Annotated in this window: 88 protein-coding genes and 8 pseudogenes (2 of these 96 cut by a window edge); 56 read left to right on the forward strand and 40 right to left on the reverse strand. The window is 67.9% G+C overall.

From position 1 onward, the window contains the following. On the reverse strand, positions 1-385 hold the 5' end (the start) of the coding sequence (locus tag ACFV6H_RS19485) for an IS630 family transposase (RefSeq protein ID WP_385543478.1). 626 nt of this gene lie to the left of the window's left edge; 385 of the gene's 1,011 nt are visible here — the first part of the coding sequence; its start codon is at positions 383-385; its stop codon lies beyond the left edge, outside the window. A gap of 67 nt (positions 386-452) precedes the next feature. On the opposite strand from ACFV6H_RS19485, the gene ACFV6H_RS19490 reads away from it, so the two are divergent. Next, positions 453-761 (forward strand): immunity 53 family protein, encoded by a 309-nt coding sequence (locus ACFV6H_RS19490; RefSeq protein ID WP_385543481.1) that lies wholly within the window; start codon positions 453-455, stop codon positions 759-761. Positions 762-1,414: 653 nt separating this feature from the next. Here the strand turns inward: ACFV6H_RS19490 and ACFV6H_RS19495 are convergent. The 4 genes from ACFV6H_RS19495 to ACFV6H_RS19510 form a co-directional block, all read right to left on the reverse strand. Next, positions 1,415-2,575 carry an HTTM domain-containing protein gene (locus tag ACFV6H_RS19495; RefSeq protein WP_385543484.1) on the reverse strand — a complete coding sequence of 387 codons (1,161 nt, stop codon included), beginning with the start codon at positions 2,573-2,575 and terminating at the stop codon, positions 1,415-1,417. Next, a complete protein-coding gene (locus tag ACFV6H_RS19500) occupies positions 2,565-3,095 on the reverse strand; it encodes a DUF5819 family protein (protein ID WP_385543487.1) in 531 nt (176 codons plus the stop codon). The genes ACFV6H_RS19495 and ACFV6H_RS19500 overlap by 11 nt, the downstream gene beginning before the upstream one ends. 317 nt (positions 3,096-3,412) lie before the next feature. Beyond that, entirely contained in the window at positions 3,413-4,768 is a 1,356-nt protein-coding gene (locus tag ACFV6H_RS19505) for an ice-binding family protein (protein ID WP_385543490.1), read from the reverse strand. A 616-nt stretch (positions 4,769-5,384) separates the two neighbouring features. After that, positions 5,385-5,786: a thiol-disulfide oxidoreductase DCC family protein gene (locus ACFV6H_RS19510; protein ID WP_385543493.1), complete on the reverse strand. Its 402-nt coding sequence runs from the start codon at positions 5,784-5,786 to the stop codon at positions 5,385-5,387. Between the two features lie 418 nt (positions 5,787-6,204). On the opposite strand from ACFV6H_RS19510, the gene ACFV6H_RS19515 reads away from it, so the two are divergent. Further along, on the forward strand, positions 6,205-6,837 hold the full coding sequence (locus ACFV6H_RS19515; RefSeq protein WP_385543496.1) for a DUF5994 family protein: 633 nt from the start codon (positions 6,205-6,207) through the stop codon (positions 6,835-6,837). 81 nt (positions 6,838-6,918) lie between these two features. Then, positions 6,919-7,179, forward strand: coding sequence for a hypothetical protein (locus ACFV6H_RS19520; RefSeq protein ID WP_385543499.1), 261 nt, complete (start codon positions 6,919-6,921; stop codon positions 7,177-7,179). A 909-nt stretch (positions 7,180-8,088) separates the two neighbouring features. On the opposite strand, the pseudogene xerC reads toward ACFV6H_RS19520, so the two are convergent. After that, a pseudogene (xerC, locus tag ACFV6H_RS19525) lies at positions 8,089-9,011 on the reverse strand (tyrosine recombinase XerC). Positions 9,012-9,109: 98 nt separating this feature from the next. On the opposite strand from xerC, the gene ACFV6H_RS19530 reads away from it, so the two are divergent. From ACFV6H_RS19530 to ACFV6H_RS19540, 3 genes and pseudogenes are all read left to right on the forward strand, one after another. Then, entirely contained in the window at positions 9,110-9,784 is a 675-nt protein-coding gene (locus ACFV6H_RS19530) for a DUF3631 domain-containing protein (RefSeq protein WP_385543502.1), read from the forward strand. Between the two features lie 93 nt (positions 9,785-9,877). After that, a complete protein-coding gene (locus ACFV6H_RS19535) occupies positions 9,878-11,071 on the forward strand; it encodes a right-handed parallel beta-helix repeat-containing protein (RefSeq protein WP_385543505.1) in 1,194 nt (397 codons plus the stop codon). Between the two features lie 101 nt (positions 11,072-11,172). Beyond that, a pseudogene (locus tag ACFV6H_RS19540) lies at positions 11,173-12,279 on the forward strand (polysaccharide lyase family 1 protein); the annotation flags it as partial. A 354-nt stretch (positions 12,280-12,633) separates the two neighbouring features. On the opposite strand, the gene ACFV6H_RS19545 reads toward ACFV6H_RS19540, so the two are convergent. The 3 genes and pseudogenes from ACFV6H_RS19545 to ACFV6H_RS19555 form a co-directional block, all read right to left on the reverse strand. After that, a complete protein-coding gene (locus ACFV6H_RS19545) occupies positions 12,634-13,569 on the reverse strand; it encodes an aldo/keto reductase family oxidoreductase (protein ID WP_385543508.1) in 936 nt (311 codons plus the stop codon). A 775-nt stretch (positions 13,570-14,344) separates the two neighbouring features. Further along, positions 14,345-14,731, reverse strand: a pseudogene (locus tag ACFV6H_RS19550) (site-specific integrase); the annotation flags it as partial. A gap of 561 nt (positions 14,732-15,292) precedes the next feature. Continuing rightward, positions 15,293-15,778, reverse strand: coding sequence for a hypothetical protein (locus ACFV6H_RS19555; RefSeq protein ID WP_385543511.1), 486 nt, complete (start codon positions 15,776-15,778; stop codon positions 15,293-15,295). 1 nt (position 15,779) lies between these two features. Here ACFV6H_RS19555 and ACFV6H_RS19560 point away from each other — a divergent pair, with 1 nt between their 5' ends. After that, entirely contained in the window at positions 15,780-15,974 is a 195-nt protein-coding gene (locus ACFV6H_RS19560; RefSeq protein WP_385543514.1) for a hypothetical protein, read from the forward strand. 327 nt (positions 15,975-16,301) lie between these two features. Here ACFV6H_RS19560 and ACFV6H_RS19565 read toward each other — a convergent pair whose 3' ends face one another. Both ACFV6H_RS19565 and ACFV6H_RS19570 read right to left on the reverse strand, forming a co-directional pair. Continuing rightward, positions 16,302-16,640 (reverse strand): thioredoxin family protein, encoded by a 339-nt coding sequence (locus tag ACFV6H_RS19565; RefSeq protein ID WP_382854488.1) that lies wholly within the window; start codon positions 16,638-16,640, stop codon positions 16,302-16,304. A gap of 80 nt (positions 16,641-16,720) precedes the next feature. Next, positions 16,721-18,139 carry a DEAD/DEAH box helicase gene (locus tag ACFV6H_RS19570; protein WP_385543518.1) on the reverse strand — a complete coding sequence of 473 codons (1,419 nt, stop codon included), beginning with the start codon at positions 18,137-18,139 and terminating at the stop codon, positions 16,721-16,723. A gap of 673 nt (positions 18,140-18,812) precedes the next feature. Between ACFV6H_RS19570 and ACFV6H_RS19575 the strand changes: the two genes are divergently transcribed. After that, positions 18,813-19,028: a DUF6243 family protein gene (locus ACFV6H_RS19575; protein ID WP_384783190.1), complete on the forward strand. Its 216-nt coding sequence runs from the start codon at positions 18,813-18,815 to the stop codon at positions 19,026-19,028. A gap of 494 nt (positions 19,029-19,522) precedes the next feature. On the opposite strand, the gene ACFV6H_RS19580 is transcribed toward ACFV6H_RS19575, so the two are convergent. From ACFV6H_RS19580 to ACFV6H_RS19605, 6 genes are all read right to left on the reverse strand, one after another. After that, positions 19,523-20,287 carry a type I-E CRISPR-associated protein Cas6/Cse3/CasE gene (locus ACFV6H_RS19580; RefSeq protein ID WP_385543522.1) on the reverse strand — a complete coding sequence of 255 codons (765 nt, stop codon included), beginning with the start codon at positions 20,285-20,287 and terminating at the stop codon, positions 19,523-19,525. Beyond that, on the reverse strand, positions 20,269-21,150 hold the full coding sequence (cas5e, locus tag ACFV6H_RS19585) for a type I-E CRISPR-associated protein Cas5/CasD (RefSeq protein ID WP_385543525.1): 882 nt from the start codon (positions 21,148-21,150) through the stop codon (positions 20,269-20,271). Before cas5e ends, ACFV6H_RS19580 begins: the two co-directional genes overlap by 19 nt. Beyond that, positions 21,147-22,517: a type I-E CRISPR-associated protein Cas7/Cse4/CasC gene (locus ACFV6H_RS19590; protein WP_385543528.1), complete on the reverse strand. Its 1,371-nt coding sequence runs from the start codon at positions 22,515-22,517 to the stop codon at positions 21,147-21,149. Before ACFV6H_RS19590 ends, cas5e begins: the two co-directional genes overlap by 4 nt. Continuing rightward, positions 22,514-23,098: a type I-E CRISPR-associated protein Cse2/CasB gene (casB, locus tag ACFV6H_RS19595; RefSeq protein ID WP_385543531.1), complete on the reverse strand. Its 585-nt coding sequence runs from the start codon at positions 23,096-23,098 to the stop codon at positions 22,514-22,516. The genes ACFV6H_RS19590 and casB overlap by 4 nt, the downstream gene beginning before the upstream one ends. Next, positions 23,091-24,719, reverse strand: coding sequence for a type I-E CRISPR-associated protein Cse1/CasA (locus ACFV6H_RS19600; protein ID WP_385543534.1), 1,629 nt, complete (start codon positions 24,717-24,719; stop codon positions 23,091-23,093). The genes casB and ACFV6H_RS19600 overlap by 8 nt, the downstream gene beginning before the upstream one ends. Before the next feature lie 746 nt (positions 24,720-25,465). Next, positions 25,466-25,642 (reverse strand): hypothetical protein, encoded by a 177-nt coding sequence (locus ACFV6H_RS19605; protein WP_382870917.1) that lies wholly within the window; start codon positions 25,640-25,642, stop codon positions 25,466-25,468. 232 nt (positions 25,643-25,874) lie between these two features. On the opposite strand from ACFV6H_RS19605, the gene ACFV6H_RS19610 reads away from it, so the two are divergent. The 8 genes from ACFV6H_RS19610 to ACFV6H_RS19645 all read left to right on the forward strand — a co-directional run bounded on the left by ACFV6H_RS19610 (position 25,875) and on the right by ACFV6H_RS19645 (position 34,383). Continuing rightward, positions 25,875-28,184, forward strand: a complete 2,310-nt coding sequence (locus ACFV6H_RS19610; protein WP_385543538.1) for a hypothetical protein — start codon at positions 25,875-25,877, stop codon at positions 28,182-28,184. Further along, positions 28,132-29,880 (forward strand): hypothetical protein, encoded by a 1,749-nt coding sequence (locus tag ACFV6H_RS19615; RefSeq protein ID WP_385543541.1) that lies wholly within the window; start codon positions 28,132-28,134, stop codon positions 29,878-29,880. The genes ACFV6H_RS19610 and ACFV6H_RS19615 overlap by 53 nt, the downstream gene beginning before the upstream one ends. 387 nt (positions 29,881-30,267) lie before the next feature. Next, the gene (locus ACFV6H_RS19620) at positions 30,268-30,669 is read left to right on the forward strand and encodes a WXG100 family type VII secretion target (RefSeq protein ID WP_385543544.1); all 402 of its coding nucleotides are present in this window, start codon (positions 30,268-30,270) and stop codon (positions 30,667-30,669) included. 19 nt (positions 30,670-30,688) lie between these two features. Beyond that, complete coding sequence (locus ACFV6H_RS19625) at positions 30,689-30,994, forward strand: WXG100 family type VII secretion target (protein ID WP_385543547.1); 306 nt, start codon at positions 30,689-30,691, stop codon at positions 30,992-30,994. Continuing rightward, positions 30,994-32,763 (forward strand): RNase A-like domain-containing protein, encoded by a 1,770-nt coding sequence (locus tag ACFV6H_RS19630; protein ID WP_385543550.1) that lies wholly within the window; start codon positions 30,994-30,996, stop codon positions 32,761-32,763. The genes ACFV6H_RS19625 and ACFV6H_RS19630 overlap by 1 nt, the downstream gene beginning before the upstream one ends. Positions 32,764-32,790: 27 nt before the next feature. Beyond that, the gene (locus tag ACFV6H_RS19635; protein WP_385543553.1) at positions 32,791-33,354 is read left to right on the forward strand and encodes a hypothetical protein; all 564 of its coding nucleotides are present in this window, start codon (positions 32,791-32,793) and stop codon (positions 33,352-33,354) included. A 59-nt stretch (positions 33,355-33,413) separates the two neighbouring features. Beyond that, positions 33,414-33,713, forward strand: coding sequence for an RNase A-like domain-containing protein (locus ACFV6H_RS19640; protein ID WP_385543556.1), 300 nt, complete (start codon positions 33,414-33,416; stop codon positions 33,711-33,713). Between the two features lie 13 nt (positions 33,714-33,726). After that, on the forward strand, positions 33,727-34,383 hold the full coding sequence (locus ACFV6H_RS19645; RefSeq protein WP_385543559.1) for a contact-dependent growth inhibition system immunity protein: 657 nt from the start codon (positions 33,727-33,729) through the stop codon (positions 34,381-34,383). Positions 34,384-34,426: 43 nt separating this feature from the next. Here the strand turns inward: ACFV6H_RS19645 and ACFV6H_RS19650 are convergent, their stop codons facing one another. Beyond that, positions 34,427-34,804, reverse strand: a complete 378-nt coding sequence (locus ACFV6H_RS19650) for a hypothetical protein (protein ID WP_385543562.1) — start codon at positions 34,802-34,804, stop codon at positions 34,427-34,429. A 940-nt stretch (positions 34,805-35,744) separates the two neighbouring features. Between ACFV6H_RS19650 and ACFV6H_RS19655 the strand changes: the two genes are divergently transcribed. The 10 genes from ACFV6H_RS19655 (at position 35,745) to ACFV6H_RS19700 (ending at position 53,949) form a co-directional block, all read left to right on the forward strand. Next, the gene (locus ACFV6H_RS19655) at positions 35,745-36,425 is read left to right on the forward strand and encodes a hypothetical protein (protein ID WP_385543565.1); all 681 of its coding nucleotides are present in this window, start codon (positions 35,745-35,747) and stop codon (positions 36,423-36,425) included. A 2,093-nt stretch (positions 36,426-38,518) separates the two neighbouring features. Next, positions 38,519-38,908 (forward strand): hypothetical protein, encoded by a 390-nt coding sequence (locus ACFV6H_RS19660; RefSeq protein WP_385543568.1) that lies wholly within the window; start codon positions 38,519-38,521, stop codon positions 38,906-38,908. A 440-nt stretch (positions 38,909-39,348) separates the two neighbouring features. Then, positions 39,349-40,290, forward strand: a complete 942-nt coding sequence (locus ACFV6H_RS19665) for an HNH endonuclease (protein WP_385543571.1) — start codon at positions 39,349-39,351, stop codon at positions 40,288-40,290. Between the two features lie 1,282 nt (positions 40,291-41,572). Continuing rightward, the gene (locus ACFV6H_RS19670) at positions 41,573-43,705 is read left to right on the forward strand and encodes a hypothetical protein (protein ID WP_385543574.1); all 2,133 of its coding nucleotides are present in this window, start codon (positions 41,573-41,575) and stop codon (positions 43,703-43,705) included. 627 nt (positions 43,706-44,332) lie between these two features. Next, positions 44,333-45,937, forward strand: a complete 1,605-nt coding sequence (locus ACFV6H_RS19675; protein WP_385543577.1) for a UvrD-helicase domain-containing protein — start codon at positions 44,333-44,335, stop codon at positions 45,935-45,937. Positions 45,938-46,034: 97 nt separating this feature from the next. After that, the gene (locus ACFV6H_RS19680) at positions 46,035-46,283 is read left to right on the forward strand and encodes a hypothetical protein (protein WP_385543580.1); all 249 of its coding nucleotides are present in this window, start codon (positions 46,035-46,037) and stop codon (positions 46,281-46,283) included. 263 nt (positions 46,284-46,546) lie between these two features. After that, positions 46,547-47,251, forward strand: coding sequence for a GNAT family N-acetyltransferase (locus ACFV6H_RS19685; protein ID WP_385543583.1), 705 nt, complete (start codon positions 46,547-46,549; stop codon positions 47,249-47,251). Positions 47,252-48,110: 859 nt separating this feature from the next. Then, positions 48,111-49,094, forward strand: coding sequence for a hypothetical protein (locus tag ACFV6H_RS19690; RefSeq protein ID WP_385543586.1), 984 nt, complete (start codon positions 48,111-48,113; stop codon positions 49,092-49,094). Between the two features lie 56 nt (positions 49,095-49,150). Beyond that, complete coding sequence (locus tag ACFV6H_RS19695) at positions 49,151-50,998, forward strand: HSP90 family protein (RefSeq protein WP_385543589.1); 1,848 nt, start codon at positions 49,151-49,153, stop codon at positions 50,996-50,998. Positions 50,999-51,000: 2 nt separating this feature from the next. Then, positions 51,001-53,949, forward strand: coding sequence for a hypothetical protein (locus tag ACFV6H_RS19700; RefSeq protein ID WP_385543592.1), 2,949 nt, complete (start codon positions 51,001-51,003; stop codon positions 53,947-53,949). A gap of 126 nt (positions 53,950-54,075) precedes the next feature. Here ACFV6H_RS19700 and ACFV6H_RS19705 read toward each other — a convergent pair whose 3' ends face one another. Then, the gene (locus ACFV6H_RS19705; RefSeq protein ID WP_385543595.1) at positions 54,076-60,966 is read right to left on the reverse strand and encodes a glycoside hydrolase domain-containing protein; all 6,891 of its coding nucleotides are present in this window, start codon (positions 60,964-60,966) and stop codon (positions 54,076-54,078) included. 362 nt (positions 60,967-61,328) lie between these two features. Here ACFV6H_RS19705 and ACFV6H_RS19710 point away from each other — a divergent pair, with 362 nt between their 5' ends. After that, positions 61,329-62,210 carry an alpha/beta fold hydrolase gene (locus tag ACFV6H_RS19710; protein WP_385543598.1) on the forward strand — a complete coding sequence of 294 codons (882 nt, stop codon included), beginning with the start codon at positions 61,329-61,331 and terminating at the stop codon, positions 62,208-62,210. Positions 62,211-62,338: 128 nt separating this feature from the next. Here ACFV6H_RS19710 and ACFV6H_RS19715 read toward each other — a convergent pair whose 3' ends face one another. Both ACFV6H_RS19715 and ACFV6H_RS19720 read right to left on the reverse strand, forming a co-directional pair. After that, on the reverse strand, positions 62,339-64,297 hold the full coding sequence (locus ACFV6H_RS19715) for a YncE family protein (RefSeq protein WP_385543601.1): 1,959 nt from the start codon (positions 64,295-64,297) through the stop codon (positions 62,339-62,341). Positions 64,298-65,190: 893 nt separating this feature from the next. Beyond that, positions 65,191-65,883 (reverse strand): S1 RNA-binding domain-containing protein, encoded by a 693-nt coding sequence (locus ACFV6H_RS19720; RefSeq protein WP_385543604.1) that lies wholly within the window; start codon positions 65,881-65,883, stop codon positions 65,191-65,193. A 319-nt stretch (positions 65,884-66,202) separates the two neighbouring features. Between ACFV6H_RS19720 and ACFV6H_RS19725 the strand changes: the two genes are divergently transcribed. Continuing rightward, the gene (locus ACFV6H_RS19725; RefSeq protein WP_385543607.1) at positions 66,203-66,652 is read left to right on the forward strand and encodes a hypothetical protein; all 450 of its coding nucleotides are present in this window, start codon (positions 66,203-66,205) and stop codon (positions 66,650-66,652) included. 114 nt (positions 66,653-66,766) lie between these two features. Here ACFV6H_RS19725 and ACFV6H_RS19730 read toward each other — a convergent pair whose 3' ends face one another. Next, entirely contained in the window at positions 66,767-67,993 is a 1,227-nt protein-coding gene (locus tag ACFV6H_RS19730; RefSeq protein WP_385543610.1) for a hypothetical protein, read from the reverse strand. 341 nt (positions 67,994-68,334) lie between these two features. Between ACFV6H_RS19730 and ACFV6H_RS19735 the strand changes: the two genes are divergently transcribed. From ACFV6H_RS19735 to ACFV6H_RS19805, 15 genes and pseudogenes are all read left to right on the forward strand, one after another. Then, positions 68,335-69,276: an ABC transporter ATP-binding protein gene (locus ACFV6H_RS19735; protein ID WP_385543613.1), complete on the forward strand. Its 942-nt coding sequence runs from the start codon at positions 68,335-68,337 to the stop codon at positions 69,274-69,276. Then, positions 69,273-70,655 carry an ABC transporter permease gene (locus ACFV6H_RS19740; protein WP_385543616.1) on the forward strand — a complete coding sequence of 461 codons (1,383 nt, stop codon included), beginning with the start codon at positions 69,273-69,275 and terminating at the stop codon, positions 70,653-70,655. Before ACFV6H_RS19735 ends, ACFV6H_RS19740 begins: the two co-directional genes overlap by 4 nt. Positions 70,656-70,659: 4 nt before the next feature. Then, the gene (locus tag ACFV6H_RS19745) at positions 70,660-73,416 is read left to right on the forward strand and encodes an alkaline phosphatase family protein (RefSeq protein WP_385543619.1); all 2,757 of its coding nucleotides are present in this window, start codon (positions 70,660-70,662) and stop codon (positions 73,414-73,416) included. 243 nt (positions 73,417-73,659) lie between these two features. Continuing rightward, positions 73,660-74,256, forward strand: a complete 597-nt coding sequence (locus ACFV6H_RS19750) for a hypothetical protein (protein ID WP_385543622.1) — start codon at positions 73,660-73,662, stop codon at positions 74,254-74,256. A gap of 52 nt (positions 74,257-74,308) precedes the next feature. Continuing rightward, complete coding sequence (locus tag ACFV6H_RS19755; protein ID WP_385543625.1) at positions 74,309-74,551, forward strand: hypothetical protein; 243 nt, start codon at positions 74,309-74,311, stop codon at positions 74,549-74,551. A 250-nt stretch (positions 74,552-74,801) separates the two neighbouring features. Next, positions 74,802-75,161, forward strand: coding sequence for a flavoprotein (locus tag ACFV6H_RS19760; RefSeq protein ID WP_385543798.1), 360 nt, complete (start codon positions 74,802-74,804; stop codon positions 75,159-75,161). Positions 75,162-75,459: 298 nt separating this feature from the next. Continuing rightward, entirely contained in the window at positions 75,460-75,756 is a 297-nt protein-coding gene (locus ACFV6H_RS19765) for an ATP-binding protein (protein WP_385543628.1), read from the forward strand. 610 nt (positions 75,757-76,366) lie between these two features. Then, a pseudogene (locus ACFV6H_RS19770) lies at positions 76,367-76,522 on the forward strand (DUF5999 family protein); the annotation flags it as partial. 81 nt (positions 76,523-76,603) lie between these two features. Beyond that, the gene (locus ACFV6H_RS19775) at positions 76,604-77,011 is read left to right on the forward strand and encodes a hypothetical protein (RefSeq protein ID WP_385543812.1); all 408 of its coding nucleotides are present in this window, start codon (positions 76,604-76,606) and stop codon (positions 77,009-77,011) included. Positions 77,012-77,143: 132 nt separating this feature from the next. Next, on the forward strand, positions 77,144-77,959 hold the full coding sequence (locus ACFV6H_RS19780) for a hypothetical protein (protein WP_385543631.1): 816 nt from the start codon (positions 77,144-77,146) through the stop codon (positions 77,957-77,959). A gap of 14 nt (positions 77,960-77,973) precedes the next feature. After that, a complete protein-coding gene (locus ACFV6H_RS19785) occupies positions 77,974-78,381 on the forward strand; it encodes a hypothetical protein (RefSeq protein ID WP_385543634.1) in 408 nt (135 codons plus the stop codon). Positions 78,382-78,444: 63 nt separating this feature from the next. Beyond that, positions 78,445-78,582: pseudogene (locus tag ACFV6H_RS19790) on the forward strand (FxLD family lanthipeptide); the annotation flags it as partial. A gap of 126 nt (positions 78,583-78,708) precedes the next feature. Then, positions 78,709-79,263: a lantibiotic dehydratase gene (locus tag ACFV6H_RS19795; protein ID WP_385543801.1), complete on the forward strand. Its 555-nt coding sequence runs from the start codon at positions 78,709-78,711 to the stop codon at positions 79,261-79,263. After that, positions 79,263-79,475: a hypothetical protein gene (locus ACFV6H_RS19800; protein ID WP_385543637.1), complete on the forward strand. Its 213-nt coding sequence runs from the start codon at positions 79,263-79,265 to the stop codon at positions 79,473-79,475. The genes ACFV6H_RS19795 and ACFV6H_RS19800 overlap by 1 nt, the downstream gene beginning before the upstream one ends. Before the next feature lie 278 nt (positions 79,476-79,753). Continuing rightward, positions 79,754-80,383: a thiopeptide-type bacteriocin biosynthesis protein gene (locus ACFV6H_RS19805; protein ID WP_385543803.1), complete on the forward strand. Its 630-nt coding sequence runs from the start codon at positions 79,754-79,756 to the stop codon at positions 80,381-80,383. 536 nt (positions 80,384-80,919) lie between these two features. On the opposite strand, the gene ACFV6H_RS19810 is transcribed toward ACFV6H_RS19805, so the two are convergent. Beyond that, complete coding sequence (locus ACFV6H_RS19810) at positions 80,920-81,384, reverse strand: protein kinase (protein WP_385543640.1); 465 nt, start codon at positions 81,382-81,384, stop codon at positions 80,920-80,922. A gap of 685 nt (positions 81,385-82,069) precedes the next feature. Between ACFV6H_RS19810 and ACFV6H_RS19815 the strand changes: the two genes are divergently transcribed. Further along, positions 82,070-82,549 (forward strand): mCpol domain-containing protein, encoded by a 480-nt coding sequence (locus tag ACFV6H_RS19815; protein ID WP_385543643.1) that lies wholly within the window; start codon positions 82,070-82,072, stop codon positions 82,547-82,549. A gap of 178 nt (positions 82,550-82,727) precedes the next feature. Here the strand turns inward: ACFV6H_RS19815 and ACFV6H_RS19820 are convergent, their stop codons facing one another. The 4 genes from ACFV6H_RS19820 to ACFV6H_RS19835 form a co-directional block, all read right to left on the reverse strand. Continuing rightward, on the reverse strand, positions 82,728-83,693 hold the full coding sequence (locus tag ACFV6H_RS19820; protein ID WP_385543646.1) for a hypothetical protein: 966 nt from the start codon (positions 83,691-83,693) through the stop codon (positions 82,728-82,730). 199 nt (positions 83,694-83,892) lie between these two features. Further along, positions 83,893-84,693, reverse strand: a complete 801-nt coding sequence (locus ACFV6H_RS19825) for a transposase (protein WP_385543648.1) — start codon at positions 84,691-84,693, stop codon at positions 83,893-83,895. A 723-nt stretch (positions 84,694-85,416) separates the two neighbouring features. After that, complete coding sequence (locus ACFV6H_RS19830; protein ID WP_385543651.1) at positions 85,417-85,899, reverse strand: hypothetical protein; 483 nt, start codon at positions 85,897-85,899, stop codon at positions 85,417-85,419. 296 nt (positions 85,900-86,195) lie between these two features. Further along, positions 86,196-86,438, reverse strand: a complete 243-nt coding sequence (locus tag ACFV6H_RS19835; protein WP_385543654.1) for a hypothetical protein — start codon at positions 86,436-86,438, stop codon at positions 86,196-86,198. A gap of 867 nt (positions 86,439-87,305) precedes the next feature. Here ACFV6H_RS19835 and ACFV6H_RS19840 point away from each other — a divergent pair. Both ACFV6H_RS19840 and ACFV6H_RS19845 read left to right on the forward strand, forming a co-directional pair. Then, the gene (locus ACFV6H_RS19840; protein WP_385543657.1) at positions 87,306-88,250 is read left to right on the forward strand and encodes a CPBP family intramembrane glutamic endopeptidase; all 945 of its coding nucleotides are present in this window, start codon (positions 87,306-87,308) and stop codon (positions 88,248-88,250) included. A gap of 1,095 nt (positions 88,251-89,345) precedes the next feature. Further along, a complete protein-coding gene (locus ACFV6H_RS19845) occupies positions 89,346-90,944 on the forward strand; it encodes a hypothetical protein (protein WP_385543659.1) in 1,599 nt (532 codons plus the stop codon). Positions 90,945-91,075: 131 nt separating this feature from the next. On the opposite strand, the gene ACFV6H_RS19850 is transcribed toward ACFV6H_RS19845, so the two are convergent. Beyond that, complete coding sequence (locus tag ACFV6H_RS19850; protein WP_385543662.1) at positions 91,076-91,858, reverse strand: ABC transporter permease; 783 nt, start codon at positions 91,856-91,858, stop codon at positions 91,076-91,078. Next, a complete protein-coding gene (locus tag ACFV6H_RS19855) occupies positions 91,855-92,991 on the reverse strand; it encodes an ATP-binding cassette domain-containing protein (protein ID WP_384978854.1) in 1,137 nt (378 codons plus the stop codon). The genes ACFV6H_RS19850 and ACFV6H_RS19855 overlap by 4 nt, the downstream gene beginning before the upstream one ends. 64 nt (positions 92,992-93,055) lie before the next feature. On the opposite strand from ACFV6H_RS19855, the gene ACFV6H_RS19860 reads away from it, so the two are divergent. Beyond that, positions 93,056-93,793 (forward strand): TetR/AcrR family transcriptional regulator, encoded by a 738-nt coding sequence (locus ACFV6H_RS19860; protein ID WP_385543667.1) that lies wholly within the window; start codon positions 93,056-93,058, stop codon positions 93,791-93,793. A gap of 154 nt (positions 93,794-93,947) precedes the next feature. On the opposite strand, the gene ACFV6H_RS19865 is transcribed toward ACFV6H_RS19860, so the two are convergent. After that, the gene (locus ACFV6H_RS19865) at positions 93,948-94,730 is read right to left on the reverse strand and encodes a polysaccharide deacetylase family protein (protein ID WP_385543670.1); all 783 of its coding nucleotides are present in this window, start codon (positions 94,728-94,730) and stop codon (positions 93,948-93,950) included. Between the two features lie 379 nt (positions 94,731-95,109). Between ACFV6H_RS19865 and ACFV6H_RS19870 the strand changes: the two genes are divergently transcribed. Then, positions 95,110-95,379 carry a type II toxin-antitoxin system Phd/YefM family antitoxin gene (locus ACFV6H_RS19870; protein ID WP_384978862.1) on the forward strand — a complete coding sequence of 90 codons (270 nt, stop codon included), beginning with the start codon at positions 95,110-95,112 and terminating at the stop codon, positions 95,377-95,379. Further along, positions 95,369-95,827, forward strand: a complete 459-nt coding sequence (locus tag ACFV6H_RS19875; protein WP_385543673.1) for a type II toxin-antitoxin system VapC family toxin — start codon at positions 95,369-95,371, stop codon at positions 95,825-95,827. Before ACFV6H_RS19870 ends, ACFV6H_RS19875 begins: the two co-directional genes overlap by 11 nt. A 215-nt stretch (positions 95,828-96,042) precedes the next feature. On the opposite strand, the gene ACFV6H_RS19880 is transcribed toward ACFV6H_RS19875, so the two are convergent. The 3 genes from ACFV6H_RS19880 to ACFV6H_RS19890 all read right to left on the reverse strand — a co-directional run bounded on the left by ACFV6H_RS19880 (position 96,043) and on the right by ACFV6H_RS19890 (position 100,597). Next, entirely contained in the window at positions 96,043-97,248 is a 1,206-nt protein-coding gene (locus tag ACFV6H_RS19880) for a VWA-like domain-containing protein (RefSeq protein ID WP_385543806.1), read from the reverse strand. Between the two features lie 242 nt (positions 97,249-97,490). Next, a complete protein-coding gene (locus ACFV6H_RS19885) occupies positions 97,491-98,828 on the reverse strand; it encodes an AAA family ATPase (RefSeq protein ID WP_385543676.1) in 1,338 nt (445 codons plus the stop codon). A 152-nt stretch (positions 98,829-98,980) separates the two neighbouring features. Further along, complete coding sequence (locus ACFV6H_RS19890) at positions 98,981-100,597, reverse strand: hypothetical protein (protein WP_385543679.1); 1,617 nt, start codon at positions 100,595-100,597, stop codon at positions 98,981-98,983. Positions 100,598-100,875: 278 nt separating this feature from the next. On the opposite strand from ACFV6H_RS19890, the gene ACFV6H_RS19895 reads away from it, so the two are divergent. After that, the gene (locus tag ACFV6H_RS19895; RefSeq protein WP_385543682.1) at positions 100,876-101,439 is read left to right on the forward strand and encodes a dihydrofolate reductase family protein; all 564 of its coding nucleotides are present in this window, start codon (positions 100,876-100,878) and stop codon (positions 101,437-101,439) included. A gap of 333 nt (positions 101,440-101,772) precedes the next feature. Here the strand turns inward: ACFV6H_RS19895 and ACFV6H_RS19900 are convergent, their stop codons facing one another. Together ACFV6H_RS19900 and ACFV6H_RS19905 are read right to left on the reverse strand one after the other, a co-directional pair. After that, positions 101,773-102,372 (reverse strand): hypothetical protein, encoded by a 600-nt coding sequence (locus ACFV6H_RS19900; RefSeq protein WP_385543685.1) that lies wholly within the window; start codon positions 102,370-102,372, stop codon positions 101,773-101,775. A gap of 419 nt (positions 102,373-102,791) precedes the next feature. After that, positions 102,792-103,013 (reverse strand): annotated as a pseudogene (locus ACFV6H_RS19905) (helix-turn-helix domain-containing protein); the annotation flags it as partial. Positions 103,014-103,157: 144 nt separating this feature from the next. Here ACFV6H_RS19905 and ACFV6H_RS19910 point away from each other — a divergent pair. Then, positions 103,158-103,571 (forward strand): annotated as a pseudogene (locus ACFV6H_RS19910) (aldehyde dehydrogenase family protein); the annotation flags it as partial. A gap of 110 nt (positions 103,572-103,681) precedes the next feature. Beyond that, positions 103,682-104,298, forward strand: a pseudogene (locus tag ACFV6H_RS19915) (aldehyde dehydrogenase family protein). Positions 104,299-104,374: 76 nt separating this feature from the next. Here ACFV6H_RS19915 and ACFV6H_RS19920 read toward each other — a convergent pair. Further along, positions 104,375-104,815, reverse strand: coding sequence for a MarR family winged helix-turn-helix transcriptional regulator (locus tag ACFV6H_RS19920; protein ID WP_384783306.1), 441 nt, complete (start codon positions 104,813-104,815; stop codon positions 104,375-104,377). 143 nt (positions 104,816-104,958) lie between these two features. Between ACFV6H_RS19920 and ACFV6H_RS19925 the strand changes: the two genes are divergently transcribed. Next, positions 104,959-105,369 (forward strand): nuclear transport factor 2 family protein, encoded by a 411-nt coding sequence (locus ACFV6H_RS19925; protein WP_385543688.1) that lies wholly within the window; start codon positions 104,959-104,961, stop codon positions 105,367-105,369. 140 nt (positions 105,370-105,509) lie between these two features. Here ACFV6H_RS19925 and ACFV6H_RS19930 read toward each other — a convergent pair whose 3' ends face one another. Beyond that, a complete protein-coding gene (locus tag ACFV6H_RS19930) occupies positions 105,510-106,289 on the reverse strand; it encodes a DUF4232 domain-containing protein (protein WP_385543691.1) in 780 nt (259 codons plus the stop codon). A gap of 214 nt (positions 106,290-106,503) precedes the next feature. Here ACFV6H_RS19930 and ACFV6H_RS19935 point away from each other — a divergent pair, with 214 nt between their 5' ends. Continuing rightward, entirely contained in the window at positions 106,504-107,886 is a 1,383-nt protein-coding gene (locus ACFV6H_RS19935; protein ID WP_385543694.1) for a helix-turn-helix domain-containing protein, read from the forward strand. 186 nt (positions 107,887-108,072) lie between these two features. Here the strand turns inward: ACFV6H_RS19935 and ACFV6H_RS19940 are convergent, their stop codons facing one another. Next, positions 108,073-108,672 (reverse strand): hypothetical protein, encoded by a 600-nt coding sequence (locus ACFV6H_RS19940; protein ID WP_385543697.1) that lies wholly within the window; start codon positions 108,670-108,672, stop codon positions 108,073-108,075. A gap of 16 nt (positions 108,673-108,688) precedes the next feature. Between ACFV6H_RS19940 and ACFV6H_RS19945 the strand changes: the two genes are divergently transcribed. Together ACFV6H_RS19945 and ACFV6H_RS19950 are read left to right on the forward strand one after the other, a co-directional pair. After that, positions 108,689-109,585: a hypothetical protein gene (locus ACFV6H_RS19945; protein WP_385543700.1), complete on the forward strand. Its 897-nt coding sequence runs from the start codon at positions 108,689-108,691 to the stop codon at positions 109,583-109,585. Between the two features lie 213 nt (positions 109,586-109,798). Continuing rightward, positions 109,799-111,241 carry a PA14 domain-containing protein gene (locus ACFV6H_RS19950; protein ID WP_385543704.1) on the forward strand — a complete coding sequence of 481 codons (1,443 nt, stop codon included), beginning with the start codon at positions 109,799-109,801 and terminating at the stop codon, positions 111,239-111,241. Positions 111,242-111,334: 93 nt separating this feature from the next. On the opposite strand, the gene ACFV6H_RS19955 is transcribed toward ACFV6H_RS19950, so the two are convergent. Continuing rightward, the gene (locus tag ACFV6H_RS19955; RefSeq protein ID WP_385543707.1) at positions 111,335-112,915 is read right to left on the reverse strand and encodes a hypothetical protein; all 1,581 of its coding nucleotides are present in this window, start codon (positions 112,913-112,915) and stop codon (positions 111,335-111,337) included. Positions 112,916-113,379: 464 nt separating this feature from the next. Beyond that, positions 113,380-115,343, reverse strand: the 3' portion of a protein-coding gene (locus ACFV6H_RS19960; RefSeq protein ID WP_385543710.1) for an esterase-like activity of phytase family protein. It continues 370 nt past the right edge of the window; 1,964 of the gene's 2,334 nt are visible here — the last part of the coding sequence; its start codon lies off the right edge, out of view — the gene reads right to left on this strand; it ends in the stop codon at positions 113,380-113,382.

Consider the following 115,343-nt stretch of genomic DNA (forward strand, 5'->3'; position numbering starts at 1 on the left):
GACCGTGGACTTCGCGCAGGTAGGCGGAGAGTTTGCGGATCGACCAGCGGCTGAAGGGCTGGCCGAGTCCGACCGGGCGTGTGGTGGCCGTCGCGACGACGAAGTCCTCATCGTCAGGGCTGAGCAGGCGGGAACGGCCTCCCGCCCACTTGGGGTCCAAGCAGGCCAGGCCGATCTCGTTGAAGCGGTGGATGAGATCGCGCACGGTGTCCTCGTCAGCTGCCACGAGTTGGGCGATGACCGGCACCCGATTCCCGCCGGCCGACGCCAGCAGCATCATCGTGCGGCGGTACCGTACCGAACTGGTGCTGCCCCGGCGCACGATCTGTTGCAGCCGTTGCCCCTCCTGGTCGCTCAGTCTGCGTACTCGTACAGGTTCTGCCATCGCTTCTCCCCTTGCAGGCCGGACCAGTCATGCCTGGTGGCGTGCGGCTTGCCTAGCATCTCGTGCCATGAGCAATTCACAGCCCCTTCTCGACTGGCTGCAGAGCTGGTACGCGCAGCAGTGCGACGGCCACTGGGAACACGAGTGGGGCGTGAAAATCGCCACGCTCGACAATCCCGGTTGGACCATCGAGATCGATCTGGAGGAGACGGATCTGGAAGAATGCGAGTACCCCCGCCAGGAAGTCAACCGCAGCACGCAGGACTGGGTCTGCGCCTGGACCGCTGAGAAAACCTTCCATGCCGCGTGCGGCCCCGGAAACCTCACCGAGGCCCTCACGCTGTTTCGCACCTGGGTGACCACGACCGCTTCCTGAGTCGGTGCAGAGCCGGAGACCAACCCGGTGAACCTATGCGGTCAGAGCACTAGAACCCCGGGGTGGAGTGGACCATCCCCTCCTTGATCTCATCACGGCAGACAGCCGGGCAACCGAGCGACCGGGCGATCTCGTGGGCGAGCGTCGTCTTGCCCGAGCCCGCAGGACCGCTCACCACAGTCAGCGCCGGGGACGTCACGGCTGCATTCCCGCACCGAAGGACGGTGGCGAACTGGGAACCCAACGGGCCGAAGACGCAATCCCGCCTTCGCTCCCGCCCTGCGCCGAAGCGGAACTCCGGGGCCGGGCCCGGTAAATGGCCCGCCATCATCGACGCCGGCACCTGGGCGAACGTCCGCGCGCGTCGCGAGTACCGGTCGGCGGTCCGGCGGCGATTCCGAAGCAGGCGGTTCTCTCTGTGTGCCGGCTGCAATGGCGGGGCAAAGGGTCGCCCGCTGTGACGACCGGTGACGCCCATCACGCTTGAGGCCCCGCCGACCGGTCGGGGCCTCAAGAGGGTGTCGCTCCACACGGCAATCAACGAGGACGAAGAGAGCCGGTTACTGCTCGGGGGCCGACGAGGCCGGAAGAGATACAGTCGGCGTCTTCGTCAAGCCGGACAGATCGCGCCGCAACGGTAGATGACGAGGCGATCAACGGGTGCTCGGTACTGCTACAGGGCCAGGCTGTGACGGAACGGTCACGGTGCCTTCCCGGGGTGAGCGCGCCACGACGGCTTCCACAGGCTGGGGTGTACGCCGCCACAGTTGCCCCAGGAACTGGTAGAAGCGGTCCGGGAGGAACGCGGCATCGGCGATGATCATCGCGCCGGAGAAGAGCGGCAGCCCCATGAATACCGCGATACCCATGTGCATGCCCAACAGCATCGTCAGGACGGGGTACTTGAGCCTGCCGAACAGGACGAACGGGAAGGCGACCTGCAACAGGACGGTCAGATAGCCGACGACGGTGATCAGCGTGGTGTGGCCGTCAGCCATGAGAGACAGCGCGGGCCACGGACGGAACAGGTCGAGGTTCAGTACGTAATGGAGAGCGGCCCCGCTGCCCCAGGAACTGCCCTGCACTTTGTACAGGCCGGCGGAGCCGTAGAGGATGCACGCCTGGGCGGCGATGACGAACATGCCGCAGTTGTGCAGCACGGTGACCAACGTTGCGCGCGCGTCACGGAGTTGAGCCACAAGCCCGCTCTTCGCCGGGCGCGCCTGACCCGTCGGCCGCTTCGGTGCTCTGTCTTCGGATGCCTGAAGCCGGGTCCTGCGCGCGTCAAGGGACCAGCGTCGGCCGCACGCGGTGAGAACGAGATAGACGGCCATGAGGAGGATGAGGTTGTCTCCTCCGTCCGTCATGAAGATCGACCTGGCGTGGAACGACGCCACCACCGCCGCGAACAGTACGGATACGGCTCTGGTCCGCCAGCCCAGCGTGAACAGCACGGACGTCGCGACAGCTACCGCGTAACAGACCTCGAAATACGCCCTGCTGTCGGACAAGGTGAGGATGCTGACCCATCCCGTCTGGTCGAACAGCTCCTTCGCCAGCTCCGGCGTCCATGCCGAACCCGGCCCCCAGATTCCGTCACGGTGGGGGAACTCGCGTAGTAGGAAGGCGAGGTAGAGCAGTCCGTACCCGATGCGCAGCACCGCGGCGGCATACAGGGACACCGGCCGCTCGGTCAGCGTCGCCGTGACCGCACCGGCCCGGCGGAGGAGACGCCCCGCGATGTCCGCGCACGCTCGCAGGCGGATGCGCGGCTGAGAAGCGGGAGCCGCGCCCGGCTTGTGTTCAGTTCCCATCGGGGGTCACCTTCCACCAGGGGAGAAGACGGGTGTCGACGGGCGCTTGTGTGGTCGTGGCCTTCGACCGGCCGGCATCCGCCGTGGCGGGCGCGGTGATGGGCCGGGCGATCACACGAAGCTGGATGGACTCGAACGCGCCACGGTGAAGGGCGGCGACACGGTTCGCCGCGATGTTGCGCAGATACTTCTGGATCATCACAGCGCGTTCCGAATGCGGCACGTCGTCGGTGCCCTGCAGTTCGGAGTACGAGGTCCAGGCCCGGCGCAGCATGTTCTGCGTCGTATGGCTCGGGAAGACGTTGTGCTCGACGGCGGAATTGTCCACCGCGCTCAGATCGAACCAGGCGCTCACCTGGACGGTTCCGTCAGGAGCGGTGTGCGCGGTTCTCGCGGAGATCTGCCGGTTGACGGACTCCGGTTCCGGGGCGAACAGCCGCCAGTTCTGCTCGAAGAGCGGATAGACCCAGGCGGTGACCTGCCGGCTGAGCTGCCGGGAGACGGGGTTCGGCGGAGCCACGTGCAGAAACACCATGACCACATGGATCAGAGATGCCGCCAGACACAGCAGAACGGCGGCCCAGATCCCCGCCCTCAGCGGAACGGCCAACCGGGACGATGCGCGGACGGGGGGCGGTTCTCCGGATGATTGCGTTGCCGTCGGCCTGGTGCCTGTCTGCTCCCGGTCCTTCACATCCGCTGATTCGATGCCGCCCGGCACAGCCCCACCCGGCCTTTCCAATTCGGTGCTCACCTGCGTGTTCCTCGTACCTTCGCCGATGGCGCGGGACGGATCGTTCCTGATTCCGTCCCGCGCCACCGGTCGTGCTCGTGCTGTCAGCCGGTGAAGGCCGTGCGCTCACCGGTCATGTTCGGCTTGTCGCCGTAGCCCTGGTGGCCGCCCCAGCTACTCGGGATGCTGCGTTCGGGACCGCCATAGCCCTGGTCACCGTGGTCCGGGCCGCCGTGCTCGGGCTTGCCGTGCTCGGGACCGCCGTGCTCCGGACCGCCGTGCTCGGGACCGCCGTGCTCCGGACCGCCATGCTCCGGACCGCCATGCTCCGGACCGCCGTGCTCCGGCTTACCGTGTTCAGGACCGCCGTGGTGGGGACCGCCGTGGTGGGGACCGCCGTGCCACGGGCCGTGTCCGTGGTGCGGCTTGCCCGGCTTCTGGTGGTGGCCGTGGTGGCCGTGGCCGGGCTTGATGGGCTTGACGGGCTTCCCGCCGTTCCCACCGGTGACATTCCCGCCGCTGATGTTGCCGGCCGTGTTGCCCGCGACGATGCCGCCCGTCACAACCCCGCCCAGAAGACCACCGTTCGTGACACCGCCCGTGATCAGGCCACCGAGCACGCCGCTCGTGGCGCTGCCCGTCGTGCCCGCGGTGGTGGCGCCGGTGGTACCGGTCGTGGTGGCGCCGGTGGTACCGGTCGTGGTCCCCCCGGTCGTCGTGCCGGGGCACTGCGGGCGGGTGATCCTGTTGGTGTCGAGCGTCACCGAGCCGTTACGCGCCAGCGCCCGGCCGTCGATGCTCGCGTTCGTGGTCACCGAAATCGAAGTCAGGGCCATGATGGTGCCCACGAAGGTGGTGCCGGTGCCCAGCGTGGCCGAACTGCCGATCTGCCAGAACACGTTGCACGGCGAAGCGCCATTGATGAGAAGCACCCGACTGGCGGACGCCGTCGTCAGCCCCGAACCCACCTGGAACACCCATACGGCGTTGGGGTCGCCCTGCGCGTCCAGGGTGAGGGTGCCGGTGAGTCCCAGCGTCGACGAAGCGGTATAGACGCCCGGAACGAGCGTCAGGCCACCGGCGTCCGGCGGAAGAGCGGCGTCCGTGGCCTGTCCGGCAGCGTTGTTGTATGCCACGACCAGGTCGGACTTGGCCTGAAGGGCCGCCGCGTCGGCGGAGTGCTGAGTCCCGTTCACCAGCCCCGGCGGGAACCCGCTGATCGCCGTACCCGGGCTCACGCCGAGGTCTCCGGTGATCACCGAGGGGCCGGTATTGGTGACCGACTGACCTGCCAGGACCGCGTAACTGGTCGCTGTACCCAGAGGGACAGGTGTCGCGATGGCATTCGCCCGTGTTGATGTAGCGGCGACCACGGTCGCGGCGAGCAGTACGGTGAGTACCGCCCCAACCCAGGTCGACATCGTGCGCCATAGAGCCGTGCCAGGGAAATTGAGCGTCATCGAGGGACCAACTCCTGAGTGAGACGGTGGCGTAGCGGGCACTTCCCGGTTTGCGCAGGCCGTCCTTTTCTGTCGCTGGCATACAACACTGCCGAGTACGCATTTATGTGACGCATACGAGTGATTTCCATGAACTCGCTACACAATGGCTATTTCGGGCGGGCGTTCATGGGCGTGTCGGCGCTTGCCGACTCCAGCACGCACGAAAGCGGTTCAGTGATTCCCTTGCCGAGCAATTTCGTGGCGCACTAAATTGTCATCATTCGATCGGATTTATACGCCATCCGATACCGTCATGACGCGAATTCACCTCACGCGCGAAAGGTCGACCAAAGTCCGCGTGGCGGGCTTTCGGATCGGCGATGATTCGAATTACGAGATCGCTCCCCGCTCGACAGAGCCGGGCCTGTTCACTGCTTTCCGCATGACAGCAACGCTGACGGCAACGCCAGGCAACGACGAGGGCCCGCTGATCGCCTGCATCGGCCCGGTTCAGGACCGCACGGCGGCCCTCCCGAGGCTGCGCGGTCCCGTGCACAAGAAGCCTGCAGATAAGAAGCACGATCGGGGTCCATCGCATCGGGACAGGCCGGTTCGTGACCGATGCAAAAAGGAGCTATTCCGTAGCCCGTGGCCCTGGCCTATGTTCCGTCGGCAACGCGCAGGCCGGAGTACCGCCCGGCATCCGCTCGCGGTTGTTGGCGATGAGGCGGTAGACGCCGTGGGCGATCCAGCGAAAGGGAGGCAGGGTAAGCATTCCGCCCAGCCATGCCCATCCCTTGCCCGCGTTCAGCAGTAGCTTGGCGACGGCCTGCGCACCGCCGTGCACAGACCCGGCCGACGTGATCCACAGCAACTCGTACTCCGCTCGTTGCCGGGTGGTGCCGAGAGAGGCCAAATCCGTGAACTGCCATGGGGTAACGGCGCAGCGAATTCGCAGGTGCCGCTCAAGGAATGTCACCGAGGTCGTACAGAAGGCGCAGTCGCCGTCATAGACAAGGACAGGTCGGGTCTGCATGACCTCATCATGCCTCGGCAAGCCCCGGCGGCCCAGCAGGCCGGCCACCGTCGGCGCCCGCCACCGTCGCCCGCCACCGTCGGCGCCCGCCACCTCATGGCTGCCCAAGCCCGGCGACAAGACCGGCCAAGCCGTTGGACCATCACCAGGTGAGTCCCCGAAACGCAGCCGGGAATCCCGTCCTGTGTCCCCAAGATCCCCAAGGTTCCCGAGTCGTTGAGAGCGCGAGGCGCTTGAGCCCCTGCGTCCGGCCCCAAATGCCTGGTCACGCACACGTTCAAGGACCACCGACCGGAGTAGAGCCGGAGTAGAGTGAGAGCACCGGGAGTACTTCGCACACCGGCTCCCAGGCGGGTGTCGTTCTCGGCGAGCAACAACACCGGGACGTGGAAGACGCGCCCGGGGACAGGTCCGCGCCATGACCGCGTCCATGGAACGTACGGCCATCAATGATCCTGTGCCCTCGCCGCCGGTCCGGCTGTCCCTGACCCCGACGGGGTCGGCTCCGGGTCTCCTGGACGGTGCCTGGTGGCCTCGCTCCCGCGACCTGTCTCGTGAACTCCCCGCCCTCACGGACGTGTTGGACGCACGTTGGGGCCGGATCACTCGTGTCACGGTGAACCCGGCCCACTGGCCGGTGATCCCACGCAAGGTGCCCGTGACCGGGCATACGGTGCACGTGGGCTGGTTCGCGAATGAGCAGGACCCGAACAAGCTGATCCTCCTCTCCTACACCAGAGGCCGCTGGGACCTCTTGGTGATCCCGCCGGAGACCGGGGCGGCCGCCGCCGCCCGGCTGCTGTCGGCCGCAGCCGCCCCAGGGGGCCTCCTCACCGCCAGCGCTCTGATGGCCGAGGAGGACTCGGCCCGCGAAGGGACAGAAACCCGGAGCCAGGAAGAGGACTGGGATACCGACGGCGGGGCCGGCTCGGCGGCACAGAACCTGGTCCGGCCCGGCCGACGGAGCCGGAAGAGTCGACCACCGGCCGGATCCACCGGAGCGTCCGCCGTCACCACCCACAGCGAGCACCACGACCGGGGCCGGGTATGACGCCGGTTCCCCCGACATATCGGTGGTCTGACGCGATGGCGCCAGACCACCGACACGTCGTCTCTGAGAAGCGAGGTCAGCATGAAGCCATCGGAACCGCCCTCGGACTGGCGCGCCGACGTCCGCATCGTCGCCGTGTCCCCCGAGGCATCCCGCCGGGTCGCTGAGGTTCTGCGTCGATGCTTCGCCGCCACCGAACAGCGCAGCTACCCCGCGGACGGTGAAAGCGGAACCCGCCTCCACCTCACCGTGGACACCACGCGCGTGGCAGAACCGGCCCAGTCCTGGCTCGTCACCAGTCGATCCGCTGGGAGGGATCGCACGCAGGCGGACGAAGTCTGACACGGGCCCCTCGAAGAGCCGACAGGCCGTCTCCACCCCCGTCCCGCAGACTCCAGGTCAACGCCCGGCACGAGGGAGCGGCAATCACGGCCACTCCCCACGAGTGGAACAGCCGTTTCCGCTTCCGCTTAGGCCATATTGTCCAATGAATCTCTTATGCCGGAAGTGCACATCGGTCATAAAATGGGATGTGGGTCGGCGCACTCTCACGTGCAATGACCCGGAAGGGCGGCCCCGGTGTGTATACGCCGGGGCCGTTGGCAGCATGGCCCATTTCAGCCGCTGCCCGAGAGCGACGCTGTCACGAAGGCGTCGCCCACGAGCGACACAAGATCGACGCCCCGGAAGCGATCTACGCCTACACCGCTCCCGACGAAGCGGCCACGGCCACCGTCCGACCGGCTCGCCCACCCCACCGACGTCTGGTCTTCGCCCACGTAAAGGCCGCGATTCCGCGACCGGGCCGCGTTGCCGGGGCGCCACATGGAGGGGCCGCTGCGGCAGACGCGTCGACCGCCGGTTGCAGTTGTGGTTGCGTTCGGCACCGTTCAACATCATCCGGACGGAGACAACCGGATCACTCCACCACAGCCCAGGACGCCTACGAGCCGACGCGAGCGCCTCCATACCGATGCCCTCGGCCCCCGGTGGCACGACGGAGCCCACTACCGCGTATCTGACCAGTCCCGCTTCCCCGGCCGACGGCTCGTCGGCCGGCACCTCCGCGACCGTCACCCGCGCATCGGCCAACCGCTCAAGATCGTGTCCGGCCGCTCCGAGTGTGGCCTGCACCCGCTCGGCTTCCTCCCGCAGGCGCGCCCAGAGAGCCGGCCCCACCCGCATACCGCTCGAAAGAAGCTCAGGGCGCGAGTTCGATTCTCGTCACCCGCTCCATGAAGAAGCCCCAGGTCAATGGCCCGGGGTTTCGTTGTTGTCTAGACCTCTCATGGCCTCTCGCACCACTTGCGCACCACTTGGGACATTGTCCGAGTCCGACCGCCCGTCGCCGTGGTTGCTGACGGCGTCCTTCCGCGCCGCCCGTACGCGGGCGTCGAGGCCCTGGCTGATAGATCAGCGCCGCCTTCTCCGACGACTGGCCGGCGCGCACCATGACGTCCTTGAGCGTGCCGCCGGACTGAGCGACGAGGGTGTTGCCGGTGTGCCGCAGGTCGTAGAAGCGGAAGTTGGGCGGCAACCCGACCTTGTCCCATGCCTTGCGCCACTCCGCCCGAACGTGGAACGACGGAAGGGGGCCGCCAGCGTGGACCCATCGCGTCGGCGAGCGTGTCCGCCTGCTCCACGGTGGCCATCGGCCGCTCGTCGGCGGACTCCTTGCCCGCCCCGTTGATCCGGCACGGGTTACGCCGGATCAGCTCATCGTCAGCCGCCGTCTACAGAATCGCCTTCACGAGCCTGTACGCCTTCGCGACCGTCGTGTCTGCCTTGAGCGTCTCCAGACGTTCGGCACGCCAGGCACGAATCCGGGGAGGAGTGATCTCGTCAAGGTCCCATTGCCGGAAGGCAGGCAGGATGTGCAGCCGCAGCAAGCGGCGGTACAGCTCTCCCGTGGTGGCCGCGAGCTCGCGCTCGTCGACCCAGCGCAAGGCGTACTCCTCGAAGTTGACGGCCCCGGCATCCGGGTCGGTCCAGTCACCTCGGGTGAGATCCGCCTCGATCTGGGACAGCCAGATGTCCGCGTCCGTCTTGGTCGCGAAGGTCTCCGGCGCGCGCCGCCGCAGCCCGGCGGGGTCGACGTAGCTGGCCGTCCAACGCCCCGACGCGTACTGCCGCACCGCTCCGAAGCGGCGCTTCGCCGCCTTCTTCCTCGCCATCAGGCCGCCCTCTTGTTGCGGGCGCGGGTCCGACGGACAGCGGGCTGGACGGTGTTGGTCTCGATGAACACGTCAAGCACGCTCCGAATACAGCAGCCATGCCATGGGATCACCCCCGCCGCCTGCAACTGCTGCTGAAGGACTACGGCATCAGCTCGGCCAACCACCGCTTCCCCGGCGGCACACAAGCCAAGGGCTTCGCCCGCAACCAGTTCCTCGACGCCTGGGCCCGCTACTGCCCCGCGCAGGAACCGGCACCCGCCACCCACGCCCGCCGGTACCCGCGCGCACCCCCTTCCCGGAGTACTTCCGCGTGCCCCCAGCCACACCCACCGCCCCGATACCCACACCCGGAAGCGCCGCGATCCGCGCCGGCCGCCAGCGGGGCGAACTCCTGGCCGCCTACGGGGAGAACGACATGGCCGTTGACACTGCCGGGCGGACACGTGCCATCGGTCAGGCGATTCGTCAGGACCTGCGGGCGGTCGGGGCGTCGGCCCGGATCCTGGCGGACGATTCGCCGGACGGGGCACGGGAGGGCCCAGAGCGGCGCCGCTTGGAGCGGACTCCGCAACGCCGCCACTGACAGGGGCGGCCCCCGGGCCCTCGCGCGCGGGCTCCAGATCCGGACAGTACCCAGCTGGCGAGCGACCTCCGTCAAGTTCATGTTACTGAACAACAAACATGTACAGATGATTGAAGCACCCACAAGGCGCCTTGGACACCCTGATGCGTTCAGGTTGCTGAACAAGAATCATGTACAGGGTCATTGACGTGTCCATGGAGCGTCCCTACCGTTCCTGACCAAGCGCCTTCTCCGGTACCTCCACCGAGTCCTGACCAGACCCACCCCACCTGGAGACACGATGCAAGTGAAGCCCCTCATGGCGTGCGTCAGCCTGCTGACCGGCACGCTCTTCACCCTCCCCGGCACCACCGCGCAGGCTGTATCCGTACCTCACGAGGCGTTGTCCGCCGCCGCGCTGTACGTGTCGCCGAACGGCATCGACAGCGCGGCGGGCACGCAGTCCGCCCCGACGACCCTCACCTCGGCGATCGCAAGGATCACACCCGGCGGAACGATCTACTTACGGGGCGGCACGTACCGTTACTCGCAGACCGTCACCATCCCGCAGGGCGCCGATGGCACCTCGGGCGACCGCACCGAACTGACCGCCTATCCGGGCGAGACGCCGGTGCTGAACTTCGCGGCCCAGTCGGCGAGTCCGTCGAACCGCGGGCTCGCCGTCAACGGGTCGTACTGGCATGTCAAGGGAATCGTCGTCGAGCGCGCCGGGGACAACGGAATCTTCGTCGGCGGCAGTGGCAACGTGTTCGAGCGCACGGTGACGCGCTTCAACCGCGACACCGGGTTGCAGCTCTCGCGGATGGCATCCGACACCCCCCGCGACCGGTGGCCGTCCAACAACCTCATCCTGAGCGCGGAGTCCCACGACAACGCCGACTCCGACGGTGAGGACGCCGACGGCTTCGCCGCCAAGCTCACCTCCGGACCCGGCAATGTCTTCCGCTACGCCGTGTCCCACAACAACATCGACGACGGCTGGGACCTCTACACCAAGCCGGATACCGGCGCGATCGGCGCGGTGACCATCGAGGACTCCCTCGCCTACGAGAACGGCACCCTCTCCGACGGCACCCAGAACTCCAGCGGTGACCGCAACGGCTACAAGCTCGGCGGCGAGGACATCAAGGTCAATCACGTCGTTCGCCGCAGCATCGCCTACGACAACGGCAAGCACGGATTCACCTACAACCGGAACCCGGGCAGCATGACGGTCTCGGACAACGTCAGCATCGACAACGCCGAGCGCAACTTCTCGTTCGACGCCGGTACCTCGGTCTTCCGCGGCAACGTCTCCTGCCGCGACGACGACGGGTCCAACGACAAGACCGTGGGCAACGCCGACGGATCGAACCAGTTCTGGACCGGCTCGAACGGATCGCGGTGTTCCGCGTACACCGGGGCACTGGGCTGGTCCTTCGCCGCGGACGGCCGCCTCGTGGTGACCTTCGGCGGCAACCAGGTCACGCCGTAACCGGTCCTCTCCGCAGGGCGTGTCCCAGCACAACGACAACGGCGGCAAGAACGACAACGGCAGCAACAACACCCGCGTACGAGACGGAAGTTGAGGCGAAGATGAGACGAGGACGATCAGTCGCTCCGCGACTCCATGCGGCGCTGGCCACGATGGCTCTCGCGGCCGTGACCGGTGTGGTTCTGTCCATGCCCGAGGCGTCGGCGGCGACCGGCGGTGTCACCGGCTACGCGACCCAGAACGGTGGGACCACCGGCGGTACGGGCGGACAGACGGTGCGGGCCACCACGGGGACCGCGATCCACGCGGCCCTGTGCGGCCGGGCCAGCAGCAGCACCCCGATCACCATCGAGGTGCAGGGGACGATCAACCACGGCAACACCAGCAAGGTGTCGGGCGACAGTTGCAACACCGCCGCCGGCGTGATCGAGCTCAAGGAGATCAGCAACGTGACGCTCATCGGCGTCGGCAGCGGAGCCGTCTTCGACCAACTGGGCATCCACATTCGCAAGTCCAGCAACATCATCATCCAGAACGTGACCGTCCGGAACGTCAAGAAGTCCGGCTCGCCCACGTCCAACGGCGGTGACGCCATCGGCATGGAGAGCGACGTCCACAACATCTGGGTCGATCACGTCACCCTGGAGGCATCGGGTGGGGAGTCGGAGGGGTACGACGGCCTCTTCGACCTGAAGAACAACACCCGGTACGTGACCCTCTCCTACAGCACGCTGCGCAACTCCGGCCGCGGTGGCCTCGTCGGGTCCAGCGAGAGCGAACTCTCGAACAGCTTCATCACGTACCACCACAACCTGTACGAGAACATCGACTCCCGCACGCCGTTGCTGCGCGGCGGCATAGCCCACATCTACAACAACCACTACGTGAAGCTCAACGAGTCCGGCATCAACTCCCGGGCCGGGGCCCGCGCCAAGGTGGACAACAACTACTTCAAGGACTCCAAGGACGTCCTGGGCACCTTCTACACCGACGCAGCCGGGTACTGGCAGGTCAGCGGCAACATTCTCGACAACGTGACCTGGTCCAGCCCCGGTAGCGAGAACAACCCCGCAGGGCCCGACCTGAAGTCCAACACCACGGTCGGCATCCCCTATTCCTACAGTCTCGACGCGGCCGGCTGCGTGCCGAACATCGTGGCCCGGACGGCAGGTGCCAACAAGGGGCTCCAGGTGTCGGACGGCAACTGCCAGGTGTAGTGATCACGAGCGTTGTCGACGCTCGTCGGGGCTCGAACATGGCGAAGACCTCCGTGCGGTGGGAGCTGTCCCGGCACCCACCCACGGAGGTCTTCGCCTTTGATCAAGACCTCCACGTCAACAACGCTCGTGATCAGTACGCCTAGGTCGGCTTGCGGCCCGCCGTCAAGCGGCCTTCCCCGGAACGGGAACGCGCCTCGCGGAGGGTCGGAACAGTGCGGGCACGTTCTGGGTTGAACCGCGCGTTCCGCACACCTCGTCGTGAGAATGAGTTGCAGGGCCACACCGGCCAGTGCGGTCCGGTTCCGGGTGGTCAGGTGGTCAGGTGGTGCCGGCCGGCCGGATTCAGGGAACGAGGTGGCCCGCGGCGCGGAACAGTTCGTACCACTCGGCCCGGGTGAGTGGAAGTTCTGAGCCCTGGGCGGCGCCCGCGACGCGCTCCGGGTTGGTGGTGCCCAGCACGACCTGCATCTGAGCGGGGTGGCGGGTGATCCAGGCAGTCGCGATCGCGATGGCGGGGACGTCGTACTGGCCGGCAAGACGGTCGATAACGGCGTTGAGCTCGGGGTAGTCCGGCGAGCCGAGGAAGACCCCCGTGAAGAAACCGGCCTGGAAGGGAGACCATGCCTGGATGGTGATGTCGTTCAGACGACAGTAGTCGACGATCCCTCCGCCATCGAGGGTGACCGACTGCTGCTCCGCGAGCATGTTCGCAGCGACCCCTTGAGTGATGATCGGCCCGTGTGTGATCGAGAGCTGAAGCTGGTTGGCCACGATGGGCTGACGCACGTACCTGCGCAGCAGGTCGATCTGGCGTGGGGTCTGGTTCGAGACGCCGAAGGCGCGCACCTTCCCCGAGGATTCGAGCTCATCGAAGGCGCGGGCGACCTCTTCGGGCTCGACAAGCGCGTCGGGGCGGTGCAGCAGCAGGATGTCGATGCGGTCGGTCCGCAGGGCCGCGAGTGAGCCCTCGACCGATTTGACGATGTGGTCGTAAGAGAAGTCGTAGTACGGCCCGTCCGTCACGATTCCCGCCTTGGTCTGGATCGTGATCTCGTCGCGCTGCGACGGGCTCAGCGCCATCGCGTCGGCGAAGCGGCGTTCACATTCGTGCAGCTCGCCTCCGTATACGTCGGCGTGGTCGACGAAGTCGATGCCCGCATCGCGCGCGGTGCGGACGAGTTCGCGGACGTCCTCGTCCGTCTTGTCGGCGATACGCATCAAGCCGAGCACGACGTTCGGGGCGAGGATGTCGGTGCCGGGCATGGTGAAGGTCTTCACGACGGCTTTCCTTTCAACTTTTCAGGTCCCGCACAGACTTTTCAGGTCCCGCACAGCACAAACGGGTCCACTCTGCACCTTAGGGGGCGGAGGGTCCATCGGCGGCAGCGAGTCCCGGATGCTCGCGGGACGGGACGCACCGGGGACCGGGATCACGACGGGTGGGAGGGCGAGGTGCGGAGCCCAACCCGGCATCGCCGCTCGCCCGTCTCCCCCGGCATCGAGTCCAGCGATCGATCTCGCCGACCCGCCGGAATGCCGCAGCAATGGTACGTGCCCGTCCAAGGAACGCGGCCGCATCCGCAGCGAGAGGGACATTCGCCACGGGCGGACGTCCCCTCCGGCCCCGGCCTGACAACTTCCAACTACTGCCATGGCGAATCGCTGCCCGAGAGGCGGCCCGGTCGGCATGCCTCGCGCAAGAGACCACCCCACGCGGAGCCTCCACAGCTGCCGCGTGCCATCGCATGCCATTCGTAGGGGCAAACAACGGTGACTACGGGCATCATCCGACCGTCGGCCGGGCACACGTCTGTACAAGGTTCTCGCTGGTCAGGAGCATACGAGGCGACCGGATGCTCGTTGATTCCCAAGCTCAGAGCGCGAGTTCGATTCTCGTCACCCGCTCCACACAAAAGCCCCAGGCCAACGGCCGGGGCCTCTTTGTTGCCTAGACCATTTCGAGTGACCTGCGCGACACGATGGCCGGATCATGGACGCGTGCGGCCGTAAAGCGCCGGACCAGCGGGATGCCGGTCCGGCGCTCGGAGAAGCGTCACGCCTCTCGCGAGACGAGTCCATCGACGTCACGCCGACGCGGAACGAGTGGGTGGACAGTCGCGCCCTCGCTGGCGCCCTCCGCCGCCTTCACCTGCTGACGGCGTACGTCGGTGTCGATGTCGGCGGCGAGCTTGCGCTGGTGCTCCTTGGTGGAGTGCTGATAGATCAACTGCTCCTTCTCGGACGACTGACCCGCGCGGACCATCAGGTCCTTCAGCTTGGCGCCGGTGTCGGCGGCGAGGGTGTTGCCGGTGTGCCGCAGGTCGTAGAAGCGGAAATCCCCGGGCAGGCCGACCTTGTCGCGCGCCCTGCGCCACTTGCAGCCGAAGGTGGTCCCCCGCAGCGCCGCCCCCTTCTCGCCGACGGACACCAGCCCATCGGGCCCGGCGTGGTCCTCCCCGGCGCCGTCGTTCTCCGCGTCACCGTCGCCTTCCGGGCCGCCGTCCGCCACCGCCTCCCCGTCGCGCCCGGCCGCGCGCGCATCCGGCTCCGCGGCGGCCGTGGTTCAACCGGTGCGGACCGGTGGGGCAAGCACCCCCGAGGCCGAGCCGCCGCCGTCCGTGGAGTCCGGGGCAAACACACTCTCGCCGGACTCCGTGTCGCGCCTCCGGAACGTCTCCGCCGACCAGTACGGAAACCTGCGGCGGCTACGGAGGCACTGGCTACGCGCGGTGGCGTTTCGGGAGCTCCACCGCAGCAGGCCAGACCCTGCAGAACACCCCTGACCGGGCATTGCCTGGAGATCGCCGCCCCGGCGTACGGCGGCGGCAAGCAACGGAGTCCTACCGGGACCGGAGTCCGGGGCCGTCCAGGCCCTGTCCGGCCGCTCCACAACAACGTCAACGCGGTGGACGCGTCCGCGTCGAGCACTCAGCCCTTACGAGCTGAGGTGGTTTCATCGAAGCAGTCCCCCCGGACGGCGAGAGGCGACGAAGCCCGTGCCCTAACAGCCGGTCAGGTCCACGATGAGATCGCAGTACGGGTCGTCCGGTGCGGGCTGGTGGCGTTCTTTTTCCTCGATGAGGGAGGGGAGGGAGGCGGTCAGCGCGGTGAGTGTGTCGGTGAGGTGGATGTCGACACCGATGAGACCGGAGCGGCCCGGATGCTGTACGTACAGGCGCATCAGACCACCGTCTTTCATCACAAAGCCGATCAGGAAGGGGTTTTCGTCGTCGCCGGGGTCGGACAGAGCGCGCAGGACGCTGAGCGCCTGCTCCTCCTCGGGCTCGGGGGCGGGGGTGATCTCCTCCGGGTGAAGGCGGATGAGCGTCATCCCGAGCACGTCGCTGATGTCGTCACTGCTGTAGAGCTGGGTTCCGGACAGGACGGTGCGCAAGATGCCGGGGATGCAGGCGGGGGCCGCGGTGTCATGGGGGATCTCGTAGAGGAACGCCGGTTCCGGGTCCTGGATCGGGGCCCCGATCGACAACGTGACGGCCCACCTCTTGCGTGGCCAGGGCCGCTTCGTGCTCACGCCGCAGTTCCGGCGTGGGGAACACCTGATCGAGCACCCCAAGGACGCGGGCCAGGTTTTCGTGGCGGAGATGCCGGCCGTGGATTTCGTTGGGATCTTCGATGACCTTGCAGCCGTCCTCGACGGCGATCGGAACCAGGGCCGCCCATGACCAGCCAACAGAGCCGTAGAGGCCTTGATCCTCAACGCGCAGCGGCTCGGACGTCTGAAAATCGCCGTTCACCTGCAAGTACAGATACGGATGCTCCCCCGCACCAAGTACCGGCGCCGACATTCAGCACCCGGAAGTTGCGGTCACTCAGGCCCGTCCGCTACTCGATGAGCAGACTTCCAGCCACGACGGGTAGCCGCCTTGCGCAAGCGCCAGGACCTCACCAGGGCACTCACCGGTTTCGGTGAAGAGCTGTACATCTGCGGCCACGATCGTGCCCGGGCCGGTCGCTGCGGGCACAACCTCGCCGGCCGGTATGCGGCCTGCTCACAGGTGGGCGTCCAGGAACTCCCCGAGCGCGGTCCTGGACATCGGACCGCTCCCGGCCGCCATCGCCTCGCCCCGATCGATCAGCACGAAGGAGGGCGCGCCGGTGACGCCGTACCGCCGTACGGGGCCGGGGCACCTTGCGATGTCGGCCCGCACGACGATCAGTCGGCCCTCGTAGGCGTCGGCCACCTCCCGCACCAGGGGATCCATTTCCTTGCATGCTGCTGCGGCCTTGGGCCACACCCCGTGGAAGTACGCGAGCACCGGCACGTCCACCCTCGCCAGGATGAACTCGAACTCGGCGTCCTCATGGGGTTGTTGGACCCTGTTTGCCATCGGCACTCCTTGACGCTCCACTTGATGCGAGGCAGTGGGTGCCTCCTTGTGTCTCCCGACCGCGACGGCCCTACCGCCCGTCAGTGGGCCCTGCGCGCTCGGGCGGCCTTGCGGGCCTCCGCCATCGTGCGCGCCTCCGCGGCCTTGCGGGATTCCTTCGGCGGGCGGCCCGCGCGGGTACCCAGACCCCGGAACGCCGCGTTGCCGGTCTTCGCCCCGTCCTGCACCGGCGGGCGCTTCGCGCCTGTGATGCTGGTCAGCCTCTCCTCGCCGGAGCGAATCTGAGCGACCGTGGGCCGGATCCCGGCGTCCGACATCATCCGGTTCACGTCCCGGCGCTGGCCGGGCGTGACCAGCGTGACTACGCTGCCGGGCTCCCCGGCACGCGCGGTGCGCCCGCCGCGGTGGAGGTAGTCCTTGGGGTCGGAGGGCGGATCCACGTTGACGACGAGGTCCAGGTGCTCGACGTGGATGCCACGGGCAGCGACGTTGGTGGCCACCAGCACCGTGATCTCGCCGTCCTTGAACTGGGCCAGCGTGTGCGTGCGCTGCGGCTGCGACTTCCCGCTGTGCAGAGCACCCGCCTGTATGCCGCTGCTCCGCAAGTGGCGGGTGAACTGGTCCACACCGTGCTTGGTGTCCAGGAACATCAGCACCCGCCCGTCCCGAGCCGCGATCTCGGTGGCTGTCGCGTACTTGTCGGCGGGATGGACGTTCAGTACGTGGTGGTCCATCGTCGCGACCGAGCCCTCCGCCCGGTCGACCGCGGCGAACACCGGCTCACTCAGATATTGCCTGACCAGTTGATCGACGTTGCGGTCGAGCGTCGCGGAGAACAGCATCCGCTGCCCGCCGGGGGGCGTCCGGTCCAGGGTCTCCGAGACCTGCGGCAGGAAACCCATGTCGCACATCTGGTCCGCCTCGTCCAGCACCGCGATCCGCACCCGGTCCAGGTGACAGTCCCGCCGGGCGACGAGATCGGCCAGCCGTCCCGGCGTCGCCACCACGACCTCGGCACCCGCCCGGAGCGCCGCCACCTGCCGGCCGATCGCCAGCCCGCCGACCACAGTCACCGAGCGTAGCCCGAGCGCCTCCGCGTAGGGAGCCAGCGCCTCGCTCACCTGCTGCGCGAGTTCCCTTGTCGGCACCAGGACCAGCGCGAGAGGGCGCTTCGGTTCGGCGCGCCGGCCCGCCGTACGTGCGAGGAGCGCAAGCCCGAAGGCGAGGGTCTTTCCCGAGCCGGTCCGCGCGCGGCCGAGGACATCCCGGCCGGCCAGCGCGCTCGGCAGGGTGGCCGCCTGGATCGGGAATGGCTCCCGTATCCCGAGCCCCGCCAGCACCCCCATCAGCTCGACCGGCAGCTCCAGCTCCGCGAAGGAGCCGGCCGGCGGGAGGCCAGGCGCCAGTGTCCCCGGCACCGAGAACTCGCCCCGCGGGGCCCTCCCCGGGTCGGACCTGCCGGGTCCGGAGCGACCGGAGGCCGACTGCTTCGCCTTCATTGGGGGATCCTCGTTTCGGCGCCCTGAACGGACCTGGGCCCGTACCTTGTCCGGCACGGGCCCAGGCTCTCTGCAAGCGTGACCCAACCTTACCAGCGCGGGCCTCGCGCCGGCCGTCCCGCGGCCCGGCCGGGCACCCGCCCCGGGGATCGTCACGCGCTGAAGGCCGGTAGGGTCTTTCGTTTGGATCTGGCTGGATCAGGGAGCGGGGTCTGGTGCCGTGGATCGCAAGGCGGAGGAGGGAGGCGACGCGGAGCGTCGTCGACTGACGACAACGCGGCGAGGCGCGGTGCCAGGGCACGCGAGCCCAGCAAGATCCAAACGAGAGGCCCTAGGCCCCTCGACATCCGGGATGCTCTTGCCGAGCGGTACAAGGGTTCCTGCCGTAGGTGGCCGGGCGCTGGACGCGGTTGCCCCGCGGCTTGAGACCATGGCGGGCACGGTCGGGGCGCGGGCGATCGGGGAGTTCGGGATCGATGTCTCGCGCTTGCGCTGATACATGACCAGCATGTCCGTGCACGGCTGTCCGTGCACGGCGCATACTCGGCCGAAGGCCAGGACGCCGATTTACGAGTGAGAGCGTGATGGGCCCCTGCTGACGTCCCTCGACGTCGCCGCGCCCGTCCCCCACCGATGAATCCGTAAATCACTTCACATCATTCCGGGAGAACCTATGACCGTGAGCAAGAACATCAACAACCCTGTGGGCATGGGCGGCGGCCAGCGCAAGAGGCTGTCCCGCGCCGAACGGCAGAATAATGGTCCGCACCGCAACCTCGACCGCAAGGGCGCCGCCGACCGGAAGGCGGAGCTGGTGCGCAAGATCCGCGAGAAGGCAGGCGCAGCCGAGGGCGCCGGGCAGACGGGCGACGACGCCGCACAGAGCTGACGCACCACTGTCGCAGGGCGGCACCGCACGGGGCAGGGCCAGGGCCGCGACGCACGGTCCAGGCCCCGCTGCCGTACCGGGGGTCTGCGGCCGTACCGAACGCGGCCACTCCCGCTCAGCTCTCGGCCGACCACCAGCGTCTCAGCCGACCACCCGGGGATGGGCGTGCCACTACGTGCCAGTCAGGACGGTGAACAGCGGTCAGCAGGGGCCCGAACGAAACCACTGCGGCACGCTCCCAGGACGCGTTTCCCCAGGTCAGAGGCAGGCAAGCCTACGCAGTACAGGGCGATTCCCAAGCTCAGAGCGCGAGTTCGATTCTCGTCACCCGCTCCACGACAAACCCCCAGGTCACAGACCCGGGGGCCGTTTGTTATCTAGACCACTTTCACGGCGCGTGCCACCGCGTCCACGTAGGGACCGCTGACCTGTGCAACGGCGCCCACACCGCCGAGTCGGTGTTTCAGGACCAAAGGCAAAAGGCTCATCCATGTTCAGCGCACGAGGATCAGCCCGCAGCTGTACGCACGCGCGTGACCGATGCCCTGGGTAAGGGCGGCGACGAACGTCTCCGGATCGGTGACCGTGAGGTTCCCCTTGATCTCCGCACGAGCGATGCGCAGGCCTTTGTGTGGTGCCGGGCTGGAGACGCGCGGCAGCATGCGCACCGCCAGCCGTTCGGTGTCCGCGTCGGCCCCGATGCGGGTGACACCGTTGGGGGCGACCGCAGGTTCCCCGGACGGTTGCAGCCTGCGCGAGACCCACGTCCTCACGTGCTCGGGACGCGTGTGCGGGACGCGGGTGCCGCGGGACCTAGGCAGTGCACCCGGCGCCGACGGGAGGCTGTAGACCGGGTTGACGACCGTACGGAAGTCGACGCGGTCTCCGATGCGGAAGGTGTGGTCGACGGTCAGGGTCTCCGGTGTCTCGGCCAAGGCGGCCCGGGGAACGCGACTCCAGTCGGCGGGGACGGACGACTGGACCACCAGGTTGAGCCGTGCCTGCCGGAGATCGACGGCCCAGGTCGACAGGATGCCCATCTGGGAGCGGGCGTCGGGGCTGTCGTCATCCACCCAGCCGGGGAAACCGCTCATGACGGTCCGGTGCATGTCCTGTGCGTCGATGAGTGATTTGGCAGCGAGAGGATGCCGGGCGTCCAGGGTCAGCAGGGTCTGTGTGGCGACGAACCTGGCAACCCCGCGCGGGGCTGACGGTACATGCGAGGTGTCGGGGGTCCTGTTCACAGGATGATGTCCCATCCGCGGGCGTGCGAGGCGATGGTAATGCGGTGGCGCTTCTCCCAACGCAGGCTGTGTACGCCTCCGTCAGGACCGAACTGGACCGGCTGGTCCGGCAGGGGGCCGACACCGGGGATCGGGCGCGGACTCTCGATCCAGGCCCACGGGCGTACGCCTGTCACCGGAGCCGACGGCCCACCTTCGTCACCAGGGGCTTCGGGGAGGAGGGCGTGTGTTTCGAACGCGTCTTTGAGGGTGCCCGGGACGACGCCGAGGGCGAGATCACCCGAGGGGGGACATGCCTTGCGACCGAGCCAGAGCAGGCGCTTCGGATGCTCCAGGGCGTGAGCGATGCGCTCCAGGAACGCCGCATCCGGGTGCTCCAGACCGACAAGGAAGGCAGCATCGGCGATGTACCAGCGCTCGGTGATCAAAGCGTGGCGACGGACCTCTTTTGAGACGAGGGCTCCTGAAATCGGGTCCGCGGTGACGTACTTCGGCGAGCCGTACCAGGCTTCCAGTTCCCCGCGCCCGAACGGGCCTGGCTGTGAACCTTCCCCTTCCGCATCCGAGGCCAACACCGCCTTCGCGGCCCGCTGGTGATCGAGCAAGAGATCCCTGGGGCGCAGAGGAAATCTACCTCCGCCGACCGTGTGGTAGTCCCGAAGCGGCGTGCCGGGCCGGTCGGCCCGCACCCCGAAGAGGACCTGCGCGAGTTCTCCGAGGGGCTCCTCCCGGGCGAGGCCCAGTGCTGCGGCGCACAGGCCGATCACGCCCGACTTCGTGGGACGGCTGTGTGTGTCGCGTCGTGCGAACCGGCCGGCCAGGCCCCAGGACTGCAAGGGGCCGGCCAGCCGGACGAGCAGGACGTGGGAGCCGCTCACGGGGTGAGATCCTCGGCGCGCTCCACCACGGTCAACGACTCGGACAGCGACAACTCCCCGAGGAGTCGGTCGATCTCGGGGTCGTACGTGAGCACCCGCGCAGTAAGCAGGTCCTCCCGGCGGCGGCTCACGAAGGTGTGGTGGCGCAGCAGCCTGCGAACAGCGGCGGGACCTGCCGGCCCCTCCCCGCCGGCCGACACCGGGCCTTCGTCCACCGGCCGTTGAAAGGCGGATGCGTAGTTGTAAGGGCGCTCCCCCTCGAAGGCGAGGACGAGGGCGGGAAGAGACCCGGTCGATGCGGTGGAATTCTTCTTGGCCTCGGGAAACGCCTCCACGAAGGAGTTCACGAACTCCTCCTCCGCCTCGGACGCGGCCGTCTCGGCCCCTTCCTCGTCCATTCCCGCCGCCCGAAGATTGGTGCGCAGCTGCGTGCGGTCGAGGACGGCGTGCCGGTAGAAGGTGCCGGAGATCAGCGACTGGTACCCGGTCATTCCGGCACCCGCGTCGTCTGCGGCGTCGAGAAAGCTGAGTGCGTTGCGTTTGCGGTCCAACTTCGCATCGTCTGCCGCTGCGTAGAAGTCCTCGATCTGCTCAGCCTCGTGCACCGTGAAGGCGTGCCCGGTCTGGATGGCGCCGTCGACGTTCGGGGAGTCGGGGATCTCGGCCAGAAAGCGGCCGTAGAGAGCGATGTCCACGGCGTCGCGCGGCGCAAGGGCGAGCAGAACGGCGTCGCGTGTGGCCTTCGGCAGCGGTGGCAGAGCGGCAGCCGCTGCGGATTCCCCCCGCGACGAGGTCTCCTCGGCCTCTTCCGCCGCGTCCGTTTCAGGCGAGGATGCGGGCTTCTTCTTCCCACGGCGGGGCTTCTTCGCCTCCGCGCGGCTCTGGGCTTCGAGATACGCGTCGCGCCACTCCTCAACCTCCATCGCATGTCCCGCGATGTGGTCCGCAATCCTCGCCGCAGCGTCGGACGGCGCGAAGATGAGCACCTTGGTCAGGTTGGCCACCGTCTTCTTCTTCGGGTCGCCGAACTTGAGGCCGCTCGCCTCCATCACCGCGCGCGTCGTCACCAGGGCCTTGTCTTTCTCCCACTGGTGCGCGGACTCCAGTTCGCGGCCGGCCAGGATCGCCCACTCCCGGGTACGGACGCCCATACTGCGGCCTTTGAGTGCCCCACGGCCTGCGTTGGCGCGGTTGCGGGCGTGGACACGCTCGGCACGTCTGCGGGCCTGACTGGTGATCATGTGCCGTTCCACGCCCCCGAAAACAAGGGTCTTGGGCTGGGCGTTCTCGTCCCGAACCGGAAGGACCGCCGCGACGGTCTCGATGAGGTGCAGGGACAGGAACTGGCTTCGAGGTACCTTGGTCACGGGCTGAAGTCCTTCCGCGTCGTCGCTTCGTTCTGTGTTTCCCGGCCTCGTGTCGGCGGGGTGTGGAACTCGACCGACCATCCGTAGGCGACGCGCACCCTGCGATCGTTCCATTTGACGAGATCCTCGGTCAGTTCGGTCCAGGACGGTGGCGGCTGCTCGCAAGACCGCAGCCTGGTGACTGCGTGCTGGAGGTGGCGCCACGGGATGCGCCTGCTGGCGACGATGCGGTTCAGGAGACGCTGGGCTCCGGGGTTCTCGGGCCCACGTCCTGTTCCGTCTCCGATCCAGCGCGCCGCAGCGCCCAGACTGCCGCGACCGTACGAGGGCACGGGGCGCCCTTGGTGATAGATCGCGAACAGGAAGGCCATCCGCTCGAACAAGTCGCGGTGGTCGTCGCCGCCGTACCACCCCGCACGGATGTGGGCGTTGGTGCCCCCTTTGGCCCGGCGCAACTCGGCGAGGGTTCCATAGTCCCGGTTGCGGACGAGAGCGGTGAGCCAGGCGGTGAGCGCGGCGCTGTCGTGCGGAACTGGAGTGCGCTCCGGGCCTGTTCCCACAGAAGGGCTGTTCTCAGTCACGTGCGATCTCCCCTCGCAGTTCGGCCGGAGCCCGGTCTCCGGACATGGCGTCCTCGAAGAGCCGGACGGCCTTGGCCCGCGCACGGTGGTTGCGGTCGTTCGGCGGCAGGCTGTCGAGACGCTGGAGCATCTGGGTACGGGCTGTGGACATGAGGTCAAGTGCGTAGGCGACAAGGGGCTCGGAGACCGGGTCATCGTCCTCCGGCCCCCGGTCGATCACCTCGTCCAGCAGTTCATGGAAGGGATCCTCGGCCACGGGCCAGAAGGCCCATCGGGCGTCGAGCCGTGCCACCTGACCCGCCTCGTCCGCAGTCCTCATGGCAGGGAAGGCGATCTCGGCCGCCACGACGGCCGCGCTCTTCAGAGTCCCCGCGATGTGTTCGGCGACGTCGGAACCCCGGCGCGAAGCACGGTAGAGGTGGGCAGCCATCAGGGGGGCATACGGATAGGCGCCCTGTGCCCAGATGACCGGCAGGGTCTTGTTCGCGAGCAGTCCCACGGCCCACAATTGGTACGGAACGCCTTCGTCTTCCCGCCTGCGAGGGAGGGAACGCAGCCGCGCGTACAAGCCGGTCCGGTCATCCCGGACGGCACTGTAGAGGGCGTGGGCCTGCTGCCAGAGCGCCCTGGTGGGGGACGGCCACAGCGGCTTCTTCACACCACTCGTGGTCGTGCTGAACACGGCGTCCTGGAGGTGGCGCTCCGGATCGAGCACAAGGACCTCGCCGGCTCCCATCAGGACCCGGTCGACCGTGATCTGCCCTCGGGAGCCGCGGGCGGGGCGCAGCAGCACGGAACGCCCGAGAGCGCTGTGCAGGTCTGCGGAGCTTCGCGGCGCTCGGGGCTCGGCCCGCTCCTCGAAACCGCGGCGCGTGGCGCCCGTGGTCCAGGACGTGTTGAGCGGCTCGCCAGATCTGTAGGGTGGGTAGAGATTCAGCCGCAGTGTCTCGCCCAGAGTCCGGCCCAGGGCGACGACTCGAATCCTTCCCGTGAGCCGGCCCGCGGCGAGGTTGGTGACCTTGGCCCCAAGCCGCTTCCCCGACATGCGGGCCCGTCCATAGGGGCCGTAGACGTGTTGCGTGAGCGTGGCCCGGAACGCGTCCGCCGCCGGGAGCGGATTGCCGCGTTCCAGGTGGTGATGGTCGAAATGCTGGTTGTAGTCACCGGCGTGCTCGATGACCAGTTGGGCCGTCCCGGTACCGCTCTCGCGGAGGTCCTCCGCCAGTCGGGAGTTCTGTACCAGGGGGGTGTCAGGGTGGAACAGGTCCCAGGCATCGTCCGGTTGGTCTGCCAACCAGGTGGCGGCGCGTTCGAGGCTTTGCTCGCGGACGACCCACTCACGCCATTCTCTGTCCGAGGACGGGCACGTTCGGGCCGCGAAGCAGATAGCCAGCAGGTGCTCGATGACGGCAACGCTCTCGCCGGGCGAGAGGCAGTCGACGGCGGCCAGTTCATCGGCCTGAGCGAGAAGAGCACACAGGGAGTGATGGGCTGTCGCACCGTCGAGGGTGACGGTGGGGATACAGGGCTTGAAGCGAGGGTCCCAACTGGGTCTCGCCCCGGCCGGATCGCGCGATCGATGGTCAGGCAAACCTTGTTTCACCGCCTTGTGAGTCGACATCCAGGAGGTAACACCGGTGCCGCCGGACAGTCAGGAAGCTAGCAGCCGGTGACGGAAGGCGGCCCGTTTCTTGCCTTGTCCGGCATCAGCCTGGAAGCTGGGGTGTATGGCCACCCCCGCGAATGCGGGGAAAAGCTCCGCCAGCGTCCTTCAGGCTCCCGACGGGCCACTCCCGCGCTCTGCGGGAACACGCTTGCTGGACCTCAACTCACCTTTCACACCCCACTGGACTCCGAAGCCCCATTCAGGCGCCTCGGGGCATAGACTGGGCGGTTGCCGATGCATCGGCAACCCTGGCAGCACCCCGCCGGTAGGCCGGCGGGTCGCGGAGTGGTTCCCGTCCCGTGCGCGCGGAACGGGAACCCTCTACTGCCGGGGTGGGCCGTTCTTGGCGCGCTTACTGCGCCGAGAACGGCCGTCTACCAGAGGTGATCGACCACCTTGGTCACCACCGCGGCAGCCACGATGAGAATCAGGTCCCCTCCGTGGCGCCCCAGCCACTCTCGTACGGCTGCGCCCATAGCACTCCTCCCATGTCGAGACCTCCACCCCTGCGGACGCAGGGCTGGGGGCGTCGACACGGACCACAACAGGCCGCCGCACAGAGAGAGTTCTATACCAACGTCGGGAGAGTATGGGCGAGTTCAGGCCATACTGGGTCCGCGCGACCTTGTCTTCTGCTCAGGCAGCGAACTTCAGGCACCCGAGTTCGACCAATAACCCGAGCACGAAGTCGTCGCAGTCCCTCAACGCGAGCGCCGACGGATGAGGATGCTCAGCGTCGTCCGGGCGTCCTTGCGTCGTGCCGGGGTGGGCGCGAAGACGGAGACGAGGGCCACAACGAACAGCCCGCCCGCGTAAAGCAGCGCGGCGCACGCGCTCAGGGCTACGGTGTAGGAGAGAAGTTGTGGGAAAACGGACACAGTCCATCCTTCCGTCGGAAGCCGTTGCTCGGCTGCTTCGGCGCTGGCTCCAGACTCGCGGCAGCCCGGACCCAGCGGCGAGCTGAACGGGCAACAGCAGCACGATTTCCGCAGCTCAGAGACCACATACCTGACACTGGCATCGAGATTTTCAGCAGTCGAGGGACTGGAACCAGGGGGTAGACCGGTGGACCACGGCTCACGTCATCGTGCACGCCGCGAACTGGGCGCCATGCTGACCAAGTTGAAGGAGCAAGCGGGCCTGAGCTCAGCGCGAGTAGTTCAAGGTCTCGATACTCCTCGCAGCTCATTCCGGGGCTGGAAGGACGGAAAGACCTCTCCGACGCCCGAGCGCGTGGTCGACTTCTGGGCCATCGTGAGAATGCTGCAGCAAACAGTCGGCCAGCCGCTCCACACGGATGCCGAGTGGGAGGCGGCCTTGCGTGCCGCGCAGGAGGAGGGGGCAGCCGGACGGGGGCGACGGACCTCCCAGCCCCACGCCGAGGGCGCGGACCGCCGCTACATCCGAGTGCACGAGCCTGCCTTGGATGTCGCCACAGACAATGTCGAGGGGCGGACCAACGAACGCAGTGTCATGAATGCGTTCCTCAGGGAAACCAGTTCTGGGGCGCCGACGTATCTGTGCTGGCAGTCCGACGCTCCCGTGGGTAAAACAGCGCTGCTGGCCGACTATCTCCAAAGGCACCCGCCGACCGACGTGGACATCCTGAGCTTCTTCGTCTCCTCGGTGCACGGCACCGACACACAGGCAGCCTTCAGCAAGGAAATCGCCGAGCAGATGGGCAAGTTCCTCGGTGAGAAGCCGGACCGCGCCCCTGTGGGCCCCCGGAAGTGGAGACGCCTCTTCGCCGATGCCGCCAAGAAAAGCAAGGAAAACGGTCGGAGACTCGTGCTTGTGGTCGACGGACTCGACGACGACGTGGCCTGGTCCGGCCTCGCTTCCGAGGGCGGGAGCCTGGCGTGCGGTGCCCAGCGGCGGAACGTGGGGCAGTCCGGGAACCCCGAGGCCGAGTCCGGGAACAAAGCCCGGTCGAGGCAGAAACCTGTGCGCGGAAGCATCGCCGCGCTTCTTCCCTCCCCACCCCACTCCGGCATGCGCGTCATCGTCTCCCTGCGACGCAGCGTGCGCTTTCCCGACGACGTGCCCAACGGGCACCCGCTGCGCCAAGCCGAGCACCTGCGCACTCTCCTCCGCGTCCCAGGAGTACCGCCGCTTCGACAGCCGCTGCCGGACACCGGCGCTCTGGGTGAGTCGGTGGCGGAACTGCTCGCCGTATCGGGCGGCGGCCTGCGCATCGCGGACCTGGCGGAGCTGACCGAGCTCTCCGAGGACCGGCTCAACCGCGTGGCGCAGGGACCGGCAGGGCGCGCCATCGTTCTCGACGACCCTGTAGCAGTGACGTACGCCCTGGCTGAACCCCAGCCTGCCGACACGGTGCGCGAGAGCTTGGACAAGGCAGCCGTTGAGCGGCACACCCGCGAGCTGTTGGCCTGGTCGCAGCGGTGGCACGCGGCGGGCTGGCCTGCTGCAACACCCCCCTATCCCTTGGCATATCAGCTCCGCCTGCTGACCGACGGCCCCGAACGCGCTGCTTACGTCCTCGACGTGCGCCGGCTCCGCCGACTCACCAGCACGAGCGGAGCGACCGTTGCCCTCGCTCAACTGGACGCTTTCGAGGAGGAGATCAGCGACGGCGACGGCACTCAAGGGCTGGTGACACTCGTCTCGCTCTGCGCTGTACGGGCTCTGTTGCGTGAAGACCTACGCGAGGTGCCCGACGGGGCGCCCGCACTCCTCGTACGACTGGGGTACGTGGAGCGCGCACGCGGACTCGCCCGCTCAGCGCCAACGCCTTCCGCCAGGGCCGTCCACCTGGCGGACGTGGCGGTGGAGATGGCGTACGCGGCACGAGCCGACCTGGACAGCGTCATACGGGAGGCCGTGGAGTGGCTGGCTCGAAGCCGAGTCGGCGTTGACGGCCGTTCTCCGGTCTCCGCAGACCCTGATGTGTACACGCGGCTCCTTGGTGCCATTCGTACCCTCGTGACACTCGAACGTCCGGACGCCGCCCGGCCGCTGCTACGTGCCGTGGTCCACGATCGGGCGGCCGGTACCGAGGCACTCGTCGCGGCGGCCGGACTGCTGAACACGGTCCACGACGTCGACGTCGTAGCGTTGCTGTACAACCGGGCTGAAGACCTGACCGCAGGTGGAATGCGCGACCGGACAGCCGCGGTGGATCTCTGGGGGGGCACTGGCGCGGGCCGTTCCTTCCCTCAGTCTCCGTGCCGGCGATCACATCGAAGCCATCTGCGCGGATCTCGATCCCTCGGACGGTCTGGAGGCGGTCAGCGTACGGGCCGCCGGCGCCTCGGCCCTGCACCGTCTGCCTGGCAGTCCGCGACACCACAAAGCGACCATACTAATACAGACGGCGGTCGCCGGGCTGAACGGGGTCATCCAGGTGTTGAGCGGCTTCGATGCGCCGTCCGCGTGTCACCGGATTCCCCCTGGGCGTGAACTGGCCACGGCACTCACACGGCTCGCTCAGGCGGTCAAGGACACCAAGGCCAAGGAGGGCGACCTCGACGAGATCAAGCGTCTGCTGAACTCCGCGTCGGAGCAACTGCGCTCGGAGCGACTGCGCGGCGACATACTCGTGGACTCCATGCTCGAACGAGCGCTGTGGGTCGTCGAGGCAGCCGTGGAAGACAAGGCGACGGCGGACAGCGACGCGAGAGCCAAGGCTGATGGCAAGAGGAAGGAGAAGCGCCGGACCCTCGAGCGGCAGAACCTCCATAACAAGGCCCGTGCCGAGGCTTGGTCCGGGGCCAAGGCCGAGAACCCCAACCTGCCGAAGACCTCACTGTCGCAGCGTACGCGGACGAAGCCGGAGCCGCCGGGCTCGGAGGACGTACGAAGTGAGGTACGGCGCCCGTCGACGAGCCGAAACCGGAGCGCACATCGCGCATCCGCCGGAATGCGTTCCCCGGACGACGCTTCGCCGCAGGATGAATCCCACCTCCAGGTACTCCTTGAGGCAGATCACCAGCTGGGCTCGGGCAACCTTCCGCGCAGCCAGGAATTGCTGGAAACCGCCCTACGCCGATCCCCCAGACCATGGACATCGCAGCACGCGGACCATCCTCCCGTCCCGGACAGTTGGACGACGGGCCTGTGCCAAGCACTGGGGACCGTCGGCACGTTCTCCGATGCCGAGGGTCTCGCGGCGGCTCTGCCCGACCCCCAAACCCGCGCGCGACATCTGGCGGCCCTCTCCCTTGGCTGCTCTCTCGGGGATCACGGCGATGCGGCCGTCCGATACGCCCGTGAGGCGGCGAGCCTGGTGTCCGGCCGTACGGAACCGGGTCTGGCGAACGCCGTGGCCCAGGCGTTGGGCCATGCCGGGGACGGACCTGCGGCTTGCGCCATGGCGACAGGCGGTGCCGCGCAGAGGCGGCAGGCGTTGACAGCTGTCGCAGCCGGGCTGGTATCCCACGATCCCGAAGCGGCAGCACGCGTTGTCGAACCTCTCGTAGAAGGGCTGGCATTGCGGATCGAGCCAGGTAGCCCGCTCCGGCTCCTCCCCCAACTCGCCTCGCTGCTTGCTGCCTTCCCGAACGGCAGGGAACCCGATCAGCGGCTGCGTGACGCACTCCACCAGGCCGTGCCTCGCGTGGCCGACACACCCATGCCATGGCACGCACCGTCGATGACCGTCCTTGCCCTACTGCAACGGTTCGGTTACCTCCCTAAGGAGGACTCCGGCACCGTCGCAGTCCTTACGGACAGATGGCAGCAATCGCTCCGCCCGACGCAAGACGCCGGCGCAGAGGTCGCCTTGCTCGCGGCAATGGAGGGTGACGTTGCCGCCGCTTGGGCTCATGCCGAGGCAGCACCGACGGAGAGCGGGCGAACAGCCGCGCTCTGGGCAACCGCCGCCTACCTTTCGGGTATCCAGGTGACCCTGGCCACGGACCACCGGGCCGACGACCGGGTGATCCGGACCTGTCTGGCACTCGCCCGGGCATCTGGCGCTGGAAGTCCCCCTGATGAGACGACGGCTCGCCAGATGACGTGGAAGCTGTTGAAGAGCAACGCGTGGACCCACACAATCCCTCTGCTCCCGCAACTTGCCCCCGAGGCGCTGGAACGCCTGGGCGTGATCGCGCTGGAAACCTGCCGACGCACACAGCACGAGACAGAAACTGGATAATCACCGCTCCGTGGCCCTGAACGTGACGTCCCTCGTCGTGCTGGCCCAGGCCGCCCGAGCCGTCCTCGTGTCCGTCCATTCACAGGCTAGCCCCATCCCAGCCCTTCAGGGCGGTACACCAAGGACAGAAGCAGTCATTCCAACCGACTCGAGTACAGCTCATCGCTCAAATAACCCCTGGTCAGGTACGTGTGGAGTTCTTAGACGCCGTGGATTCCCAAGCTCAGAGCGCGAGTTCGATTCTCGTCACCCGCTCCATATGAAAGCCCCAGGCCAACGGCCCGGGGCTTCGTTGTTGTACCAGCCTGAGCGGCATCACCCACTAGAATGGCCACCAATACGCAGAGCACACGTGCACGAAAAGGCGTGACGGGTGGGGGTCACAAGATGCGCAATGCCGATCTGGATGTGTCGGGGGACGACCTCACCAAGCTTGCGAACGACCTCGACGAGATGCAGCGCTATCTGGAACAGCAGACCCGCAGCATGGACGAGGTCATCGACAAGATCGCCGCGGGCTGGCAGGGCCCCACCGCCACCGCGTATCGCTCCCTGCACCGCGGCGTCGCCGAGGACGCCGTACGCATCCGCCAGGTGATGATCCTCCTCGAAGCGGCCATGCGCGCCTCGCGCGACGGCTTCACCGAGCAGGAGCTCGACACCCTGGTCCGGATCCGGCGGATGCAGGAGAGCGAGGACGTGTCCGCCGCCGCCCGCGCCCTCACCGTGCCCGAACCGGCGCCCGCGCCGGACGCCGACCAGTCGAAGAGCCGCATTCTGGACGTCTGAACCGCGGGGGATCAGCACCATGTCGGACGAAGACCGGATCACTGTCAACTTCGCCACTCTGCAGCGCCTTTCCGGGGACCTGGAGGAGATCCTCCGCGCCCTTGACGAGAAGCTGGACACGCTGTATGGGCGGGCCACCAAGGTCGTACTGAGCTGGGACGGCGAGGCCCGAGAGGCATTCATCGACGAGCTGGACAAGTGGAGCCGCTCTGCCGACGACCTCAAGGCTGCCCAGGCCTGGCTCCACGAGGTCGTGGTCAAGGGGCACCTCAACTACGCCACGGCCAACAGGTCCGTACTCGAGGGCTGGGGAGGCGGTGCCTGATGGCAGGACCGTCCACCCCGGTCCAGTCGCCGGGCGGCAACGGCACCATCGACGTCAAGCCGAGCGACCTGTGGTCGGTCTCCGGCCGGGTCGCCGCGCAGCAGGACTTCCTGGTGCGGGGCGCGAACAAGCTCTTGGAGGAGCTGGGCAAGTACCCCGACGCCGGAGGCGCGGGCACCGAGGCCCAGAAGTTCGCCCAGGCGTACAAGAAGATCGGCAACCGCTGGCTGGAGGTCTGGGGCCGGTCCGTGCTGAGCGTCGGCGGTGTCGCCGTCGGCTTCACCGAGACGGCCAACGCCTACACCAGGGCGGACGCGGCGGCCCACCCCAAGCCCGGCAAGACGGCCGAGCAGCGCCCTCGGCCCGCGGTCATCGACAAGGCCCCGAACTTCGACTCGATACCCGACATCAAATGGGGCGACGACGACGGCGGCGACGACTTCCTGCGCGGTCTGATGGAGGGGATCCCGGAAATCGTACGGGACATCCTCCAGCCACTGTGCAAGAACGTGTTTCGAGTCGGCAGGGTCGCGGACGTCTACCCCTTCCCGCAGCAGCACTACCTCAACTCCCTGTGTCACAGCTGGATGAACGTCTCCATCGTCGTGACGATGGGGGCGGACCAGCTCATCCAGGCCGTCGGTGCCATCACCAACCACCAGCAGGCCGACTGGGAAGCCGCCATGCGGACCTTCTGCAGCGCCCTGTGGGGAGGGACGGCCTGGGGGCGGCAGCGGCACGGCTACCAGTGGGCGCAGACCGCCGGCTCCGGCCAGGGCACGCCTCGCGTCCCCACGGGCAGCCAGCCCGTCATGGCCGTACTGAAGGACACGGCCGACGACATCGCCACCGTCCTGCGCGAGTACGCGGAGGCCGCCGTCGACCTGAACCGCGATGTCGCGGACGAGCTCCAGCGCGCCATGTGGAAGGCCGCCAAGGAGATTCTCGAGGACCTGGCCAAGCCCAAGGACCCCAAGAGCGTCCTCGGCGCCGTCACGTCCGTGATTGGCAAGGGTGCGGGCCTGATCCTGTCGTTCGACGTCAAGACCGTGCTCAACATCGACACGGGCAGGCTGAACGGGATCGTCGACAAGTACACCGGCATCCTGGAGGGTCTGACCACCCGCATGGAGGCGCTGAAGGAGCCGCTGGACGAGGCGTACCTGAGCGCCCCCAAGTTCGAGGCCGGCGTCGCCCGTGCGCACGGCTTCGGGGCGCGGGCCCTGGAGGAGTTCAAAGACTCGCAGGTCTGGCTGAAGGTCGACTCGAACGGCAACTACGACCTCAACCTCGCCGCCAACGAGTACATGGAGAACGGCCACACCCTGGACAAGCACGTCGGCAAGACGGACGAGCAGCTCGCGCAGCGCCTGCGTGACCAGCAGTCGAACGGCCCGACCCAGGCCTGGCCGCACGGCAAGCCGATCCCCAGCAGCTCTTCGGCCTTCCCGAACTACCAGCGGGCGGAGGGACTGACGGAGTACAACCTCAACAAGAACAAGGCCTCCATCGAGGCGTGGATCAAGGGCCCGCCCCCGCCGCCCGACGGCGAGGTCCAGTCGTTCTACGCGACGGCGCCCAACGGCGAGACCAGCGGCCGCAGCGTGAGCAAGCAGCCGACGGACCCCAACGACCCGCTGTCCGGGTACAAGCAGGGCGGGCTCAACGCCAAGGCGTACGACGTGACCGGCATCGACACGCGGCTCAAGTACGACAGCAGCCGCACACCGCCGTTCACCGTCATGACGTCGATGCCCTCCAAATCCTAGCGCCCCGCCGAGAAAGGCCAGCACTACATGTCCGTCGACCAGACGTCCTGGGAAGCCGCGGTACGCCACCTGTACAGGGACGCGTACGCGTACATCGCCACTGGCCCGCGCCGCCACGAGGACTGGACGCTCGACGTCCTCGCGCTGATGGCCCGGGTCGTCCCGGACCCCCGGGGCTGGGCCCGCGTCGACGACGCGGAGAAGGACCCCGAGCGCGTGGGGAACCCCACGTGGCCCTTCGCCGTCCACCCCCCGGAGTATGTCGCGCCGCGCCTCAAGGCGATCGACCGGGACAGTGCCGAGAACCTGCTCCTGGCCCTCACCGAGGGCGGCTGCACCCTGTCCAACCTCCGATACTTCGACGAGTCTGCGGACGAGCTGAGGGCGATGGCGCGCACGATCCTGGCCCGTTACGGGGACGAGGCCACCTATCGCACCAACGTCAGCAAGACCGGCAGCGCGCCCGGCACACTCGACTTCACGCTGGAGAACCTGGGGTACAGCCCGCTGAGCGTCTTCACGGAGGACTGCGGCCTGGTCGTCGTCTCAAACACCGAGGTCGGCCTGTTCTGGAACTTCAACGACCTGTGATCCGGCTCCCAATCCGTGCCAGCGCAGCTCCTGAGCAGGTGATTTGAGAGGATGCCCCTGTGCTGACCCGTTCCGCTTCCTACCCAGACCGGGAGACCGCCCAATGGGCCACCCAGCAGGTGGTGACCGCCAACGAGCAGGCCATCCACCGTTGGCTCGCCCAGAACACCCGGGCCCGCCTCACCATCGAGGCCGCCTGGCCGTCCCGCGAGGAGCCCGTGGGCCGGGTCCAGCTGGAAGCCGAACTGCTGGCGGGCCGCGGGCCCGCCGACGTCCGCGCAGCACGCGTGGTGCTGCGCCGCGAGCCGTCGAGCCCGCACGGCTTCGTCGTCCACACGACCATCCCGTTCTACCTGTAGGGGCCGTACGCACATGTCCATGAAGCCCCTCGAACACGACCGCCGGTACGGCGAGTTGGACCAGGTGATGCGCGCGTACCTGGGTCAGCCAGCCGACGACACCCCGGAGAGGCACAGCCGCGCGCTGGACGCGTACCTCCGTCATACCTGGCACACCCGCCCCTCGGCCATCGCGGAGGCGGAGCGCCAGTTGCGCGAATACAGCCGCAACCCTCCGGGCCGCATCCGGCGCGGCCTGGGCGAGTTCTACGCGATCCCGGACACCGAAATGCCCCAGTCGGAGATCGGCGACTGGCTGATGGTGCTGGCCGACCACCTGAAGAAGAGCATCGAGGAAGGCGACGTCCCGGAACCGTCGTCCCCGCAAACGCACTGGGAGTGGCGCGCACGCTTCCCGGAGGCCGCGCAACTGCTCGGCGGCTGGTTCTCGCAGGACATCGTCGAAGAGTTCCCCGATCACGACGTCGCCGTCGCCGACTACGCCGCCACCACCGACCCCCAGCTGGTCGCGCGCCTCGTGGGAGAACTCCACGAGTTGCTCGCGCTCCCCCTGGAGGAGGCGGACTACGCCCTGGCAGCCGCCGAACTCGGCATGGAGGTCGGCCCGCCCGAGCCATTCTCCTACGGCGCCTGGTTCCAGTCGCTGGCGACGACGCTGTCCAGCATCTGATCCAGCCTTGAGGCCGCCATTCGCTCTCGGACGAAGCCCCAGGTCAGCGGAGTTCGTCGTTGTCCAGATCGACCAAGGTCGGCGGACGCAACGCCGGAACCGACGCCTCGGCATCACGGCCTCCACCGAACCGACGAAAATGACCAGGCTGCCGCGCCGGCAGACCCTGGCGGCTTTTCATCGCGCATACGATCGACACCACCGGGGAAGCTGCGGGGCGATGTCCACGCAGATCGCCCGCCGGAGCCCGGTGTCGGCAGGCGCCGTTTCCTCGGTGGGGAGGGTCGCCGTCACCGTTGCCACCGCCCGTGCCGGACAACGGCATCGTCGGCGACCAGGGCACCAGCGACGGCCCTGCGGGGCTGACCAGCAGCAGCACGGCGAGCACGGGCAGGCCGGCGATGCCGCGGGCAGACAACAACCCGTACAGGTAGGGGTTGCGGGCTCGCAGCGCTTTCCGGCTCCGGCTCCGCTGCCGCACCGGGATGGGTGCGGGGGGCGGTCGCACCCGCCACGCCACGGCCCAGCGCCGTGCCCACGCCCGTACCCACGCCGATCCCGGCCAGGGCTCCCAGGCCGGCGACGGCTGGAAGTTGGGGCAGGCACAGAGGTCCGGACGGGACCACCTACTCGCAGCGCACCTAGCGCACGAGCCTCAAGAAGCGACCGCGCTCATCCCTAACTATTGCCGGGGCGAATCACCGTCAGAGAGCCGACCCCGTCGGCATGCCTCTCACCAGAGACCGCCCCAGGAGGCGCCTCTACGGGTGCCGCGTGCCGCTACGTGCCATTCAGAGGGGTAAACAGCGGTCACTACGGACACTGTCCGGCCACTGCCCAGGAGCACATCCGCAAGGGTTTCTGCTGGTCAGAGGCGTCCATGGCGATCAAGCGCTGGGCGATTCCCAAGCTCAGAGCGCGAGTTCGATTCTCGTCACCCGCTCCACGACGAAGGCCCAGGTCAGTGACCCGGGGGTTACTTGTTGTCTAGACCATTTCAAGACCGCGTGCCAAGCGTGACCTGGGTGTTCCTCCAGGGCCAAGGGGTGGAGACCGTATCCTCACTCCTGCCGCCGCTCAGCGGATTGAGAAGGCGAGGGATGCCAAAATTGCTTCCGGCGAGCTTGTCGAAAAGATGAGGCGTGAGCGCGACGAGGCCGAGTCTAAGATTGTCACTTACGAGGCCACAATCGCCGGAATGCACGTGACCATGGAACACTTCATGCGCCTGCTGCGGTCGCAGAGTTCGTCGTGCAACTGCTCGGCCCGTAATTCCTCCTCACCCCCTGGCAGCAGGGCAATACTGAGCCTTTCAGTTCCAAACTACCTGCCAAGCGGGCTCTACCTAGTTCGGAGTGCCGATGTCGAACGCCGTCACTGATGTGCCCAAGGTTGTGTGGCACGCCGACGAGACCGGTCTTGTGACCGTGCAGGCGCAGCCAGCGTGGTGGCGGAAGTGGGGGCAGGACGCCGGCTGGCCGGAGTACGCCGAGATGTTCGCACAGGCCGGTGAGAAAGCACGCTCTGACGATGTATGCGGAGCCCTGGGGCGCACCACCTACCGGCCCTGCCGCCACAACACCCGGCGGTACGGACCCTGCCCGCACCACTGTGAGACGCCGCAGCGTTTCCACTGCGCCACGGAGCGGAAGAAGGGCGGCTGGTGCCGGTGGGATCTCAGAAAGGGCGCTTGCACGCACCATCCCGACTCCTACGACGAGTACATGGCAGCGGTCCGCGCTGATGAAGAGGAGGAACTGCGGCGGCAGGCGGTTCGCGAGCACGAACTTCGCAAGGCGGTGGAGAAACGGCGCGCCGGGACTTTGAGAGTGGCGTGCCCGTACTGTGACGCTCGGCCCGGTGGGAGTTGTGTGACACGGAACGGTGAGAAGCAGCCCAAGCTGCACGCGGCCCGGGAAAGCCTGTGGCTCCAAACCGAAACAGCCAGCGCAGCGGCCTGCTCCTACTGCAAGGCGGCAGTCGGCGAACTGTGCCGCACATCCAGCGGGAAGATCGCCAATCAGGCCCACAGCGGCCGGTGACTCCTTCCTCCCCACACTCGACGCGACCGTCACGAGGCAAGAGGGACGGCATGTCGCCACAACAAGAAGACCTGAACGTCCGAGCCGTCCGGGTCTTCGGAACGGCCGCAGGCGGCGGCGTCAACTGGCCCTACGGAGTTGCCACGCCATCACGGTGGCACTACCGCAACGACCAGACACTCGACCGACATGAGGCGGCAGTACAGGACCGCAGGGCGGCACAGGAGAAGGTAACGGACTGGGCTGAAAATTACGGACTACGCCAGAGCAGCGCAGACTGCTGCCCCCTGCTGCTGCAACGACGACGCAGGCGGCGCTGCTCGTTCGGGACCAGTGCCTGTACTCGGTACGGCACTCCTGCTCCCGACCGCGGCTGGCTGGCCCACGCCAGGCTCTGGAACAAAAACCAAGCACCGGCGGTCATCACCTCAGCGCCCTACGGCATCGGCCCGGACGACCGGATCCGCCCTGGCATGGTGGTTGGAACAGGAACCACGTTTTCGCGTGGCCTATGGCAACGAAGGGTGGTATGGCCTCAGCACCTCGCAGATCGTGCTGTGGAGGGTGGATCTCAACGAGACCGTCGCCCCGGCCTAACAGCTGATTGCGGCTCGGCAACCACCGCTGTCAGAGTGCATGATGCCGAACCAGATCTCCAGGAACAACTAGGTTGCCCCAGCCTGGTTCTGTTGACAGTTCTTAGGGGTGTCCATGCCCCTCATGCGACATAATGACAGGGCGTCAGCCGCACATACGAGGTGATCATGCAGCTTCCCTCAGTTGGCAGGGAAGGGCCCCGCCACGAAGACCACTGCAACGCCGAACTGTGCTGCCGATGCCAGCTACGGCTGTGGGACGCTCACGTTGCCGGAGAACGCCTGTGTCAGCTGTGCGCGAAGTGCTGCGGCTCGTGCGGACGACTGCCTGCATCCCACCTGGACGGCCTGCCCGACGGCCTGTGCGCGGCTTGTCGCGGCGCCTGCGAGACCTGCGGTAAGAGCCTGGCAGCCACTGACATCCGGCGCTGCTCGAAGTGCGTGCGTCCCTCCCCTAGCCCAGGTAACGATCCCGTCGCTTTCGTCCTCCGCCGTATGCCACAGGCGTTGCTGGATGCAATGTACGGGCGGTTGCCGGCCGATGTGTACCGGGCTGTGGGCGAACAACTGGACCGTCGTACTCCTCAGCAGCTTGCAGACCGGGTCGAGCGGCGGTGGTTCGGCCGGTGGGCGCATGCTCTGCGTGTCAAAGACGAGGATGGCCGGTTGATGTGGTCCGCCGAAGAGATCGCCCGCTGGCTCCTCGTCCCTCCTTCGTGTTCCGTCCCGGACTGCGAGGACGGTGTTTTGCTGTCCTCGGATCGGTCCTGCCAGCAGTGCAGTTCACCCGAATATCGCTTCGTCCCCGGAACTGGTCACGTCTCCACCGATAGGACCCGTCGGGCAGCCCTTGCGGAGATGAGGGAGACGTTGCGTGCTAGCCCTCATCGCACCGGCGCCGGCCACAAGACTCACTATTCGAAGCCCGTCGACCCTGCGGCCATCGATCAGGCACTTGAACGTGTCCGAGCCCGCATAGCTGATCCGCAGAATCCCCGGCTGCTCGAGCCACCGCTTGCTGAGGAACCCGGCCCTGAGGACAGCATCATCCTGGCGGCCCGCGCCGCCCGTCAGGACCCCATTCAGGAAGCCGCCTTGGCTCGTGCCCGTGCTGAGCGATCCCGCCGACGAACGTGAAGGAACTCAATGTCTCTGTTGCCCGCACAGAGCTCCTCCAGTGAGCCCAAGACGACTCCTGAGGATGGCGACGCGCTTATTGCACGGGCCCGTGACCTCATCAACGACGGAGCGTTCGCAGCAGCAGCCGCCTACGCCTCACTTGCCACGGCCGTCTTTGCCTCCCACACCGCAGCCCTTAACGCGGCTCCTGCCATTCACCCGGGCGACCACACACCCGAGGTCACCGTGTGGTGCGGTACGTGCCGCGCTCCCAACCGGCGGGTTACAGCCGAGGGCCAGCCGTGCCCGGAGTGCGATACGGATCGTCTGCGAGCCAGGCTGTGTCGATATTGCGGTGTCTATCTGGAGAGGCGTCCCGTGCACGGTCTGGAGGAGCCCTGGCTGTGGGCGGATGAGAACAGCAACATCAGTTGCCCACAAGCCCCTGATCCCCAGGACCCGCCGGTGGCTCCCACGCCGGAACAGGATGTGTGGCCCGAGTCCCGTTGGGCCCAGTTTCTCGACGACTGGCACACCAGTTACAGGGAGCAGCCTGTCACTGCGGCAGCCCTCGTAGCCAATGGCCATGTGCGGCTGCATCTGCCCCGCACAGCCTACGGAGACGCACACGCCATCCATCTTGAGGAGTGGCTCGGTCAGCGGGCTGATACCTCTATCGGCCGTTACACCATCCGCCGGCGTGACATTACCGAAGGCGAATCGGCGCGCTGGTTGGTGCTTTCTACTGAGGACGCCACCGGGACATAACTGGTATGGGTGCGCTGACTTGGGCTCGCGCAAACCATCTGGCAGGCGTGAGAGCCGCCGCCAAGGCGGGTGACTCGAAGCCGTGGTCGGACGATGACATCCATGGAAGCCATACTTTCCAGAGAGGATTCCAGTGGCCATTGAGCCGACTAAAGAGCAGCAGGCTGCCCGCGACTTATTCGCCTCCGGCCGGGATCTGGCGCTGGTCGCTGGGGCAGGGAACTGGCAAGACGTCCACCCTCATCCTGATGGGCGCCGCCATCCGAAAGCGCGGACTGTACGTGGCGTTCAACCGGCCGATCACCGACGACGCACGCGGACGTTTCGGGACGAACGTAGAATGTTGAACCGCACACTCTATCGCCTTCAGGGCAGTTGGGCACCATTATCGCGAGCGACTGAATGCCTCGGCGCGTATCCCCGCCAAGCACACAGCCCAGATGCTGGGGATTTCCCGCGACCTGGACGTCAACTCACGTCGTATCAAGGTCAGTCACCAGGCTCGCCTCGTGATGGGCATGATCCGCAGATTCTGTTACACCACCGATCGGCAGATCATGGCTCGCCATCTGGAGTTAGTCAACGGCCTCGACGACCGGGCACAGGAGTTCGTTGCTCGCGCTCTGCTCCCCTTCGCGCACCGAGCCTGGCAGGACATCTGCTCCGAAAGGGGGAAGCTGCGGTTCGAGCACGATCACTACATGAAACTGTGGGCGATGACGGAGCCGGCGCTGCTCGCTGACTTCGTCCTGCTGGACGAGGCCCAGGACACCAACCCCGTTCTGGAGGAGGTCTTCCTCGCCCAAGAAGTGCAGCGGATCTGCGTCGGCGACCCCGCCCAGCGGAGCTACGGATGGTGCAGTGCGCAGGATGTAATGACCGGCTTTCCAGCTGATCATCTCCACCTCACCCAGTCGTTCCGCTTCGGCCCTGCGATCGCCGCGGTGGCTAATCGATGGCTTACGACTCCTAGCAAAAGACCTCCGGGAATGACGGTGTGTCAGTTCTCGTTGTCCTTCATGCCTCAAGGACGTCCGGCCATCACGCAGCCGATGCAGCGCCAAGTGCTCGTCGAAGCCGACCACCGTTGTGCAATCCCCACTTGTCGAGCCACCCCTGTAGAGCTTGCGCACATCCGCCCTTACGCCCAAGTCCTGGAGCACACGTTTGAGAACTTGATTGCGTTGTGCCCAACCTGTCACACGCGCTTCGACCGCGGTGACATGGACCGAAAATCCATGCGCCAGTACAAGGCGAACCTGGGCCTCCTCTCGGGCAGGTACGGCCCTTTGGAACTCCAGGCTCTTCAATGGTTCGCTGATGACACGTCCCGCCAAGAGATCGACATCCCCGCGGAGTCGACTGGGCATTCGGCAACCTAACCCGTGATGGGCTGGCCGTGGGCGTAGACCGACCACCCACATGGGGCTCGGTGGAAGACGGGTCGATCGGCACCGTCGGCCTGCAACTCACAGACGCAGGGCACGACGCCGTGCGGCGTCTGTTGGATGCCCAGCCCCTGGAGTGAGTGCGCGCGGACTGCCGAGCAGCAGCGTTCCTTGACTCGCGGTGAAGCGCAGCACCACGCAGATCTGGATACCCAAACTCAGGTGTCAGTGGGCGCTCGTATGCTCCCCCATGACTGGGGTGGAAAACTTGGCAACCTTCGTGCTTACGGACCATGTCACCATCCGGAAGGCCGCCCGATCTGCAACGGAAGGTGTTGGAGGCTCGGCCTCCTTCGAGAGGCCAGCATTCACTGGGCAACGAGCCTTCTACACCGCCGATCGTCGTTCTGTTCTTTGTCCAGTCCGCTCACGTACGCCGTAGTTCGCCACCGTACGCTGGTCGTCTCTGAGCTGCCGCGTGGCCGCCCACGAATGGCCACTCGCACAGGCGGAAGGCGTGCACCATCGCGCACCACCCCCGCACCACGAGCAGCGGACAACTACGGTCAACAGCGGTCAGGCTCACCACCATGCTCGTGACCATTTAGCAGCATCCTCGCAGGTCAGCACATCTCTACCGTGCCAATCCCTCCGGATTCCCAAGCTCAGAGCGCGAGTTCGATTCTCGTCTCCCGCTCCAAAGAAAAGCCCCAGGCCGGCGCCCTGGGGCTTGTTTGTTGTCTGGGACAATTCAAGGACCGCGCACTACTCGCGCACCACATCTGGCGGTCGCACGCCTTCCCAGGGGGAGTTCCGGCGATGCCCTGCTGATGTGCAACGGCACAGAACCGCGGGGCATGTCGGACGCGGCATCACTTCTTCCGACTCGTCGGACAGGGTCACATCGGGACTGAGCAGCTCGGCCTATTCCTCGGGCCCAGGCTGTCGTAAGCGGCGGGGTAGGCCGACAACAACTACCCACCCCTGAAGACACTGCCCAACGCACAGATGATGATCTCGCTCTCGTTTGATCCTGGCGGAAGAGCAGCGGCCAACGGCGTCGCCCCGTGAGAGTGGCATGGAGCGCAGAGCACCTTGTCTTACGCTGTGCGTAGGAACGCTTACAGCAAGAGAGGTTTATATGGGCAAGCGTGGGGGTCGGCGCCGCCGAGAAGCAGCGGCACTCCAGGGCGCATCGGGGTACAGTGCCGTCCTCGACGTGGATGAGAAAGTAGACGGGACGTCGTATCTGACGCCCAGTCAAGGTATCCCACTCTTGAGGATCGTGATCGGCGTCGATGCACCTGATGACGTTCTCAAGCGTGCACTGCGCTATTGGTCGCTTACCAAGGACGGCTCCTGGAGCAACCGTGTCGCGGACCTCGGACCGGCCAGCTGGGTAGCGGAGACGGTGAGTGGCCATGCACAAGCGCAAGTACTGACGCTTGGGTGCCTCGGCTGCGGAGAAGCCCCCACTGCACGGACGCGCTCCGAACTCGACGCCATCCGCAGCACGTACGACGGCAGTAAGCTATGCCAGGAATGCGCGTCTAGGCCCCAGCCAGCCATTCCTCCTCCCGCGCGTTCTCCTGAACAGGAAGACGCTCAGCATCACGAAAGCAACGAAGCCGAGGAGACGCCCGGGGAACAGCCAACGCCACGGCTCGAACTCGACCTCCTTGAGGACGCGCCAGAAGAGCTCTCCGCCATCGCCAAGCAGTACTGGAACCTCACCCACATCGAACTGGAGGGCCAGTACGCGGTCTGGGCGGGGCCGGTCAAGGCGATCGATACCGCTGGATGGGGGCCAGCACATATTGCCGCCGGTGCGGCCGTCAGGGCTCGCATGCCCGGCCGTTCCTGTCCCGTCTGCTCTGGCCAGCTCACTCTCACCTCACGCACAGCGTTTGAGCAGGCGTGCTTCGGCTCCCCTCCCGCCTGCGTGGACTGCAGCCCAGCTCTGCTGGAGAAGATGACGAAGCTCCGCGACCCCTCGCGCACAACCGATACCCCTGTGCGAAAGCAGGGCACTTCACATGCCCGACGCCACAACGCCGAAGCTCGGTGGGCCGAGCAGCAGACAGAAGAGATCCGCGCCCACTACGAGGTGACCTTCCTGCAGCAGGACTCGCTGCCCACCGGCAAGGTTCGGACCGAGGCCACCACTCTGGCCCTGCTCCACTACGCGCCGTCCACCACGCCGATCGGTCCCCTCCGGCTGTGGGCTGAGCCGCTGGATCCTGATCCCTACCGCACCGTGGGAGATCTTGTAGCCCACGGCTTCCTCCGCATCCACCCCGACAGCGCCCCCGCTTCCTTCTGCTGGCAGCCGGAAGACTTCCGCGAAGCGATCACCGCCGCCGGCGGTGACATCGACGCCGTCCAACCGCCGCAGCTCACCAACAGGTACTACGCCCGGGAGGCTGTCCACTACGTACCCCATGGCACGTCAATGGGCACTGCGGTCGAGAATCTCACCGCACACTTGACTGCACGCCTCACCCCCGCTGCTCTCGACCAAGAACGCAAGGAGGAACTGCTCGTCCTAGTCCAAGAGCTCATCGCGGCCGAAGCCGTTCGCTACTTCGACCTCCAGCTCGCCAAACGCCACCTTCCGCCCGTCCCTGACAACCACCTGGCACGGCTGAGGGACATCGCGCAGCGCGGCAGCACCACCCTTGCACTGGGAGAACTGAACAATCTCGTCTGGCGGGCTGCTCGCTCTGCAGCGGACGCAGCCCAGCGCAACCCCCAAGCCCCACGGGCAAACATGAGTACTTTCGCCGTCAACTGCCTTGAGACGTACGTCCAGCAGGCACTCACGGAGACCCAACCAATCAAGCCGTACACCTTCGATGCCAGCCTACTCGCCGCGCTTACCCGCACCGTCTTCTACACCATCCTCAACGCCGACCCGTTCACCACCGGCGTCATCCAGGCGGATCAGGACCTGCCCGAACCCGCTCCTCCTGCCACCAAACTCCTCAAGGACGATGACCGGCTGCAGCGCGACACGGACCCTGGCGTAGACACAGCCGGGCAGCCCGAAGAAGACAATGAGATGGCAAGGACCGTCGTTAGCTGGCTCGCTGAGCACCGCAGCGAATGGACCCCACAAGACTTCGCAAACCACCTGCTATACCTGCAATCACAGGCACTCGCTCCACGCCCCACTCGGGAACACCACGCCCAAGCGGCGACCGCTAGCCACATGAAACACCTCTACCACGACCTGACGTCCCTGCTCGGCGGCAACAACCAAAGTGCGGTGCTCGCGGTCTGCTCGGCGGCACAACACCTGCTCGGTGATCGAGAACATGGTGCCGTTGGGGCAGGGATCGTGGAACAGTTCGTACTGCGAATCCTGCCCGAGCAAACACCTGACATCTCCCCGCACGATAAGTCCTAACGAACTGGTCGCGGTGGGGACATCTCCGGAGACACGGGAAGCGGAGCAGTCCCGTCTTCGACAGCAGCACTGGATGAGGTTGAGACCTGGTGCTGCGTTGAAGCTCTCGCTTTCAAACACCAGCGACCTGTGGCAGCAGCACTTTCATCAGGATGATCTAACCAAAGCGCGATCAACCAGCTACCCTGTGCAACGTAACGGTCGCCTCCTCAACGCAAGGTTGTCAATGAGTAGTTCGCGATCTCGTCCACAGTCCCGAGGGCCCGATGACGAGCAGCTGGGTCTCTTCGGTTCCCTGGGCAGGCGGAAGATTTCGCAACAATCGGCAGGATCGGCCAAGTCCTCATGGAGCCCGCATGCTGAACTGCGGCGCCTGGTCGGTGAACTGACCCGGGCGACCGGGCTGAGCTACGGGGCGGTTAATGTCGAGATCAACAAGCGGCTGGCGATCCGCAGCAGGGCGGGTGCTGATCTTGACGTGATCCGCCGGGCGGTCGAGGTGGCGGGGCCTGGCTCACCGACCTCGCCGGTGAGGACTCATCATCGCAGGACACAGCCTCAAACGACATGGCCTCTCGTCATATACCTGCGCCGCCCCGCACGGTCCCGGTAGCAAAGCGCCCCGGGATGTCGTGGGCTCCCCCGCAGCGAAGCGCACCGGGGCTACGGGCTACCGAGGAGCAGGAGGCCGCAGTGGAGACATTCCTGTCCCTGCAGCACCTGGCCCTGCAGGCCGGGGCGGGGACAGGCAAGACGACAACGTTGACCTTGCTGGCCAAAGCAGACCGGCGGCGCGGCCGCTATCTGTCGTTCAACAAGTCGATTGCCACGGACGCGGCTCAAAAGTTCCCGCCCAGTGTGGCCTGCCGCACGGCCCACTCGCTGGCCTACGAGGCAGTCGGCCACTCTTATGACCAGCGGCTGCGCGCGCCGCGCAAGCCTGCATGGAAGGCCGGCGCCGCCTTGGGGATCGCGCCGAGGATGCAGGTGCGGATCGGAGACCGCACCGTCACCAACAAGGTCCTGTCGTACGCGGTCGTACGCACAGTGCGGCGATTCTGCCAGTCCGCAGACACCGTCCTGCGCCCACACCACGTGCCGTGGCTGCGAGGTCTCGTGGTGGAGGACCTGCACCACCAGCTCGTCAAGATTGTCTTGCCGTACGCGCATAAAGCCTGGGAGGACCTTCAGAGCCCGACGGGCGGCGCGATGCGCTTGGAGCACGACCACTACTTCAAGATGTGGGCCATGGAGCAGCCGCTGATCCGCGGCGACTACCTGCTGCTGGACGAAGCCCAAGACACCAACCCAGTCCTGGAGGAGGTCTTCAACGCGCAACGTACCCACGCCCAACTCGTCATGGTCGGCGACTCCGCACAGGCCATCTACGGCTGGCGCGGAGCCCGGGATGTGATGGCCGGCTTCGACGGCGAGCAGCTCGCCCTATCCCAGTCGTTCCGGTTCGGCTCGGTGCTAGCCCAGGAGGCGAACCGCTGGCTGACGGTGGTGGAGTCCCCCATTCGGCTGGTCGGCGCTCCGTCGCTGACCACCACCATCGGCCCGTCGGACACCGCTGACGCGATCTTGTGCCGGACCAACGTCGGCGCGATGGTCGCCATCCTGCGGCTGCTGGCCGACAACCGCCGCGTCGCACTGGTCGGCGGCGGCAAGGCCCTGGAGGACCTAGCGGTAGCCGCAGGACAGCTAAAGGCCGGCCGCCGCGCCACCCACCCGGAACTGGTGCTGTTCAGCACGTGGGGCGAACTCCAGGAGTACGCCGAGTTCGACCCATCCGGCCAGGACCTACTGCCACTGGTCGAAATCATCGACGAGCACGGCGTGGAGGCGATCCTCGCTGCCGTACGACGGCTCTCCGAAGAGCACGATGCCGAGATCGTCGTCTCCACCGCTCACAAGGCCGAGGGCCGGGAGTGGCCGTGCGTGCAGATCGCGCCTGACTTCGAACCGCCTCCCGGCGATGAAACCGACACCCAAGGCCAACTGATCCCACAACCTCTCGACCAGGACGAGGCCCGCCTGGCCTACGTCGCCGTCACCCGCGCCCGCCACCATCTCGATCCTGGCGGTCTGGCCTGGTTCGACCGTCACCCCGACGCTCCCGCGCGCGAGCATTCCGGGGCGAACACTCCGGCAATGCCCTGGCCGCCGAAGACAGCAAACCACCCGACGCCCGAAGTCTCGCCCTGGGATCGGTTGGGACCTCTCCCATGAAGCCCGACGACGCTGGAACACGCCAGATGACTCCCACGTACAGTGCTTGCTTCCTACGTCGAAGGCACGGTTTCGGCAAAATCACGGAGCGAAGCTCATGACCGAGCGAACCATCCACCTGGACCCTGATCCACGCGACCCGAACTGCCGAAAAATCCGAGTGTCAGCCTCCCGCTGGTACACCACGGTCACACTCGACAGGGACAACTACGTCGACGCCGCTAACTTGCTGGGTGAGGACCCTGAGCTGCCCGCCCAGTACAGGCAGGCCCTGGAGAGAGCACACAACGCATCTGCCGACCGCATCTGGTACAACGGCTACCCGGGCGGATTTTTCGACCAGTGACTACAGCCGGCTCCATGCGATCGCCGATCGGCTTGCACTCCCCATTGACGCCTGGCTTGGTCCCGGCGAGCGAGAACTGATCCGCGGAGTCGACTTCGAGGCGCCGCCTGGCGTGTTCCTGCGCTTCCTGCGCGCCAAGGCGAACGAACTCGGAGTCCGCCTCAACGGGCGAGCAACCGCCAGGAGCGTTATGGGTTCGCCCGACGCTGCCGACCGCCGTAAAGCAACTACGGGAGCGGCACCCCGAGCAATACCCTGGCTGGGTGGACCGCTGGACTGGGTACGTCGAGCCGGAGGATGCTCCCTTCCGACCCTGGGCGGGCGGTAGAGATCGGAACCTCAGCTACGGCGCGAAGCCTGTCCATTTTCACGCAGCGATAACACCGAGTCACGACGAGTGCACCTGCGGCATAAGCTTGCAGGAGTCCTGGGACGACGGTAAGGAACACACCGCCCACCATGCGGCGTGGGAATTTGGCATCCGTGCACCCAGGAATCTGGACTGGTGGAGCGAGCTGGCCGTCGTAACAACAGAGTCACCGATCGCGTGGCGAAAACTGACCTACCGGATGGCACGTATGCCCCAAAAGGAGAACCACTACGACTTCAACTCGTGGTCCCACCTTGATGAGCCCGAAGTGACCGAAGACAACGTGCGGGCTTACCTGTTGAAGGCGAACCGATACGTGATCGGCTATCTGGGTGCCCGCGACACGGGCGAGCACCGTCGGTGGGATCTGAGCGACGGGTCACGGCCCGGCGACAAGGACGGCACACTGCGCCCGCGCATCGATCTGATCTGGGTAGCTGGCGCCTATCGGCACCGGGGCGTCGGTGCCACGCTCGTGCAGTCACTCGGCGACGACTTCGGGTGTCAGGTCACCGATGTGTCCTGGTCAACCCCAGTCAGTGACGCGGGTCGGGGCCTTGCACGCCAGCTCTCGCCTGAGGGTATCTGGGTTAGCTGACCGCAAGCAATCTTGTGTGCAGCCGATCAGCAGACCGCTTTACCGAGGGACGCACCGCGCAGGGACTCCAGCGGTATACCCTATTGGACACCATTTACAGACCCGCCCAGATAACCAAGCCTGCACAAGATACGAGATGACAGCACGCCGCTGACCGAAACACGTAGCGTATACGCCAAGACACGGGCAGCGATTGCAACGAGTCGGACTCATTCGAGCTCACCGGGGAAAAAGTTCCATTCTGGAGATGAACCCTGTCCGCACCACGCACAGCGGTACGGCGCGGTCAGTCTCGGTCACCAACGGCACCGCTCCAGTCGGCACTTCAGGACCACACGTACCACTGACCAGCTTGGACGCCGAGAAGGCCTCTGTGATTCCCAAGCTCAGAGCGCGAGTTCGATTCTCGTCACCCGCTCCATGACGAAGGCCCAGGTCATGGACCAGGGCCTTTTTGTCGGCTTGGTGCGACTGGGTAACGTCGTAGAGCCTCCCTGCGTCGGCGCAAGCACGGCGCTGGAGACCGGCCTCGCTATGAGCAGGCCCGCGTGAGCCGACTTGGCTGTCACTTCCCGGCAACCAGCAGCGGGGAGAGCAGCGCTTCGCGCCAAGCGCGACCGCGGCCGGCCGGAGCACTTCGAAGCGTCTTGAGGACAGCCGCACCCTGCGCCGTGTCGTCGCGTCCCACAGGGCCCCAACGGCTTGATGACCAGCCGGAATGCGTGGAGGGGACGGGAGAGGGACAGAGGGCGGAGCCAGGGCCGGATCCGTGGAGCACTCGTGAATACCCTGTGGAGTTGATGTCAGTGGGGCCGCCTATGCTGCACCGACGATCACGCGGTTCAGGGGAGGTTGCGGCATGTTCGACAGGCTGTTCGGTAGGGGTGGGGAGAGACCGGCTGCGGATCCGCACGCCCTTCCCGTCCCACGCAGGCGGAAGAACGGGATGTACCGGCTGCGCGCGCTCGGGGACAGGCGGGTGCTCGCGCTGGTGGAGTCGGCCGACGCGGGTGACTGGCAGGCGGTCAAGGCGGGGCTGACCTCCTTCGATCTCGGCCGCGACCACGACGTCCTGGGTGAGCTCGCCGACTGCTCCGGTGTAGAAGACTGGATCGGCCGGGCCGTCGAGGAGGACAAGGAGCACCGGGCGACGGCCCTGCTGATATCCGGGGCCCGCCACATCACATGGGGCTGGGAGGCGCGCACGTCCAAGCGTGCCAAGGACGTCACGCGGGAGCAGTGGCGGGTCTTTCACGAGCGGCTCCGCATCGCCGAGGAGCAGTTGTTCGAGGCCGCCGAGCTGCGGCCGGAGTGGGTCACGCCGTGGCGCCGCCTCCTCACCTCCGGCCGCGGCATGTCGCTGGGCCTCGCCGTCAACGAGACCCGGCTCGACGCCGCGCTGCGCCGCGACCCGCTGGACCTGGAGACCCACATCGACTGGCTGTCGCAGTTGCAGCCCCGTTGGGGCGGCGAGCCGGGCGAGGGCCTGGCGTTCGCCCGCGACGCGCTCGCCCGCGCCCCGCAGGGGCACCGGCTCGGCTGCGTGATCGCCATGGCGCACATCGAGGACTGGGTGGAGTCGGACAGTGGGGACTGCCTCGAAACCCCGGAAATCCAGGCCGAGTTGCGGGCCGCGGCCGACCACAGCATCCTGCACCCCGCTTACGAACGGCGCCCGGGCTGGCAGCACGACTTCAACATGTTCGCCATGGCCCTGTCGCTGGCCGACGAGCGTCACACGGTCCGGCGCGTCTTCCAGGCGCTCGACGGCGCCTACACCCGCTGGCCCTGGACCTACTTCGCGGAGCCCGAGGAGCAGTTCGCCCGCCGCCACCGCGTCTGAGCACACGCCGATCCCCGTTCCGCAGCACCTGTCGCCCCTCCCACTCCGGACTGCCCATGACTCTGCCCGACACCACCGCGCACGCGGCCGGCGCCGACCACACCTTCCAGGTGGATCTGCGCGGCCTCGTCGATCTCCTCTCCCACCACCTCTACTCCAGCCCTCGCGTCTACCTGCGTGAACTTCTGCAGAACGCGGTGGACGCGCTGACCGCCCGGCACGGCCTCGAACCGACCGCCCCCTCCGACGCCTTCGGCATCCGCCTGTACGCCGACGGTTCGGTGGTACGAGTCGAGGACGACGGCATCGGTCTCACCGCGGACGACGTGCACACCTTCCTCGCCACGATCGGCCGCAGCAGCAAGCGCGCCGAACGGATCGCAGAGCAACGCGGCGACTTCATAGGCCAGTTCGGAATCGGCCTGCTCTCCTGCTTCCTGGTCGCCGACGAGATCCACGTCATGAGCCGCTCCGCCCGCACTCCCGACGCACCCGCCGTGGAGTGGCGGGGGCGCGGCGACGGCAGCTACACCGTCCGCACGCTGCCCGCCTCCGCACGCCCCCGGCCCGGTACCACCGTCACGCTGACGCCGCGCGCCGACGCGGCTGAGTGGACCCGGCCGGTGCAGGTGCACGCGCTGGCCCGGCACTTCGGCTCCCTGCTGCGCCACCCGGTGACCTTCGACGACGGCACGGGCGGCCCGGGCGCAGCCGTCAACCCTGAGCCCGCTCCCTGGGCGCGTACCTACCCCACGCCGGGGACGCGTTCCCGCGCGTTGGCCGCGTACGGCGAGGAGGTCTTCGGGTTCACGCCGCTGGACACCATCGATCTGGACCTGCCGGCCGTGGGCCTGAAGGGCATCGCGTGCGTGCTGCCCGAGGCGGTGCCGGCCGGGCGCCGCCTCGGCCACCGCGTGCACGTCAAGGGCATGCTGCTGTCCGAGCAGGCCGGAGAGCTTCTGCCCGAGTGGGCGTTCTTCGTCCGCTGCGTGGTCGACGCCGAGAGTCTGCGCCCGACGGCGTCCCGCGAGTCCCTGTACGAGGACGACACCCTCGCCGCCGTCCGCGACACCCTCGCCGAGCGGCTTCGCGCGTGGATCGCCCGGGCCGCCGCCAGCGACCCGGACCTGCTCGCCCGCTTCCTCCAGGTCCACCACCTGGCTGTGAAGTCGCTCGCGGTGCACGACGACGAGATTCTGCGGATGCTGCTGCCCTGGCTGCCGTTCGAGACCACCGACGGGCACACCACCCTCGACGAGTTCGCGCGCACCCACCGCACGGTGCTCGTGACGTCGAGCGTGGAGGAGTTCCGGCAGGTCGCGGCGATCGCCTCGGCCGCCGGGCTCGGCGTCGTCAACGGCGGCTACACCTACGACCGTGAACTGGTCCACCGGCTGCCCGAGATCAGGCCCGAGGTCAGCGTCGCCGACCTCGACCCGGCGACCCTCACCGCCCACCTCGACCCCGTCGACCGCGAGACGGAACTGGCCGCGGCGGCCTATCTCGCCCTGGCCCGCGACGCCCTCGCCGTCTTCGACTGCGATGTCGCGCTGCGCACCTTCCAGCCTGCCTCCGCCCCCGCCCTCCTCGTCGACAGCCGCGACGCCCGGCACGAGCGCACCCGCTCCCAGCTCGCCCGTGAGCAGGAGGGCGGCCTGTGGGGCGACATCCTCGGCGCACTGCGCCAGGAGGCCCCGCGGGCCCAGCTGATCCTCAACCAGCTCAACCCGCTGGTCCGCACCGCGATCGCCATCGATGCGCCCGAACTGGCCCGCACCAGCGCCGAAGCCCTCTACGGGCAGGCCGCGCTGCTGTCCCGGCGCCCGCTCAGGCCCGCCGAATCGAGCCTCATCAACCGCTCTTTCCTCGACCTTCTCGCCCACGCCCTCCGCAAGGACAGGTGACGATGCCGACCGCACCCCAGACCACCGATGAGCTGTACCAGGCGCTCCAGGAGAACGACCGGCGTCCCTACGGCCGCACCCGCACCGTCGCCGCCGAGGAACTGGTCGAGGCAGCCGAGCTGTTCGCCGAGCCCGTCCCGCTCGTCCGCGCGCTCTTCGAACTCCAGGAGGCGTACACCTACGGCTCCGAACCCCGGAAGTCGCCCGTCGTCTTCGCCCGCCTGCTCACGCTCTTCGACGAGCAGCCCGATGTCTTCGACGAGCGCCTGCGCCACTTGTTGTTCTGGCGGTTCAAATGGGTGGCCAACGCCCTGCGCGCGCTGCCCGAGATACCGCTGGCCAGCCTGCGTCAGTGGCTCACGGAGATGCGCGCCCGGTACGAGAAGGCCGGTTTCGGCCTTCAGCCCTACTACGGACAGACGTACCAGCTCGCCGCCCACCTCGGCGATGACACCGCCCTCGCCTACGAGCTGTGGGCGGGACGCAGCCGCACCCCGTTCAGCGACTGCGAGGCCTGCGAGATCTGCGAGCGCGCCCTGTACCACCTCACGGCAGGCGACGACGAGCGGGCGCTGCGCACCTGGGAACCCGTCCTGGCCGGGAAGGAGTCCTGCCAGGAGGAGCCGGTCCGCTCCGTCTCGTACGCGCTGTTGCCCTTGCTGCGCACCGGTCGCACCGACCGGGCCCGCGAACTGCACCTCGCCGGTTATCGCGGCTGCCGCCGCAACCCCGCCATGTCCGGGGAGGTCGGCCGGCACCTGGAGTTCTGCGCGCTGACCGGCAACGAGGCACGCGGCCTGGAACTGCTCGCCGAGAACCGGAACCTGTTCGACGAGGTGGACTCGCCGCTGGACCTGTTCGACTTCTCCACCGGCGTGGAGGTCCTCCTCCAGCGCGTCGAGCTCCTCGGCCATGGCGAACTGCCCGCCGCCGGATACGCGGGCCGCACCTGGACGGTGTCCGACCTGCGCGCCGAGGTGCGGGGCCGCGCCGACGACCTCGCCGCCCGCTTCGACGCCCGCAACGGAACCACGACCCACACCGACCGACGCAGGGCCCGCCTCGACCGTGCCCCGCTCCGGGACGCGCTGGAACTGACCCTGCGCACCCGCAGCCTCGACAGCGTGGCCCCGGTCGCGCCGGTTGCCGTGGCCGCCGCCCCCGCAGCCGGCGCCGTCCCTGAGTCCCTTCCGGAACTCCTCGTCCAGGCACGGGCGCTGGACGAACAGGGGCACCCGGACGCGCACGCCTGCTGGGCGCGGCTGCGCACGCTCGTCACCGCCCGCGACTACACCCATCCCGACGACCCGGCCGTGGGCCCGCTCGTACGATTGCGCGCGGACCTGCTGGACAACGAGGCGAGCCGGGCCCGCGAGAAGGACGAGTTCGCCGACGCCGCCGCCCTTCACGAGGAGGCGGCGGGCCTGTACGACGACGCCGGAGCGCCGGGTCACGCGGCGCTCGCCCGCGCCGCCGCCCTGCTCGCCGCCGCCGAAATCCCCGCCGAGGGCGCTGACGGAGCCGAGGGCGCCGACGGAGCCGAGGCGATGGCCGCCGCGCTGACCACCGCCCACGCGTCCATGGTCCGCCTGCACGAGGAGACCCCCGGGCTCGCCCCGTACCAGGAGGCTCGCCTGCTGCGGCTGCGGGCGACCGCGCTCGGCATGCGCCTACAGGCCTCGCGGAGCGAGGAGCACGTCGCGTCGGCCTTCGCCGAAGTGGACCTGCTGTACGCGTTCGCCACCCGGCACGAGATCGTCGGGCAGATCTCCGGCGCCCGGCTGCTGAGGGCCAGTACGTACGCCGTCTCCGGTGACCTGCCGGCCGCGACCACCGAGATCGACGCCCTCATCGACCTGCTGAAGGCGCACGGCCCCGCCTGGCATCTGCCCCGCACGCTCGGACTGCGCGGCCGGTTCCGGCTCGACCTCCAGGACGCGCAGGCGGCCCACACGGACCTGGCCGAGGCCCTGCGGCTGGCTGCCGGTTGGTCGGCCGACGTGGTCGACGCCGCCCGCCTCCACGGTGATCTGGCCGAGGCATGCATGCACCTGGGCCGCCCCGACGAGGCACTGCGGCACCTGACGCGCTCGGCCGAGCTGGACCTTCGCCGCGGCAGCCGGACAGCCGCGTTCTGCACTTACAGCAACGCGGCCCAGCTCAGCCTCGACCTGGGCCGGTTCGAGGACTGCATCGCTCTGCTCGACTCCCTCCTGGCCGACCCCGGCGTTGCCGCCGGAGAGCTGGACGACCGGCTCGTGGCCCAGTTGCGCCTGTCCCGCGCTCGCGCGCTGCACGCGGCGGAGGACCTCAAGGCCGCCACGGCGGAGCTCGCCGCCCTCGCGGCCGAGTCGGCCGGCTGGGACGACGACCCGGGGAGCCACGCCATGATCGCCGCGGAGACGGCCATGCTCCTCGGCGAGTCCGGCGAGTTCGGCCGGGCCCGCGAGGCCGCGGACCAGGCACTCGCCGCCCACGCCCGGGCCCCGCGCTACGAGCCGCTCAGCAACTGCCTGCGCGAACTCGCCCGCCTCCAGGCCCATCAACAGGGCCCCGACGGTCTGGCCGACGCCCTCGCCAACCTCGCCGAAGCCGGCCGGATCGCCGACGAGGCCCGTGCCGCCGGGTACAAGGCCCGCGGTCGCTCCCTGGACACCGCCCTGGCCTACGAACACGGGCGGGTCAATGCCTACGCCGGTGAGTACGAGACCGCCCTGGCAGCCCTGGAAAAGGCCCTCGCTCTGCTCGGCGAGCCGGCGGAGGAGGACCGTGCCGACGAGTGGGCCGAGTGCGTCCGTCTCGCCGGTGCCGTGGAGGGCATCTACTTGGAACGCCCCGCCCCCGCCCTCACTCGCCTCGACGCGGCGGTCTCCCACCTGACCGCCCTGGGCCACACCGAGGAGTCCGAGGCGCTGACCTCCTTGGCGGCCCAGCTGCGCGACGAGGAGTGACGTGACTGCTACCGGTGCGGGGCGGGCGACCGCCCCGCACCGGGAGCGCCGCCCTCCCCGGCGGTGCACCTCTCGGGGATCAGCGGGATCCTGCCGCGGCACCACGGGGCGCGGCAGGTCCGGCGGTCACCTCGTGCCCAGCGCCCCGACCGGACGGTCGTCGCGGTCCGTGAGCTGGAACCCGACCGTGTAGGTCCGGGTGACCGAACCGTTGGCCGAGGTCACCTTGATCGTGCGGGTGGTGAACCGGGGCCCGGCCGACGAGAGGACCGAACTGCCGTCGGTGACCTTCACCCGGGCGCCGGACCGGTCCGGTACGGCGGAGACGGCCGGGATCTTCTTGTTCTTCGGCCAGTCGACAACGTACGTGGACACGGCGGGGTCGAACCCGTCGATCGCGACGCCTCCGACGGTGATCGCCTTGGCGTCGGCGACACTGGCCCTGGTGGCGTCCGAGTAGTTCGTCACCGTGACCGATCCGTCGGCCTTGACGACGACGTGCGCCGACATCGCGGCCGCCAGGTTGATCCGCTCCCAGCTCGCTCCGCCGTCCCCGGTGAGGTCCAGCGGGGAGCCGGAGTCCGTCGCGGTCTGCTCCAGGATCTGGGTGCGCTGCGCGGTGGTGAGGTCCGGGAAGGCCGTGATCAGCAGGGCCGCCGCGTCGGACGGTGTCCTGAGAGCCTGCCCGGACTTCCCGACCTGGGAGAACCCGTAGTCCAGGCGCCGCGTGTACAGGTCGACGTGCTGCGCCGTGCTCAGTCCCGCGTAGGAGTCGCCCTCGCAGGCCGCGAGGCTGTCGCCGTAGCCCTCCTTCTCGCACTGCGCGAGCAGCACGTTCTCCATCTCGGTGTGGGCCTGGGTCAGCAGCTTCGCGAAGTCGGGGTCCGCCCATCGGTGCGCGACGGTGGCCTGTCCGGCGATGCGCCCGCCCATGACGTCGAGCGGGTAGTGGAAGCCGAGGACGACGCGGTTGTTCCCGTACTCCGAGGTGCGCGCGAGGATCGACGGCGCCAGCTCCGGCAGGAGCGTGGCGAGGACGGTCCCCGCTTCGTAGCCGTCGTAGGTGTGGCCGCTCGGGTACGAGCCGCTGGTGGCGAGGCTGCCGTACGAGCCGTCCTGTGACTCGTAGATGTCGCCGCCGTCGCCGACGAACCCGAGCCGCACGTACGGGCGCGGGTAGGCGTAGTGGTTCTTCGCCGCGTCGACCTGGTCGAGGTTCTTCGTGACGCGGGAGAACAGTGCGCCGGTCTTCGGCAGCCGGCCGCCGTTCAGGGCGTCGCGGTAGATCTGGCCGAGCCGGGAGCCGAGGCCGTCGGCCATCGTGACGGTGGCGCTGTTCGTCGCGTCGACCTCGGCCCGGTCCACCTCCTTCTGTGTCGCCGCGTTGTTGATACGCACCGCGATCCGGTCGTTCTCAGCGGTGAGCGCGGTGCCGTTCGGCACCTTGGCGTTGGCTCCGAGGATGTCGGAGCCGAGGTCCTCGATGCCGTTGAGCAGGTCGTAGAAGTAGTCGGTCCCGTCGCCGGTGCCCGGCCACTTGTCCGACGCGTAGGTGGCGTTGAGCGTGTCGTCCGGGAAGGGGGACGGCTCGTACGCCGGGTCGGAGGCGTCCGCCGCGGTGGTCGCCCCAGCGGTCGCCGAGGTGGTCGCCGGGACGGTCGTGGCGGAGTCGTCCGAGGTCCCGGCCAGGGTGACCGCGGTCACGGTGGCCGTATGTGCTGTGGCCTTGCCCGTGGTCGTGAGCAGTGCCGTGTCGGTCGTGGCGGGCACGTGCGCGGTGGTCCCGTCGCCGAGGGCCACCGTGTAGCCGATGATCGGGAATCCGCCGTCGCCGGCCGCCCGCCAAGTCACGCGGACCTGCTTGCCGTCGGTGATCACACCCTTCACGGTCGGCTTCTGCGGCTTGCCGCCGCCGGTCACCACGGGTGCCGTGGCGGCGCTCGGGTGCGAGGCGCCGAACGTGTTCACCGCCCGGACGCGTGCCGTGTACGACCTGCCGGCCCGCAGCCGGGTGAATGTCGTGCTCCGGCTGCTCGGATCGTTGATCTCGACCTGGTGGCCGTCGCTGAGGGTGATCTCGTAGCCGGTGACCGGTGAGCCGCCGGTGTCCTCGGGCGCGGACCAGGCGACGGTCACAGCGGAGCCGGACGACTTCGCCGACACCGCGTCAGGCGTGGCAGGCACCGTCCTGGGCTTCGTGGTGAGCGCGGACAGGGCATGGCGGAGGGTGTCGTACCGGGCGGTGAGTGTCGCGTCCGTGGCGGTGTCGTCCGCGACCGCGGTCTTCGCCGCAGTGAGTGCCGCGGTGAACGCCTTCCACGACGCGTCCGTGTAGCGGTCGTTGTCGAGGGCCGACGCGGTCGTGACCAGGTTCTCCAGTCGCAGCCTCGGCACCGGGACCAGTTGTCCGGCGGCCAGGGTGAGGCGACGCGTCTGGGTGTCGACTTCGAGCTGCGTCGCGTCGTCGGTGTCGACGAGGGCGCGCGCCGCGGCGAGTTCGCGCTCGTACACACCGAAGTCGATCGCGTCGTAGCGCTCCGCGTCGGCGGAGAGTCCCTCGTACCGCTCGATCGCCTTCCGCAGGGCGGACTTGTCCGTGACGGCGGGCGTGTCGACGTGGTCGAAGGTGATCCGGCCCAGATTCGCGACGTACGGGTGCGAGGAGTCCGGGTTCGTCGTCAGCCGCAGGTGGACGGTGTGCGTGCCGATGATCGCCTTGGGCAGTGTCAGACTCGTCGTCCCTCCTGACGACCACGCGCTTCCCGTGACCGGCAGCGGTACGGTCGCGTACGGCGTGCCGGGGTTGGCCGCGTCGAAGGAGTCCAGGTAGAGCTGGACGGCGGAGCCGGTGCCGCAGCGGGCGGAGTTGTTGACGTAGGTGATCGTGACGGTGCTCTTCGGGGAGCTGCCGAAGTCGATGTTCCCGTAGTCGAGCCAGGCTCCGTTGTAGGTACCGCCGAGGTCGGTGGTGGAACCCGAGCCGGTCCAGCCGACGGGCTCGCTCTTGAGGCCGCCGCCGCTGTGCGAGCGGAACGCGGTGGCGTCGAAGCCCACGGGCGCGTCGGCGGTCTGCGTCAGGGCCAGCGAGTAGATGTTGCCCACGTAGGGCTGGGAGGCGGTCTGCGTGCTGGAGACGAACGCCGCGTACACGTCCTGGACGCCGGTGAAGACGCCCGGGTCGAGCTGCACGCTCGTGGTGGCGATGGTTCCCCAGCCCGATCCGCTGTAGTCGAGGGGGATGTCGACGCTCTTCGGGCCGTCCTTCGAGCCGAGGCGCAGTTCGATGTGCGAGTCCGACGCCGCGCGGGACTGGGGCTTGTCATAGCTGACGGTGACGGTGTCGGCGCCGTCGCGGAGGTCGGTGTCCTTCCACTGCGCCCACGCGCCGTTCGTCACGTTCTCGAAGATGCCGTTCGAGAGGTTGAGCGGGAGCGAGCCGTTGCCGGTCGTGGTGCTGTTCACCGCGGTCAGCGTGGCGAGCGTGGTCGTGGGGGACGCCGAGACCTCGTACGGCGAGAACTGGTACCAGTCGAAGTTCGACACCCATTGCTGGCCGGACGGGGCGTGGAACACGAACGTCGCGCTCTTCGCGTCCAGCAGGGCGTCCGGGTCGGTGACGGCCGCCTGCACCGTGGTGTAGTACTGCCAGCCGCCGGTTCCGGGGAGCTGGACGGTGGCGACGACGGGGCCGTCGGCGGCGCCGGCGTGGATGTCGACGCTGCTCGGCTCCGCGTTCGTCGGCTGCGAGTTCGCGTAACGGACCGAGATGCTCTGCGGGGCGACCTCGCCGAAGTCCAGCCTGGTGAACCGCTCCCACGATCCCTCGGTGACGCCGCCGAGGTTGCCGTCCGAGTTGTTCCGCTCGCTGACGAGGCTGGGGCCCTCCTTCTGGTCGGGGGCCTCGGCCTGGAGGACGGCATAGCCGCCCTCGTCGATGGTGAGCGCGTCGATGGCGGAGTGCAGCGCGTCGTCCGCGGCCATGATCGTGCCCGTCGCGGAGGTGGTGTCCGCGAGGACGGTCCGCGCCCGTTCGAGCGCCGACCGGAACAGGTTCCAGGAGCCGTCGGAGTAGTTGCCGCCGCGCACCAGGGACGCCTGGTCGACAAGTGCGCCAAGGGCCTTACGGTGCACCGCGGCGGCCGAGATCAGGAGCGGGTCGGTCGGGGACATCCCGGTGCCGCCCACCGTGGAGGCCCGCACGCCGTGGGCGAAGGCCGCGTCGCGGAAGGTGATGCCGAAGCGCGCGTCGACCTTCGTGATGCCGGTGAGCGACAGCGTCGCCGTGCGCGAGCCGCTGACGCGGAGGTCCGCCGTGACACCGGCCGGCAGGCCGGTCACGCTCGCGGCCCCGGTCCTGGTGAGGCTGGTTCCGTTGCGCGCGTCGAAGGACGCCGGTCCGGACAGGGTGAGCTTCACGCTGTCGTGGACGGTGCCGTCCTCGGTGGTGGCGACGGTGCCCGGGTGGGCGGAGACGAGGGTGTCGCCCTTGTCCGTGCCCGTGCCGCCGTCACCCGTGTCCCCCGAGTCGGTGTTCAGCGAGTACGCAGGCTTCGTGTGGGCGCCCCACTGGGAGGGCTTGGAGCCCATGGTGAAGTCCAGGGTTCCGCCGGAGATGATCTGCGAGTAGTCGAGCCACGTGTTGTCGAACCGCTTGCCGTTGAGAGTCGCGTTCTGCACGTAGTAGTTGCTCGGCGACACGCCGTCGGCCTTCACCGTGAACCGGGAGCCGTTGGCGTAGGTGATCGTCGTGGAGTCGAAGAACGGGCTGCCGATCTGGAACTGGCTGGAGCCGGCGGTCACCGGGAACAGGCCCAGGGCGGCACCGACGAACATGGTCGACATGGTACCGGCGTCGTTGTCCATGGTCGGCAGGAAGCCGTTCGGCGAGAGCTTGTAGACCTGGGTCTTGACCGGCGGGGTGAACTGGCCGCCGGAGCTGGGGGCCTCGTTCGTGGAGCCCGTCGCGATGTAGCGGTTCCAGGTCGTGCCGGTGTAGATGGCACGCACCCACTTCTGCGTCAGGCTCGGCTCGCCGACGTAGTTGAAGAGGTACGGGGCCTGCAAGTCGATCTCGTTCGCGTTGGAGTGCAGCATGGTCGAGCCGTCATCGACGCTGGAGTCCTCGCCGAACATGTGCTTGACCGCGGCCTTGCCGGCCTTCTCGCCGCCCATGGCCTCGATGAGGCCGCCCATGTCGTACGCGTCGTACCAGTGGTACTGCCACAGCGTGCCCTGGTAGAGGCCGGCCGCCTCGAACTTCTCGTAGTCGGCACTCTGCCAGTCGCCGTTCGCGGCACGCGGGGTGAGCAGACCGACCTCGGTGCCGTCGGCCGCGGTCCAGGCGCCGGACTTCACGAGGTTGTCGATCGCCATGGTCGCCTGGGTGCGCAGCTCCTTCGCGTCGTCCTTCTTGCCGAGCGCGTCGGCGATGACGGAGAGCGCCCACTGGTCGTAGCCGCGCTGCACGGTCGTACCGGGATCACCGGTCACGTACCCCTGCCGGAGCTGCGCCCCGGTGTAGTACCCGGAGTACGCCAGCAGCGCCGGGTACGCCTCGTCGAGCCGGTCGAAGTTCTTGAAGCCCTTCGACAGCGCGTCGGCGACCAGCACGGCCGAGCGCTCCCAGCGCACGGTCGGGACCGAGTGGGTGAGGCTGCCGAGACTCTTGCCGGAGGTGCGCGTGTCGGCGAAGAGCACGATCAACGACTGGATCATGTCCCGGTAGGTGGCCGGGTCGATGTACGCCTCGACGGAGTACTTGCGGAAGTCGTCCCAGGTGGACCAGCCGTCGTAGTACGTGAAGCCGTTCGCCTTGTGCACCGCTCCGTCGGCGCCGCGGTACGTACCGCTGGTGCTGGTGGCGTTCACCGGCAGCGCGTACATGCGGTACAGGTGCGTGTAGAACTCCTTGGTGAGCGTCGACCCGGGGTCGGACTTCGCCGAGGCGCGCACGTCGACGGCGCCGAGCGACTCGTTCCAGACCGCCTTCGTCCGGGCGCGCGCCTGGTCGAAGGTGAGGTCGCCCACCTCGTTGCGCTGGTCGGTCGCGGCCTGCTCGGCGCTGATCGGCGACAGCGTGATGCGCAGCTCGATGTCGTCGCCGGCGGCCTTGTCGAACCCGAGAACGGCGCCGGTGTCGGACCCGTCCCGCGTGGTCGCGTCGCTCAGCCTGCCGTCGTTGCCCCAGCTCTTCAGGGAGGTCACGGGGACGTTCGTGGTGGCGTTGTAGTACAGCTGGTACGAGGCGCCGTTGAACGACCCCGCCACGAGCCCGGCGATCGAGGTGGTCCCGTCCGGGAGCGTCGTCGCCTTCATGGTCGAGCGGGTGCGGCTGGTGAAGTTGTTCGCCAGGTCGAGGACGAGCTCGGGGTTCGATCCGGCGGGGAAGCTGTACCGCTGGAGCGCGGTACGCGTCGTGGCGGTCATCTCGGCCTTGATGGTGCCGGAGTCCTGCTTCACCGAGGACGCGGTACCGGAGACGGCCCCGAGGCCCACCTGGTAGTAGCCGGGCGTCGCGGTCTCGTCGTCGTGGCTGAACGCGTGGGCGTACGTGCCGGTGGCGGGCCGGCTGTCGTACTGCACGGAGGTCGGGACGACGAGCAGGTCGCCGCCGCCTCCCGAGCCGCCGACGCCGTCGAGGTTCGTCGCGGTGAACCCGGCGATGTGGTCCTCGTTGTAGTCGTACCCGGTGTGGTTACGATTCGGCGTGGTCAGCGGGTTGACCTTGGCCAGACCGTGGGGTGCCTGGGCGCCCGGCAGGTCGTTGCCGTCGTCGCCGGCGGTCGACACGAACGGGTCGACGAGCTTCGTGTAGTCCGTCCCGCCGGACCCCGCGGACGTCCCCGCGGGCGTGGTGGCGACGGGCACGGCCGCGGCGGCGCCGGCACCGGCCAGCGCGCCGAAGCCGAGCGCGCCGGTGAGCAGCACGGCGACCGTCGCGTGCAGAGGCCGATGACGTCGGCGGGCGGTCCGCGGAAGAACCGCGCGGGGCAAGGGAGTTCGGGATGTGATGGGCACGTGACCTCTCCAGCGTCGCGATACGCCCGCACGGGCCGCCCTGGAGGAAGACAACGTTGTCAGACCGACCGTACACCGGCGCGTGCGGAGCGAGACGGCAGTGGACGCACGGGACAACACCCGTCGCGTTCACGAACGTGCGCCATCACACAGGGAAAAGGCGTACAACGGGCAAACGGAACTCACACAGGAGATGCGCGCCGAACGCAGCGAAGAAAGTCACCACCTTCGCGCGCGGCGACAAGGGGCGGAGCTGACGGGTGCGGGCCGGTCAGTCGTGGCGGCTGCGCGGTCGCGGGTGGCGCTTCGGCACCTCCCATAACGGTGTGCGTTCCGACAAGCGATGGTGAACACTCCGAGCCATGCCAAACGTTCAAGTCTCGCCCGAGGTGTCCGTCGAGTACGAGACCTTCGGTGACCCCTCCCACCCGCCTGTCCTGCTGGTGATGGGCTTCGGTGCTCAGATGATCGCCTGGCACGACGACTTCTGCCGTGTGCTGGCGCGGCGTGGCCGCTATGTGATCCGCTACGACAACCGTGACTGCGGGCTGTCCACGAAGTTCGACGATCACCCCGTTGACATGGGTCAGTTCATCGCCACGGTGAGTTCGGGCGATATTCCCTCCGCCCTGGGGATGCTCGTGTACACCCTTCGCGACATGGCCGACGACGGCCTCGGGCTGCTCACGGCGCTCGGCATCGAACGAGCGCATGTGGTCGGAACCTCGATGGGCGGCATGATCGCCCAGACGATGGCGGTCACACAGCCCGAGCGGGTGCTGTCCTTGACGTCGATGATGTCCTCGACCGGCGAAACCGAATACGGTCTGTCCAGCCCCGAGGCCCGAGCGGTGCTCGCCGGCCCGAAGCCGTCGGACCGCGAGGGATACATCGCGGCGGCGGAAAGGGAGCTGGCGTGGGCCTCCAAGCGTTACGGCGACCCCACGGCCGTTCGCGAACTGGCCGCCAGAAGCTACGATCGCGCGTACTACCCGGCCGGTCTCGCACGCCAACTCGCGGCGATGACCCTCGCCGGCTCACGCGCCGACGCTCTTCGGCAGCTCCGGATCCCGACCCTGGTGGTCCACGGCCTCGACGACACGCTCATCGATCCCAGCGGTGGGCGACGCACCGCGGAGCTGGTGCGAGGCTCGAAACTCCTGTTGCTTCCCGACATGGGCCATGACCGCCCCCGCCGGCTCTGGCCGGAGATCATCGACGCCTTGGAATCGCACAGCAGCTGAGCTGCTCCACGAGTGCCGGAGCGGCCCACCGCCGGGATCGTCGCGCTGCTGCGGGGATCGTCGCGCTGCCCGCCGCCGGTACGGCCCGGTGGAGTCGGGGGCCGTACCGGTTCGGCTCGGGAACGGGGTCAGTTGGTGAAGGTGAAGTACTTCCAGGCGCCGTGCGTCGTGGAGTTGACAGTGTCGCCGGAGGAGCTGTTGATGTACGACGAGCGCATTCGGGCGCGGATGCCGGACTCGCCCGGTGCCTCAAGGCTCACGGCCGACTTGCCGTTGGTGGCCAGGGCGAAGTACTCGGAGCCCGAGTCGTACCAGGAGCCCTGGTAGTACACCTGGAGCTGGAAGCGCTGCTTACGGCCGGAGTAGTAGTTCATGGTCGTGGTGAACAGCGGGTCGGTGTTCTTGCGGAAGTAGTAGTACGTCGTGGAGCCGATCTTGCCCGTCTTGTAGTGCCTGGAAACGGTCGTGGAGACCTTCGCCCGGGCGTAGGCGGTCGACTTCACGGTCTTGCCGGCGGAGCGGGCGTCGCCGCTGAACACGGCGGTGACCGTGGTGTCCCGGGTCATGTCGACGGTCGCCGACAGGTTGCCCTTGGAGTTGACCTTGGCCGTCTTCAGCAGCTTCTTCGGCTTGTCGGAGCCGAAGGGGTCCGCGTAGACCGAGACGGTGCGGTTCTTGTACGTTGTACCGAGGTGCGCGGTGAAGACGACGTCCTTGCCGTACGAGTACAGCTTGCCGTTGTTGTTCAGGGTCAGCGCGGTCGCCTTGCGCGGGACCTTCACCGCGTCGGAGCCGGAGGCGGGGGCGTGCGTGGCGTCGCCCGCGTACGAGACCTTGTAGGTGACCTTGCCGCCGGCGGGCGGGGTGTCCGTGAAGGAGAAGCCGCCGTCCGCCCTGGTCCTGACGAGCGCCAGTGCCTTGCCCTTCGGCGACTCGACGTCCGTGCGCGTCACCGTCAGGCCGGTGCCTGCGGCGAGCGGCACCTTCGAGGTCAGCTTGCCGGTGACGGTGAGCTTCTTGGCGCGTTCCGACCTGGCGGGAGCCGACACCTTGAGGGTGGGCAGTTCCTTCGTCGGGTCGGTCAGGGCGCGCAGCGTGTAGGCCCCGTAGGTGTTCACGGAGACGGCGAAGACCCGGCTCGCGTCGGGCGCCCAGGCGAGCGCTCCGTCCACGAGGGTGTCGGCGCCGCTGCTGTTGCCGGTGTTCGGGAAGTCGTACTCCCGCGTCGGCACCGGGTCACCCGGCCGGTGGATGTGGACGTCGGGCTCGTACCAGGAGGAGCTGCCGCCCGCGACACTGCCGTCGGGCGCGACGCGCACAGCGTTCGGGTACGGGTCGATGGGGTATCCCGCCGACTCGGCGAGGTCGGTGGTCGAGTAGGCGCCGAGGCCGTAGCCGCGGTCCGGGGAGCCCCACGAGGTGAGCACCCGGCTGCCGTCGGGCGTCAGGTCCAACTGCCTCACGGCGGTGTCCATGTCGCCCTTGACCCGCAGTGTCGCTCCGTCGGCCGACACGTCGTACACGGCGAGCTCGCCGCCGTTGCCCGCCGCCAGAACGCCCGGGACGGCCGGATCGGAAGCCAGGAACATCCCGAAGGCGCCGAAGAAGTCGACGTCGCCCCGCTGAGCGAGGTGGACGACGGGTTCGGGGCCGGAGATGTCGAGCGAACCGAAGTCGGTGCCGTGGGCGAACCAGACGCGGCCGTCCACCACCTCCAGGTCGCCGGGAGCCGCGCCGACCGGGTAACTCGCGGTCTGGGTGTACGTTCCCGTCTCCACCGAGACGATCCGGTTGGCGTTCTTCACAGCCGCGTACACCTGCCCGGAGTCGGCGGACAGCGCGAGGCCGGTCACGCCGTAGAGCCCGGTCAGCGTCGCCTTCACGGTGCCCGTGTAGTCGGTGACGACGATCTTGCCGCCGGTCGGATCGGAGACGTAGACCCGCCGGTGGGTGCCGTCCACGACGATGTCGCCGACCGACTTCACCGCGAGGATTTTCGCGGAGTCGGCCGCCGCCGGACCCGCCGCGCCCGTTACCAGGGCCGCGGAACTGAAGACGGCCGCGATTGCCGTCGCGGTCGAGATCATTCGTCTGCGCACAGTGATGTGAACCCCCCTGGAAGAAGCCCGGTGCTCACCGGGCGAAAAGGAACAGGCCGCGCGTCCCCCCTCACACCGACAACGGGTGCGTGGACGCTGCCGAAATGCAGCGTATGGCATGCAAGTGACAATCCAGAACGCGGTGGCGTACCGGCCCGCCGGCCACCCGCGACCGTGGCCGGCGCCGCCCGCCACGGCCCACTCCCCGCAGGGCGCACGCCTGCGCACGGGCACGAAAGCGGTGTGTGCCTGGCTGTCCGGGCACGGCCTCCACCGACTCGCCTGCTCGGTCTGTCCACCACCGGCCGACGGGACCTGCTCACCCGCCTGCGCCCGGTTACGCAGGACCGAGCGCGTGCTCAGGACGAGGTCCCGGGATGAGCGTCGGCTCCAACTCGTCGGCGAGGACCTCGTAGGCCAAGCCCGGTACGTCCGGCCGCCCTCTCCGCGACACTCCCCTCCCACCGGCCTTCGGTCGGCGCCCTCCCCGCTGGCCAACCTCCGGCCGCCGCCGCGCAGGGACCCTCCGGACCATGAATGTTGTTCGCATGGGGCTGTGCTTGGCGGTGGAGCCGTACCGGTCGAGGACCGCCGTATCGCACGCGATCCTTGTCGCGAGAGCAGGACGGTCCGTCCACCGGGGCGCGTCCAAGGCTGGCCCCCGGAGAGGGCCCTCCTGGTGCGCGCGGCGCTTCCGGCGGCGGAGTCCGCCACGCACAACCGCTCACCAGCACGTGGGCAATCGCGGCGAACGACGTCTCATCTCTCATCAGGTGTGTCCTGGCGAGATGTGTCTCGCGTAACCCGCACCGCCCACTCCGGCCCCCGTCAGGCCCGGCGCTCTCGCGCGGGGGAACCGTGCTGGGAGCGTCACGTCGGCGTCACCGGCGATCCGGGGAGACCTGTCGTCGGGAGAGAGTCAGTCTGCGTCGCTCTCGGTCGATTTCGGTGACGACCACCGTTACCTCGTCGCCGACCCGGACGACCTCCTCCGGAGCCTCCACGGGTGTCCATGCGAGTTCTCGCAGATGGACCAGTCCCTCGATCCCGTCGGCAACCTGAACAAAGACGCCGAACGGGACCAGCTTGGTCACCTGTCCGTCCAGCGTCCGGCCCACCGTGATGCCGTCGGCGAACGCCTGGAAGGGGTCCGGCTGCGTCGCTCGCAAGGACAGCCTGGCCTCTCCGTTCCATGTGTCGAACTGGAGGAACTCACAGGAGACGCGCTGCCCGACCTGAACGACGTCCGAAACCGCTTCGAAGCGCCGCCAGGACAGTTCGGGGACCGTGATGAACCCGACACCGGGAAAGACCGGATGGCCGGGGCCGTCGTCCAGCGCCACGAACACCCCGAACCGCTCGATCGCCGCGACCGTGCCGGAAAGGATCTCACCGCGGTGAAGTGATGCGAGGAACGCCCAGAGTTCCGGATTCTCGGTGGCGGCCATCGACAGCCAGGCACGGCCCTCATCAAGATCGATGGCGGTCACCTCTGCGGTAATCCGCCGGCCGACCTCCACAGGCGCAGCCGAAAACTGAACCCAGGGCAAATCCAACCGTCCGACCGCACCCAAGCGGGCGCGCGGAGAACCCGTCCAAGGTCACCATCACCAGGGATCGCGTGACCTCGGTTACGGTCCCACTGCGGACGTCACCGACGCGGATCGCTGCCAGAAACTCCCGGGAAGCCTGGCCGTCCGACGTACCGCCCATGCCGTCCAGCCTCTCATGAGAAGCCGCACACCGACCCGGAAGTGGGATCACACCGCGTCAAGAACGAACGGGACGTCCAGATCCCCAGGGCAAGGGCTTCGAGACGTTCGCGGGCTGCGAAAATCAGGGGAAGGACTTCTCACACACCGACATCCCGAACAAGGGATACGTGGCCCACTGATGCGATTCACCCGGGACGACGTGGTCCTCCCCGTCCAGCTCAACCTGGAGCAGGCGAGCACCGCCGACGCGGCGCTGCACACATGGCTGCCCCTGGTCGCCGAACTCAACCCGCTCGCCATGGAGTTCGAGGCGGCGCACCCGGACGGCCTGCGCCGAGGCTTCCTGGCCGACCTGCTCGTCGTCTCCCCGCTCGTGGACGCACCGGAAACGGCCCGAACCCCGGCGGACCGACTGCGGGCTTCGATCGGACCGCTCGCCGAGCGGCTCGGTCTGGACCCTGCCGCGTTCAAGATCGACGAAGACGGCGCCAAGAGCCTGATGAGCGCGCGACGCGGACCAGAGGACAGGGGCGGCACACCGTACGGGGCCCACCTCCTCCTCGCCCGGATCGGCGCGGACCCCCTCAACCCGGAGGGAGAAGAGGCGGACTACGGGGAGCATCTCTGAGCGCGTGACCGACTCGGCAGCTCGAATCGGTACCTTGACGGCCTGACCCTCATCGTTTCCTGCCGGATCGATCCGGAACGTTGCCCCGGGGATTGAACAGGTGGCGAACCAGGTTCAACGGGAGCCGCTCGCGAGGCTCAAGGCGGTGGCAGCCGGTGGCATTTCCTGGGCCAGAGTCCGGAGGACGGCGAGGTGGGTTTTGGTGACCTCGATGCCGTAGCGGCTCAGGTGGTTCTTCAGGTGCTTGGCATGGATGTGCTGGCCGGGGCGGTTGCCCGGGAAGAGCCAGGGGCTGCTGCGGTTGGCCTCGACGTTGCGGGGGCCCCGGTTGAGGGCGTGGTCGCGCAGGACTGGGGCGAAAGGATCGGGCACCAGGCGCGGTTCGTGCGGTCGGTCGATGCTGATACGGACTTCGTGGTTGTTCAGGGCCAAGTCGTCAATGGTGAGCGCGGTGATGTGAGCCAGGGGCTGAGCGAACAGGATCAGGATGATGAAGGCCGCGCGGTCGCGGAGAATGTAGTCGGTCGCGGGATCGAGCAGGTCGCGCAGGAGTCGCAGGCGTTGCTCGTGGTTGAACGTACCGCGTGCGGGTTTCCGTCGGCGGGTGACCTGAAGGTTGTACGGCACGCTGAGGTGGTGGGGGAACGCTCCGTCCCCGGCGCCCCATGTGATGAAGGCCCGGGTGCCCTGGCGGCTCGTACTGCCCGTGGCGATCCAGGTGTCGATGTGGGCCTGGGCGCACGTGGCCGGGGTGGCGTCGTGGTCGCGTAGCCAGGCCAGGAAGGCCTTCGCGGAGTTGATCTCGTGCTGCGGACGGTCGACCAGACCTGGTGTGAGGGGCTCCCGAGTGGCGCGTTCCCGCAGGCGCAGGCTGTGTCCGGTGGCGAATCGGCTGATGAGTTGCCGGTCTTCCGCCGGCTCGATGGAGGCGAGGGTTCGGGAGAGCCAGGCTTCGAACTGGACCAGGTAGCGGTCGCGCTGCTCAAGGATCTTGTGCTGGACGAGCAGGTCGCGCAGGTGTGCCGCGGACTGCGGGGAGGGATGGTCGTTGAGGGATTCATGGCTGAGTGGCAACCGGCCGGTTGCCAGATCGGCCAGCAGGGGCGCGATGTGCCGGTTGCCGACGAGCCAGACCAGCCCGGCGTCCGGACGGGGCTGGGTGCGGATGGCCTCGTGCAGGGGCAGCAGGGCAGGGGAGACCTGGCCCGTACCGTCGTCGAGGACCTCTGTGATCCGTTCGGTGAGATGGCAACGCGGGCATATGACGCCGTCGTGGCGGTGTGCCCACCAGCGGTGCTGTTGCCCCTGGTGCCGGCAGCGGGGACAGGTGAGTTCGGGCATGGCTCAATCAGTACGTCGGAGTCGCTGGAGGATGAGGTGATGCGCCACGGTTGAACTTCGGCACAACGCTCTCGGGTCGAGCGGCGGGCGGCGGGCAGATGGTCGTCATGCGTCGGCAGGCAGAAAGTGTAGGCGTAGTCCGCGCTCACCACTTTCCACGAACCACGCGGCAGGGTCCAGCAGGGCAGCGATACGCGTGCCCATCGAATTGCCCGGCGACGCTGTCACCACCATCTCGCGGCGAAATGGCAGTTAATCGTTCTTCGTCTGTTCAACTCGGTTTCCGTCTGAATGCTCCGCTGCCCACCTAGCGTCCGTGAGGGCCGTGAAGGAAGGGACTCATGGAGACACTCAACGCGATCCGGGCTCGTGGGATCACCAAGACATTTGACGATGTCGTCGCACTTGACGGCGTCGACCTTGATGTGACGTCAGGTCAGATTCACGGCCTGGTGGGCCCGAACGGTGCCGGGAAGACAACGTTGCTCGGCCTTCTGCTGGGCCTGGCCGTCGCCGACGCGGGCCGACTGGAGATCCTGGGCACGCCCGTCGGGCGGGCGCTCGCCGCTCCTGACGGTGTCGCCGGTTTCGTGGACGGCCCAGGTCTGTACCCGTCGCTCACCGCCAGGCAGAACCTGGCAGCGCTGGCCGCACTTCGCGGTCACGAGGCACGCGCGGCAGGGGTCGACGACGCCCTCGATCAGGTCGGGCTCACCGCTGTCGCCGACGACAAGACCCGCGGTTTCTCGCTCGGCATGCGTCAGCGGCTCGGTCTCGCGGCCGCCCTGCTCACCAGGCCCCGGCTGCTCGTGCTCGACGAGCCGTCCAACGGCCTGGACCCCGCCGGCAAGAGACACGTACACCGTGTGCTCACCCGGCTCGCGGCGGAGGGAGTGAGCGTCGTGCTCTCCAGCCACCGCATGGACGACCTCGAGGAACTGTGCTCGGAGGTCACCATCCTCGCCACCGGGCAGGTCGTCTTCTCCGGCCCGCTGAGCAAGCTGGCGGCCGAGAACCGTGAACTCGACTATCGGCTGATCACCTCCGATGCCCAGGCCGCCCGCCGCGTCGCTGTCGAGACCGCTGGAATCCTGGTCGTCGACGAGGCTCAGTCGCGGTACGACGCCGAAGCGCTCGTCGTACGGGCGCTGGTGCCGGCCGTGGACGAACTGGTGGTGCGACTCGTCAAGGCGGGCGTCGCGTTGCGCGAGCTCGCACCCGTCGTATCGCCGCTGGAGGCCGCGTTCCTCGCCCTCACCGAGCAGCAGGAGGACTCCCGATGACTGCGACCGCGCCTGCGGCCCCTGCGGGCCTGGTGGATCACCCGAATGGCGGCGCCCGTCGCATCCCGGTGTTTCGCGCCTACCGCTTCGAACTGGTCAAGCTGGTCTCGCAATGGCGGATCCGCCTGCTGGTTCTCGCCTGCTGGATCGCACCGGCGCTGTTCGTCGTCGCGGTGAGCCAGCAGACCTCGTTGCCCGTCGACACTCTCTTCGGCCGCTGGATGCAGGCCACGGGCTGGGCGGGCCCGCTGGTGACGCTCGGTTTCGCGGGCACCTGGGCCCTTCCGCTGCTGACGTCGGTGGTCGCGGGCGACGTCTTCGCCGCCGAGGACCGCCTCGGCACCTGGCGCCACCTGCTCGTAACCGTGCGGTCGCCTCAGCGGATTTTCGCAGCGAAGGTACTGGCCAGCCTGACCGTCATCCTGCTGCTGGTCGTCGGCCTGGTTGCTTCCAGCACTGTCGGCGGGCTCGCGGCGGTGGGCAACCATCCGCTGGTCGGCCTGGACGATCACCTCATGACGCCCGGCAGCGCCGCGGGCACCGTGCTGCTCGCCTGGGCCTGTGTGCTCGCCCCGACGCTGGCCCTCGCCGGGATCGGGCTTCTCGGGTCCGTCACGTTGGGCCGCTCCCCGATGGGACTGCTGCTGCCCGCGCTCGTCGCGCTCGCGATGCAACTGGCCCAGATGCTGCCGCTGCCGGCGGTCGTGCGCCTGGCCCTGCCCGGCTACGCCTTCATCGCGTGGAACGGTCTGTTCACCAGCCCGGCACAGCTCGGCCCGCTCCTGATCGGCATCGTGGTGAGCCTGGTGTGGGCCGTGATCGCCACGGCGCTGGCCTATCTGCTCTTCCTGCGGCGCGACTTCACCAATCTGACCGATGACGGCTTGACGCGCCGCGCGCTCACCGCCGGAGTCCTGCCGCTGGCCGGGCTGCTCGCCGTGACGATCGCGGTCCTTCCCGCGGTGACGACCGCGACCTACTCGGGCTCGGGCATCCAGCAGGCCAAGGTGGAGCACTCGCTGGCCACGGCGTTCGCGCATCTCTACCGGATGCAGGCCGATGAGCTCCATCGTCCCGCCGTCACCGAGGCGCAGCTGAAGTCCAGCGCCGCGTGCACCAAGGGCAACATCGACCACGACGCCGAGGGCGCGGGCAACGACTGGCGCTGCGTCGTGTCGTGGCACCTGCCCGGCAGTGAGGCCACCGGGCAGGCCGTCTATCAACTCGACCTCACCGCGGACGGGCGGTTCGTCGCCGACGGTGACGGACCGAAGGAAGTCAATGGCTACTTCCTGGTGCGGACCCCTTACGGGGACACACCGAACCCGCTGTGGCAGTTCGACAGCAACGTCGAACTGCTTTCCACCTCGAAGGGATAATTTGATGCAGGTAGCACGCCGCCGCGTCCAGACGGAGAAGGACGACTCCGTCTATCTCGGCAACAGACGTATCGGGCGCCGGGTCCCGCTCATGACCGCTGGGGTCACCGCTCTGGCCGTCGCGGCCGCCGGCACCGCTTTCGCCGCGACCGACTCCTTCGGGACCGTGCGGGTCGGCCAGACCACCACCAACGGACTGCTGATCTCCAGCGACCAGTACCTCGCCCCCTACGGCAAGCGCCTGGTCATCAACGACGGCAAGATCATGTCGTCCACCATCAGCCCCGACGGCAAGCACATGGCCGCCACCGTCACCGACGGCGGGATGGTGCTGAACATCATCGACCTGAAGAACTACAAGCTTCAGCAGGTCATCGGCAGCGGCGCCGGGGCCGACCTGAAGATCAGCGGTAGTGATGTGGGCCAGGAAGGCCCGACCTACTCGCCCGACGGCAAGCAGCTGTGGCTGGGCCGGGCCGACGGCTACACCAAGTTCACGGTGAACCCGGACGGCAGTCTGTCCAACCCGACCACCGTCTCCATCCCGGCACAGGGCTCCAAGCGCTCCTTGGCGTCTGCGGCGGTGTTCTCCGCCGACGGCTCCACGGTCTACTCCGCGGTCAACGGACAGAACCGGGTGGTCGCCATCAACGCGGCGACCGGCGCCATCGAACAGAGCTGGAACACGGGCAACGCCCCACGCGGCATGGTCCAGGTCGGCAACAAGCTCTACATCAGCAACGAGGGCGGGCGTCCGGCGGCTCCCGGTGAGGACACGATCAACTCCTACGGCACGCAGGTGCCGGCCAGCCCGGTGACGGGTGCCACCACCACCGGCACGGTCAGCGTCATCGACCTGGCCAACCCGTCCGCCGCGGCCAAGAGCATCACTGTGGGTCTGCACCCGACCGCGGTGTACGCCAAGAAGAAGACGGTGTTCGTCACCAACACCGCCGACAACACCGTCTCGGTCATCGACACCGCGAAGGACAAGGTCGTCCAGACCATCTCCACCCAGCCGTGGCCCGAGGCCTCGGTCGGGTACGAGCCCAACGCGGTGACGCTCACCAGCGACAATCACCTGCTGGTGACGCTCGGCCGTGCCAACGCGGTCGCCGTCTACAAGTACAAGGGCGCGCAGGAGCCGGTCAGTTACGTGGGCCTGCTGCCGACCGACTACTTCCCCGCGGAGATCGCGACCGTCGGCAAGGACATCGTTGTCTCCAACACGCGCGGTATCGACGCCCGCCGTCCCACCACCGCCGCCGGACGTGGCACCCACGACACCACCTCCAGCCTGACGCGCTTCACGCTCCCGGACGACAAGACCATCAAGTCCCAGACGAAGAAGGTCTTCAAGCAGAACGGCTGGACCAACAAGTCCGTCCAGCTCGCCAACGGCAGGAGCAAGGCCAAGCCGGTACCGGTGCCGGTGAAGATCGGTGATCCTTCGACGATCAAGCACGTGTTCCTGATCGTCAAGGAGAACCGGACCTACGACCAGGTCTTCGGCGACATCCCCCAGGGCGACGGCGACGCGTCGCTGGCCCAGTTCGGCGAGAACGTCACGCCGAACCAGCACGCGCTGGCGAAGCAGTTCGGCCTGTACGACAACACCTACGACGTCGGCACGAACTCCGCCGAGGGCCACAACTGGCTGATGCAGGCCGACAACCCCGAGTACACCGAGTCCTCGGCCGGTGAGTACCTGCGCAGCTACGACACCGAGGACGACGCGCTCGGCCACCAGAAGTCCGGCTTCATCTGGACCGGCGCGCAGGCCGCCGGCAAGTCGGTGCGCAACTTCGGCGAGTTCCACCAGTTCCTGTCCAAGCCGGCCGACGCGAGCTGGCAGAACCTGTACTGCGACGCCAAGGACATGAAAGCGTCCGGCAAGCAGTCCGCCTACAAGCTCACCTCGTCCTCGCCGATACCGTCGCTCAACGACGTGTCGGTGCCCGCCTTCCCGAAGTACGACACCAGCGTCCCGGACGTCTACCGGTCCGAGATCTGGAAGCAGGACTTCAAGAAGAACGGGCCGGCGAACCTGAACATGTTCTGGCTCTCCAGCGACCACACCGGCGGCCCGGTCAGCCCGGCCGCCCAGGTCGCGGACAACGACCTCGCGGTCGGCCGGATCGTAGACGAGATCTCGCACAGCAAGTACTGGAAGGACTCGGCGATCTTCGTCACCGAGGACGACTCCCAGGCCGGCCTCGACCATGTCGACGGACACCGCGCGCCGGTCCAGATCATCAGCCCCTACGCCCAGCACGGCGTTGTCGACAGCCACTACTACTCCCAGATCACCATGATCCGGACCATCGAGCAGATCCTCGGGGTCCGCCCGATGAACCAGAAGGACAGCGCGGCCACCCCGATGGCCTCGGCGTTCACCAAGAAGCCCGACTTCACCCCGTTCACCGCGCTGCCCAACCGCATCCCGCTGACCGACGGCGTGAAGACCACGCCTTCGTGCGGCGTGGACACCCCGGCCCCGCAGGACCCCCAGGCCGCGGCCGTACCGGCGGCGAAGGTCCCGGCGAGCATGACGGCGCTCGCGAAGGAGTGGAACGACTGGAAGTCGCACCAGCGGCTGACCGGGCCCAATGCCGTGCCCGACTACGCGCCTCCCGCGCAGATGGACCGCCTCACCTGGTACGAGACGCACAACTGGTCCAAGCCCTACCCGGGCGACAGCAAGATCCACGCGCCCAAGGACGTTCCCGGCGCCTATATCCCCTCGTCAGACACCGACTGACACCGACTGACATCAGCTGACATCGGCTGAACTTCAGCCAGTTGTAAGGGCCCCTGGACGGCGTCACCGCCGCCCAGGGGCCCTTCCCCTTCCAAAGTCACGGACCAGAAGCCACATTCGTACCGATTGCCGGGCTTGGCTCTCGAACGGGGTTCTGGATCGGCAACGGGGCCCGAACCCGCCCGATGCACGGACCAGCTGGCGAAAGCGGAGTCCGGTCGGCGCAAGCCGCCACGTATCGACATGCTCGCCGAACGGGCCCGTGTGCTCCGCGTGCCGCTCGGGGAGCTGGTCGGCCAACCCGTGCTCATGGAGGACGAGAGGCAGCAGGACGATGTCCCGGCCGTGCGGGACGCGTTGATGAGTCCGCGTCGTCTTTCCCGGCTGCTGTTCGGACCGGAGGCCGAGGCACAGCTCCCGAGTCCCGGCCCGACCGCTGAGCTCGTAGAGCAGACCTGGGACAACTACCAGTGCGGCCGGCTCGGCCAGGTGATCGCCGGGCTCCCCGGCCTCCTCCAGACCGCCCGGGAGCTTGAGGACTGCGCCGCCTGCGCCGCCGCGGAACGCCGGGACTGCTGGGCCGTTTCCGCCCGGGTGCACCACCTCGCCGCCACCACGCTCGCCAAGATCGGGGAGTCCGACATCTCGTGGCTCGCCGCCGAACGAGCCATGCGGGCCGCCGACGAATCCGGCGATCCGCTGGTCCTGGCGTCCGCCGCACGGTCCGGCACACATGCCTTGCTGGCCAACGGCCGGTACGACGACGCCATGGAACTGGGCAACACACCGCATCGGCGTGGTTGTCGGCCCGGGTCGATGAGACCGATCCGGCCGCCCTGAGCCTGCTGGGCATGATCTACCTACGGGCTGCCATCAGATCGATGTGGACCACATGCCCCCGAAGCGCGGTGTCTCCCACCGCATCGACTACGCCCGTGCCCTCTCACTGGCAGGCCAGGGCGACAGTGCGTTCGCAGAGTTGCGTACAGCCGAACACGCGTCGCCTCAGCTCGTGCGGAACAATCCCCGTGTACGGGACGCGCTGCGCGACCTGATCAAGCAGTTCCCGGTCACCGGCAGTGCTCGTTCGTCGGAATTGTTCATGATGGCTCAACGATGCAGGGCGGTGGAGTGAGCACCAAGAAGCGCGGAGTCCTCGGGGTCGTGGGCACGAGTGCCGGCGGAGTCGAAGCGTTGCGCACCGGGCTGGTGGAACCGGCTATGGCACTCGGGTGGCAGGTCGCCGTGACGCTCACCCCGACGGTCGTCCGGTGGCTGCGAATGAACGGTGAGGTCGACCGGCTGGAGAAGCTGACCTGCCTGCCGGTACGAGACGAACCACGGCTGCCCAGCGAGGCAAGACCGCCCCGAGCGTGGACTGCTACGTGGTCGCCCCCGCCAGCACGAATACGGTCGCCAAACTCGCGACGGGTATCGCCGACAAGCAGGCGCTGACGCAGGTAGGGGAAGCCATCGGCACCCTGGGGCTACCGGTCGTCGTCTTTCCGAGGGTGAACGCCGCTCACGCCCGCCACCCCGTGTGGCGGCGCCATATCGCCGCGCTGCGAGAGGCCGACGTTCACCTCGTCACGGCCCGGACATCTGGCCCCTGCACGAGCCACGCGCCGCCCCCGCCGGTCGGGACCTGCCGTGGGGAGCGGTGCTGGAAGCGATCGACCGCGCCATGGAAGCCACGGAATGACGGCTCATCAACTGCCTTGATCTGCGGGAACAGAGGACCCTGACAAACTGTCCGGGTCCTCTGTTCGTGGCGCATCGAAGCTTGCTGCCATGCCGGAGATGGCCGAGCGACACAGCGCGGGAACCGCACAGACGGATCACCGCACCCAGCGGTACGCCTCGTTCAGGCCCCTCGATGCCGTTGCCTGGCAGGGGCGGCGGCAACGGTGACAGCGACCCTCCCCACCGAGGAAACGGCGCCCGTCGACACCGGGCTCCGGCGGCTGATCTGCGTGGACATCGCCCTGCAGCTCCACCTCGTGCCCCCCCCGTACGGCACGCGGTCGTCGCCGCCCTCCGGCTGTGGGGTGTCCCCTGATCGCGACCGAATTAGTCGTCAACGCCATCCGCCATGGAGACCCGGGCGGCGTGACCGTGATCCTGACGGTCCGGGACAGCGACGTGGTGCTGGAGGTCGAAGACGACAACGCCAGGCGCCCGGCCGTACGGCAGGCCACCGAGGTTGGCGAAGGCGGCCGGGGCCTGATCCTCGTCCAGGCACTGGCCGACCAGTGGGAATATCGGCCTGGCACGTACGGGCGGAAGACGGTGTGGGCGTCGCTCGCCCTGCCGGAAGCCGGGCCGGAGGATGTGTCGTGATCGCCTCCCGTCCACCACACCACGGCGTGTTCGACGACCGAAGGCAGGCCGCCGCCACCATCGACCGGGTCTGGCGCCGCCTGCCCCCGTCCCAGCTCTTCCGCTGCGAAGCCTTCGCAACCCTGGACAGCCCAGACCGACAGAGCGCGATCATCCGGCCGCTGTTCTGGCTCAGCAGAGTCACCGTCTCCGGCCCGGAAGCGGCTGTCGCATGGGCTGGCTACCGGCTGGAACCGTTCGCCCAGTTCCTGGACGGACCCGACAGCAGTCGGGCCGCCCGGTGGACCGGCGACAAAAAAGCACGCTGCCGGGTGCTGCTGGCCTTACGCACCGGCAAGCGGCTGTCCTTCGAGGTCGTCGACCGCGATGGGGTCCGCTACCAGGCCGTGATCTGCCCCGTACGCGAACGTCCCCGTGCTCGGCCCCACGCTCCGCCCCGCAGCGGGAGGCGTACGGCTACAGCATGGCCGATCCCCCAAGATCTTCCGCACCACGTCCGCCGACGGCGGACCCCGTACCCCCTGAGCGCCTCAGAAAGGTTCCCCCACCACTTCACAGCCGCTCAGGAGGGGCCATCTTCACCTCGCGAGCACTTCGAGAGGAAGAGCACATGTGTTGGCACGATCCCCCCTGCCCCGCCGCCGAGGCGCCCGATCGGGAGGCTGCCAGGGGTGTTACGCGAGACGACGTGCTGGGCTGGGGCCTCCTGTGCAACGGCGTCGTGCTCTTCGACGACACAGGCGTGCTGCTGCCGGACGGCAGATCGTGCTCCCCCACCGTCCCACGATCGGAGCGGCGGCATGACTGCCACAGCCGGGCTGCTGGCGCCGGGCCGACCAAGACGGACATGGGGTATCTCTTCCTGGAGACCCGTCCCGCAGATGGCGAGCGCGAGCCTGGTTGGACCGAGGGCCTGAAGACCGCTCAACCGCCGCTTTGCCTTTCGCATGCCGTTGCCTCCGCCGAGCACTGTGGGCATCTCGTCAAGACCGGACACGTTGCCCTGTTGGCGGAGAGCGCACCGCTCTACGGCGTCCTCGGCATCCGGTACCAGATATCGGTGGGCGGGCGGCGCGGCTTGGAAGGCGACGAGGTCCCGATTCTGTACGGGCATCCCCAGGCGCAATGGTTTCTCGCCCCCCAGCTCGTACGGACCCTGCGCCGTGTCAGGGTCGTTGAACTGGGCGACCTTGTGTCTCAGGCCACTTCCCAGACAACCGCCCGGCGGTCCGGATGCTTCGGCCCGGCCCTCTGAGCGGTCCCAGACCCCGGCACGGGGCGAGCGGCTTCACGCTCGCTCACTGCGCAAGGCGGAAGCCTGGCGCCGGGTTGCACAGAGCAAGTTCGCGGCCACCCTCGGCGCGCACAGTCGAGAAGGAGAACCTCAATGAATGGCGTCCCCGACATGAGGACCGAAGAAGCCCAATCCGCCCCTTCCAGCAAGCAATTGCGCGACAAGGTGGTCGGCAATCTGATCAACATGAGGGCTGTCCGGAGCGAACGGGTCGAAGCGGCCTTCCGCGCCGCACTGTGGCATCTCGCCACCCCCGATGCGGATGTGACGAAGAACTACCGCGTGGAAGACGCCGTGATTACGAAGACGGACGCCGACGGGGTACAGCTCAGCTCAGTGTCCGCGCCGCGCATCCAAGCCATGCAGATCGAACAGGCCGACATCCGGCCCGGGATGCGCGTCCTGAAGATCGGATCCGGCGGTGTCAACGCGGCCTATCTCGCTGAGATCGTCGGCGAGGACGGCCTGGTCGTCACCGCGGACATCGATCACGAGGTCACTGAGCGGGCCCAGAGGTTCCTGACCACGACCGGCTATGACAGCCGGACTTATGTCGTTACTGGCGACGGTGAACTCGGAGTGCCGGAGCACGCTCCGTACGACCGCATCGTCGTCACCGTGCAGGCGGCGGACATTCCGCCGGCCTGGATCGAGCAGCTCGTAAACGGTGGCCGTCTCGTCGTGCCGCTCCAGATTCGCGGGATGACGAGAACGGTGGCGTTCGTGTGCCATGGCGACCGGCTGGTCAGCGACGGCTTCGAGCTGTGCGGCTTCGTCCTGATGCAGGGCATCGGCGAGAACCGCGTCCAACTGGTACTGCTCCACGACACGGAGGGCGAAGAGGTCGGACTGCGGCTCGACGGCCATCCGGAGACTGATGCCGAGCCGCTCTGGTGTCGCCGCTTGTGAAGGCGTGGTCCGGGGTGACGCTCGCCGGCAATGAATCGAATGAGCACCTGGACATCTGGCTGACAACGGTGTTCGACAATTTGCCTCTGCTCGCCGGAAAGCCGACGGCCCGTACGCGCGACCTGGTCGCGTCGATCTCGCCTCACGGCATCCCCACACTGGTGGACGGCGGCACCTTCGCCTACCGAACGGTGCGTGCCACCGATGACCCGGACCGCTTCGAACTCGGCGTGATCGGCCACAGCCCGCATGCCAAGGAGATCGCGGACCGCCTGGTCGAACAGATCCAGGTGTGGGACCGAGAACACCGCGGTGACCGCGCCCACATCCAGGTCTTCCCGGCAGGCACGCCGGAGAGCCGGCTTCCCGCGGGCCGCGTCATCGACCGGCCGCACACGCGGATCACGATCACCTGGCCGTAGTGGCGCCGCCACGGCCAGGTCCTGCAAGAGCACATCCAGCACCCCAACAAGGAGGCACTTGAGATGGCACCTGCGATTCGGACCAGCGTCGCACCCCTGACCGGATCGGACTTCGACCTCGACATCGAGACCATCGAGTCCCCCCCGGTCGTGGCCGGCCTACTGAACGACACCGGCGACGGCTGCACCTCGACCTGTAAGTCCGCCTGCTCGAACAGCACCTGCATCGGCGGCTGGTCCCAGGCGCATTCAAGGTGTGGTGTCCGGGGCCCGAAGCTCTGGCCCCGGACACCACACCGGCTGAGTGGACGAAGAGGGGGAACGGCGTTGTACAGCACCATCGACGCGGCTCTGCTGCTCAGGGCCTCTGCTCATCCGATCGCGGAGAAGCTGCCTCCGTGGCCGGACCTTGACAGCGTCACGTCCGAGGATGTGGACCGATGGCGCTCCTGGATCGAACAGGTCTGGGCGATCAATGACCTCGCGGCGGCGATCGAGACCGCCAGCCCACCGCTCACCGTGGCTTTGAACAAGGTGCTCAGCCGAGGCACGGATCAGCCCCGTGAAGTACGGCGCGCGGTGGTGTCCCTGGTCCGCTACTTGCTGCGGATGCAGCAGCGGGCCACGCCCTTCACCAACCACCACGGCACCTGGTGGGCTCGCTGGGTCACCGAGAATGCCGCCGTTCCCCGTGGGTCCGCCGTACGGTCATGGTGTTACGGCACCCCGGTCTGGCCCGCGCCCAGCAGCTGGCCGGCATCGCCTTGGGCGACCTCACGCGACAGCGCATGGCCGAACGGGCTCTTCTCTACTGTCTGGCCAACTCCGTTCAGCTCAACCACCCGGCCGGACACGGCCTTTGCTACGGCGTCGGCGGGCTGATGCGCGTCGTGCAACGCGTCGCCCCGGACTCGGAAACGCCGACCGCATTCACCGCCCATTTGCCGCAGCTCAGCGAACGCTTCCTGGCAGTGGATCCCCCGAAGGACACCAGCTTCCTCGACGGCTCAGCCGGATCAGCCCTGGCCTTCTACAGCGCCAAGGCCGACGAGTTGCCGGCCTGCGACTGGGACGCCTGCCTGCTGCTCGTCTGAACCGCCTGCTCTCGAAGGGATGTCCTGGTGAACCTGCACGACACTGGAGCCGCCGAAGAAGCCATCCTGGCCGTTCTCGCCGGAACGCCACTCACGCAAGCCGCCCCCCAGGTGCCCACGTCCGTCGAACGTCTCGCTGAAGCCGTCGAGCTGTACCGCGACGCGGGCCGAGCCGCACTCGACTCCCAATTCGACGCTTCCGGCTGGTACCAAGTGTACGTCGAGTCCGCAAACACCCATGCTGGCGATTCCGGATCTCTCCTGGCCCGGCCGGAGCTATCGAGGACGTCAAGACGCACATCGCTGATGCTCTCGACAGCATGGTCTCGTGGGGCGTGGCGAGGCGCTGGTGGCAGTCTCTCTACGAGCCGGAGTCCTTCGCGTTCGGCGGCCCGGCCGGTACCGCCATCGCCCACGATCTCTTCCACGCCGACAGCGTCGGCGTCCTTGGCTACCTGCGCCGTATGACACCCAGGACCGACCCCGGACTTCTCGATCTCAAGGCGACCTCACTTCTCCTGATCAGTCTGTTCCTGCGTGCCGCTGGACAGGAATGGAGCGAACAGGGCGACGTCTGGGCGAGAGTGGAGGCCAAGCGAGCGCTGCCGGACGGCGTACCCGCCGAGCGGGTGAGCGCCATGACGGGCACGCTCCGGAAACTCCTGACCGCCGATACCGGGCCATTGCTCGTGGCCGACGGCCCGCTCGCGCCCCTGGCCGACTGGGCCGCAGCAGTCGAGCACTCCGGCCAAGCCCTCGCCGACGCCGGCCGCGAAGGACGCCTCACCATCGGCACACGCAGCATCCTGGCTCGGCACATCCTGTTCCACTGGAACCGCATGGGGTTCAGCACCAGCCAGCAAGCCATCTGGGCACGAGCAGCCCGGGAGACGATCCTCGGCGAGTAAGGCAAGGCCGCCTTTGAGGACGTACGCAGCCACCACCACGCGCCTGCCAAGGCACGACCGGTCAACTTCGGAGGTTCGGCTAACGGCAATGACAGAGCTGCACGATCATGGACTCTACGAGCCGTGCCTCTCACATTCGAGTCGCAACGTTCTTCCTGCAAGAGCCTCAAGGAGAGGTCTGCCCCTGCCGACGCGCGGGATCACAAGCCGTGCCCGCGGGGAGTGGCTACCTGCTCGTTCGTTTTACGGCAAGGGTCAGGAGGAGCTGCCTGCTCGTCGTAGGAGCACCAAGCGCACCGAGCCTGGTGTCGGCTGCGGTTGCAAGCCCTCCAAGGCTGATGACGACCGCTGCCCCCGGGCAGGATCGCGGTCACCTTCCAGCGTTGCGGATCCTCCAGGGCTGATGACTGCACGAGGTTAAAACCGCTGGTCAGAGCCGTCTTGCAACAGCACCTCGAGCCGGATACTGCAGCGGTCCGGCGGTTGATGCATCAACACATCCCGCGCCGCAGTGTAGAGCGACTCCAGAGATTCCTTTAAAGAGGCATTCCGCGACGAGCGCGGCCAGAAGCGGGGGCGGTCGTCAGTAAGGAGGATGGGGTGCCGCGCAGATACTGTTTGGCAAAGTCGATGTCGGCGGGCCCGGTGAACGGAATGGATCCTTCTAGGAGTTCGTGGGCAGGGACGCACAGAGCATAGATGTCTCTGGCGGTGGTGGCCCGCTGGTTGTCCCAGCGTTCGGGGGCCATGTATGTAAAAGTGCCCGCGAGCTTGAAGGTCAGCTTCGCGGTGGTGGCTTCGGTGTACCGGGCGATGCCGAAGTCGGCGAGGCACCAGCGGCCGCCCAGGAGCAAGATGTTCTCCGGCTTCAGGTCGCGGTGGACAGTACCGCAGTCTTTGAGATCGGCCACAGTTTCGGCGACGTCGCAGAGCATGGAGACGGCGTCGCGGAGGGCAGGGGCCTTTCCACTGAAGGTGGGCACGCAGCAACTCGTCTGCACGGGACATCACGAGCACACATTGGTCCTCCTGCTCGCTGCTGTCGACGATCGGTACGACGTTGCGGACACCCTCCAGGTCGGTGAACAGCATCTCGCACTCGGTCCCGAGGGCCTTGTGTACGAGCTTGACCACCGACTTCGCCGGCGGAGTTCTCAGCCTCGTACACACAATACCGAAGCCGCCGCTCTCGATGGGCCACCCAAGATCCATCATCGCTCAATACCAGTTTCATGGCGTGCGTTGCCTCCATTGTCAACTGTTTTCCCTGTAAAGCGGTTTCGAGCGCCGCCATCGTCCCAGACCCCTCCGAAAAGCCGAGGTCTGTCCCGATCCACGACAGGTCAGTAGTGCCCGCAACGCAGCCCCGCTGGATGCCGCAACGACTCCTGAAACCAAGGGCAGTCGGCCGACCCTCTACTGCACCTTGCATCTCGGACAATGGGCAGGTCGAAGCGGACTGCCAGCGAGACGTCTCCCTCTGTTCACACAGCGGACCGCAGAGCCGGGTCGTACGTCGTCATCCCCGATCCAACGAACAGCTGCACGTTCACCCGGTGAGGTCTTCCCAATGGACCGACCAGTGATCAGTGCCTTCATCTGCCGTGCCGCTCGGACACCAGATGCGCACCAGAACGGACGGTTCAACCGCGGCCAATGGAACCGTGGGAAGTTCTATCAGGCACCGTGACGATTCCGCGCCGACTGGGACTTTTCCTGCATGAACAGAAGACAGTCCCCACGTTCGTCAGCGTTATCGAGAACACAGATGACCGAGCAGGAATTTCAGGAAGGGGCTACTCCTTGCTATTTGCCATCATTGACGGTGACGATGTGGGACATGAGATTGAAGCTCACCTATTGACGAACGACGTCTCCGGCTTCGTGCGTACCTCGGAGACTATTTCTGCCGCCATAGAATTACTGGCCAGCCACGCCTCTAGAATCGCCGGGGTGACGGTCGTGTCGGTGGGAGGTGACAGCATATTGCTTCAAGTGGGCGAAAATTCTATTACCCGTTTGAGTGATGAGCTCGAAGCATTACAACGACCTGGACACTTTACATTCTCTGTCGGTATCGGGGCAACGCTGCGCGAGAGCTTCATAGCTTTGCGCATGGCCAAATCGTCCGGGAAATGCAGGATTACATCTTATTCAGAATTATAGCAGCAGTGTCATGGCGTCACGGATTTCAGGTTCTCAGCTCGAACAGAGAACAGCCGCGGAAAAATCGTACAATACACTAAAGGTCGCGAAGGTTGGCACTGAGTGCTACCAGTCACTGGGGTTAGGCGTTAGCTGCTGTACAGCATCGCTCAAACAGAAAATCTCACCTGAAGATATATCAAATGTAGTCGATCACCACCGTAGAGGTAGGGAGAAGAGTTCCAAGCGAAAATGCCAGCGAACTGGGAGCCGAAATAAACAAGCGACCCTCAGGGGTAGATCCATGGACAGTCGCTTGCGTGGAGAGATAGAGGCTCCAGTACTGAACGATATCTTTTAATAGTGCATTATAAGCGGACCGATCATTCGGAAATGCGGGCACCATACACTGGTAAACAAGTGCACTGCTGCATAAATCCTGTGGCCCCACGGCATACCTACCGAGATGATTTTGCGCGCCCCGGGCCGCATCCTGGGCTTCTGTGATCATGCTCGGGTTATTGGCGATGTTGACAATAAGCGCATGCCTGTTTACATTCTGCCCGCCAATCGGAAATAACGCAACAGCATCGCGGCGAATTGTCGATGAGAGTTGATAACTTTCCTGAGTTGTTTGCGGACCGTTCAAAGTTCCTTCTAAGACCAGAGGCGGCAGGGGCAAACTGGGCCCTGCGCCTGACACCTGATGAACATGGATTTCCCTGAACTCGAAAAGGCGCAACTGGACACCCTGCGGTGCAAACAAGCGTTGCCCTAATCGAAATGCATTCGCAAGACCGCATGTCAAATAAAAGGAGATATGATCCGATCTATTTGCCCCCTCTTCCTTCAACCTCGCCTCAATCACCCGCTGGGTGAGCTCAGCTCGCGCGTCGCCGGTGAGCCCTGGATATAGCTCATCTACATTCACATAAAAGAAGCTGATGTGGCAAACTCTAGTCGCCAAAAAATGCTCGAACAGTCTGGCGTCGGACCATCCTGAAGCGGGCGTTGGTTGTAGAAAAATAGCCACGCCGACTCCAGTGCGACCGTGGAGGCTTAGCCAGCTTCTCGCAATAAAAACAAAGCCAATGATCAGCCCAATCGAATTCATCAGGATTTTTCCTGGAATCAGTTTCAACAGCTCAGGGAACGTTCCTGCCACCAAGACCGTCCCAAAAGCACCAGACAGGGAAGAAAAGATTTTCCTATCTTCTTTTATCCGTCGGTAACTCCTACGGATCCGACCAATCACAAGCATCCTCCGAAATTCCCAGAGCCTCGCCTCAGACTCAAGGTACAGGCATGGATACCGATGCCCCTAGAAGAGCGTTTTATTCCGGCGAGGGTGTTTGGTTCGAGGTTCAAGTATCATGCCAGTTCGTGATGAATTCGCGGGTGAGTCGTCGGCTTATGAGGTCGATCATCGCGACGTGGATTATGACTTCGGAGCGGTGTGGATGGGTTTCGTAGTCGCGGGCCAAGCGGCGGCGGTGCATGAGCCAGCCGAAGGTCCGCTCGACCACCCAACTCTGGGAGCGTGTTGAACAACTTCGACGTCGCTGCCGAGGCGGGCACTGTGGTCGATGACCTTGGTGCGGTAGCCGGTGTCGGTCCATGCCTTGGTCACGTGAGGGCTGGTGGCGGCGATGTGCATGCCGCCGGCGTTGTCGGAGACGCTCGCCCTGGTGACCCGGACGGCCAGGAGCAGGCCGAGGGTTGTCGCCGCCGAGGTGGCGCTTGCGGCCTGCGGTTTTCTTGCCAGCGTCGATGCCCTGGTCGGCTGCGGGCACGTTGGCGGAGGTCTTCACGCTCTGCGCGTCCAGCACGCATGCAGTTGGCTCGCCGTCGCGGCCTTCAGCCTCACGCACCAGGCGACGCAGGAGACCGTCGAGTTGGTCGAAAACGCCTTCTTTCTGCCATGCGGCGAAGTAGCCGTAGACCGTCTCCCGCGGCGGGAAGTGGTGCGGCAGGTACCGCCAGGGGATGTCGGTGCGGCCGACGTGGAGGATGACGCCCATGGTGCGGCGCAGGTCGTGCTCGGGTAGGCGTCCGGCGTCCAGGCCCTTGCCTCTGCGTTCGGCCCGCCAGGCGGTGAGCGTGAATCCGATCAGCTCCCAGCGTGCATCAGACAGGTCGCTGGGATACGGGCGCTGTCGCGTCATGCTTCGGTAGTACCGTCAGGCATGGCACCGCCCCAGGGCGCAAACGGCGGCAACCGGGGGAGCCTTGGGGTCAGACATGAGCGAATACATCGAAACGGACCGAGGTGCGGCTACTTCAGCCACGCATTTCCCATTGAGCACTACCGCCGCACCAGTAGAGGCGGTAAACCACGGCCAATCGAAGCACGTGACGGCGGCTCCGCAGATCGCGCCCAGCAACCACGCAAGTCGCTGACCTGCAAGGCGGCAGACAAAGCGCCGTTGATTCCCAAGCTCAGAGCGCGAGTTCGATTCTCGTCACCCGCTCCAAAGAAAAGCTCCAGGTCGGCGCCCTGGGGCTTGTTTGTTGTCCGGGACAATTCAAAGGACCGCGCACTACTCGCGCACCACATCTGGCGGTCGCACGCCTTCCCAGGATGAGTTCCGGCGATGCCCTGCTGATGTGCAACAGCATAGAATCGCGCGGCATGTCGGGTGAAGACATTCCTGTCCCGGCAACATCTAGCCCTGCAGGCCAGGGCAGGCACGGGCAAGACAACGACGTCGACCTTGCTTGTCGAAGCGGACCGGCGCCGCGGCCGCTATCTGTCGTTCAACAAGTCGATCGCTACGGACGCGGCTCAAAAGCCGCGACCTGCCGGCCCTGGTGCGTCACGCGCGGTCCCTGGCTGCAGCAGATCGGCGTCGTAGTGGCACGCCCCGCATCAGGGCGACGCTGCTCTTCTACTCGGAGTGTTCGGTCGAGGAGAAGTACATGTTCGCCGTCGGCAGGAACATCAGCACGACAGCACCGGAAACCAGGACGACCGGACTGACACTGGTGAAAAGGTCGTATATGACGTCAGCCATATTCGGTTTACGGAATTCACTCGTGTTCATACTATTGACAAGGAAGAACATGACGAGAGCGCCGGAGGCGGCGAGTGCGCCCCGCGCCCATTTTCGGCCCTGGCGCATCTTGAAGACGAAGAACAAGAACAAAGCGCTGGTGAAAACCAGAAATCCGGCAGACATGGCGACCTGCTGGATCGCTCTGCTCTCGCCCATCTCGTTGCGCATTTCGTCGAGCCCCGAGGGAGAGATGGCGAATGTGTCCAGCACCCAGACGACGGCGTCCACGAAAATCGCCGTGAGGAGCAGCAGGGAGGCTGTTTCCACCTCTCTGGGGCGCGCTCCCCTCTGGTCTGTTTCCAGCTTCATCGTCACTTTTGTCTCCTCAGATAGCCCGTATCCCCTGAAGAGACGGCCAACTCCGCCGAGCGGTTGCCGGTCGCAGGGCGGCGAACTTGCACCGGACTGGAAGGCGCACTGTCAAATACTGCGGAATCGTGGCGATAATTCGCTACTCCCGACTTGGGGGATATCTCGGGGCGGGAATCGGATCGAGCAGCGGCGGCGCAGGACGCCGTTGGCTGAGTCAGGTCGGCATGGCCGCCCCGGCAGGGCTCGGAGGGGCTCGGGTCGGACCGTGGGGTCGGTTGGCCCAGCACCGATCCCGCCTTTTACCTCCGCGACGGCAACAGAGAAGTGACATCCAGGGTGCACGCACCTATGGGGACGGTCGGCCACCACATGACGCCGAGGAGGTACATCGTCCCCCAGCCAACGAGCCGGCACGCCGCGTCCACCTTCTCGCGGGCATCCAGCAGTTCGGCCCGGACCGGCTCCGGCGCCACGGGCCGCAGCCGGGCTGACTTCAGATCGAAGTCGTACGCCCGCAATACGCGTATGTCGGTGGTGGCCATCTGATTCCCGGACCACATCGGGGAACACGGTTCCACCAGGCATGTGGGTCACAGGCGCGGCTGAGGGCGGCAGTGTCGAGGTCCCTGGCTTCCACCCGCTGGACAGCTCGGCGGGCCTTTTCACGCAGCACCGCCAGGTACGCGGCGTGGGCCGGTTCCAGCGGAGGTGGCGACGGGCGGCCAGTGAGGCCGCAGGCCAGGCGCACCGGGGTTCGATGCCGATACGAGCGGCGGGCCCGCCCCAGTCCTTGGGCGGCCAGGGCGGCGGAGGCGGAGGCGGAGGCGAGCAGGACGACGATCGTGAGCAGCAGTCGCGGACCGCCGTCCTGCCCTTCCGTGTCCTCGTGCAGCGCGCCCAACCGGTCGCCGACACAGGCGAGTCGGCCTGCTGCTGCCGGGCCTGTTCCGTGCGGGCGGCGCGCATGTCGCTCATGTGCTCGGCCACGCGCACCGGTGAGATCCAGCGTTCGCCGAGCTTCCGGCCGGACGCCGCCCACATCTCGTTCACGAAGGCAGCCTCAGGCGCCGCAGCGTCCGCCGGTACACCGCGAACTCCGGCCCGTCGGCGCGGTCCAGCACGAGTTCGGCCCGGGCACACCGTTCGGCCGGTCACATCCACGCCTACCGAGAGGAAGGGACACGTTCCGGGGACTGCGACACCGCGCCGGCAATCGGGTCGTTCGCCAACAGTCGTTCCCGCCGACCGTCTCCGCCGACCCGATCGGCGGGATCGGGTCCTGACCGGTCAGCGGGGGTGTACCCAGCACCACCCCACGGCCGGGCTGTACACCCAGTGTGCCGAGCTCTCGCCGTCCGTAGCGTCATGGACATGGCGCAGGGAGCGCCTCAGCGGAAAGGGCGGCGGACATGTTCCAGCGGAAGAGCGGGACCGGACCCACCGGGAGCGGCGAAGCGCCGCGGCAGGCCGGGGCCGGCGACGTCCAGGGCCGGCCGGGCGGCCTCGCTCTCTTTTTCGCTGTCACGTTCACGACGACCTGGGCCTTCTGGCTGGTCGCGATCGTGCTCGGCGGGTCGCCGACGAGTTCCCCGACCGCCGTTCCTTATCTGCTCGGTGGCTTCGGCCCGGTGTTCGGCGCGATCGCGGTCCGTGTTCGCCGTGCCCGTCGCGGGGAACCCGTGCCCGCTCGTGCGGTGAAGTTCCGGCAGGGCATACGGCTGTTGTGGGCGCTGCCCCTGCTGGTGCTGGCATCGGCGAGCGTGGTGGCGGGCGCGCTGCTCGCGGACTTCCTGGGCGGTCCGGGGGTGAGCCTGACCGAGGGCAGGGAACTGATCTCGACCGTCGGCGGAATCGTCCCGTTCTTCGTCAGCATGCTGATCGCCGGTCCGCTGGCCGAGGAGCCCGGCTGGCGCGGCACGGCATATCCGCGCCTGCGCGCCTCCATGAGCCGTCTCCAGGCCGGCCTGGTGCTGGGTGCCGTCTGGGCGGTATGGCATCTGCCGCTGTTCCTCATCGAAGGAACGGTCCAGGCCGAACTCGGCCTGATCAGCTGGAGCGGCCTGATGTTCTCGCTCAGCGTCCTGCCGGTGGCACTGCTGACCGGTTACGCCTACGAGCGTGCCGGAGTCGCGGCATCCATCGCGGTCCACCTCGGCTTCAACGCCACCATGGCCGTACTGACCGTCGACTCGCCCGTAACACAGGCATTCATCCTGGCGGTCCAGACCGTCCTCGCGATCACACTGCTCGCCACCCAGCGCGACCGCCGTACGGAACCGCCCGTACAGGCGGCCCCTCACCCACACCAGACCGCCACCGACGCGCCGCACCAGATCAGCCCGACCCGAGGCTGACCAATCCGGGCGACACACCGGAACCGCCCAGCGGCAACGCCGCGGCTCAGAGCCGGCCGCCGCGTTGCCGCCGTCAGGCCGGCCTGGAAACGGGTAGACGCGATCAGGCCAGCCATCAAGCGGTAAACACAGCGCCGGGTGAGGCGTTCACTCCAGCACTGAGCCCGGGCGATCGCCGCAATTGTGAGGCCCGCCGCCAGGAGAGCCATCAGCACCGTCGAGTGGTGGATCAGACACACGGCCGACCGGCCGCCGAGCGCGAGGCCGTACGGGACGACGGCCGACCGGGCGTCGCCGATCAACAGCCTGAGCGGCAACTCGTCCCGTACGCGGGCCTGTTCGTCCGCCTCACCCAGCGACCCGCCCCGAGCGCCCGAGCACGCGCCGCACAAGCCCGCACAACCACAGCAGTCACGCGGACAACAGAACCTGTCCACTCCGAACAGCCTGTCCCTCCCCGGACTGATCCGACGAGGTGGGCCGGCCGGCGCGCTGAAACCATTGCTGAAGCGCTGGAGGAGGCGAGCCCGGCGGAGTAGCCGCCGCGGAAGACCGCGATGCGCGGCTTCGGGACCTGGTGTGCCAAGGAGGGGCGCGTCGCCGAGCCGTGCACGACTGCCACGTACACCGAGTACGGGCGGCATCTCACGGCCCGAGGACTCGAGGTCGGCACGATCCGCAACTACATGTCGCTCATCCGCACGTCGATGCCGCCGGGGCAGTGCCGCAACGCTGCGAGATGGACCAGTGGAACTGGCAGAGCTGGCCGCGTACTTCGCGGGTGATCCATTGAAATCTCCGGCCAGGCAGGGATGTGTTGGTTGCCGGCCGTGGATGTCAGCTACCAGGTCGGCCACGCCCGTCGGCGGCTGGGCCCTCGACTGGGTCCGTGGGCCCTGCGTTTGGGCCCAGGCCCATCCTTAGGCTGCTGCCACTTGGGGGAACGGGTGGTGACGTCGGCGAGGAGAACAGATGAAGGGCTCCGACAGGTTCCAGTTATGGCATGAGCACAACAAGGAACCGAATCGTCGACGGCTTGGTGGGCTTGGAGACAGAGGGCAGAGCGGGGCCGAGTACGCCGCGATGGTCGGGGTCGTGTCCCTGGTCGTGGCCGCGATCGTCGGTCTGAGTGTGCCCGCGGATACGGCGACCGGGCTGAAGACCCAGGTGTGCCGAATAATCCATCCGCTGAGCGGCGCCGAAGCGTGCTCCTCGGGTGACTACGCGGACGGCGGGGACGGAGACGGCGACGGAGGCGACGGAGGAAACGGCGGGAATCCCGGCGATCCCTTCGTTCCCAACGGCGACCCGTTCGAGCCCGCGAAGTGTCTGCTGTCCCAGGACCAGACCAAGGACACCGTCGTCATCCAGGTGGCTTTCATCAAGATCAGCAGCTCGGAGACCGTCAAGCTCCAGCAGTGGTCCGACGGCACGGTCACCCTGGAGCGGGTGCACGACAACGCGGGCGGAGTCACCGCGAGCATCTCCGCCGGCATTCCCGGCCTGAAGGACTGGGGTGGCAGCGCCTCGCTGAGCGGTAGCTATATGACGGGCAGCGGCAACGGCGGCCAGTGGCTGTTCAACGGCAACAAGAGTGACAATCCTCAGGCGGACCTGGAGGCCAATCTCGCGGACGCGCAGAAGTTCGCCGCGTATCTCAGGCAGAACGAGGGCTGCCGCTACCAGAGCGGCTACAACCCCGGGGCGAACATGGGAGCCTGCCAGCAGGACGCGGCCTCCAAGAAACCCGACCTCGAACCGGAACTGGCACCCGACGTCGACATCACCAAAACCACCACCGAAGCGTCCGGCAGCGTGAGCTTCGGCAAGACCTTCAAGGGCAACGGCAAGAGCGGCAAGGACACCAAGGGCGGTAAGGACGGCAAGGGCGCCGACGGTCCCAAGGACCTCGGCAGCATCTCCTTCGAAGGGCTCTCGGGTGCGATGACCGAGGACGTGGTGGTCCTGCGTACGAAGACCGGCCCGGACGCGGGCAAGATCACGTTCGTCTACACCTTCACCGTCAGCGGCACGGCCAGCGGCGTGGCACAGGCCAAGGGCAGCAGGATGCAGCAGGTGGCGGTCACCTACGACGCGGCGGCCTACGACCAGGAAGAGGAGGACGGCGCCGCGCACCACCCTCAGAAGCTGACGATCACCACCAGCCAGGAAGCCGGCGACGGACCCGGCATCCAGGCCGGCGCGGGCGCCAACGCAGGTCCCGTGACGATCGATGTCGGTGGTGGCGGCGGCACCATCGAGTCGCAGATCCACACCGAGTCGGCCGAGGTGACTCTCGACAACGACACGGACAGCACCGCCGTCGAGGACTGGTTGCGCGGACGCGGCGACGCCCCGGCCAGCAACCCGCCGCCTACGCCGTCGGACGCCGCCGAGGCGCTGAGCGACGACGCAGGGCCGATCGAGCGACTGCTGCACGACAAGGGCAAGCTCTCACGCCTGGACTACAAGGCCAACACGGACTGGTGGAACGCCTCGCTCGGCATCGGCTTCGGGATCTCCGCCGGACAGGTCAGCCTCGGCTTCAAACTCTTCGGCATCGACATCACCCACGAGAGCAAAACCCAGACCATCACCGGCGATCCCACCTACGCCACCGGCCCCAAGAGCGGCGGCGCACGCCCGTGGGTGGAGTGGAAGAACTGCACCCGGACCACACCCATCCCCACCTGACCGGCAGGGAGCACGTCCGTGAGCCGGGCCATCAGACCCACGCCTGCCCGTGCCCGGCCACGCCTGCCGTGCCTGGCCACGCCTGGCCACTTCCCGTACCGCCTGCCCGTACCGCCTGCCCGTACCGTCGCTCAGTCCCGGCTGTCGGCGTACCGCCGTACGGCGAGCGGTACGAAAAGTACGAGCAGCGCCAGCGACCAGAGCACCGATCCGGCCACCGGATGCGCCACCGGCCAGGCGGCGCCCGCCGTCGGCACCGTATCGCCGCAGAGAACGCGGACGGCCGTGGCAAGCGCGCTGATCGGGTTCCACTCGGCGACCGTGCGCAACCAGTCCGGCAACCCGGCCGTGGGGATGTACGCGTTGGAGAGCAGCGGCAGGACGAAGGTCGCGGCGCCCAGTTGACCGGCCACCTCCTCATTCCGGATGAGCAGTCCGAGACAGGTGCCGAGCCAGTTGGCCGCGAAGCGGAAGAGCAGCAGCAGCCCGAATGCGCCGCACGCGCCGGGCACCGAACCGTCGATCCGCCGGCCCACCGCGAGCCCCACCAGAATCAGGGGCACCATCCCGACGGCCGTGGTGAGCAGATCCGCGGCGGTCTGTCCGAGCGGTACGGCGACCCTGCTCATCGGCATCGCCCTGAACCGGTCCATGACTCCGCGCTGTACGTCCTGCGCGGCCTGGAACATCCCGGTCATGATGCCGCCCGCGGCCGTCGAGGCGAGCAGTCCCGGCACCAGAAAGGCGCGGTACTGCTCGCCAGGCGTCGCCAGCGCGCTGCCGAAGACATAGCCGAAGAAGAGCAGCATGTTGATCGGCATGGTCTGGGTGAGGATCACCACGCCCGGCGCGTGCCTGATCCGCTGGAGATGACGTCCGAGGACGGTCCCGGTCTCGTACACGACGGCGCTCATGCCGCGTGCTCCTTTCCGTGGTGGCCGTGGTGGCCGTGGTGGCGTCCGTGGTGGCGGCGGGTGTCCGCACTGCGGTCCGCGTCGCGGCCGACGGCCGGGTCGGCAGCCCGGTCCCGGTCCGTGGCCTTGTCCGCCGGCCGGTCCGTGGCGCGGCCGGTGGCACGGTCCGCGTCGCGGCCGGTCAGTCGCAGGAAGACCTCGTCGAGCGTCGGCGGGCGCAGACTCGCGTCGGCCACCGGCACACCCGCCGCGTCCAGTTCCCTGACGAGCCGGGGCAGGGTCAGCGCGGGGTCCGTCGCCACGGCTCCCGCCGTACGGCGCTCCCGGTCGAGCACGGGCTCCGCACCGGTCAGCCGGTCGAGTACGCCCGCGGCCATGATGAGCGCCTCCTCGACGGTCCGCCCCGCCGTCTCCCCGGCGAGCACCACCTCCGCGTACGAGCCGATCAGCGACTTCAGCCCGGCCGGACTGCCCTGATGGGCGGCACGGCCCCGGTCGATCAGCACGATGTCGTCGGCCAGCCGGTCGGCCTCCTCCAGATACTGCGTGGTCAGCAGAACGGTGGTGCCCCGGTCGGCGAGTTCGCGTACGGCGTCCCAGATCTGGTTCCTGCTGTGCGGATCGAGTCCGGTGGTCGGCTCGTCGAGGAAGAGCACCCGGGGACGGGTCAGCAGACCGGCGGCCAGATCCAGCCGTCGCCGCATCCCGCCCGAGTAGGTCCGTACCGCCCGGTCGGCGGCGTCCGTCAGCTCGAAGCGCTCCAGCAGCTCATCGGCGCGGGCCCGGCCCGCGGCGCCTCTGATACGGAGCAGTCGGGCGAAGAGCCGGAGATTCTCACGGCCGGTCAACTCGCCGTCCACGGAGGCGTCCTGACCGGTGACGCCGATCGACCGGCGCACCGCGCCCGGATCGCGGATCACATCATGTCCGGCGACCAGGGCGGTGCCGGCGTCGGGCGTGGTGAGGGTGGTCAGGATCCGTACGGCGGTGGTCTTGCCCGCGCCGTTCGGTCCGAGCAGCCCACAGACGGTGCCCGCGGCGACGGCAAGATCCAGCCCGCGCAGGGCATGCACACGGCCGGCGCGGAACCGCTTCTCCAGACCTTCACTAAGTACGTCGTACGTAGTTGTCATGCGACCCACCGTATCTCACTACGTACGTTGTACGTAACTAAGATGGTGGACGAGGTGATGATCAATGGCGGGGCGACCTGCTGAACCCCAAGTGATCTGGGCACGTCCGGAGCGGTCCGGCCGCGGTCCCAAGCCGGCGTTCAGCCGCGCCGATATCGCGGCGGCGGCCGTCCGTGTCGCCGATGCGGGCGGCATCGACGCCGTGACCATGCGTCATGTCGCCGCCGAACTGGGATGCGGCACGATGTCGCTGTACAACTACGTGCCGCGCAAAGAGGACCTGTACGAGCTGATGGCCGACCGGGTCGCCGGTGAGTACGACCTGCCCGAGAAGCCGTCCGGCGACTGGCGGGCCGACCTGACCGCCCTCGCGCACCGAGCCCGCGCGATGATGCGGGCGCACCCGTGGATGGCGCGGCTGATGTCGGCGGTCTACGGATTCAGCCCGAACGCGATGCGGTACCTCGAATACAGCCTGACCTGTCTGGACGCTCTCGACGCGCCCTACGGCGAGAAGATGGAGCTGGTGGCGATGGTCAACGGCGTCGTGACCACCTATGTCGCCAATGAGCTGCAGACCGCCGAGCGCGCCAAGTCCCTGCCCTGGTCCGCGGAGCAGGAGCATGCCGTACGCATCGCCTATATGGGGCGCGAGATCGCCTCCGGCCGCTATCCCCGACTGGCGGCGGCGTTCGCGGAGGACTCGGGGCCGATCGATCTGGACGCCGTCTTCGACCGGGCGCTCGCGCGCGTCCTGGACAGTTTCACCACTCGGCGCCCGGAGAATCCCGAGAGGTCCTAGGCCCGGCGGTTTCAAAGACGTGCCCGGTGTCGCCCGGTGCGCGCCTTCCCGCGGTCGGCTCGGGCGCGGCCATCCGGACGCGGATGGTCATGGGGGTCCGGTGCCGGGTCCGGGTCCGGGTCCGGGTCTGGATGTCGGTGCGGGCGAGCCTCGCTCACCGCACGGGAAAGCCGAAGGAGTACCCCTGCTGCTTCAGCCAGGGCAGCACCTCGCGCAGAGCGGCCACGGTCTGGGAGCGATCGCCTCCCGCGTCGTGGAAGAGGACGGTCGGCCCGTCGGAGATCTCCCTCTTGACGGTGGCGACCATGGCGTCCACGCCGGGACGCTCGAAGTCTCTGGAGTCGACGTTCCAGCCCAGCGGCCGCATCCCCCGGGACGCGGCGAGCTGCCGGCTGTACGGGGTGAAAGCACCGCCCGGGGCCCGGTAATACTGCGGCCGGACGCCTCCGGACGCCTTGATGATCATGCGCTCGGCATCCAGGATCTGCTGGGACTGGTAGGCCTCGGACCGGGTGTCCATGGTGGTGTCGTGCGAGACCGTGTGGTTGCACAGCCGGTGCCCGGCCGCCACGACCGCCTTGACCAGGTCCGGGTACGCCTGGGCCTGTGTGCCCACCATGCAGAACGTAGCCTTCACACCGCTGTCCTTCAGCAGTTGCAGCACCTGCGGCGTCCAGACCGGGTCCGGTCCGTCGTCGATGGTGATGTTGACGCCACGGGCGCCGCGGTCCGAGGCGTGCGCGATGTCCGCCGCCACCTTGTCCACTGTCCGGTCCTGGGGCGGGGCGTCCGGCGCTGAGACACGCGCTTGCGGCTGCCGCCCTCCGACGGGGTCGGCCTGCGCGGTCCACACCGAGGTGGCAGCGGCCATCACTGTCACCCCGAGCGCCGCCGCGAGAAGCCGGCCGTGCCATCCCCTTCCCTTATGCCTTGCCATGTCCGCCCGCCCCTTCGCTGTCTCCGCCGATGCCGTGCACCCATGAGGACATACGAACGCCCGTACAAGATCCCTCTGTTACCGATCACAGACGAATCCGCAGGAGGCCGGCCACAAACACGGGAATTCCGCGACAGATAAGGGGGCGCAACGGCCTGGTGCCGGCGGATTCAGTGCCGACCTCCGCTGCTCTCGGAGCCCGTGCCTCTCCTCATGTCTCACATCCTGATGTCTCACGTCGGTCAGAGCCAGAAGTCCCGGATGCCGTAAGCCGTCGACCGGGTCACGGCCTCGGTGCCCGAGGCGTCCAGGCGTACGACGCGGTAGTAGTGCAGGCCTAGCGGGGGCACCTGGTGCTACAGAGTGCTACCCTGGGAGAATGGCAGCCCAGCCCGAGATCACCCAGCGCGACCTGCGCAGCCGCTCCAAAGAGATCATGGACGCCGTCCAGGGCGGGCAGTCCTTCACCGTCACTCGCGACGGGCACCAGATCGGCGAGCTGATCCCCTTGCGCAGGCGCCGAAGGTTCGTCCCGCGTTCGGAGTTCGCCGCCATGTCCCGCACTGCGTCGGATGTCTCTCTGGAGGCGTTCCGGTCCGATCAGGACGCCACGGCCGAGCAGGAGACGGACGACCCCTATGGCCGCTGAATACGCGCAGGGCCTGCTCGACACCAACATCGTGATCCTGCGCAAGTGGCTCGATCCGGAGGAACTCCCTGCCGAGGTCGCGATCAGTGCCATCACCCTGGCCGAGCTCTCCGCGGGCCCGCACGAGGTGCGCAGGAACGAGGACCAGGGCGACTACGACGAGCACGCCGAACGCGCCCGCCGCCTCGACATCCTGCAACGCGCCGAGAACGAGTTCGACCCCATCCCCTTCGACGCCGAAGCCGCCCGCCTCTACGGCAGAGTCTGCGCAGCCGTGATCAGCACCGGCCGCAAGCCGCGGCGCAGGGTCGCCGACCTCATGATCGCCGCCATCGCCATCGCCGAAGAACTGCCCCTCTTCACCACCAACCCCGACGACTACAAGGGCCTCGACGGCCTCCTCACCGTCGTGCCCGTCACCCGACCCACCGTCCTGCACGACCGGTAGTGCTTGCCACCGAGTCCCACCGAACCACTTCCGCACCAGTTCGGGCGGTGCACCACAGGCACCCGAGGACACCGCCCGGCGCCGCTCTCAGGCGGTCGCTCGGCAGCGATTGGCGGGCAAGACCGTGCGCGGCTGACAAGGGTGTACAGGCCCGGGGTGGTGCGAGAGCCAATCCGGGTGGCGGAAGGCTTCGGTGATCGGGACGCTGACGGACGTCAGGTGATGGTGACGACACGCGCCCAGGGCGGCGGGGTGTCCGGGACGTAGTCGGGGTTTTCCTCGTCCGCTGCGCTCGCTGGACGGGGGAAGAGGCCGACAACGGTGCGGCAGGGCGGCTGCGTGGAGGGCCATGGTGTCTGGCCGTCCGTCAGGGCGACGATCACGTCCGGGCGGGGCCGGGAGCGGAGAGCTCGGGCGAAGCCGGAGCGCAGATCCGTTCCGCCGCCGCCGACCAGTTCGATGTTCTCGGCGCGGCAGAGCGGGACGGCGACCCCGGCCGCCGCGTCGCAGGAGATCACCGAGACCAGGTCACGCCGCCCGCCCACCGCCCGCGAGATCGCCGCCACCTCCAGCAGCGCGCCGCCCAGCTCGGCGTCGCTCACCGACCCGGAGGTGTCGATCACGACGCAGACCCGGGGCGGCGTACGGCGCAGGCTCGGCAGCAGCACTCCGGGGACACCGGCCGAACGCCGGGACGGACGCCGGTAGCTGTGGTCCTCGCCCGCCCCCGGCGCACTTGCCGCGGAGCGGATCGCCGCCCCCAGCAACCGCCGCCACGGCTGCGGTGGATGGAACGCCTCGTCCGCCCACCGGCGCCATCCCTCCGGAGCGTCGCCCGGTCGGCCCCTGATTCCCTCGGCGACCCGGAAGCGGACCGCGTCCCGCTGCTGCTTGCTCAGCCCGTGTGCCCCGTCGGGCCCCAGCTCCCACGGCCGGCCGTGCCCGTCGGCGCCACTGCCGCAGTCCAGCCAGGCCAAGTCCCCGGTGAGCCCTGACAACGACGCCCTCCGCAGGTACTCCTCCATCAGCAGCCCGTCGGGCAGCCCCAGCAGCGACGGCAGCACTGCCCCGGCGGGCAAGGGCAGACCGTCGCCGTAGATGTCGTCGTTGATCTCGAAGTCGGCGGCGATGTTACGGCGCAGTCGCCGACCCGGCCCGTACTCCTCGCGCTCCCGCGCATACCGCTCGCCCCGCCCGTGGTGGTCCCGGAGCAGATGGGAGACCTCGTGCACCCAGACGCCCGCCAGTTCCTCCACCGGGATGCGCGCCACGAAGCCGGGGGAGACGTAGCAGCGCCAGTGTGCGTCCACCGCCATCGTCGGCACCGACCGGTCCTCCACCACATGCAGCGCGAAGAGCGCGCTTGCCAGGTAGGGACGGACCTTCACCGCGTGCAGCCGGGCGGCCAGCAGTTTCTCCATGTCCAGCGGTAGTCCGGACGGGCCGTACGGCGGATCGTACGGAGGGCCGTACGGAGGGCCGTACGGCGTGTCGGAGCCGACCGGTGGCGTCGGCACGGCCCGCACCGGGCGCGGCGGCGCGGGCCGGGCCATCGGGCGCGGCAGAGGGTGCTGCGGAGGGCGCGGCCCCGGGCGCTTCGCGGCCCCCGTCATCGGCGTATCCCCCGTCATCGCCGCGCCCCCGGTCATCGGCGTACGCCCCGTCATCGGCGTACCCCCGTCGTACGCCCGGCGCCGGCCGCCGCCGCGGCCCGCTCCACCGACCGGTCCGCCCGTCGGGCGAGACCGATCACCCCGACCAGCCGCTCCACCGCCGTCGGCACCTCCCAGTCGTCGCGCCGCAGCGAGGCCAGCGCCGTCGCGGGCGCGACCAGCAGGTCCGGGGCGCCGGTCTCCAGCGCCCGGACCAGCACCGCCCAGCCCGCCTCCCACCGCGCCCGCTCGGGCCGCGCCCCGACGGCGGCCACCACCGCCTCCAGCGCGGCCTGACGCAGATCGCCCCGCACCGGCAGCTCGGCGGAGGCCGGATCGGCGAGCAGCGACTCCGGGTCCGGCAGGTCCATCCGGTCCAGATGGGCGAGGAGTTCGAGCCCAGGCCCGTCCCCCACCGTGCCCCGTACCAGCAGTGCCAGCACCTCCCGGGAGACGGAGGCCGCCGTGCCGAAGGCGAGCAGGGTCAACGCGGCCTCCCAGCTCCGGGGCGAGGGCCAGGCGCCGCCGCGCCGTGTCTCCGTACTGGGCAGCCGGTGGATCAGCGTCGGCCGGGCTTCCAGAAATCCGCAGACCGCGCGCCGGGCGAAAGCCACCGCCTCCGGCAACCGCTCCGGCACCAGCCGGGGCAGCTCCGCCCGGGGCCAGACCCCGCCCAGCCCGCGCACCACCACCTCCCGGTCGTGCACCCAGTACAGATGCACGAACCGGTTCGCCAGCGGCGGGCTCAGCTCCCACCCGTCCGCCGCCGACGCGCTCGGATTGGCCGCGGCCACGATCCGTACCTCCGGCGGCAGTTGCAGCGCACCGACCTTCCGCTCCAGGACGACCCGGAGCAGCGCGGCCTGGACGGCCGGTGTGGCGGTGGAGAGTTCGTCCAGGAAGAGCAGCCCCCGCCCGGCCCGTACCAGTTCCACGGCCCACTGCGGCGGCGCCATCGGCACCCCTTGCACCGCGGGGTCGTCGCCGACGATGGGCAGCCCGGAGAAGTCGGTCGGCTCGTGGACGCTGGCGATCACGGTCGTCAGCGGCAGGTCGAGGGAAGCGGCGAGCTGCGTCAGGGCCGCGGTCTTGCCGATGCCCGGCTCGCCCCAGAGCAGCACGGGCAGGTCGGCCGCGACGGCCAGGGTGAGGGCTTCGAGCTGCTCGTCGGGGCGCGGCTCGGTGGTGGTCGTGCGCAGGAGGGCCAGGAGGTCGTCGGCGACGGCGAGTTGGGTGCCAGTGCCGGTTTCGGTGCCTGTTTCGGTGCCGGATCGGCCGACGGAGGTGGGTACGGGAGCGCCGACGGCCGGGACCGGGGCGGGAGCGGGCAGGAGGGTACTGGAGGTCATGGGCATCACCTTGGGTGGGATAAGGGAACGGGACGGCCCGTCCCGGATGTTGTGGGCGTGCGGCGCGGAATGCGCAGTGCGAGCACGGGACTCGGACAGTGCGAGCAGTGGACTCAGACAGTGCGAGTACGGGACTCAGATGGGGCAGCCGGTCAGCTGGTACTCAGTTTCTGGCCGGTACGGGGCCGGGCCCGGCTGCTCTGCTTGAGGCGCATTGCGCGAGGCGTACGGCGGTCGAGTCGGGGGCGGTGGCCCGCCTCCGCGTGCCTCAGGTCCGAGGCCTTTCCGCCCGCTGCCGGACCGGCGCCGGGGTGTACGGCGACCAACCCCGAGCGGAAGAGCCCGTGGTCGATGCGGCGGGCCGCGGCCGACTCCAGTTCCTCCCGCAGCGGCCCGTCGCGCAGGACCGCACCGGGACCGAGCAGCCCCTCGACCACGGCCAGGGCCCCGGCGACATCACCATGGCCCAGCCGCTCCCGGACCGCAGGCAGCGCCTCCGGGTCACGGTGCACATCGTCGATGGCGCGCAGGCAGGGCAGCGCGGGCCCGCCGAGCGCCACCAGCAGCTCCTCCCGGCGCAGTTGTGCCGGGTCGTGATCGATCGCCGTAAGTGTCCCGTCCCGCAGTGCGATCCGATGGACCTCACCCCGGCACTCCACCCGGTGCGGATCACCGGGCTGGAGGGCAGGGCCGCCGGTCGCCGGTCCCGAGCTGGACGACGCCGTTGAGCCGAACGCCGCCAATGCTGTCGCGACGAGCGGATGCAGCCGATCGGTCGTGACCAACCCGGCCCGCAGCAGCTCCAGATCCGGAAGGACCCGGGCCGCCGCCTCCGGCAGCACCGGAAGCGCCGCGACCTCCTGCGGCGGCAGCGTCTCCCGCAGCGGCCGGAACGTCGGGGCATGGCTGTCGTCGGGAGCGACGAGTTCGAGTACGGCACGGCTCCGCGTACCGAGCCGTACGGTGAAGGCCCCGCGAGGGCAGCCCTCGGCCTGCAACAGCAACTCCGCCTCGGCAGCCCACCTTGCCGACTCCCACGGGTAATCGTGGACGGTGGGCAGATCTGGCACGTCCGGTACGTCTGGCACGTACGGCACGGCTGGTCCGTACGGCACGTCTGGCCGAGCGGGTACGTGGAGCCGGTCGGATGCGTGGGGCCGGTCGAGTGCGTGGGGCCGCGCGGTCGGCACCAGGGATGGCGCCTCGCCCGCACCGCACCGCCACGCCAGTTCGCCGCTCCGCTCGGAGTCCCAGAGATGCCGGTGCAGGTCGAGCCGGAAACGCCGGTTGGGATGCGGGTGCGGGTGCGGATACGGAAGGTGCCCTGAGCCGTTCCCGGTCTCCTCCCAGGACTCCTCCCACAAGGCCAGGGATATCCTCTGCCCGGCGTCCGCCCAGGCCGGCGGTGTCCGCACCACCAGTTGCAGCGGCGTGGCGCCGGAACTCCGGTAACGGGCCAGGGAGATGGTGAGGCCGGCGCGGAGCCGCCCGTCGGGGGCGGTCCGGGGCATGTGCCAGCGGAGCAGATCCGGAGCCAGGCGGCGCAGATCCGCACGAAGACGGGTGACGAGCTCGGTGCCGTGGCGGTCGCGCACAGCGCGCAGATCGAGATCGATGTCGACCCGGGCGGCGGCGCATGCCCCGGCCCAGTCGCCAACGGCACGTCGTGCGGTCGCGGTCTCGATCATGGACGGTGGCACGGCGTACTCGCGCACGCGATGCCACATCAACAGGTGGGCCGGAATCGTATTCGCGAAGTGATGTGCCATCAGCACTCACCTTGCGCGAACGATTCCCCCGATCCGTACGAGGAGTAGTTCTTCATCCCCGGCATCATAAGCACCACGATGAGGATCTGTCAGTCCCCTTCGGCCGCACCTCGGCCGCACCTCGACCGCCCGTCGATCTTCCTTGACGCACACCGCAACGGTTTTCTCAACGCAATGATCTCGTGAGGTGACTCGGCCCAGGGGATCCCGCGAGCCGCGATGAGTTCTGCGGCCTCCGGCAGTCGTACTGTCGAACCCGTCACCGAGGAGGACTTCTGATGCGCGACGTGACCTATTCGATGAATGTCTCACTTGACGGCTACATCGTCGGGCCGGACGGCGGCTTCGACTGGACGCCGCCCGACGAGGAGGTCTACCGCTTCGTCACCGACGAGGTGCGAGAGGCCGGTGTTTACCTGTTGGGACGACGGCTGTACGAGACGATGCTGTACTGGGAGACCGCCGACCAGGATCCATCGCTCGACGCCACGAGGCTTGAGTTCGCCGCGATCTGGAAGCGGCTCCCGAAGGTGGTGTTCTCCACCACGCTGTCGGCGGTGCAGGGCAATGCCCGCCTGGCCTCCGGCGGCCTGGCGGAGGAGATCGAGCGGTTGCGGGCCGAGCCGGGGGACGGCGACATCGCGATCGGCGGCGCGACTCTCGCCGCCGAGGTAGCCGCGCTGGGTCTGATCGACGAGTACCGGGCCAGGGTCCACCCGGTGCTGGTCGGCGGTGGCATTCCGTTCTTTCCCCAGCACGAGCGCCGGGTGGATCTCGAACTCGTCGAGACCCGCACCTTCAAATCAAAAATCGTCTACCTCGGCTACCGCGTGACGCGTTAGCCGGCCCCTCCGTCGGCAGAAGTCACGTTTCAGCGGACCTCCATGCCATTCCGGAGTCTTTCCGCGCCGAGTTTCTCGAACAGCAAGACGCATTTCATATGTACTGGGTCAACGATTCAAAGGCACCGGCAGTTGGTTTCGTAACAAACCGCAGGCCTCAGCCTCAGCAGCGCAATGTCCATACCACGCAAAACGCTCGGCTGGGAGATCCCAGCCGAGCGTCTGGTTGAGCCGCTGACAACAGCCGCTTGACCAGCAGGTTGCCAAGCCCCCTTGAATTCGCCACCGGGAGGGGGTTTATGCCGCCGGCGTGGCCTCTAGGCTGCCATCAGGTCAGATCGTCGGTGTCTCATCGACGACTTCCTTGTGCGGTTCGACAATGAACTTCCAGCCATCGCTGGGCTCCAGGAACCGCACTCGGGTCGGGTAGATGTCCAAGGCGCGGCGGTCGCGGTTCTGACCGCCCGCGTTCTTCCGCCCCCGGATCGGCTCCTCGAACAGGTCGACCTTGACGTCCGGCACCGCGACGACTTCCTCGCTCCAGCGCTGAACGACCCCCGCGCCGAACGCGTCCCGCGCGGCGGAGTAGAGCGACTCCAGAGATTCCTTGTTCCCGTTGGGCACGAAGAGGGCGAGGTTCAGGAGGACGCCGGCACTCTGGAGAACCTCGATTTCCTCCCCCGCCTCGTCGGCAACCCAGACCCCGCGCTCTTCGGCATTGTCCGGGAGAACGTGAATTTCCTCACCGAAGATCGTCCTCGCAGTGAAGGACCCTCCCTCAAAATTCTTACCCGGCTCCGTAAGGAAAGCCGGGGCGTAGCAGTCGAGAGGAAGGCCATCCATCTCTGCCGAGACGAAGATGCCGTCCTGGAGGCCCAACTCTGAAACCTCCTCGGCCGTAAGACGTCGAGCCGTAACCTTCTCGGTATTCACGCCATTCCCCTTTTTTCGTGGCGTCCTGTGAATCATCAAGACTCTACCATGAAAACGACCGGCCAGTTCCCGGTACGTATGTCTTCGCGCTCACGACAGAAATACGGTGAGGGCCAGGAGTTGACCCACCCGCTCGGCGAAATTTTCGGCAACGAAGTCAGTCGTCAAGTGGAATGCGAGCGGACTCAGCCGAATGGCAACAAGCAGACAACAACAAGCAGACAAGAGGCGCCTTGATGCTCGGCATTACGCTGTGCTTGCGCTCCTATCGGCTCCGAACGAGCGACGGCGGAAAACTTCTCTGTGCAGTTCAGCTTGTCGAAGCTTGTTGAACTTCACGGGAGTCTCAGTTCTGCTCCGTGCGGCGTTCGGTGCTGCCTGTGTCGAGTTGGCCGAGTTGGCCGAGTTGGCCAGGGGTGTCTGGCCAGCGCCTCGGCGACCTGCTCGGAAGGCCGCGTGGCACGTCCTTGCTCCAGGCGGACGAGATAGTCCACCGAGAGCCCGGCAAGTGCGGCGAGCTCCTCACGTCGCAGGCCCGCGGCACGGCGCGTGCCGGTGGTGGGCAGGCCCACATCGGCCGGGGCGAGCAGGTCGCGCCAGCGGCGCAGTGCGGTACCCAGCTGGTTGCGTTCCTTGGTCACCTTTTCAGTATTACCGCTTCAGTACTACCGCCGAGCCCGCGGTGAGGGTGGTGAGGGTGGTACCGCGAGTCCTACCGTCGCAGTGACGCCGGCTCCGTACACGAGTCGGTCAACCCCTCCACCGGCGAAGTCGTCGGCACGTACGTCTCAGCGGGCCGCGCCGAGGCAGAAGCCGCGATAGCCGCCGCACGCACGGCGTTCGACACCACGGACTGGTCCGGCAGCGCGGCGTCGCGGGCCCGGGCACTCAACGAACTGGCCGACCGGCTCGCCGAACTCGTCCCTGCCTTGAGCCGAACCCTGGCCCGGGAGAACGGCAAGCTGCCCGCCCAGACGACCTGGGAGGTGTCGCTCTCCGTCGACTGGCCGCGCTACAGCGCCGCCTCCGCGCTCACCCAGATCGCCGACCGGGCCGCCGAGCCCGAGCCGGGCATGTACTTTCACTCGTCCCCAGAGGCGATGGGGGTCGCCGGCATCATCGCGCCGTGGAACTCCCCCGTAATCCTGCTGGTCCGCGCCCTCGGGCCGGCGATCGGCGCGGGCTGCACGACGGTGGTGAAGATGCCCGGGCAGACCGGCCTGACCAACGCGCTCTTCGCCGAGGCCGTCGCCGCCACGAAGTCCCTCCCGCAGGCGTGGTCAACATCCTCACCGAAGCCGGCAACGAGGTGGCACCGCTCCTGGTCGAGTCACCGGACGTCGACGTACTCAGTTACACCGGCAGCACCCACATCGGACGCGTCATCGCCGACGCAGCCGCGCCGACGCTCAAGCGCGCCAACTACGAACTGGGCGGCAAGACCACGCTGATCGTCTTGACGACGCCGACCTGGACGCGGTCGTCCCGCAACTGGTGGCCGGCTCCATCCTGATGAACGGGCAGTTCTGCTGCACCGGCTCGCGTGTGCTCGCTCAGCGCGGCATCGCCGATGAACTGCGTACCCGGCTGGCTGCCGGGCTGGAGGCGGTCAAGGTCGGGCCCGCGGAAGATCCCTCCAGCCAGATGGGGCCGCTGATCGACAAGGCCGGCGTCGCCAGGGTCGACCGCATGGTCGAGGAAGCCGCCGCCTCCTACGCCGAGGTCATCGTCAGGGGCGGCCCCGTAACCGATCCCGAGCTGGCGGGCGGCGCGTTCTACCGTCCCTCGCTGCTTGAGGTGGAGCGGCTCGACGTGCCCCTGGTACAGCAGGAGCAGAGCGGGTACGGCCTCCTGTGCGGCCCGTCGGCCATCTCCGAATTCCAGAACCTCAAGACGTACGCGACTGCCGCACCGCAACTGCCGTAAAGCTCTGGCCCGGCCCCGACCAGAACGCTCCGGTTTCCGGGGCCGTCGGCCGTCCTGGGTCGAGTGAGAACGGCGGTCATTCCGGTTCGTACTGGGCGAGAACTCGGCCGAGCAGGCGGGTCAGAGTCTGCCGGTCCTCGGCCGACAGCGGTTTGAGCAGGTCGTCCTGCACCTGATCGAGCACCCCGTCCATGCGTCGCAGTTGCCGGACACCGCCCCTGGTGAGCGTCACTTTGTTGCGCCGTCCATGGTCCGGGTCCGGCGCCCGGTCGACGAAGCCCTGCTCGACCAGTTCGTTGACGGCCGCCACGACGTCGCTGCGGTCGATACGGCACCGGCGGCCGAGCTCCGCCTGGCTCGCGGGCCCGAACTCGTGCAGTGCCGCGAGGATGCGGTAGTGGTACCCGCGCGCCCCGGCAGCGTTGAAGCCGTCGAACACCAGCCGACGGGCGTGCACGGCCAGCTGGGTGATCAGCCAACTCGGCTTCGCCGCCAAGCGCTCGGGGGTCTCATCCATGGCGGCCATTCTATCCGTATGAGTGTTGGCAAGACCAACACTCTGCCCATAGTGTTGGTCTCGCCAATGTCTCGCCAACGTCTCGCCAATGTTCAAGTGACCATCATTCGAGCGACTATCAAGCGACCATCAAAGGAGCCGTCGTGCCCGCTGCCGCCCTGACCACCGACCGAGCCGAGATCGCCGACCTGTTCGCCCACCTGGCCAACCTGCTGGACGAATGCCGCCATGAAGACGCCGCCACCGTCTATCACGACGACATCGTGGTGCACTCGCCGCGAGGCGAGCTGCACGGCCTCGATGAGGTGATCGCCCACCTGAAGCGCATGCAGGTCGAGGGGGAGCACACCCAACACGTCCACGGTGACGTGCTGGTGCACGTCGACGGTGACCGCGCGAAGGCCACCGCGAACCAGCTCGTGTACTTCTACCGCGACGGCGAAGCACCCCATCGGACAAGCGGCCTGCGAGTGGCCTGCACCGCGGTGCGGACATCGGCGGGCTGGCGAATCAGCGACACGCACATCACGCTCGCCTGGACGCACGAGAAGTGACGCGGTGAGTGTCAGAACCGGACCTCACCTGTTCCATGACCAAGGGCCAGGTCAGAGACCTGGCCCTTGGTGTTGTCTTCGTGAATCACGCGTACGTCAGCGTGGCCTTGTGGATCGTGCCCACGCAGTGAGTCTGTGCGTCACCAGGCCAAGGCGTCGGCCATGTCCGACTGCCAGTACGAGACGCTGAGCGAGCTGTCGATGTACACGCCCTTCGTGGGCAGTGACGGGCGGGCGACGCTCTGGCTCTTGTCGAAGTAGACCGCGAGGGACTTGGCCGTGTAGCCGTGGGAGCCGCTGCCGTCCGCGGCCGAGAGAAGGACGCTCGCGTAGCCCGACTCACCAGGGGCCAACGTGACCACGGCCTGCGGCTTGGAGGCTTCGATGGCCGGCGGGACGGACTGGGCCTCGCTGAATCGGACGATCGGGTAGCCGACGAGGTCACAGTTCTTCGAGCCGGTGTTGGTAACGGTGAGAAGGAGGTGGTTCAGAGGGCGGGAGACCACCGTGGCGGTCGTCCTCGTGGAGGTGCTGGAGCAGGAGGTGGAGGCGGGGACGGGGACGGACTTCGAGCCCTTCGAACCCTGCGAGCCCGTGGAACCCGAGGCGCCCGTCGTCCCGCTTGAACCGGCTGCGCTTGAACCAGCCGCGCCGCCCGTCGAGCCCTTGGAAGTCGAGGCGGCGGAGCCGGCGGAGTGGGCCGAGGCGGCGGAGCCGGCCTGTGCCGCCCCCGTGGACGTTCCCTCGCTCGCCTCGGGCGAAGACGTGCCGGCCGCCGTGGGCGACGAGGTGGACACGGACGCCGTTGAAGCGCCCTCGTCGCGGGTGCCCTCGCCGTTGTTGCACGCCGTCAGTGTCATGGCGGCGACCGCGAGTGCGGCGGCGGCGAGCATGCGGGTGCGGTTGGTACGTGCGGACATGTGGTCCCCCAGATGCGGTACGGGTCTGTGCGCAGGCCGCTCGACCGGGTGCCGGGAGCGGCGTGCTTGGATGACCAGAGCTTGTGCTGTGATCCGTCCCGGCCGCCACAACTGCCGGGACTTCCGGGACGCTGGAACGCCTGCAACAGCTCTGGCCTGGGGGAATGACCTCCGCCTGGAACGACGGTCCGGGACGTGAAGAGAGGGAGGGACAGTGACGGGGGACGAGTTCTCGGAGCTGTTGGGCCGGTTGAAGGAGCGGTCCGGGCTCAGTTACGGCGTGCTCGGGAAGCGGCTGCACATGAGTGCGTCCACACTTCACCGGTACGTCAACGGGGACGCCGTACCGACGGACTACGCACCCGTGGAGCGGTTCGCCCGGGTGTGCAAGGCGACGCCCGAGGAACTGGTGGAGCTGCATCGGCGGTGGATCCTCGCGGATGCCCGGCGTGGGCGGAAGGCGGGCGGAGCCTCTGCCGAGGAGGAACCGAAGGTACGGACAGCGGAGGCCGTGTCCGGGACAGCCGGATCCGAAGTAGCGGCCGGATCCGAAGCGACAGCCGAGGTCGAAGCAGCTGCCGGGTCCGGAGCACCAGCCGCGTCCGAAGCAGCAGCCGAAGACGTTCCCGAGGTCAAGCGGGAGTCCCCGGCGCGGGCTCCCGTGGCGCGACGCCGGCGCCGACGTACCGTCCTCCTCGCCGGTACAGCCGTGGTCGCCGCTGTCGCCGCAGCCGCGCTCGTGGTGAATCTCGTACCCGACAAGGGCCATGACGACCGGAGCGGGAAGCAGTCCGTGGGGGCCGCCGCCTCCGAGTCCGTCGGCAGCAGTCCCGACGCCTCCGAGCCAAGCGACACGAAGAGTACGGCCTCGCCGTCCGCCTCGCGCAGCGGCAGTCCCACGGCTTCCGCTCCCGCTTCCGTCTCCGCCTCCCGGAGTCGTGAGGCCGGGGCGGCGCAGGGCGGCGCCGGTTCCGAGGACGGGGCCACCGCGCCCGCCGTCGCCGTCAATCCGTACAAGTGGGAAGACCCGTGCAGCCAGCACTACCTGGTCGACCAGAAGCCCGAACAGGTGCCTCCGCCGCCGGCCGAGCCGGACGCCCGCGGGTGGGTCAACGCTCTCGGCGGGGTCGCCGGCGGGCAGCAGATGCTCGCGCTGACCGTGCAGGGCACCGGGAAGGCGACGGTCGTCCTGGAGGCACTGCATGTACGGGTGGTGGAGAAGAGCGCTCCGCTCGCCTGGAACGACTTCGAGATGGGCGTCGGGTGCGGCGGTGGCGTGGAGACGACGTCGTTCGGTGTGGACCTCGATGCCGGTCGGCCCGCGCTCTCACCCAAGGCTGGGCAGCGCGACTTCCCGTACAAGGTGAGTGAGTCCGATCCCGAGGTCTTCTACGTCTTCGCCGACGCGCGGACGCACAACGTGAGCTGGTACCTGGAGCTGGACTGGTCCAGCGGCGACCGGCACGGCACCGTACGCCTGGACGACAAGGGCAAGCCCTTCCGGACGAGCGGGAACGTGGGGCGGCCCGCGTACACCTATCCGCTCGGCGACACCGAGTGGGGGCGGAACGAGTCGTATCCCGACATTCCCGGCTGAGGCGGTCCGGTCCGGCCCTCAGGTCCGGCCCTCAGGTCAGGCCCCCGGGTCCGGTCCCTGGATCTCGGCAACCACTGTCAGGTCATCCGCAAGGGCGCCCCAAGGGAGGGGCGCCCTTTCGGATGAGGCCGCGTCAGGAGGTCCTCGCGTCAGGAAGCCGTCGCGTCAACAGGTCGTTACGGGCCGTCAGGCGGCGGAGTCGGCCTTGCGGCGGCGGACGACGAAGACCGCGACGGCGCCGAGGGCCACCGCCGCGCCGGCCGCCGCGGCGAACTGCGGGAGGGCCGAGGAGGAGCCGGTGCTGGCGAGGGAGCCGGTACCGACGGCGTTGCCGGCGTCCACCGGAGTGGTGGACGTGACGCCCTGCGGCCTGTTGTCCGGGGTCTGCGGCGTGGTCTTGCCGGGCTTGGCGTCGTCCACGTCGTCCACGTCGTCCACGACGCTGCCGGCGGCGAGGAGCTCGAAGGCGTACTCGCCGGGGAGGTTGCCGCCACAGGACTCGTCGCCGTTGACGTAGTTACCGGCGACGAAGGCGAGGCCGTCGCCGGCCGGGGCCTTGGCGTCGACCTTCAGGCGCAGCTTCATATCGGCGTGGGCGCCGGCCTTCAGCGGGCTGATGGAGCCGCCGTAGCCGTCCTCTCCCACGTTCTTCCAGGCCGGGGACGCGGTGGTCGACCACTGGAGGTGGAAGGCGTCGTCAATGACGTTGTAGCCGCTCTTGTCCGTCGCGTGGAAGTAGACGTACGGGGAGACCTCGTCCAGCGTCTTGTCCGTGCCGTTGGTCACGCGGAGCGAGAAGTCGGTGGTCGAGCCCGCGACAATCTTGGACGGCAGGCCGGTGACGACGGTGCTGAGCTTGCTCTCGAAGACACACTCCGGCTCGTCCGGCTCCGCCTCCTCCTTGGCGTCGGCGAGCGCCTTGTCGGCGGCCTCCTTCGCCTTGAGGGCCTCTTTCGTAGCGTCCTGGACCTTGGAATACTCCCGAGCGGCGGCGACGCGCGCGTCGGAAGCGACCTCGTCGGCCGTCGCGGCCTTCTCGTCGGCGGTGGCCTTGGCGTCCTCTGCGGACAGGGCGGCGGTCTCGGCGTCGGTGACGGCCTTTCTCCGCAGCCGCCTTCTCTTCGGCGGTGGCGGTCTCGGGCAGCGCGGCGAGTGCGGCCTTGGCGTCGGTGAGCGCCTTGTCGGCGTTCTCCTTGGCGGTGGCGGCGTCGGCCGCCTCCTTCCTGGCGTTCTTCGCGGCGACGGTGAGGGGCGCCTCATCGGAGAGGGCGGCTTTGAGGACGACCTGCGCGGCCTTGCCCGCGGCTACGGCGTCGTCGTACGCCTTCTGCGCCTTCTCGGCGGCCTTCTCAAGTTCCTCGATGGAGGGCTTGTCCTGCGCGCCCTGCTCGCCCTGCTGCGTCTGCGTCTGTGTCTGCGACGCGGCGGACGGCTTGGCGTCGGCGAGCGCCGGGGTGACGGAGAGCAGGACGACGGGGGCGGTCACGGCGGCGACGACGGCTGTGGCAAGAGTGCGGCGAACAAGGGTGCGGCGAATCTTCAACGGAGTCCTTCGCGGGTCCAAAACGGGTTCGAAAAGCAGGCTCGAAAAGCGGGTTCGAAAAGTGTTGAGGCAGCCGCTGCGGCAGCACCCACGCAGGGCTTGGTCGGTGATCGTATGACCGGAAACACCGTGGTCGAAAGCACATTGGGCAGGTGATGAGTGCGGCACACGGCTCTCACACGCGGGGCAATTGCCGCATAAAAGGATAGTTGCTTTCCCTGCACGGCTCACTTCTGTGATCCATGTCATCTTGTGAGGCGCGCTGGGAGCCGACCGCCCACTCCGGCCATGCAACCTTCCCCCCGCCCCACGAGTCTCCACGCTGTACGTCGTCACCGCACAGTGTGAAAGGCCCCAGTGCACCAGAAGATGCACCAGAAGAGATCCGTCGCCGCCCTGACCGGCGGCGCCCTGTCCGCCGTCGTCCTCGGCGGTCTGCTGGCCGCCGCCCCGCAGGCGGTGGCCGCCGATGTCACCTGCTCGACCAACGTCTACAAGCGGACGTTCTACAAGAACACCGCGTTCTCCGGATCCCCGGTGCGGACCGACTGCGACAGCGCCATCAGCGAGAGCTGGTCCGGCAGCCCGGTCGCCGGTGTGCCGTCGAACAACTTCGGTGTCCGCTGGTCGGTGACGCGTGACTTCGGCTCCGGCGGCCCTTTCACGTTCACCGCCTCCGCCACCGACGGCGTCCGCGTCTATCTGGACGGCGTCCGCAAGATCGACCTGTGGAAGAGCACCGGCGACACCGCGCGCTCCAAGGGCGTCAACCTCACCGTCCCCTCCGGCAAGCACACCCTCCGCGTCGACCACGTGAACTGGACCGGCGCCGCCAAGGTCAAGTTCACGTACACGCCCAGGACTTCGGCCACGTACGACAGGACGAAGCCGCTCGCCCCCACCGGTGTGAAGACCGCCTACAACACCAAGACCCGCAAGACGACCGTCTCCTGGTCCGCCAACAAGGAGATGGACCTCGCGAGTTACTCCCTCTACCGGCGGCCCGTCGGCTCCAGCACCTGGACGAAGGTCACCACGACCACGACCACCGCCCGGAGCCACACCGATCCCCTCGTCAACCCCGACGACCGCACGCCCTACTACTACGAGGTGCGCGCCAAGGACAAGGCGGGCAACACCTCGTCGGGCAGCGCGGACACCATCGTCCGCCCGCTGCCCGTCGTCACCTCTCTGACCGGTACGTACGACAAGGCGACCGGCAAGGTCGCCCTGAAGTGGCCGCTCAACACCGAGCCGCACTTCGACCACTACACGGTCCTCAGCAACGACATGGTGAACGGCTCCTACAAGTGGGTCCCGCTGGGCACCACCAAGGGCAACACCTGGACCACGGGCCCCGTCACCGCCGACGGTGAGACCCGCCACTACCGTGTCCTCGTCACCAACGACGGCGGCACCACCACGTACAACCGCAGCGGGCTCGACCCCCTCGCCACCAACGAGCTCTGGCTCGACATCCCCGACGGCATCGCTCCGGCCTACGCCCCCGACCTGTCTCTGCGCTCCTGCGCGAGCGGTATCCAGGCGACCGCGACCGACTACACACCGGCCCCGATCCGCGACTTCACCGGCTTCGAGATCGAACGCCGCGAGGCCGGAACGGACACCTGGTCGGTGGCCCTGCACAAGACGTACGACCCGCGCCCCACCACCGCCACCGCCACCGTCTGCGACCCACTGCCCGCCGACGGACGCACCTACGAGTACCGGGCCCGTACCTATGACACGGACGGCAACTACTCGCCGTACAGCGAGACCCGGGCGTTGACTGTGCCTGGTGGTGTCGGCTGACGGTCAACGGGACGGCGTAACCGGAGAGGCCAGGACCTGGGGCCGGGCAGTTCCCATCGGGCTTCCGGTCCCAGCGGCGGCTTGGCGGCGCCATCAGGTGGGGATGGGTTTGGTCTGGGTGCAGTTCTTCCATTCCACCCAAGGGCGGGCGCCGCCGTTTTTGGGGGCGGTGGCGTAGGTGGGGTCGCCGGTGATGGTCTGGGTTTTGCTCTCGTGCGTGATTTCGATGCCGAACAGCTTGAAACCGAGTGAGAACTGTCCGGCGGAGACACCGAAGCCGATGCCGAGCGAGGCGTTCCACCAGTCGGTGTTGGCTTTGTAGTCGAGCCTGCTGAGCTTTCCCTTGTCGTGCAGGAGCCGTTCGAGCGGGCTGGCGTCCGGGCCCGGGACCTTGGCGGCGTCCGACGGCGAGGGCAGCGGATTCTTCGCCGGGTCGCCGTTTCCGCGCAGCCAGTCCTCGACGGCGGTGCTGTCCGCGTCGTCGGTGAGTACGAGCTCGGCCGACTCGGTGTGTATCTCTGACTCGGTGGATCCGCCGCCGCCACCGACATCGATCGTCACGGGACCTGCGTTGGCGCCCGCCTCGCCCTTGAAGCCGGAGCCCTCGCCGGCTTCCTGGCTGGTGGTGATCACCAGCTTCTCCGGGTGGTGCGCGGCGCCGTCCGCCTCTTCCTGGTCGTAGGCCGCCGCGTCGTACGTGACCGCCACCTGCTGCATTCTCTCGCCCGTGGCCTGGCCGATCACGCCGGCCGTGCCCTTGACGGTGAAGGTGTAGATGAAGGTGATCTTCCCTGCGTTCTGGCCGGTGTTGTGGCGCATGACCACGACATCCTCGGTCATGGTGCCGGAGAGCACCTCGCCGGAGATCTTGCCGAGGTCCTTGGGGCCGTCGCTCTTCCCGGCGTCCTTGCCGCTCTTGCCGTTGCTCTTGAACTTTCCGCCGAAGCTCACGCTGCCGGACGCTTCGGTGGTGGTTTTGGTGATGTCGACGTCGGGTGCCAGTTCCGGTTCGAGGTCGGGCTTCTTGGAGGCCGCGTCCTGCTGGCAGGCACCCATGTTCGCCCCGGGGTTGTAGCCGCTCTGGTAGCGGCAGCCCTCGTTCTGCCTGAGATACGCGGCGAACTTCTGCGCGTCCGCGAGATTGGCCTCCAGGTCCGCCTGGGGATTGTCACTCTTGTGCCCGTTGAACAGCCACTGGCCGCCGCTGCCGCTGCCCGCCAGGTACGTGCCGCTCAGCTTGGCGCTGCCGCCCCAGTCCTTGAGGCCCGGGATACCCGCGGAGATGCTCGCGGAGACTCCGCCCGCGTTGTCGTGCACCCGCTCCAGGGTGACCGTACCGTCCGACCACTGCTGGAGCTTGACCGTCTCCGAACTGCTGATCTTGATGAAGACCACCTGGATGACGACGGTGTCCTTGGTCTGGTCCTGGGACAGCAGACACCTCGCGGGCTCGAACGGGTCGCCGTTGGGAACGAAGGTGTCTCCACCTCCGCCTTCCCCGTCGCCGCCGTCTCCGCCCTCGCCGTCTCCGTTCCCGCCGTCCGCGTAGTCGCCGGAGGCGCAGGCTTCCGGCCCGCTCAGCGGATGGATTATTCGGCACACCTGGGTCTTCAGCCCGGTCGCCGTATCCGCGGGCACGCTCAGGCCGACGATCGCGGCCACGACCAGGGACACGACCCCGACCATCGCGGCGTACTCGGCCCCGCTCTGCCCTCGGTCACTCCGTCCCCAGCCGTGCCCACGCACATGCCCGCGCACATGCCCATGTCCAAGCCCACGCCAACGCCCACGCCAACTTTGGAACCTACCGGCGCCCTTCACCTGTTCTCCCAGCTCACGGCGGTGTGACCTTCCCGAGCGGCAGCAGCCTAAGGACGGATCAGGGCCCATACGCAGGGCCCACGGGCCCACTGGAGGGCCCAGTGGCGGTCGGAAACGGCCGATCTGATAGGCGTTCATTTGCCGGTTGACCAGCGGCTTCCTGAGGGCCGCCCGCCGTCTTCCGTACCGGCGACCGGGCCCGGGCAGTCGTGCGAACGGCCGCCGGCGGATCGCCGGCGGCCGTTCGGGATTCGGGATTCCGTTGTCCGAGGCGGCGCCGAAAAGCGCCGCGGTGGAGCCGCGGTGGACGCGGTGGATCAGTGGCGTCCGAAGATCTTCTTGCTGGAGCCGAGGTGCAGGAAGACCGTCTCGCCGGTGGCGTTGTCCAGGCCGTCGTTGTCGGTGATGGCGTAGACCTCACCGTCGCCGGCCACGGTCAGTCCCTCAAGCTTCTCCTGGGTCCAGCCCTTCGTCGCGCGCAGGTCGGGCAGCACGTCGTGGGCGAGCTTCTTCGGCAGTACGGGCAGCAGACCCGACGGCGCCGCGGACTTCGGCAGGTCGACCGTGTACACCCGCTTGATCTTCGCGGACGGGCCGTTCAGCTTGTCCCGCTCGATGACGGCGAGCTTGTCGCCGACCACGGTGATCTCGGAGAGGCCGATCCAGTCGCCCGGAGTGGTGGTGCTGCCGATCTTGTAGCCGTACCAGCTCCAGGTGCCGGCCGCGACGTCGTACCGGCCGAGCCGGACGATCCCGGCCGGGTCGGTCTTGACCTCACGCTGGAGCGTGGCCCAGACCACCTCGCGACCGCTGCGGTCGGTGGTCGCGGTGACGCCCTCGAAGCCCTGTCCGCCCAGGCCCGCGGCGACGTCCGCCGGCAGCGGGACGACCTGCTGGGTCTTTCCGGCGCTGTCGAGCCGGACCAGCTTGTTGTCCGCACCCTTCGCGCCCTCCACCGCGAGCCAGAAGCCGCCCTGCGGCCGGGCGTGGATGCCCTCCGCGTCGTAGCCGACCGGCCGGCCCTCGGCATCCTTGACGGTCAACGACCGGGTGATGACCGCCGGTTGCCGCGCCGCGTCGATGGTCAGGATCTTGGTGGTGGAGTACGCCGCGTCGGTGACGCTGTAGAGCTGGTGCGGCTTGCCGGGTACGGCGGAGAGAGCGCCGAGCGCGCCCCAGCCGATCGGCGCGCCGGTGGAGTCCGCGGCCGAGACGAGGCTCGGGAACGCGGGAGCGTCCTTGCCCAGGCGGCCCAGGCGGAAGAGGCTCACCGAGGCCCGTACGTTGACCGACGCGTCGTCCTCCTCGCTGGAGACCGCGAGCAGGTCGCGTGACGGGATCGGCAGCAGTCCCTCCGGGCCGTTGGTGGTGGCCAGCACCTGGCGGAAGACCGGAGCGGTCGGGCGGCTCAGGTCGTAGACGGCGACGAAGTTGCTCCGCTCCGAGCCGACGAAGGCGTAGCGCACGCCGTCGTACTCGGCGATCGCCAGGCCCTCCGGCTCGGTGCCCTTGTTCTCGGCCCGGTCCTCGTTGTGCAGCCCGTAGCGCACGGCGAGCAACTCGAAGCTGTTGCCCGCGTCCCAGACGACCTTGCCGGTCCGGCTGTCGAAGATGGTCCAGCCCCGGGTGCCGCCGTGCCAGTCGCCCTCGTTGGCGGTCGCCAGATAGCGGTCGTCGATCCAGCCGACCGAGTCGGGCTCGCGCGGTACGTCGGTGATCGAGCCGGTCAGGTCGATCGTGCCGTCCTCGACCGTGTCGATGCCGCTGATCGACGCCGTACCGGCGCTGAAGGCCTTGGTGATCCTGCCCGTCGGCAGGTCCAGCAGAACAACGCCGTTGTTCTCCTGGAGAGTCACCACGAGCTGGTTGCGGCTGTTGATGGAGACGTACTCCGGCTCCGGATCGGTCGGCTCGGTGATCCCGGCGGCGACCAGGGCGGGCAGCGCCTTGCCGTCCGTCCGGGTCAGCGGCACGGCCCGGGTACGCCACTGCTTCGGCGTATCACCCTTGAGGTCGACGATCTGGACGAAGCCGGCCGGAAGCTGGGGCAGGTCGCCCTCCTCGCCTCCGGGCGGAGTCGCCTCCTCGTCGCGCTCGTTCTCGATCGCGACGGCGGCGTACCGCTTGTCCTTGCTGATCGCGATGGAGTCGGGCTGGCCGCCGAGGTCGTAACTCGCCACCCGCTTGCGGTCGCGCAGCGAGATGACGTCGAGCCGGCCGGACGGATCGGTGTACGAGGCGCTGGTGTTCACCACCACCAGGACGTACTTGCCGACCACGG

This window comes from Streptomyces sp. NPDC059743 (assembly GCF_042732975.1).
GTDB lineage: Bacteria > Actinomycetota > Actinomycetes > Streptomycetales > Streptomycetaceae > Streptomyces.

Bases quoted from the DNA above. Each gene is read 5' to 3' on its own strand.
- ACFV6H_RS19490 (WP_385543481.1), top strand. From the start codon at position 453: ATGAGCAATTCACAGCCCCTTCTCGACTGGCTGCAGAGCTGGTACGCG.
- ACFV6H_RS19495 (WP_385543484.1), bottom strand. From the start codon at position 2,575: ATGGGAACTGAACACAAGCCGGGCGCGGCTCCCGCTTCTCAGCCGCGC.
- ACFV6H_RS19505 (WP_385543490.1), bottom strand. From the start codon at position 4,768: ATGACGCTCAATTTCCCTGGCACGGCTCTATGGCGCACGATGTCGACC.
- ACFV6H_RS19510 (WP_385543493.1), bottom strand. From the start codon at position 5,786: ATGCAGACCCGACCTGTCCTTGTCTATGACGGCGACTGCGCCTTCTGT.
- ACFV6H_RS19515 (WP_385543496.1), top strand. From the start codon at position 6,205: ATGACCGCGTCCATGGAACGTACGGCCATCAATGATCCTGTGCCCTCG.
- ACFV6H_RS19520 (WP_385543499.1), top strand. From the start codon at position 6,919: ATGAAGCCATCGGAACCGCCCTCGGACTGGCGCGCCGACGTCCGCATC.
- ACFV6H_RS19530 (WP_385543502.1), top strand. From the start codon at position 9,110: ATGCCATGGGATCACCCCCGCCGCCTGCAACTGCTGCTGAAGGACTAC.
- ACFV6H_RS19535 (WP_385543505.1), top strand. From the start codon at position 9,878: ATGCAAGTGAAGCCCCTCATGGCGTGCGTCAGCCTGCTGACCGGCACG.
- ACFV6H_RS19565 (WP_382854488.1), bottom strand. From the start codon at position 16,640: ATGGCAAACAGGGTCCAACAACCCCATGAGGACGCCGAGTTCGAGTTC.
- ACFV6H_RS19570 (WP_385543518.1), bottom strand. From the start codon at position 18,139: ATGAAGGCGAAGCAGTCGGCCTCCGGTCGCTCCGGACCCGGCAGGTCC.
- ACFV6H_RS19575 (WP_384783190.1), top strand. From the start codon at position 18,813: ATGACCGTGAGCAAGAACATCAACAACCCTGTGGGCATGGGCGGCGGC.
- ACFV6H_RS19580 (WP_385543522.1), bottom strand. From the start codon at position 20,287: ATGGGACATCATCCTGTGAACAGGACCCCCGACACCTCGCATGTACCG.
- ACFV6H_RS19600 (WP_385543534.1), bottom strand. From the start codon at position 24,719: ATGTCGACTCACAAGGCGGTGAAACAAGGTTTGCCTGACCATCGATCG.
- ACFV6H_RS19610 (WP_385543538.1), top strand. From the start codon at position 25,875: ATGCTGACCAAGTTGAAGGAGCAAGCGGGCCTGAGCTCAGCGCGAGTA.
- ACFV6H_RS19620 (WP_385543544.1), top strand. From the start codon at position 30,268: ATGCGCAATGCCGATCTGGATGTGTCGGGGGACGACCTCACCAAGCTT.
- ACFV6H_RS19625 (WP_385543547.1), top strand. From the start codon at position 30,689: ATGTCGGACGAAGACCGGATCACTGTCAACTTCGCCACTCTGCAGCGC.
- ACFV6H_RS19630 (WP_385543550.1), top strand. From the start codon at position 30,994: ATGGCAGGACCGTCCACCCCGGTCCAGTCGCCGGGCGGCAACGGCACC.
- ACFV6H_RS19635 (WP_385543553.1), top strand. From the start codon at position 32,791: ATGTCCGTCGACCAGACGTCCTGGGAAGCCGCGGTACGCCACCTGTAC.
- ACFV6H_RS19645 (WP_385543559.1), top strand. From the start codon at position 33,727: ATGTCCATGAAGCCCCTCGAACACGACCGCCGGTACGGCGAGTTGGAC.
- ACFV6H_RS19655 (WP_385543565.1), top strand. From the start codon at position 35,745: ATGTCGAACGCCGTCACTGATGTGCCCAAGGTTGTGTGGCACGCCGAC.
- ACFV6H_RS19665 (WP_385543571.1), top strand. From the start codon at position 39,349: ATGCTGGGGATTTCCCGCGACCTGGACGTCAACTCACGTCGTATCAAG.
- ACFV6H_RS19675 (WP_385543577.1), top strand. From the start codon at position 44,333: ATGTCGTGGGCTCCCCCGCAGCGAAGCGCACCGGGGCTACGGGCTACC.
- ACFV6H_RS19680 (WP_385543580.1), top strand. From the start codon at position 46,035: ATGACCGAGCGAACCATCCACCTGGACCCTGATCCACGCGACCCGAAC.
- ACFV6H_RS19690 (WP_385543586.1), top strand. From the start codon at position 48,111: ATGTTCGACAGGCTGTTCGGTAGGGGTGGGGAGAGACCGGCTGCGGAT.
- ACFV6H_RS19695 (WP_385543589.1), top strand. From the start codon at position 49,151: ATGACTCTGCCCGACACCACCGCGCACGCGGCCGGCGCCGACCACACC.
- ACFV6H_RS19700 (WP_385543592.1), top strand. From the start codon at position 51,001: ATGCCGACCGCACCCCAGACCACCGATGAGCTGTACCAGGCGCTCCAG.
- ACFV6H_RS19710 (WP_385543598.1), top strand. From the start codon at position 61,329: ATGCCAAACGTTCAAGTCTCGCCCGAGGTGTCCGTCGAGTACGAGACC.
- ACFV6H_RS19715 (WP_385543601.1), bottom strand. From the start codon at position 64,297: ATGATCTCGACCGCGACGGCAATCGCGGCCGTCTTCAGTTCCGCGGCC.
- ACFV6H_RS19725 (WP_385543607.1), top strand. From the start codon at position 66,203: ATGCGATTCACCCGGGACGACGTGGTCCTCCCCGTCCAGCTCAACCTG.
- ACFV6H_RS19730 (WP_385543610.1), bottom strand. From the start codon at position 67,993: ATGCCCGAACTCACCTGTCCCCGCTGCCGGCACCAGGGGCAACAGCAC.
- ACFV6H_RS19735 (WP_385543613.1), top strand. From the start codon at position 68,335: ATGGAGACACTCAACGCGATCCGGGCTCGTGGGATCACCAAGACATTT.
- ACFV6H_RS19740 (WP_385543616.1), top strand. From the start codon at position 69,273: ATGACTGCGACCGCGCCTGCGGCCCCTGCGGGCCTGGTGGATCACCCG.
- ACFV6H_RS19745 (WP_385543619.1), top strand. From the start codon at position 70,660: ATGCAGGTAGCACGCCGCCGCGTCCAGACGGAGAAGGACGACTCCGTC.
- ACFV6H_RS19750 (WP_385543622.1), top strand. From the start codon at position 73,660: ATGCTCGCCGAACGGGCCCGTGTGCTCCGCGTGCCGCTCGGGGAGCTG.
- ACFV6H_RS19755 (WP_385543625.1), top strand. From the start codon at position 74,309: ATGCCCCCGAAGCGCGGTGTCTCCCACCGCATCGACTACGCCCGTGCC.
- ACFV6H_RS19775 (WP_385543812.1), top strand. From the start codon at position 76,604: ATGGGGTATCTCTTCCTGGAGACCCGTCCCGCAGATGGCGAGCGCGAG.
- ACFV6H_RS19780 (WP_385543631.1), top strand. From the start codon at position 77,144: ATGAATGGCGTCCCCGACATGAGGACCGAAGAAGCCCAATCCGCCCCT.
- ACFV6H_RS19800 (WP_385543637.1), top strand. From the start codon at position 79,263: ATGCGCGTCGTGCAACGCGTCGCCCCGGACTCGGAAACGCCGACCGCA.
- ACFV6H_RS19825 (WP_385543648.1), bottom strand. From the start codon at position 84,693: ATGACGCGACAGCGCCCGTATCCCAGCGACCTGTCTGATGCACGCTGG.
- ACFV6H_RS19835 (WP_385543654.1), bottom strand. From the start codon at position 86,438: ATGGCCACCACCGACATACGCGTATTGCGGGCGTACGACTTCGATCTG.
- ACFV6H_RS19840 (WP_385543657.1), top strand. From the start codon at position 87,306: ATGTTCCAGCGGAAGAGCGGGACCGGACCCACCGGGAGCGGCGAAGCG.
- ACFV6H_RS19850 (WP_385543662.1), bottom strand. From the start codon at position 91,858: ATGAGCGCCGTCGTGTACGAGACCGGGACCGTCCTCGGACGTCATCTC.
- ACFV6H_RS19855 (WP_384978854.1), bottom strand. From the start codon at position 92,991: ATGACAACTACGTACGACGTACTTAGTGAAGGTCTGGAGAAGCGGTTC.
- ACFV6H_RS19860 (WP_385543667.1), top strand. From the start codon at position 93,056: ATGGCGGGGCGACCTGCTGAACCCCAAGTGATCTGGGCACGTCCGGAG.
- ACFV6H_RS19865 (WP_385543670.1), bottom strand. From the start codon at position 94,730: ATGGCAAGGCATAAGGGAAGGGGATGGCACGGCCGGCTTCTCGCGGCG.
- ACFV6H_RS19870 (WP_384978862.1), top strand. From the start codon at position 95,110: ATGGCAGCCCAGCCCGAGATCACCCAGCGCGACCTGCGCAGCCGCTCC.
- ACFV6H_RS19875 (WP_385543673.1), top strand. From the start codon at position 95,369: ATGGCCGCTGAATACGCGCAGGGCCTGCTCGACACCAACATCGTGATC.
- ACFV6H_RS19880 (WP_385543806.1), bottom strand. From the start codon at position 97,248: ATGGAGAAACTGCTGGCCGCCCGGCTGCACGCGGTGAAGGTCCGTCCC.
- ACFV6H_RS19885 (WP_385543676.1), bottom strand. From the start codon at position 98,828: ATGACCTCCAGTACCCTCCTGCCCGCTCCCGCCCCGGTCCCGGCCGTC.
- ACFV6H_RS19890 (WP_385543679.1), bottom strand. From the start codon at position 100,597: ATGGCACATCACTTCGCGAATACGATTCCGGCCCACCTGTTGATGTGG.
- ACFV6H_RS19895 (WP_385543682.1), top strand. From the start codon at position 100,876: ATGCGCGACGTGACCTATTCGATGAATGTCTCACTTGACGGCTACATC.
- ACFV6H_RS19920 (WP_384783306.1), bottom strand. From the start codon at position 104,815: ATGGATGAGACCCCCGAGCGCTTGGCGGCGAAGCCGAGTTGGCTGATC.
- ACFV6H_RS19930 (WP_385543691.1), bottom strand. From the start codon at position 106,289: ATGTCCGCACGTACCAACCGCACCCGCATGCTCGCCGCCGCCGCACTC.
- ACFV6H_RS19950 (WP_385543704.1), top strand. From the start codon at position 109,799: ATGCACCAGAAGAGATCCGTCGCCGCCCTGACCGGCGGCGCCCTGTCC.